Here is a 115,343-nt window from a genome sequence, read left to right on the forward strand (position 1 = left end):
GAACAAGCACGATGGATGTTGCTGGTGTTCTGCTCTCCAGCAATGCCGCTGTGACGGATGCAGGCATTACGGCACAGATTACAAACCGCATCAATCTGGACCTCTCCTATATCGGCCAATATGGCAATCACTCTACCGAAAGCGGTGCTACAGGTAGTGTGAATGTAAGCTTCTAAGGCCTAGAGGTCATAAGGACTTTATGTAAAAGGCGGCCCCAAAAAGGCCGCCTTTTTTTGTCACTTAAAGACTTGGCATCGACAAAAAATAATTTTCTAACCGTTTCGTATCATCCTATAGTGAAGCAGCCTTCCCGCGCCCTTTGGGGGCCGCATGCCCTCTCTTGCTGCCCTATATAGACAATATGCCTCCTTATTACGGCTACTCTACTCCCTCATAATAAGCAGCCTCATTTTATATGAGGTCTATATCCCCGCTTATGCGCGTGCACCGTTGGTGAATCTCGGCAATGCCACTGCAGCGGGGGAGGACTCCCCCAAGACCCTCTTTGATAACCTCTCCCACAACATCTTCGATATACCGCCTTTAGGCAGCCTTTATAGCCTGCTCTCCCCTTTCCCGAATTGGAGCAATCACCTCACCCTCCTCGGCGCAATGGGGGGCTGCGGAGCCAAATGGCCAAAATCGGCCTTGTTCTAGCCGTTCAAGAAACATCAGAACTCTTTGGCAATGTCTCTGGTGGGTTCCGCCGCGGAGCAGCTTATGACGGTATGACAACAGCCGTCCTTCAGCTCAACACACAGCGCGCTTTTGGATGGTCGGGCGGGAGACCTTCCAAATCAGTATGGAGCAAATACACGGCCGTAATCTCAGTGCGGATAATCTTGGTGTGTATCAAACTATCAGCGGGATTGAGGCCGACCGCTCCACCCGCTTATGGAAAATGTAGTTTGACCAAAAATTCCTCGACCAACAAGCTCTTGATATTAAAATCGGCCAACAGAGCTTGGACCAAGAATGGATGGTCAGCAATAACGCCCTCGTCTTTGCCAATACGATGTTCGGCTGGCCGATGCTCCCCTCTGCCGACCTCCCCGGTGGTGGCCCAGCCTCTCCTCTTGCCAGCCTTGGGGGACGTGCCCGGTATCATGTCGTAAAGCCACTCTACATCCAAGCAGGCATCTTTAGTGGTAGCCCCGCTTATGCCCGCACTGGCGATGCCCAAAAGAGCAACCGCTCCGGCACAAGCTTTGTCCTCAATCGCGGTATATTTGCTATTGCAGAACTCCAATATGCGCGTGGCGAGCTAAAACATATCGCCTCACCTGAGGAGGCCACAACCCCGCCCTATGTCTATCGTCTAGGCGGTTGGTATGATTCCGAACCCTTTGCTGACCAATATGGGGATGAACATGGCATCGCCCTAAGCTCCCCCCAAAGTACCGGTAGGGCACGCCTCCATCGTGGGGCCTTTAGCCTCTATGCCGTGGTTGACCAAATGCTCTGGCATAGCCATCACAATTTAAGCCGCACTCTGGCTCTCTTTGCCCGTGTAATGGGCACTCCGCAATCACACCGCGTGCCGATTGATTTCAGCATGAACTTTGGCTTCACCTTAAAAGACCCTCTCCCCTACCGCCAAGATGATACGTTAGGCCTCGGGATGGGCTACACCCATGTTAGCCACGCCCTGGCAAAATATGATCGCGCCGTGCGGAACTATTCTGGCACCTATAACCCTACCCAAACCGGCGAAACCTATATGGAGCTGATGTATCAATGCCAGATGACAGGCTGGCTCCAACTTCAGCCGGACTTCCAATATCTCTTTAACCCCTCTGGGGGCATCCCCAACCCACTCCATCCCACACGGCGCATTAAGGATATTGCCGTCCTTGGGCTGCGCGCCATCATTGCTCTGTAAGGATAGACATCATGCGCATTAAACCGCTCTCCTCTCGCCCTTTTACCCTCCTTGCTCTTGGCTTCTTGCTTGGCTGGCAGCTCTCCTCCACGCAGGCTCAGGCTGCCCCAAAAGGGTTTTTAGAGACCATCCACCGCCATGCCATGCTCGCTTCCACTAGCCCCGGTAATGGCGACCTCAACCCTTATGCGATTTATGTTGTCCCCCAAGATATGGGAAGCCTGAAGAAAAATGAGGTACTTGTTACTAATTTTAACAACGTCAATAATCTGCAAGGTACAGGCACAACCATTGTTGCTTACTCTCCCGTAACGAAAAGCGTACGCCTCTTTGCCAGCGCGCCCGCTCATCTCGCCGCCTGCCCTCCGGTGGTATAGGCTTTACTACGGCTCTCACAGTGCTCAAATCCGGCTGGGTGATTGTCGGCAGCACCCCAAGCAAAGATGGCACAACCGGCACAAAGGGCGATGGTTGCTTGCTCGTCTTTGATGCAAACGGCACCTTTACCACGGCATGGAAAGGCCCGCTCATCACTGGCCCATGGGGCAATATTGCCAGCGTAGATAATGGCGATAAGGCAGTGCTTTTTATCTCCATGGCCGCAGCGGGCTTGCCCAGCCCTTATGTGAGCGACCCTGTCACCCATTATCCCCCCATCTTACATAATGCGACAGTGGTACGCTTTAACCTCGACATCCCCGCAGGCAAGCCCCCTGTTATCGCCCAACAAACCGTCATTGCCAGTGGTTTTGCTGGGCGTGCGGACCGCGATAACTTCCTCTTTGGCCCCACAGGCTTAGCCCTAGATACTGATGGCACATTATACGTCACCGATGGCTATGATGAGGAAGTCACCGCTATTGATAACGCCCTCACCCGCACCGAGCCTGTAACACGCCAAAATGATGCTGTTGGGCGCATTATCACCAAAGGCAAATTGCTCAACTGGCCTTTAGCGATGATTTGGGTCCCCGGCCATCATTTGCTTGTTGCCAATGGCCGTAATGGGCAAGTGGTAGAGATTGACCCGGTGGCGAAAAAACAGCTTTACGCCCAATGGGTAGATAATGACCAAGCCCAGCAACCACCCGGTAATGGCGACCTCTTTGGCCTTGCTATGACACCAGATAATAAGGGTTTTTATTATGTCGAAGACGATATGAATACCCTCAATGTCAGCCTACCATAAGGGTGAAAGCCATGGCTCATCTCCTCACACGCCGTAAAGCTCTAGGCACTGCTCTTAGTATGGCTGGGCTGGGCTGCCTCGCCCCGCACCATGCCTGGGCGACATCCCCCGCAGAGTTCCTCCACCAATCGGGTATTACCCTGCCACAACTGCCTTTTCTCTATTTCCTCACGCTGGATATCACGACCGAGAACCGCCATGATGTTGCCCAGCTTATGCAACGCTGGACGGACGCCGCAGCGGCCCTTATGGCAGGGAAGCCCATCCCCAGCCTTGTTGATTCTGATGAGACATACGGCCTGCCTCATCAGGCCTTAACGCTGACCTTTGGCTTTGGCCCCACCCTATTTACCAAAGAGGGGAAAGATAGGTTCGGCCTCGCTACCCAACGGCCCGCCCCCTTAGCCGACCTCCCTCGCTTTACAGGGGACCAGCTTGTCCCCGCCCATACGGGGGGCGATTTGTGCATCCAAAGCTGTGCCGATAATCCGCAAACGGCTTTTCATGCCATCCGCATCCTCACCCGCCTTGCTGATGGCATCGCCACACCACGTTGGGCACAAACGGGCTTCCTCCCTGATTTTGGGCCGCACCAAACGGACCGCAATCTTATGGGCTTTAAAGATGGAACCATGCAGCCCAATATTGCCGACCCTGCTGTTGCTAAGCGCGTCCTCTGGGCCGCAGATGATGATAAAGCATGGATGGCAGGCGGGACCTATCTCGTTGCCCGGATTATCCGCATTGCCCTAGAGCATTGGGACCGCACCAAAACCAGCTTCCAAGAGGAGACAATGGGGCGGCAAAAACGCAGCGGGGCCCCTATTGGGGGGCATCATGAGTTTGATCCCCTCACCCTCAAGCAAACCGATAAATACGGTAATCCCATCACGGCGGAGGCTTCCCATGCACGCCTTGCCGCCCCAGAAGAGAATGGCGGAGCGGAGTTTTTAAGGCGCGCTTACTCCTACGATAATGGCCTAAGCTACATCGCAGAGCGTTGGCCCCCGTGGCGACAGGGCAATGAGTTTGATACTGGCTTGATGTTCCTTGCCTATCAGCAAGACCCACGCAAAGCCTTCACCCGCATTTTTGAGCGTATGGCAAAGTTCGATATGATGAACCAATACACAACCCATATTGGCAGCGGTCTGTTTGCCTGCCCCGGCTATCGTAAAAGTCATTATCTCGGTGAGGACCTGCTAGCCTCACGCTAAGAGCGTCACTCTCTAACGCAACACAACCCCGTTATAGCTAACGAGGTCTCCTATAGGGCGCACATCCCCGCATAACGTGGGCTGATGATGCGCCCATACCTATTATAAGGGCCGTTTTGCTCTTGCAAAACGCCCGGAAGCCTAGCCATATCAAACATACTATACAATTCCTTAAACAGAGTATGATATGGCCTCACCCATCACCCCCATTTTTACCGGTTTTTGCCTTGGTGCCTCCGCAATTATCGCCATTGGAGCGCAAAATATCTTCATTCTCCGCCAAGGGTTAAAACGCGAGCATGTACTACCCATCATCCTATTTTGCGCAGGGGTAGATGCGGTAATGATTACGCTCTCTATTTTGGGAGTGGGGCAAATTGTGCAAACAGTTCCCTACCTTACCACCCTCCTCACCTATGGCGGTGCAGCCTTTCTCCTCTGGCAGGGGATACAGGCTATACGTCATATGATGAGCAATAACTACATCACCTTAGAGGAACAACCGCCCCAAAGCCTTAAAAAAGTCATGGCGATGACGTGCGGCTTTACATTACTCAACCCCCATTTGTACCTAGATACAGTCTTGCTTATGGGGTCCGTCAGCTTGACTCAGCCAGAAGCCAGCCGCCCTTATTTTGGCCTAGGGGCCATAGCTGCTAGCTTTGTGTGGTTTCCCCTCCTTGGCTATGGCGCACGCATTTTGCGGCCCTTTTTTAGCAATCCCCTCTCATGGCGCGTATTAGATGGGATAACGGCCCTCATCATGCTCACTTTAGCGGGCACACTTCTCTACCACGCCGCTATAACGGGCCTATAACGCACCACACAAAAAGAAAGGGCCACCAAATGGTGGCCCTTTTCCGTCTCACAAAAGGTCTCCCCCAACATAGGGGGAGATATGGTCTTAGAAGGCAACCTTAATAGACCCTGTGGCCCCACTATCAATAGAGTGGTTCCCGTATTGCCCGATATAGGACAGGTCAAGGTCAATCCGATTCGTCAGCTTAGCGGAGACACCAGCCTTCGTCACAGCAGCATCACGGGAGAGCAGCACACCAGTGATGTTCATATTATCCCCACCATCGAGGAAACGCTGCCCACGGCTAGACCCCAAGGAGCCATAAGCCCGCCGGTAAGCGGCCATGACATGGGCATGCATCCGCAAATCACCAATCCGGAAGTCCTGACCCGTACGGAAGCCGAAGGTCGTAAAGCCAACGCTGCGGTTCCCGGAGTGGCTGTAAAGAGCCGCCGCCCCATGTTCGTGGAAGCTACCCGCATATTGGTTTACATAAGCCCCCTCGACAAACGGCTCAAACTGGAGCTTGCCGACATTCATCTTATAGCTCAGCTCCGTAAAGGCGCGTGCCGTACCATCACGATAATGGCTTGTCTGGCGCCCACCAAAGCCAAGCACATCAACATGGCGGCGCGTATTCATCAAGTTCCATGTGTAGAACGCGCCCAACTTCAAGTTGAACCGCCCCCAATGAGACCCAGCATAGGCACCAATGCTGATGTTATTGCTGTTACCAGAGGAATTGCTCGCTCTGTTTGTGTTGAACATGGAATGCCCGTAGGAAATCATGCCACCAACACGCCAGCGATTGGCCACCGGAGCATCCGCCCCCATAACAAAGCCTGCGGTCTGATGATGCAAGGCATCGACACTACCGCCGCCGCCATTATGCCCCATGCTCCCATAAGCCTGACCCCACATGACAGCATGATCACGATAGCAACGGGATTCCTTGCGCCGTGTATAGAAGTCATACCGCCCTTGAGAGGAGACATAATCACCATCATGGCAACCAGCATCTGCCAGCCTATCCAGCACAGCCTGCTCTAGCAGGTAGCTATCCTGGATAAGAGCCGTACGGGCAGACGCATGAATTTCACCAGAGAGGTTATTCATAGCCCGACGTGCTTCTTGAGCCGTCATCACACCAGAAACGGCTCTCACAACATCACTACTACTCGGCAGGCTATCCAACCCATGGCCAACAGCCGCTTCGTTACGGGTGTTGGCCACACTGCTGAAGGAGACATCACTACGATCGTAGATAATATCAACAGCATGATCCTCGAACACAGTGTAAGGCGCGACGAACAGCGAGCCTGTCCCTAGGTTCCCCGTCAAGGCGTTATCATGATTTGCTGTCACTTTACCGGTTGCTGTTAAGATACGATACGCATCACCAGCAAAAATCCGGCCATCGCCCGTCCGCTGAACATTGAGCGTTGCGCTATTAAGAGCCGCATCACCATTAACGTGGATCTCACCACTGGTAAGCTGCCTAAAGCTCCCGCTAACCGTCTTGCCCGTCGGGGTCGTTGTCGCATCACCATCACGCAGAGTGAGATCCCCCGCGCTCGCATTTGGCGTATAAGCTGTCGCATTCTGCAAGACGATGCGATTATTCGTTGCGGTTGTCCCCGCGCCGACAGACAAGATGGACTGATGGCCATCAGTGCCATTCATCGTCAGGGCGGTACCTGTGTGATTCAGCGCACCGATATTCAACGTACCGGTAGAATGACCCCAGTTCGCCTCAAGCGTACCACCACCGGCAACAGTCGTTACAGGAGCCGCACCATAATCATTCACGTCCTGCTTCGTATTACCTGTAAGCTTGCCGCCGTCACCAACGCTCAACCCTGCAGAAGAAGACAGATTCACATCAGAGGCCACGCCATCATCTGTCCCCAGAGCCAATGCGCCCTGATCAATGACTGTCTGACCCGTGTAGTTATTCTGGTGCCCATTAATATAGAGGGTACCTGCACCTGTTTTGACAAGCCCACCTTGGCCACGATCTAACAAATTACCCATGATGTAGGTATTCTGACCGTTAGTGTCGAACGTCCCACGCCGAACATCTGTCGCATAATGCCCATCAGAGAGATAAATGTCAGACGCGATGTGCAGGTCAGAGCCCTGACGATTCTGGATAACACCGTTACCAAACAACGTGAACGCATTGGCCTGAGTGGATGTGCTGACAATACCCGGATTGCCTCCAACATCACCAGCAATCAACGTGCCCTTCTTGACCGTGGCGAAGGAAGCATCACCATCACCAACTTTCAAGAAGCCATCCCGCGTAATGCGGACCTGACCTTCACTGTTGATGGTCCCACCATGGGTCACCCCAACAGCATACAGAGTCGCATCCTGCTTATCTTCACCAATCGTCAAGCCACCCTTGCCGATATTGAGGAGCTGACCACCATCCAATGCATTAGCATCCGTTGCCAAGCCCGGCGGAATAGCCCCAACGCCAACCGTGCTGCCCGGTGTACCACCAACACTAACGCTATAAGCTGAAATCTCGCCACCGCTCTGCAAGCTTACGTTACCATAACCTTGACCACCGACAACCAAGTTACCAGTGCTGCCCGTGCCGGTAAGATCTACACGAGACACCACATCCGTATTGTGGTTCCCGTAAATCCCATTACCAACGGTCAAGACACCGTAAGAGCCTGCCTCTTTACCAAGTGTCAGGTTACCGCCAACGGCAACCGTCCCGCGCTCACCTACCGTTAAGAAGCCAGTCCCAGCATTACCCACAACAAGGTTGCCTGTATTGCCGGTATTCTTCAAGGTCAGACTAGATGTTGCCCCTGTATCACCTTGGCCAGAGGGCAAATCACCCGTCACATTTTTACCAGTGACGATAACATTACCAACACCAGCGGCCTTATCAGCGATGACCATATTACCATCGGTGGTTAAGCTACCACCATTTTGTAGGATAAACCGGTTATTATCGTCACCCCGTGCAGCTTTATCGTTGGTGTAATCTTTCTGACCACCAAGATCGCTCCCGATGACAACATTACCCCCACCGGTAATATTGATAGCACCTGTTTTACCTGCATAGGAGTCAACCGCGAGGTTCCCCTTCCGCAGTAGAAGGGCCGTCTCAGGGCTACCATCAACATGAGTCAAATTAACCTGACCCGTCAGATGAGTAACACTATTTGCCTGGTCTAAGACATTTACGGACTCACCAATAACCCCGTCTGTCGCATCACGCAGAAGCTGACCTTGCCCGGAAATATTATTGGAGATAACGCGATAATTTTCACGCGCTGCACTATTGGGCGAATGGTTAGGATTATTAGGTGTATCAGCCAGCGTATTTGTAGCCCAAGCAAGATTGACCGTACCCGTTTTGCCGATAGTAATCGCGCTAGAAGGATCAATCTTACCGGCCTGATTATATGCATCTTGCAGAGCACTATTATAGGCCTGACTGCCCTTATAGGACGCAGCCGAACCTTGAGTATTATGCTCCAATGTACGCGCAGCCAAACGTTGATCATACGGCGTAGATGGTGTGGAAGACCCAACAATACCACCCAACTGCAATGTACCATCTTGGACAGTTGTTGTGCCGGTGTAAGTATTATTCCCCAGCAGGGTCAATGTCCCAGAGCCTGTTTTATTCAAGCTCCCCGTATAGCTGTTGCCAGACACATCTTTATAGTTGGCAATATCACCAGCAACAGTAATACCCGTTGCATCCTGCTTACCACTAATTGGATCCAACGGCGTGGAGGCATTAACAGCGGCATTTGTGGCATTAAAGGTAGCTGTACCAGCGATGCCAATATTCATATCCGTATGGAGTGGGTCAACACCCTTCCCATCAGAGCCAGCATCCGTCCGGTTTGCCAATGTACCATCTATGATGGAGAATTGTGTGCTCTGAGGATAATCAACATTGGAGACGATAGCATTCTGGCCATAATTCTGCGTAATGCCATCCGTGCGACCGTAATTATAAACGACCTGCTGATGCCCTGTCAGGCCATTATCTGTGCTGCCATCAGGCATAGTGTTGGTTAATGCAACCTCACTATCCCCAGCAATAAGAGTACCACGCCGCCCAACAATCAAGTTGCCACGTACAGTATCGTAAACGTCATTCGTGGTGCCGTTATTACCATTTTGCGCCCCATCAGTCGTGCTAACGAGCTGAGCATCACCGAAGGAGATAACACCCTTACTCTCAATCACACCACTACGATCGACAAGGACAACACCTTTGCCGCTATTGATTGTGAGGCCACCATCACCAGCAACAAGCTGAGACCCATCACCCGTGACGTAAATAACGCCACCATTCCCACCGACATAGTTCGTGACGGAAACAGTACGCGCCGTAACAGCACCACCATTTTGGACAATAAGCTCACTATTGCCCGAGCTAGTAATCGTCCCAGTCGTATCAGGTGTTGGGTCATTATTACCAACGATCAAAGAGCCAATGATGGTATTCGGCGTTGCGCCCGCTACATCACCATTCATATGTAAGGCACTGTTACGGTCCACAATCATGTGAGCCGCATCTTTGGCCAAATAGCCAACCTCTGTCACACCTTGCGAGTTGATTGTCCCCCCATTCTGAAGGACCAAACTCCCATTACCCCGGACAAGAGTATAACCATCATAATTAATAGTCTTATCCAGAGTCACAATATTATTCTTCTGTGTTGATGCTGGGTCAGAACCCGCACCAACCATCATCCCAGAAGACGCCTGAACGAACGGCAACTTTTTGTTATTTGTTGTATCTGTAACGTAAGCCGTGCCTTGCCCAAAGAAGCCACTTTTGACCCCATTAGGACCCGTTGGCAGGCTTGCTTTCTCGCGCTCTAAAATCTGCGAGGCAACAGCATCTGTCGGATGATCGGTGTCACCGGAAAGGTCACCATTAGCGTTATAAACACCCGTCACACCAGAATCATCAAGGCCCGTTACAGCAGCATCATAAGCATCAGCTGCACGGGCAGGCGTATAAATACGCCCGAACGGCGTCATTTCTACGCAGAACAATGCCGCTGTAAACAAGAGTTTGTTGCGCATATTTCCTCCCCGCGCCCAAGAACCACACCCACTGAAATGGGCTCTCAAAGACTCGTATCGTTACAGATAAAAACCTTACGCTAAGGTAACCAAGAATTAACGCTATATCAATATAGATTAATCAAAAATAATTTTTTTATTACAAGGATGAAAAAAGGATATAATTTTTTAATGGTTTTCTATCCAAAAGTAATGGAAAATAAAACATCCTTTTGGATGTGTATTGGATAAGTAAATTATCGATATGAGAAGGATTACGCCTTGTTGTATAGCAAAGTAAAAAAAATATTTTTTTATTGTTTATTTCTAAAAAACTATTTTTTTAAATAGTGAATGAGATAGGAATCTGCCGCGGACGCTCCAACCCTAAGCGTTCTGCTTGTTGTAGCAAATCTGCTAACGTAATATTGCCTAACTTGCCTTTTATGCCATCATTTAACTCTTCCCATAAAGGCTTCATCACAAGTGTCCTTAAAGGATTATCCTGCTCCACCGGGAAGCAAGACGAATCGTACGCCCCTACGGCACTGGCAATCTCATGCAAGTTCACAACACGAGGTGAACGCCCTAGCCGATAGCCCCCTTTGGGGCCACGTATGCTATCTAATAAGCCTGCCCGTGAGAGTGCCTGTAAAACAGGCTCGATTCCCCGTCGCAAAAGCCCGCTACGCTGTGCAATATCAGCCCCGCTCGCCACACCAGACCGCCCCGCATAAAAGGCGACATCCAACATGATGGACAAAGCTGTTAGGATACGGTCTGTCTTTAAGTACATAATATCATCCTCATAAGCAGAGCTGCGTCTCCCATTTTACCGCATTTTACGATAGAAAAAAGGGAATTATAATTTTAACCGCCTTTCTTTGCGTATTGCCCTTACAATCGGTTAAGGTAGAGCTATAAATATTGAAGGCCGGTCTTTTAAGGCCACCTTTCCATCTGACAAGGAGTACCGCACATGTCAGGGTCATCCTCCACTTCTGTTCCTTTTCCACTCTCCAAAACAGCCTTTGCAGCACCGCGTGGGCAGGTTTATCCTTCATTTTTGGAAGTCGTGGGCGGCACACCGCTTGTGGCCATTCCCCATCTTACCAAACAAGAGCATCTTAAAGCTCATGTGTTACTCAAATTAGAGTTCTTTAACCCGCTTGCCTCCGTTAAAGATCGTATCGGCGTGGCAATGCTGCGTGATGCGCAAGAAAAGGGCCTCATCACACCGGGCAAATCCGTCCTTGTTGAGCCAACCTCTGGCAATACAGGGATTGGCTTAGCCTTTGCCGCGGCCTCTATGGGCTATAAGCTCATCGTCACGATGCCCGAAAGTGCCTCGCTAGAGCGGCGTAAAATGATGGCTCTCCTTGGCGTTACCTTGGAGCTAACACCGGCTCAACAAGGAATGAAAGGGGCTATCCGCAAAGCAGAAGAAATTCTCAAACAGACTAAAGATGCGTGGATGCCAAGCCAGTTTACAAACCCTGCCAATCCACACGTGCATGAAAAAACCACCGCTGAGGAGATTTGGACTGATACAGCAGGGCAGGTTGATGCCATCGTAGCCGGGTTAGGCACAGGCGGGACAGCCTCTGGGATTGCCCATGCCCTTAAACCACGCAAAGAAGGGCTTAAAGTCTTCGGGTTGGAACCTTCTGAAAGTGCTGTCCTTAATGGGGATGACCCCGGCCCGCATGGGATTCAGGGCCTTGGACCGGGCTTTAAGCCTGAGACATTGGACATCCGCGCTATTGATAAAGTCATCCCTGTTGCTGAGCATGACGCTCTTACCACAGCGCGCCTCTGCGCCAAGGTAGAAGGGCTACCTATTGGTATTTCCTCCGGGGCGTCCCTCTTTGCGGCGATGGAGCTTGCCAAACAAGATGAATGGGCAGGCAAAACCATTGTTGCCGTCATTCCTGACTTTGCTGAACGCTACCTCTCAACCGCTCTCTTTTCTGGCTTGTAAGACGAGCCTGCCTAAGAGGCAATCTACCTAAAAGGAAAGGCCTGCCCCCAAGGGAGCAGGCCTTTTTAGTAACGCATCGTAAGCGCGCTTTACCTCACTCGGAGGTGTAACCACCATCAATCACCAGCTCGGTAGCGGTGACGAATTTGGATTCATCAGAGGCCAGATACAGCACACCATAAGCCACATCTTCTGGCGTACCCAGATGACCGACAGGGTGAATATCCACAAGATGCTGATAAGCAGCTTTATCTGTGCGGGTCAGTTCATCAACCAGCGGTGTTTGGATGTAGCCGGGGCAGACGTTATTGACGCGGATCTTATAGCCCTTACGCGCACAATGCAGCGCAGCGGACTTGGTCAGCATCTTCACCCCACCCTTGGAGGAGCCATAAGCAGCGAGGTTGGGAATCCCTACCAGAGCCGAGCTGGAGCACATATTGACGATGGACCCGCCATCCCCACCATTCAGCTCACGCATCGCAGCAACGGCATATTTCACACCGAGGAAGACACCATCCAAATTGATGGACTGCACACGCCGCCATTCCTCCAAAGAGGTGCTCTCAATCGTACCATCAAAAGCGATACCAGCGTTATTGACGACAATATCCAGACGGCCATCATGCTCTTTGATGGCGGCCATCGTCTTTTTCCACTCATCTTCTTTCGCCACGTTCAGCGGTAAGAAGCATGCTTTGCCACCAGCTTTGCGAATCTCTTCTACGACCTCTTCACCACCCTTTGGGTTGAGGTCCGCAACGATGACCTTGGCCCCTTCTTTAGCCAAAAGTACGGCGATGCCTTTACCGATGCCGCTACCACCACCGGTGACTAATGCGATCTTTCCAGAAATCCGTCCCATCTGTCATCTCCTCAGATAAAGGGTCTGTGTCACATAACCGTCTTTGCATAAAACCATCTGAACTTACATCAAAATAACACCCGTACTTTGGCTCATCGCACTGGTTTTAGAGGGTGAGCAGAGCCATAAGCCGCCATTTTCAGCCCTTAATGGACACCCTCACCCTAAGCTGCATATCTTCCATGCCTATAGAGCAAACCGATTAGAGCAATTAGCTATGGCTACCCTCAAAAGGCAATTAACACGACTAATAATAGTTATTTAAAAAGTTTTTAAATGACTCCCTCCCTCCGAATCGGATAAAATCCCTCGCGTCTTACCCTTAATTAATCCTTATAAAACAATAAGCTATAAAAAATAATCGCCTTTTTGCTAATTTTCACTTTTCAAAATGATTATTTATATCATTATGTACATATGAATCGTTGTTTTACTTAATAACGATACATAATCGCTTTTTAGGAGTGCTCATCATGGTATCTACTGCCGCTGCCTTCGCCCCATCCTTTCCCTCACCCGCTAATGCGGATATTAAAGCGACTCCCCTCAGCCCTGCCATCGGGGCGATTATCGAGGGGATCGATATTTCCAAACCACTCTCCGCAGAGCAAAAAGACACCCTTCATCAGCTATTATTACGCTATGAGGTTCTCTTTTTCCGTAAGCAGACCATTAGCCCAGCTCAACAGCGAGACTTTGCCCGTAATTTTGGCAAGCTTCATCTCCATCCTATCTTCCCGACTGTACCCGATGTGCCTGAGGCCATTGTGCTGGACACAGCCAAGAACGACCTACGCGATAATGCCCTCTGGCATGCTGATGTTACCTTCCAGCAAAACCCACCTTTAGGTGCTGTCCTCACAAGCCGTCTCTTACCGGAGACAGGCGGTGGTGATACAATTTGGGCCAGTGGCACTGCCGCTTATGATGCGCTTTCTGAAGGGTTAAAACAGCGGATCGACCCCCTCACCGCCCAGCATGACTTCCTCCGCTCTTTCCCCGTCTCCCGTTATGGACGGACAGAAGCGGAACGGAAAAAATGGGCCGAAACGCGCGATGCTTATCCCCCGGTGACCCATCCTGTTGTCCGCATCCACCCAGAGACAGGGAAAAAAGCTCTATTTGTTAATGAGGGCTTTACAACAGAAATCAATGATGTTGACCCCGAGGAGAGTGCATCCCTCTTGGCTTATCTCACCCGTCATGCCACAAAACCGGAGTTCTCCGTCCGTTGGCGGTGGGAAGAAGGCGATGTCGCGTTTTGGGATAATCGCATTACGCAGCATTATGCCGTAAATGACTATCTCCCTGCCCGGCGCATCATGAACCGCGTTACCATCATCGGGGAACGTCCCTTTGGCCCCGGACATCAGGAAGGTTAAAGCCCGATGGCCCACCCCCCCGCACCATCACCAGCTAGTGCTAGCCAAAGCCGTTTTAAAGGCATCCATGTCGCGATGATCTCTATTGGTGGGATCATCGGGGCGGGGCTATTTGTCGGCACCTCTGCCACCATCGCTGCGGCAGGACCCGCAGTGCTGCTCTCCTACCTTGCGGCAGGGTTAGTGGTCTGGCTGGTGATGCGTCTTTTGGGCGGCTTAGCCATTACCGCACGCGGGCAAGGGTCCTTTATTACCCATATTGCCACCCATATCGGCTCACGCACCGCCTTTATTACAGGTTGGAGCTATGCTTTCCTCTGGGCTGTGACCGCTGGAGCGCAAGCTGTGGCCGGGGGTATGATTATCGGGCGGCTGGCTCATATTGCCCCTTTATGGGGTGCGCTCGTCCTTGTAGCCATCGCTTGGTCTATTAACCGTCTTTCACTCCGCCATTATGGACAGGCAGAGACAGGCCTCTCCATTTTTAAGCTACTCTTTCTAGGTGGGTTTATTGCCCTTGGCTTAGGGTGGTTAGCCCTTTCGGGCCATCCCTTTGCGATAGCCTTCCAGAACATTACTGCTCATGGTGGGGTCTTCCCTAAAGGGGGATGGGCTGTCATCGGGGCTGTGCCCATGATTATACAGACCTTCACCGGCTGCGAAATTGCCATCATTGCCGCAACCGATAGTGATCGCCCCCTACGCGCTATTGCACGGACTATGCGGCGGCTACCTTTGCAAGTGCTGTTCTTCTACGCTGGGTCGGTTTTGGTCATTATCGCCCTTCTGCCGTGGAGTGACGTGCATGTCGGGCAATCACCCTTCCTCAGCGTGTTGGAATATCTCAAGGTCCCCTTGGCGCGCTATGCCGCGATTGCGGTAACGCTTGTAGCTGTTCTCTCTTGCTTAAACTCGGCGGTTTATGTTGTCTCTCGTACACTAAAGGAACTCGCAAGCCTGCGCTTAGCCCCGCAAAAGCTAACCCTTGAGACCGCTCGCCATGTACCGCTCTGGTCATTACGGCTTACAACTTTGTTGGAGTTGCTCGTCATTGCCTCGGCCATTGGCTCGCCAGAAACACTCTACCCCGTCCTACTTGGCTCATCAGGTGGGTTGATCCTCTTTATCTATTTCATCATCGCCATTGCTTATTGGCTGTGGGGCCGACAATCACAAACAGCCACAGCCATGCCCGTGGCGCGTGGATTAATCCTGCTCATCCCCATTTTAGGGGCTATTCTTCTCATTCTACCCGCTGCACGGGGGGATGCATTGCTCTCCTTAGCGGTCATTCTCGTGCTGAGCATCATCAGCCTCTTAGCCCTCTCTCAACGATGTCTGCGGTAAGGCCTAATCCATTTTCCGCGCATAGCTAATTAAGACGAGCTATCGGCCTAGCCTCCTCGCTCGCCTCGTCCCAGCCCCTTACTGGATAACCATCATGAAACCACGCCATCTCCTATGGGCGGGCCTAACGGGCTTGTCCGTACCCTTTATTGTGCCTGTTGCGGCACAAACCCCTTCCCACCATGCCACAACAAAAAAACATCTAATAAACACCCCGCAGCCCCTTAAAACACGCGCTCATACACAGCATCTGGCGCGCAAAAGCCTCTCTGGTGGGTATGAGACGCTATCCGTCCATACCCGCCATTTAACGCAAGGGACACAGCTTGTATTGGGCCATAAGCAGCTAGAACAACAAGTGCCCGGTACCAACCCATTACGCACCCTTGCTCAATTACCGGGGGTTCAATTCCAATCCGATGACCCGCAAGGCATTGATACCTACTCTACCCAACTTTACATGCACGGCTTTGTTCAAAGTGAAATCGGCATGACGCTAGATGGCCTGCCCCTTGGTGAGCCAACCTTCCGTAACTATAACGGGCTGAACCCTTTACAGGCAATTTCTTCCGAAAATGTGGAGCGGCTAGAGGTCACCCAAAGTGCCGGGGCAGAAAGCACAGCTAGCACCAATAATCTGGGGGGAAAGCCTGAATTACATCTCCAGCAATCCGAAGGATAAATTAGGCGGGACCATCGCACAGACCTTTGGGAGTAATGCGCTATTCCATTCCTTCTTCCGTTTTGATTCCGGTACGTTAAATGAGAGTGGCACAAAGTTCTACGTCTCATACATGCGCAATCAGGGCGATAAATGGAAGGGCGGTGGGGACCAGTTTATGCAACAGGTCAATGCTAAGCTCGTCCAACCGATTGGGGAGAGAAGCCAGCTCTCCGCCTTCTTTAACTGGGATGCCCTCCAGATGGTGAATTATCAGGATTACGCCCCTAGCTGGCTGGATCAAGCCGGGTCTCGATTAGATAATTTCTACGGGCGGCCCGGCGCATGGGCACAGGCTTATCATGCGGCACAAGGGCGGTATCCTGCTGCCTATAATGGGCTGACAGACCCTAAGGACGTCTCTTATTACGATAGTACCGCTAGCTCCTCCGACTTTTTCGGCGGGGTTAAAGCAGACCTCGCCCTTACAGACCACTTAACATGGAAAAGCAGCCTCTATGGCCATAGCGAAACCGGGCACGGCACATATGCCAGCCCCTATGCGTATCAAAATGGTGTCGATACAGTGCAGCTTAATGGCGGACCTATCTTCGAGCAGGTGCGCCATCCTTCCATCGAACGTTTTGGCGGGTAACCTCCTTTGAGTACCATTTAAAGCAGCATGAGCTTTCTACAGGGTTTTGGTACGAGAATAACCAATATGATTCCTACGCTTATGCCTACCAACAACCCAACAGCCCAGACGGCACGCCTCTAAACCCCTTTGGAAGCTTTAAAAACGTCCCTAGCCGAACCCTTTGGGGCCAGCGTTACAACACTAATAGCTTCACGGCTTATGTGCAGGACACCTACCATCCCATTAAATCCGTTGCGCTGCATTTTGGCTTTAAGTCCATCCTCAATACAACCCGTGTAGGCCATGCCACCAACTGGGGGCCTCGCTTTCCCGCTCTGGCCAATGCTGAAAGCTTAACAACGGCCAAGCCTTCCTCCCCCATATTAGCGGGGATTGGCATTTTCTCCATCATCATGAATTATTCTTTGATATTTCGGAAAATGCCCATGCCTACAGCCAGTCGGGCTATAACTCCAGCAACTCCCCCTTTGCAGTGTCTCAACTAGCGTATAACGCCACAAAAGACAGCCTAAAGCCAGAAACCGCATGGACCTTCACCGGAGGTTACCGCTACACCGACCATCTCATCCAAAGCAGCCTCTATCTATACCGCACTAACTTCCATAACCGCTTGCAGCAGATTCTAGGCAGTGCAGGGGCTGGGTCCATCCTCACCAACAATACGTCAACTGTACAAAATGTAGGGGGTGTAACCATGAATGGCGTGGATGGTGCCATTACCATCACACCACTACCCGGCCTCGCCTTATTTAATAGCGTTAGCTACGATAAAGCGGCTTATGACCAAAATATACGCAGCGGCGGCACACTTTATGCCACAAAAGGACGGCAAGTCGTTGCTTATCCTCGCTTTATGTACAAGGCCCGCCTCTCTTACGAATGGCAGCATCTACAAGCCTATATCGATACCCAATATTATGGCAAACGCAGCTATGATTATGTTGGTGATTATAAATTGCCAAGCTATTGGCTGGCCAATTTCGGGCTTATCTATTCATGGGACTTAACCCATTTTGGAATGCGTAACCCCACCGCCGTACGGAAGCTTATCTTCTCTTTTAACATCTATAATCTAGCAAACCAAAAATACGCCTCCACTATGGGACAAAATGGCTTCACCATGGATAATAAAGAGGGGGCCGCTTACAATAACCAATCCATCCTACTTGGTGCGCCCCGCCAGTTCTTTGGCTCTGTTAAGGCAGAGTTCTAAAACAACACCCCTGATACAAACAAGCCGGAGGGGACATCACATCCCTTCCGGCTTGTTTATTCTGTAAAGCCGTTCCAACGATTCTTTTATGGCCCCTTCAGGCAGAACTAACAGCAGTATTCTGATAATAAAACTGATAACGGCTCAACTGCTCGTCCCAATCCTGCGTATTGGCTTCCTCTGGTAAGGCCACACTATCAAACCCGCAGCGTTTAAGGTGAATCGCTTGGTCTGGCAAAAGATGACCAGAGGCCCGGATCTCCCCTTTATACCCCTCATATTCCCGCAGAGAGCGCGCTTGCGTAAAAGCCCGCCCATCCCGGAAGATGGGGAACTCCAACACAATCAAGGTCAGCTCGTTGAGATGAGAGCGTAAATCCTCCACCTCGACATCCTGAGGCAGAGAGATAGCTGTACCGTGGGGAGCGTCCTTCCAATCTGCAAAAGCCACAGGGGAGGCTTCCTCTAACGTCTTACGCCCGCTGAGATTAAACAGTTTCATAAGCCACCTCCTTAAAGGCCCTCAGCCCGCACCGCTTCAGCATAGCAGCGAAGCTTTCCCCCTTCTGCCGCTGTGCGAGATAGAACTCCACAATCCGCGCTACGGCCTCTACGGCTTCATCCTCTGCAAAGGAAGGGCCTAAAATCCCACCAATGGCGGCATTCTCTCCCCCATCCCCCCCAAGGAGAATCTGGTACGTCTCAGCCCCGCGCTTATCAACACCCAAAAGGCCGATATTACCCACATGATGATGCCCGCACGCATTAATGCAGCCCGACATATGGATGCTCAACGCCCCAATCTCAGCCTGCAACGCTGCATCCCCAAAACGGGCTCCCAATTTCTGCGCCAAGGGGAGGGAGCGCGCATTGGCCAGATTGCAATAATCCAAACCGGGGCAGCTCACAATATCGCTAATCAGCCCAACATTCGGCGCGGCAAGGTCAAGCTTCTGCAAGCCCTGCCACACATCATAAAGCTGGTCCTTACGCACATGACCAAACACCAGATTCTGCAAATGCGTCACCCGCACTTCCCCAAAGGCATAACGAGCGGATAAATCTGCCAGACCGTGCATTTGCTCTGCCGTCACATCACCGGGGATAGCCCCCGGCGTTTTGAGAGAAACAACCGCACAAATATAGCTGTCATGATGATGAGGGTGCGTATTGCTTGCCACCCAGCGGGCAAAGGCTGGGTCTGCCTGCTTATGCTGCTCAAAGAGAGAGGCCGCATCCGCTGGGGCTTGAAGGTCCGGCACAGCAAAACGCGCCCGAATCTGTGCAACATGCTCCGGCGTCAAGCGGTAAGCCGCACGGTCCATGCGGCTAAGCTCCTCCTCCACAGCTTTGCGGAAAGCCTCTAACCCAATGGTCTGCACCAAAATCTTGATACGCGCTTTATAGAGATTATCTCGCCGACCAAACGCATTATAAACACGCAACACGGCCTCTAGCGTGGCGATGAGGTCTTCTTCCCTCACGGAATCGAACAATTCCTGCCCAACAACGGGCGTCCGCCCTAAACCACCCCCCACAAAAAGGCGAAAGAGCGGGCCATGTTCGCTAGGGCGTGCCAGCAAGCCAATATCATGAAAGCGCGCCGCTACACGGTCCTCTGGGCTACCAGAAATCGCGATTTTAAACTTACGGGGCAGGAAGGTGAACTCAGGATGCAAAGTGGACCATTGCCGCACAATCTCGGCATGGATGCGCGGGTCCATCAGCTCATCCTTAGCCGCCCCAGCGAACTCATCAGAGGTGACATTACGGATGCAATTACCACTTGTTTGGATGGCGTGCATATCCACCTCGGCCAATTCCCGCAGGATGGCTGGCATATCCTTCAACGCAATCCAATTAAACTGAATATTCTGCCGAGTGGTGAAATGGCCGTAATTACGGTCATATTTCGCAGCAACATCGGCAAGCTTATGCAGCTGGCGGCTATCTAACACACCATACGGAATCGCCACGCGTAACATATAGGCATGAAGCTGAAGATAAACGCCATTCATCAAACGGAACGGCTTAAACTCCTCCTCGCTTAATTCGCCAGCAAGACGGCGGCGCACTTGGCCTTCAAACTCATTAATCCGCTCTTGAAGAAAGGCCCGGTCCTGCTCCTCATATTGATAATGCCCAACAGAATGTGAGTTAGATTGAGTCATTGCGCACGCTCCTTCTCCTGCGCTGGGGTCCGCGCTAGGGCATCGTCATACGAAAAATCAGGGTGAACACTCGGCCCGTGGGCACGAATCACTTCGCGTGCTGTTACAGGCTCTGGCGGCTGTGTGTCATGGGCGACAACTTCATAAATCGCCACAACCTCTTTTTGCGCCGCTGCGGCCAAAGCACGCTCTAAGGCAGGGCCTGCCTCCTCATAGCTAAAGCGTTTTGCCTCAGCAATGGATTCACGCCAATGCTCTCCCTCGCCAAGCCAAACAATACGGCCATCCAGCAAGCGATTTGCCGTCAGCAATAGGACTTCCCCCTCTCCCGGGCGGGATAGACGTTTCATCACGCACGCTCCTTTGATGTGCTCTCACTGGAAGCAACCGGCGGCTCCACCGCACCACGATGATGCACCACTTCCCCCACAATAATTAAGACTGGGCTTTCCAACCCCTGCTGCTGCACAAGCGCGGTAATTGTGCCCAACGTACCCTTGACGCATCGTTGATCCGGGCAGGAGCCACGATAAATCACCGCAACAGGCCAATGGGCGGGCAGACCATGCCCCTGCATTTGCTGGCATAGCTCCCCTATAGAGCTTAACCCCATATAAATCACCACCGTTTGCCCCTTACGGGCAAGGCTGGGCCAATGCAGATTTAACGTACCATCTGCGCGCGCATGACCCGTCACCATAATGCAGCTTTGGGCACAATCCCGATGTGTGAGCGGAATCCCCGCCGCTACCGCACAACCATTCGCCGCCGTAATGCCAGGGACAACCCGCACCGGCACATGCGCGGCGAGCAAACTCTCCATCTCCTCACCCCCACGGCCAAAAACAAACGGGTCTCCCCCTTTTAACCGTAGGACGCGTTCCCCCCGCTGGGCACGGCGCAAAAGCTCGGATTCTATATCACGTTGCGGCAGCGTATGATGGCTACGCTTTTTGCCAACATACACACGCTCCGCATCCCGCCGCACGCGGTCCAGAACCTCTGGAGCCACGAGGTTATCATATAAAACACTATCAGCATTTTGCATCAAACGGAGGGCGGCAAGGGTCAACCAATCGGGATTCCCCGGCCCAGCCCCCACAAGCCACACCTCCCCTTGCGGGCGCGTGGCGACTCCCTCCGCTGCCTCGACAAGCTGCTCTAGCTGATGACGGGCTGAAGCCTCCTCCCCCGCCAAAGCGGCCTCATAAGCAGGGCCATCCACAAAGGATTCCCACACACGTTGCCGCTGCTTCACATGCGGGAGGCGAGCCTTCAGCCAACCGCGCTGTTGCTGCATAAACCGTGCGGCCTCACCCACTCTAGCCGGGAGCATAGCCTCGACCATCTGCCGCACCCGGCGCGCTAAAACGGGAGAGGCTCCCCCCGTGGTAATCGCCACTTGCACGGGGGAGCGATCCACCAACGCCGGGGTAATAAAGCTGGAAAGCTCTTGATTATCCACCACGCATACAGGCACACGCAACGCATGAGCCTGCCGCGACACCATCTCATTAACAGCCTCATCATCCGTAGCGGCAAAGACTACAGCCATCTCCGGCAATATCTCTCGCAGGGCTTGCTCCTCAACACGCCCTTGACGAAACACCGCCTGCCCCTGCGCAATGAGAGCCTCTAGCTCAGGATGCACGCTCTCCGCCCAAATATGAAGCCGCCGGCACCGCCCTTTAAGCAAGCGCATCTTCTGCACCGCCACCTGCCCCCCCCCAATGAGAAGGGCATCGCGTTGGCCGGTCCGCATCATAATCGGCAGATAAGAGAAGGGCTTCATCGTCATGCAGGGAGCATGTCAAATCTGGTGCAAAAATCAACTCATTATTTTGTTGTTTTTTTTAATAACGATAAATTTTAGTTGTTTTTATGCCTAACCTTCCTCTGAAAGTTACCAATTGCTACCGCCTCTTCCCGCTTCTGCCGTTCTGCGGTTCATCCCCGCGAGGGCGGGGAACATTCATTTATAACTCTCCACACTACCAATCTCGGCGGTTCATCCCCGCGAGGGCGGGGAACATTTTAAGAAAGGCCATCAAACGCACAACGTCCTCGGTTCATCCCCGCGAGGGCGGGGAACATGAGACCTGACCCGCTGTCAAGTACTGTGTTAGCGGTTCATCCCCGCGAGGGCGGGGAACATCGGTTGTATGGCGGGTTAGAAATGACGCTCGCCGGTTCATCCCCGCGAGGGCGGGGAACATCTATCAGCAATAGAAACTATCCTTGCTCTGACCGGTTCATCCCCGCGAGGGCGGGGAACATACAACCCCCCTACATTCTGGAAGACCGTACCCCGGTTCATCCCCGCGAGGGCGGGGAACATTCAACTTCAAACCAACTTTAATAATTTGTCTGCGGTTCATCCCCGCGAGGGCGGGGAACATTATAGATTCTCCATCACCCGCACGTGCTTCTCCGGTTCATCCCCGCGAGGGCGGGGAACATTACGCAACAACAAAATCAGTATCTCTGGTCGCCGGTTCATCCCCGCGAGGGCGGGGAACATGACACCGCGTTATTGAGAAGATTGACGCGTTGCGGTTCATCCCCGCGAGGGCGGGGAACATATGAGGTGAATTATGGAAAATCGGCTCCGCTTCGGTTCATCCCCGCGAGGGCGGGGAACATTCACGTGTAACTCTCCTCACTCCCAATATCAGCGGTTCATCCCCGCGAGGGCGGGGAACATAAAAAATTTCCTTTCATATACATCATATAAGGCGGTTCATCCCCGCGAGGGCGGGGAACATTTGGCCGGGGTCTTCTGGCAGAACAACACGCACGGTTCATCCCCGCGAGGGCGGGGAACATTATTCGGCTGCCTCTCGTTCGGTTGCAAACGTCGGTTCATCCCCGCGAGGGCGGGGAACATGCATTGAAGAATGTCTGGAAGACATCTCTTTTCGGTTCATCCCCGCGAGGGCGGGGAACATTTGTGTTATTTTAGACACCCCGCCTGTCGTCCCGGTTCATCCCCGCGAGGGCGGGGAACATTATAGTGCCTCTGGACGTGCAGGAGTTCTACGCGGTTCATCCCCGCGAGGGCGGGGAACATCAGTTCTCAATTACGACAGGACAACCCGCACTCGGTTCATCCCCGCGAGGGCGGGGAACATTGTGTCAGCCCGTGAAAGCCGCCATGTCAGTTCGGTTCATCCCCGCGAGGGCGGGGAACATCCCATATCATCTGGCTCTAAAGGTTCTCCGCTCGGTTCATCCCCGCGAGGGCGGGGAACATTTTCTCCCCGCCATGAACGTGGCACCAGACTGCGGTTCATCCCCGCGAGGGCGGGGAACATGACGGCAACACCCCAGTGGCTATAGCGAGGCACGGTTCATCCCCGCGAGGGCGGGGAACATAGCCCCGTAGAAGTTATAGCCATTAGCGCGCAAGGTTCATCCCCGCGAGGGCGGGGAACATCGCTACGGTTTGGTGGTGAAGATGGTCCAGATCGGTTCATCCCCGCGAGGGCGGGGAACATACCTGATTAAGTAAATCGTTATTTGTATTTTGCGGTTCATCCCCGCGAGGGCGGGGAACATAATTTGACGCAACGTTGTGCAAAACGCACTAGCGGTTCATCCCCGCGAGGGCGGGGAACATCGCTAATATTCACAGATTTAGCTCCTTTTTAGCGGTTCATCCCCGCGAGGGCGGGGAACATTCCTTTCTCTTTTCCGTCTTCTAGCTCCCTATCGGTTCATCCCCGCGAGGGCGGGGAACATTTGACAAAAGGAAAGGGCAAGCAATGGGATAACGGTTCATCCCCGCGAGGGCGGGGAACATACCTGATTATATACCCGGCGCACATCCTCGAACGGTTCATCCCCGCGAGGGCGGGGAACATATCACTTGCAACGGTTTTTATCCTTGCAATAGCGGTTCATCCCCGCGAGGGCGGGGAACATTCATTCCAATTCCTGATTTGACAGACGAAAGTCGGTTCATCCCCGCGAGGGCGGGGAACATACTAGTTGTTCCATTATTTTTTGGTTTGTTAACGGTTCATCCCCGCGAGGGCGGGGAACATCGCTAAATTGCAGCATGAGCCTTTTGTTACGACGGTTCATCCCCGCGAGGGCGGGGAACATAGGGCAACAGACGAAACGGTCATAATAGGAAGCGGTTCATCCCCGCGAGGGCGGGGAACATAATCTTACATAAAAAAATATCGTGCCGAGCACCGGTTCATCCCCGCGAGGGCGGGGAACATATAGCCGCAGACTGGCCGAGGACAGGGATGCCCGGTTCATCCCCGCGAGGGCGGGGAACATGGATAACCCGATTGGGGTGTGTCAGTCATGAGCGGTTCATCCCCGCGAGGGCGGGGAACATCTCGGCCTCTTCTGGACCGGATGTGGATTTTCCGGTTCATCCCCGCGAGGGCGGGGAACATTTCTCCTAATTTAATATAAGTGAAATTGTTGCCGGTTCATCCCCGCGAGGGCGGGGAACATGATAACCCCGCGCCGCGTGCCTACCCCAATTTCGGTTCATCCCCGCGAGGGCGGGGAACATTGTGCTACTCAAGGGGAAGCCGACGCATATTTGGGTTCATCCCCGCGAGGGCGGGGAACATCTCTCCCAAAGAGAAAACCTTCTTCTTAACACCGGTTCATCCCCGCGAGGGCGGGGAACATAACAAAATCGCAGCCAAGCCCATTTTTAAGACCGGTTCATCCCCGCGAGGGCGGGGAACATGAAACTTGCCCCGCCGTCAAATATTGGGTAAGCGGTTCATCCCCGCGAGGGCGGGGAACATAAGAACAGGAAGACAATTTTTAACAAAAAAGTCGGTTCATCCCCGCGAGGGCGGGGAACATGGAGTAATCGTCTCAATAGGTAACGGACTAACCGGTTCATCCCCGCGAGGGCGGGGAACATTTACGATATGAAGGATATTAATTCTAAAATATCGGTTCATCCCCGCGAGGGCGGGGAACATCCTGTTCATGCTCTCTCCACGAACCTCCAATGCGGTTCATCCCCGCGAGGGCGGGGAACATATGGGGCGAATTATGGAAAATTGGCTCCGCTTCGGTTCATCCCCGCGAGGGCGGGGAACATTACCTGAGCAGGGCAAGAATAGGTATTCGTGTCGGTTCATCCCCGCGAGGGCGGGGAACATTGCTCAGGTAATAGACGGCGTTTTTCACAGTACGGTTCATCCCCGCGAGGGCGGGGAACATGATGCGGATTTACAAATAATGGACAACTAAAACGGTTCATCCCCGCGAGGGCGGGGAACATACGGTTGTTGTCCGAAAGCTCGTGAAATGTGTCGGTTCATCCCCGCGAGGGCGGGGAACATTCATGTATAACTCTCCTCACTACCAATGTCGACGGTTCATCCCCGCGAGGGCGGGGAACATGGAAACTGAAAAGATATGCGATGTTTTCGAAGCGGTTCATCCCCGCGAGGGCGGGGAACATGATAACCCCGCGCTGCGTGCCTACCCCAATTCCGGTTCATCCCCGCGAGGGCGGGGAACATAAAAATATTGCGGGGAGTAAATTTTACCGAATCGGTTCATCCCCGCGAGGGCGGGGAACATATTTTAAGTGTTAAGCAAAACACTGACAACGACGGTTCATCCCCGCGAGGGCGGGGAACATTTCAGTTTTCCTTTATTGTAGAAGGAACTCAACGGTTCATCCCCGCGAGGGCGGGGAACATTATTGATGGATACATGGAATTAACATCAAATACGGTTCATCCCCGCGAGGGCGGGGAACATAGTGGAGAGACGGACCTTGCTCATAATTTTTACGGTTCATCCCCGCGAGGGCGGGGAACATTGTTTTATTAAAATTGTCGATAGTTGTTTCAACGGTTCATCCCCGCGAGGGCGGGGAACATTGTACTAGCGGCTAGGTCAGAAATAGCAGTCGCGGTTCATCCCCGCGAGGGCGGGGAACATTGAGTATTTTTAGCATTTCCTTCATGGTGTGACGGTTCATCCCCGCGAGGGCGGGGAACATACTTCCTAGAACTGCTTGTATTATAAACATAATTCATATGTCAAAGGCCGTACCAACTTAAATATAAATTTAATATCCTTTTCCCTACAAGCTTTTTCTCAATTTTCTACCTCCTACATCCATCCCATAAAAAAGAGGAGAAGGTTTCCCCTCTCCTCTTTCACTAAGCCTTCTATCAACCGTGCGACGCGTTACACAGGTAGGCTCGCCAATACACCTTTTTGGCGAATAACGTCGCGCGCCTGTGCAATCTCCTGCTCAATCTCAGGAGTCAGCAAATCACGCCATCCGTCAAAGGCTGGTAAAGCAATAGACGCCTTAAAATCATTAGATGCCGCAGATTTTAGCTGCTCAGCATTAAGGAAGGGCTCCTCCAGCTTAATGGTTTCGCCCTTCTCCGTCTTGCCACGCAGTAGCTCCAACAATAACGCCATACAGTACACAATACGACTACGATCCCGCCCCTCACTAAGGACAGCGCGGACGGTCTCCGTCCAGAATACTTGTGCTTTAGAGGTCGCATCGGAGGCGATACGCGCCACTTGGTCCGCCATCGCTTTGTTAGAAAAGCGACTTAACAAGGTGGCCTTATATTTGTGCAAATTCACACCGGGAGGAGCCTTTAATGTTGGGATGACGTCTTTCTCCAACATTAAATCCACAAACTTATGCACAGGCTGCTCTGCTAACACTTGGTCCACGAGCTTCAAGCCCAAGAGCATCCCCGCAGCACTAAGGATGAGATGGCTGGAGTTCAGCATACGAATCTTCGCATGCTCATACGCGCTCACTTGGTCGCTAAACTCTACCCCTACCTTCTCAAAAGCGGGACGACCTGCGGCGAACTTATCCTCTATCACCCACTGGATAAAATCCTCCGAGATTAATGGCTGGAGGTCATCCAACCCGCTACGCTCATTCAGCTTCGCTTTCCCCTCGGAGGAGACAGATGGCGTGATACGGTCCACCATCGCGTTGGGGAAGGTGACATTCTGCTCAATCCACTGAGCAAGCTCGCCATCCACAGCACGCGCATAACCGACAAAAGCCTTACGGGATACATCCCCATTATGGCGCAAATTATCACAGGACATCACCGTCAAACCCCCATGACCAGCCTCACGGCGGCGGCGTAGGCCCTCCACCACATAGCCAAAGACTGTCTTAGGATGTTGCGGGTCTGCGAGGTCTTCCTTCACCTCTGGATGTGTAAGCCGAAACTCCCCAGTTGTTTCATCAATATTATAACCACCCTCGGTGATGGTCATGGAGATGATCTTCGTAGCCTTATCAGCCAACAAAGCCAGCACTTTCTCCGGCTCATCGGGGGCTTGCAGATAATCCCGTAACCCGCCCATCACGCGAATTTGTGTCGTACCATCAGCGGCGATTTCCGTCAGGGAGTAAAGTCCCTCCTGCGCACGAAACTCCTCCGCCTTTTTCTCTGAGCGTTCACCCGAGCGTAGCCCTACCCCAGTAATGCCCCACTGCTCCTGCCCCGGCAAAGCCAAGACACGGTCCACATAATACCCTAAATGGGCACGGAAGAAGTTACCCACACCAAAATGAACAATGCCCGATGTAACCTTACGCACATCGTAAGAAGGGCCAGCGACATTCTTCGGTAATGTTTTTAAACCTTCATATGTCAGCATAACATGTCTCCAAAAAACGGTTACGACTATGAAGAAACTCAGCCTTTGTGATGGTCTTTCTGCGCAGCGATGATCTTCTTTAACAAGGGGACAAATTCATCTAGATGCTCAATACGCAATAAACCCGGCCAAGATGGAGCAGGCTTGTTTAAATCCCGTAGCAACACACAGGCCATTCCTGCCCGGTGAGCAGCTTCTACCCCAGCATCAGAATCCTCCAACACAAGGCAATGTGCTGGGTCTATCCCTTCCTGCTTTGCGCCATAGAGGTAGATATCGGGGCGGGGCTTTGGCATGTTTAAATCCCGACCGGAATGTATACGCTCATCCTTGAGGATTTTATTCAGCCCCGTGCTGGAGAACTTAGCCTCCATCTCTGCCTCTGAGGAGTTGGAACCAACACGAATCGGTAAGCGAATCTCATTAACGACATCCCGCAGCATTTTGGATGCACCGGGAACCTCTTTAGCCTTTTGTCGCATCATCTCAACGATGCGATTCTGCATAATCATATCCCAATCATCGGGCAGTTTATCGCCTGTTTCTTTAGCAATCATCTCGCCGATTTTGGCAAGTTCACCCCCGCCAAAAAGCTTATTGCCTTCCTCATCACTGATATCCCAACCGTGGCTGCGTGCGTCTTCGGACATCAACGCGGTAGAGAGATGCTCCCCACCGACCAACACGCCGTCACAATCAAAAATAATCATCTCCAAACGCCCCGTAGGCAGAATGGCAGCAGGTGCCTGATCGGGAATCGGAAAATTCGTGTGCTTGCTCATGAATGCTCCTTATCTGCCTTATATGGTTCTTAGTGTCTCACACATCTGTGCGCTAACCTGCCCTTGAGAGTAACAGGAGAAGAAAAGAGCGCAACATCTTGAAAACTTATTAAAGAGGCTTATAGCATGCTAATGCAAGGGCTTCATCCCCTGCGCCTACGCGGATGTTATAATGCATTAACCCGCCGGGGCATACTACCTATCCACCACGTTAAGGTTCTCTTTCATGCTCCATCAACTTTTTCCCAATCTTGCTCTTAACATATGGATGTTCTTAAAACTCGTCACTGGCTTTGCTATCATCATTGGGTATCTCAACATCTCTGGCCGTAGCCAAGTCTCCCAAATGAACGCCATCGACCTTGTCGGTAACTTCATCCTCGGTGGGCTTGTTGGCGGTGTTCTCTACACAACCAATATTTCCTTCCATGAATATGTCATCGCCCTGCTTATCGGGGTGGGTATTTTGCTAACCATTACGCGTTTCTGCCGGAAAATTAATATGTTCAGAAACGTTGCCATTGGTCGGCAAATCCCCATCATAAAAGATGGGCGTTTCCTGATGGAAAATATCCGCGATAAAAACAATAAAATTGATATGCTCAATATCGCCTCTCAGCTTAACCTACAGGGTATTTATTCTTTTGATGAAGTCTATTTCGCCCAAGTTGAGCCAAGCGGCGCGCTAACAGCCATTACGGATAAAAAGAAACTCCCTGCTCTCATCGTCTATTATGATGGTGTTATCCGGGAAGATGACCTCAAAGACGTTGGTCTTTCTGGCGATGATCTAAAAGAAGATGCAAAGCGTAAAGGCATCGAATCCCTTGATGATGTCTTTATGGCCGAGATTAAAGACAAGCAGTTCCATTATGTCTTGATGAATGGTCTCGTTGTACCTCATCCGCGTAAGGACAGAGAGCAAGAAGAAGCTAAAAAGCTCGCAGAAGAAGAAGCAAAGAAAAAAGCTGAAGAGCGTAAAGACGCTCTTACCCCCGGCGCAAAAGAAGAGACGGCCTGATCTACCGTCTTTTCCAATCATCTTGCCAGTATTTATCACCGTGCTGGCAAGATGACATATAATAGTCCTAAAAAATACTATTCCAAAAACGCTCCCACCAACTACCCTTTAGCTCATCTTTACATGCATTATATTGCTTTTGATATTGCTGGGCACGCCGCCCCACTTTACGCGCAACAGTGACCAACCACGGCTTTGCCTCGTAACTCCGCTTGCGGTAGCCACCCCAACCTTCGTGATACGCAAGATATTGCCGTGTTGCATTAGTGAGGGGAATCCCATCAATTTTATGGCTATTGGTGAGATACCAATTCACAAAATTCAACGCATCAGCGTAATTTGTCCGGCTACCCCCGGCCCCGGTCTGGCGTTGATAATCCCGCCAGATTTCATTCTTCGCCTGTGCATAACCGTAGGCGGTACTAATATGCCCCCACGGAATCACCCATAGGATATAAGTTCGCCGCGTCCGCGCATTAGCCCGAAAGCTTGATTCCTGATTCATAATCGCCATCGGGATGGCAGAAGGGATGTGCCATTTCTCCTCCTGCCGCATCGCAGTGTGATACCAGCTACGCTTCTCCCGATAAATCGAGCATAAATCATCAGGATGCTGGGGCGGGGTTGTGGTACAGCCCGCCAGCATTACCCCCGCCATCACAGCAAGGACCCCAGCCCACCTAGGCTGTATGACCTGTTGATTCGCAGCCATAGTTAGAAGGGGATTTCATCATCCAAGCCTTGGTCGTGGCCAGCAGAGCTATCCCAGCCATTGCCGCCCCCCATACCGCCATTACTGCCCCCACGGTTTGCAGGACCGGCCTGTTGTCCCCCAAAATTACTGCCCCCGTCATTATAGCCGCCATCATTATAGCCGCCATCATTATAACCACCATCATCACCACCGCTGCGCTGGCCATCAAGCAGCACAAGATTGCCACGGAAGCGGTCAATCACCACCTCGGTAGTGTATTTCTCTACCCCTTGTTGGTCCGTCCATTTACGCGTACGCAATTCGCCCTCAATATAGACTTTCCGGCCCTTCCGCAGATATCGCTCAGCAACCTCCCCCACGCGCTCATTAAAAATCACAACACGGTGCCATTCAGTCCGCTCGCGCCGCTCACCACTATTACGGTCATTCCATGTATCACTAGTCGCAATAGCGAGATTGACAATCTTACTGCCGGACTGCGTATTGCGCGTTTCTGGATCACGCCCCAAATTACCTACAAGAATAACCTTATTTACACTACCAGCCATGTATAATCCCCATCTCTCTTAAGAAGCTGTTTGCACTCTTACGGTTCGATTCTGGCACCATGTGCCCTTATTGCTTATATTGCACAGAACAATCGCCCATGCATCCACCCTGCCATAAAGACCATCAAGAGGACATAGCGTGACAGACACACCCACACCTACCGGCACCAGCCATATCATTGTCCGTGGTGCCCGCACGCATAATCTAAAAAATGTCAACGTCACGATCCCACGCGATAAGCTTACGGTCATGACGGGGCTTTCTGGCTCTGGTAAATCCTCCCTCGCCTTTGATACCATCTATGCCGAAGGCCAACGCCGTTATGTGGAGAGCCTCTCTGCCTATGCGCGGCAATTTTTGGAGCTCATGGGCAAGCCAGATGTAGAGTCCATTGAGGGGCTGTCCCCCGCTATTTCCATCGAGCAAAAAACCACCTCGCGCAATCCACGCTCTACCGTTGGGACCATCACCGAGATTCACGATTATATGCGCTTACTCTGGGCGCGGGCGGGGGTGCCTTACTCCCCTACTACGGGCCTACCGATTGAGGCGCAGAGCATCAGCCAAATGGTGGACCGTGTTATGGCCATGCCCGCGGGCACGCGGCTTATGCTGCTCGCCCCCATCGTGCGGGACCGCAAAGGCGATTGTGCGAAAGAACTCGCCGAGCTGACCCGCCGTGGCTTTGCGCGCGTGCGGATTGATGGCACACTTTATGAAATCACCGATGCCCCCAAGCTCAACCGCAAAACACGCCATAATGTCGATGTTGTGGTCGATCGCATCGTCCTAAAAGAGGGGATAGAAACCCGACTAGCCGATAGTTTTGAAACCGCTTTGGAACTCTCAGACGGTTTGGCCTCTGTTGAGGAAGTCCTCCGCAGCGGGGAAGAGCGGGAGCCGCTTAAAGCCTCCTTCTCCTCCCGCTATTCCTGCCCAGAATCTGGCTTTATGCTAGAGAGTGTGGAGCCGCGCCTTTTCTCCTTCAACGCGCCAATGGGGGCCTGCCCAACCTGTGATGGGTTGGGTACAGAAACGCATTTTGACCCCAATCTCATCATCCCTGATGATAGCCTAACCCTGCGAGAAGGCGCCATTGCGCCATGGCGTAATGAGCAAGACCCGCTCTTTGACCAAACCCTCGCCGCCCTCGCCCGCCATTGCGAGGAAACTCTTGATACACCATGGAGCAAGCTGAAAGAGACATCCCGCCAATTCCTTCTCCATGGTGGGGCGGAGGCTGTCAGCATCCCTTATCAGGATGGTAAGGGCAAAACACACACCATCCACCGCCCCTTTGAGGGCATCATCAGCCATCTACAACGCCGCCTTGCCCAGAGCAGCAGCATCCATGTGCGCGAGGCCCTTGGCCGGTATCAATCCGCTATGCCCTGCCCTGCCTGCCACGGGGCACGATTGCGGCCAGAAGCCCTGTGTGTGAAGGTCAATAACAGCAATATCGCCGAAGCCTCAGAGCTTACCATTCAAGAAGCTCTTGCATGGTTTAAAACTGTGGAGGCCAGCCTCACCCCCCAGCGGGCCGAGATTGCACGGCGCATCCTCAAAGAAATTACCGAGCGGCTGCATTTCCTCGACCGTGTGGGGCTAGATTATCTCACCCTCTCCCGCAGCTCTGGCACGCTCTCAGGTGGAGAGAGCCAGCGCATCCGGCTGGCTTCGCAAATTGGCTCCGGCCTAACGGGCGTCCTCTATGTGTTAGATGAACCCTCCATCGGGCTGCATCAGCGCGATAATGCCCGTTTACTCACCATGCTGGAGCGGCTGCGCAATCTCGGCAATACCGTCCTTGTTGTGGAGCATGATGAAGATGCCATCCGCCAAGCTGATTACCTCATTGATATGGGGCCGGGGGCCGGGACCCAAGGCGGGCGCGTCATCGCTTATGGCACGCCAGAAGAAGTCGCCCAAAATCCCGATAGCCTCACCGGCGCATGGCTCGCAGGTCGCCGGGGCATCCCCGTGCCCACCACCCGCCGCAAAAGCAAACGCTGGGTAAGCATCCATGGGGCAAAGGGTAATAACCTCAAAAATATCAGCGTAAAGTTCCCTTTAGGGACCTTTATTGCCATCACCGGGGTCTCTGGCAGTGGGAAATCCACTCTCATTACCGATACCTTCTATAAAGGCTTAGCCCGGCAGATTATGAAATCGGCCGCCGTCCCCCTCCCTTATGGACGGCTAGAAGGCACAGAGCAGCTCGATAAAATCATCGAGATTGACCAATCCCCCATCGGGCGCACACCCCGCTCCAACCCTGCTACTTATACGGACCTCTTTGCCCCTATTCGGGATTGGTTTGCCGAACTGCCAGAATCCAAAGCGCGGGGTTATAAGCCGGGCCGTTTCTCCTTCAATGTCAAAGGGGGTCGTTGCGAGGCTTGCCAGGGTGATGGTGTATTGAAGATTGAGATGCACTTCCTACCGGATGTGTTCGTAACCTGCGATAGCTGCAAAGGTGCGCGCTATAATCGGGAAACGCTGGAGATTAAGTTTAAAGGTAAATCCATTGCCGATATTCTGGCCATGACGGTGGATGAGGCTGTGCCCTTCTTCAATGCGGTACCACGCATTGCCGACCGCCTCGCCATCCTTCAACAAGTGGGGCTAGGCTATGTCGCCCTGGGCCAGCAAGCCACCACCCTCTCCGGTGGTGAGGCCCAGCGTGTAAAGCTCGCGAAAGAACTCGCCCGCCGCGCTACAGGCCGAACCCTCTATGTACTGGATGAACCCACAACTGGGCTGCATACAGAGGATGTGCATAAGCTCCTCAACGTCCTGCATGCACTCGTAGAGCAAGGCAATACGGTGCTGGTTATTGAGCATAATCTGGACCTCATCAAAACAGCGGATTGGGTCATTGATATTGGTCCAGAGGGCGGCGCAGGCGGGGGCGAGGTTGTAGCCACCGGCACACCGGAGGATATTGCCGCCTGTAAAGCCAGCCATACAGGGCGATTCCTCGCCCCGATGCTCGCTGCCAAAGGCCCGCCCTCTCATACAAAGAAGGATGCCAAACCACGCAAAAACTGATAAGCACCTCTTATGACGCCCTTTTTTGCTTGGTTATTCCTCTTAGGGGCCATCTTGTTAGAGGTTATGGCCACCAGCCTGCTGAATATCTCTAACGGGTTTCGCAAGCCCCTACCGACCATAGGCGCGCTCCTCTTTTATGGGGCGGCCTTTTTCTGCTTGGCCCAAGCCCTAAAATGCATCCCCCTCGGCATTGCTTATGCGGTATGGTGCGGGGTGGGGATTGTCTGCATTGTGGTTATCGGGCTGACTGTCTTCCGCCAGCCCTTAAACCTCACCGCTTATCTAGGGGTTGGGCTTATCATGCTTGGCACGTTACTCGCCTGCCTCTCTGGCGGGGTACGGCACTAACGCTATGAGGGCCACTCTCTTACAACGCCACATATTACGCGGCTTGATGATGCTCATCATGCTCGTAGCATTTAGTGGGCAACTCCTCCTCACAGCTACGAGCTTACCAGAGGAAAGCCCCAGAGCGGCTATTTTACGTCTAACGCATCTCGATATTGCACCCGCACCGCCGCCAGAGCCTCACGCTGGCCCTACCATGCATGACGCTATGGGGATGACTACTCCTCATCACACGGCCCAGCATGATAAAATGACCCATCATGGGGGCCATCATCACGGGGTGGACTGCCCCCTTTGCCCGCTTTTAGGGCACATCCTCTTTACCCTTACCAGCCTATTCGTGCTGTTAAGTTGCATCCGGCTTTCCCGGCAGCTTTGGCAGGCGAGTCCCCCCGCACAAGCCCCACCAGAACCCACACGCCAACGCCCGCCAAGCCGTGGGCCGCCTCGCCTCTTTCTAAACCAAACATTCGCCTGACCGAGCCAGCTTAAAAGGCTGTGCATCGGCCTTTTCTGCATGTTGTTTTCAGGATGGATTGATTTTGTTTTTTCCCTCATATCGTCTGGGGCGGGGCCTAACGCGCCGTCTCTTAGTGCTGGGTGGTTTTGCTTTACCGCTTACGCCCCTGCTCGCTCAAACATCCCCTCAAAATACGCTGCCCACATCCGCATCTGATGCCGTAGCCCCCGCCACGCCCATCCCCCACCCGGTGGAGCAAATCAGCGTGATAGGCACGCGGCGGCCTTTCACACAGGCCGCGGACACCGCAGCGTTATTCCGCGATGTACCAGGTTTTAGCAGCTATAAAACGGGTGGGATTGCCAGCCTCCCCGTCTTAAATGGTATGGCCGATGACCGGGTCGCCACCTTTGTGGATGGCATGCCCCTTATGGCCGATTGCCCTAACCATATGAACCCCGCCCTCTCTCAAATCAGCCTCGATGAAGTCGCCCATAGCGTTGCGATTGCGGGGATCACCCCTGTTAGCCTCGGCGGTGATAGCACCGGTGGGACCATCTCTGTGGAGCGCAAAGACCCACAATTTGCCAAAGAGGGCAAAGTCCTCATCACCGGTGATGGACGAGAAGATTGGCGCAGTAATGGCGGCGGCTCTGGCGCAGGGGGCTCCCTCACTATTGCGAACGATATGCTCAGCCTTCGCTATAGTGGCTCCTACACCCATGCGAGCGATTATACCGCCGGGGGACGCGGCGGGCGGGTTTTATCCTCCAATTATCTCAGCTTCAACCATGATGTCACGGCAGGGCTAAAGCTAAAGAACCACCTCTTTAGCCTCACATTTGGGCAACAAAATACCCCTTATGAGGGCTTCCCCAACCAATATATGGATGAAACAAATAACCGCTCCACCTTCGTTAATGGCAAATATCTAGGAACATTCAACTGGGGTACGTTAGAGGCTCGTGGCTATTGGCAACATGTGACCCACGCAATGAATATGCTAGCCGATAAAGGTGGCCATAGTGCTACCACCGGTATGCCGATGAATAGTGATGGACGCACAGCCGGTTATAGCCTTGTAGCCACCCTCCCCTTGGGGCGGAGCCATCAACTTAAACTAGGCAGCGCGTTTAGCCATGATGGCCTTAATGATTGGTGGCCCCCTTTAGGGGGCAGCATGATGATGGGACCAGAGGCCTTCCATAGCCTTAACCACGCCCATCGCGACCATCTTGGCCATTTCATCCAATGGGATGCTCAATGGTCCCCGCGCTGGTCTAGCGAGCTTGGGATGCGTAGCGATGTCATCATGATGAATACTGGCACAGTCTCCCCTTATCAGGGCCTCTCCTCCATGAGTGATATGGGGATGAATATGGGGGGAAGCATGATGGGTATGGGCGGCATGGCCGGTATGGATATGTCCAACATGGGCATGAGTGGTATGAGTATGGGCAGCACCAACCAAGAGGCCGCCCGTGCCTTCAACAAAGCGCGCCGGGGCCGGACGGATGATAATTTCGATGTCACGGCCTTACTACGTTATAAAGCTAACGCCTATCTGAATATCGAAGGCGGCTATGCTCGCAAAACACGTTCCCCCAACCTCTATGAACGCTATGGCTGGAGCCGGGAAAGCATGACCGCACGGATGATTAACTGGTTTGGCGATGGCAATGGCTATGTCGGCAATCTCAACCTCAAGCCAGAAGTCGCTAATACAGCGAGTGTTACCTTCCGCCTCCATGATGCGGCGGATCATCAATGGGAGGCAATGGTCCAACCCTTTTATACCTATACGCATAATTACATTAATGTCGTGCGGATTGGGGCCCTCTCCCGCGGGTTTAACCTCTTACAATTTGAGAATCATAATGCCCAAAGCTACGGCATTAACGCCTCTGGCCGCGCCACCTTATGGGATGGCGATAAATGGGGCACGGGGGAGATTTCCACCCAGCTGAATTGGGTAAAGGGGCAGGACTTCAAAACCCATTCCGGCCTTTATCAACAAATGCCGCTTAATGGGAGCATCCGCCTCCATGAGCATTTTGGCCCCTGGCACGGCATGGCCGAGATTGTTCTTGTCAAAGCTAAGCATACAGTCGATTGGGTGCGTAATGAGCCCCGCACCCCCGGCTACGCGCTGCTGAATCTGGGAGCAGGGTATCATTGGTCCAAATATCTACAGCTTGATGTAAGCCTCGATAACTTGCTGAACCAACGCTACGCCCTCCCCCTTGGTGGGCGTGCTGTCAGCACCGCAGGCAGTCCACCCGGCCCTGTGTTAGGCATGGGTCGCTCTGTTAATCTGACCCTACGGGAGCATTTCTAAAAACAAAAGGCGTCTCCACAGTGCAGGAGGACGCCTTTCTTTGTGAAGGGAAAGGGCCTTACCCCTGCGCGCCATCACCAAGATGGGTCTGGCCGCGTTTTTCTGCCAGAGCGGCTTGGCGTTGCCGCTCACGGTAACGATGCCGTTGGGCCTCTGTGCGTTGGTTATAGCAATGAGGACAACTTACCCCCTCCTCATAATGAGGGGACTGCTTATCCTCTGCACTAATAGGCGCGCGGCACGCATGGCAAAGGTCATATTGGCCCAGCTTTAACCCATGCCCAACGGACACACGTTGGTCAAAGACGAAACATTCACCCTCCCACAGGCTTTCCTCCTCCGGGATTTCCTCCAAATATTTTAAAATACCGCCTTTGAGGTGATACACATCCTCCACCCCTTCCTGCCGCGCAAAGGCGGTGGATTTTTCACAGCGTATGCCCCCCGTGCAGAACATCGCGATTTTAGGTGTGCGGCCTTGGGCCTCTACCTCCTTACGCCACTTACGGAACCATTCTGGAAACGCACGGAAGGTCTTGAGGTCCGGGTCCACCGCCCCGCGGAAGGTCCCAATCGCTACCTCATAATCATTGCGTGTATCCATCACCACCGTATCAGGGTCGGAGATAAGGGCGTTCCAATCCTTTGGCTCAACATACCGCCCAACGCAGACGAGCGGGTCAATATCAGGCTGCCCCATGGTGACGATTTCTTTCTTTAACCGGACTTTCATCCGCAAAAAAGGCATCGTCTTGGCACGGGATTTTTTATAATCAAACCCCGCACAACCGGGCAGGTTATTAATATGGGCCAATACTGCATCAATCCCAGCATCAGAACCGGCAATCGTGCCGTTAATCCCCTCACGGGCCAAAAGGAGGCTGCCCTTTACCCCCTCCCGCTGGCACATATCCAATAGCGGTTGGCGGAGAGCCTCATAATTATCAAAGGCTGTAAAATGATAAAGCGCGGCTACACAAACCGGCAAAGATGTTTCTGTCATTAGTCACCCATCTCGCAAAGAAGGAACCTTTCCCCCTTCTAGCAGCCTACCTTTAGAAAGGCACGTCCCCAGAGTAAGGGACGTCAAGGTTCCTTCATGCTCTTAGAGCGTCCAATAGACCTCATGCCGATGCTCGTAACCTTCCTGTTTGGTCGCGCCCTCGGCACGCTCTTTATCATCAGGCCAAGGCTCCCCTGCTGCAACAGCCGGTGGAACATAGCCGTGGTCCCGGCAGAGACGCTTAATCGTATCAATCACATACGCTGTCCCGATGATGCGCGTACATTCAAAAGCGCGGTCTGTCCCTTTATGACGAGGGCAAAAAAGATAATCATTATGCTGAAAAGGCGTGCGAACATCATGCCAACAGCTATTACAACCATGCGTACTAAAGACCCGATACGGCGTAGTGAACTCATTCATCGGGTCTGTAAAACCGCTAATCATCACGACAGGCGTCTCAACCGCCCATGCCAACCAAGACAAACCAGAGGATAATCCCACAAAGAACTCTGCATGTTTTAACCAACGCGCACGCTCTGCCAAGGGACGCTCGCCTGTTTCATCCTCCACACCATGAGGCAGGGCATTCCAATAACACCCCACCCCAACCACAGGGTCTTTATCGATACAAATAACACGATACCCCATCTTTTTGAGGTATTTTACTGTATCTAACCACCCAATAGGGTGATGCCACATTTTACACGCACAAGAGGCCTGCACCGCGACAACAACATAAGGTTCCTCTATCGGGCGGGTATCAGGCTCCTCAACCGCCACTCTCGGGCGGACCTCTGTTGGGTCCACACCCAAAATCCACCCTGCCGTCCGATGCAGCCCCACCGCGCGGAAATCCCGCGGTTGCCATTCCTGATCCTCATCATGGAAGAAAAGCCCGAGATAATACGTGGCGTAAAACTCATCACGCACAGCACCAAACTCTTTATCCACCATAAAGCGAATCTCTGGATAAACCGGCCCCATAAGATCGCGAATCATCTCACTCACCACAACGGTGAGCGTACAGCCATGCACTTGGCCAAAACGCTCTACATAGGGTATCCATCCGAGCGGATCGCCCAATGTCCCCGCAGGCATAATAACGGCAACCTTCTTCCCCCGTGCATTATAATGATGCGTCCAAACGAGCTTCTCATCATCAAAAAGCTCTATCACACCTTGGAGAAAGTATTTCTTGCGGGAATATACCATCTCCCCGCCCTTCTTCTGGTCATAAAGGCATGTATCAGTCTGCCCATCCCAAAAGCGTATCCGCCATTGCTCACCCTCTGGGAGCTTAACGCGTATCCCTAAATTAAAATCATACCGCAGCCCATGTGGACCCTCTTGCGTCAGGACTGGCGCAGGCGCAGGAAATGCAGCACCGGGTATGCGCTCAATATCATCACCTTGCGCCCCACTTGCGTTAGATGAGACATCTTGCCCCACCCCTGACGAACCACCCATAGCTAATAAGGATGGCACGGGGGAAGACGTTACAGCTGCCTGCCCCGGCTCTACCATTGCCTCATTCCCGCCAAGGGAGGACAACTTCCCCCCCGACACTAAGGCCTCTGACGAGGACGAGGAGGAAGAAGCTCCCTGTGAGGAGGGTGGACGCAGGGAAGCAATATCCTGCAAAATACGCTCTTTCCCGCGTCCATTTTGCGGGGCATCATTCTTATGCTCTGTCATTGGTCAAACTCCCCAAAGCCGGGAATTGTCTCGATAACCGCCTTAACCTGCGTAAAAGAAATACCTATAGAACATTCAAACATGCGGTCTGTTCCCTTATGACGTGGGCAAAAGAAAACATCATCCATACGCAAGTCAATATTCACATCATTTGCGCAACTATTACAGACATTACGATTAATCACCCGATACGGTGTGTAAAACTCATTATAAGGCTCGGTATAGCCACTAATCATCACAACAGGTGTCTCCGCTGCCCACGCCAACCATGAAAGCCCCGATGATACTCCCACAAAGAACTCCGCATGTTTTAACCAACGTGCACGCTCTGTTAAGGGGCGGACCCCTGTTTCGTCTTGCGTTCCGTGGGGGATAGGCCGCAATGCCGCAGTAGGCCCAGCAATGCGCATGGCATCAATACATACAACTTTATACCCTTTTTCTTTCAGAAAACGGACAAGGTCATACCATCCGCGCGGGTTGTTCCAATATTTACTCAACCCTGAAGCTTGAGCAGCGATACACACATAGGGCTCCTCCATAGGACGCCCCCCCTCATCTACTGAGATACGCGGCCTACGCTCCTGCGGTGGCAACCCCAAAATATAAGCCCCCATATGGGCCAACCCACTTTGGCGGTAATCATTAGGCTGACAAATACGGTGGTGATCATCAAAAAAGACAAGCACCACATATTGAGCATAATATTGCCTATCCCCCACATCCGACTCACCAATAAAGCGAATATCAGGATATTCATCCTCAAAAAGCGGAATTAAATATGACGCAATAAAAAGAGTCGCACGGCATTTATGCTTCTCTACAAAAGCTAGGGCATGTCCTATCCATGCAAGATGATCCCCAAGACCACCCAAGTTCATCGTGATAAGCACTTCACGATCGCGCAAATCACATAGATGGGTGAAGATAAGCTCCCCATCCTTCCAGACGCAAATCTCAAAAGGAATATAATAACGCTTAAAGCTCCGCACCATGCCAGAACCTATAAGCTCCTCTAGGAACAAAATAGTATCTGTCTCCACATCCCGGAGACGAACCAACCATTTGGCCCCCTCAGGCACCCAAACGCGGCAGCCTTCGTTAAAATCGTACCTGATTCCCTCAGGGCCCTCTTGGGTTAATACAGTCGTCTTTGTCTCACTCATGACCACGCACCCTCATTACCTTTATCATACCCGTAAACCCCGCTCATAAGGGCCGCTCTCCCCATGCCAAAACCTCGAGATGCTCTAATGATTCCGGGCCAAAGCTTTGCTCTTGCACCACAGGCAACCGCCCCTGCGTATAAGCCTCAGATGTTGCCGCAAGGCGCATCTTACCGCTGGGGGTCCGCCAGATACCCCCTTGGCGTACTAATACGCAACGTATCTGCTTAACCGGGCAAATATGCCGCATAGCACGCGCCATAGCCTCCAACACCGCCCCATAATCTTCCGTCTGGCGAATATGCGTTAAGGAAAGCTCTCCCATAACGCATAACATCCCCTCATGACGGAAGACCGCCACAGCACGGCTTGTAAATAAGGGGCATGCCTGCCGTACAGCTTGGGCTAAATCCGCAGGGTCATAACGCTGCTCACCAATCGGCACGCTATTTTCCAACCGCCCCGTGACGAACAAACAGTCCTGCTGCATAAAGCCCATATCCCGGCTACGGAACCACCGGCGGCCATCATCACCCATAATGAAACGCTCGCGGTTTTCGACCTCACGATTCACATAGCCCGGCGTAACGGATGGCCCGCTAAACCATAACTCCCCTACCTGACCGTCTGGCAGCGGAGCCTCGTTCTCTGGGTCCACCACGAGGATGTCATGACCATCAATCACACGCCCACAATTCGCCACGGCCCGCTTATCATAAGCATCATACGGTGGGGCAACGCGCCCCTCTGCCAAAGCACGGCGAGAGACGACATCAAAAGATACAACCTCTTTGCCATCCCCTTTACCGCTAGAGACCATTAAGGTGGTTTCTGCCATCCCGTAGCCAGGCCTAAGGACAGATTTTTTCAACCCAATAGGCAGATACCGCTTAAAGAGTGTCTCCACCGTATCCTGCTCTATCATTTCCGCCCCGATAAAAGACCATGCCCAGCAAGACAGGTCTAACCCCTCTAAAGCCGCATCTGGCACTTGTCGGGCTAGAAGCTCGTACGCAAAATTAGGCCCGGCAGAAAAACTAAGGCGGTACCGGTCAATCGCCTGCACCCATCGCTCCGGCTTGGCGATAAAATGCTCTGGCCGCATCAACCACAATGCCCCACCAGCCCCGATGCAATAAAGCACACTCACCAAGCCAAGGTCATGCGAGAGAGGCAACCATATAAGCCCGCTCTCCCCCGCCCATAAATTGCCGCGGAGCATCATTTGTTGCAGATTCGCCCCCACATTACGGTGCGTAATCTCCACACCACGCGGATGCCCCGTAGAGCCGGACGTATATTGCACATAGGCAATATCATCCAACGCCGCAGCATGACGGCGATGAAGCGGTTTGGCCTGCTCGGCACCTTCTATAGGGATCCATTTCAGGCCCGCAGCCCGCCCAGCAGCCTGCCGCCTAAAGCCCATAAGCGTCTCGCGCGTACCGAGCACCGCAACCGCCCCGGAATCCTCCACAATCTCAAAAAGCCGGTCTGCACTACCCAACATAGCCGGGTACACACCAGAGACGGGCTCCATATTCGCATAAAGGCAGCCAAAAAAGCCCGCGACAGAGGCTGTTCCATTCTCAAAGCATAAAACAACCCGGGACCGCTCCGGCATGAAACGATCCACCAATCCGGCAATCCGACATGCCCAATCATGCATTTGCTGGAAAGTCGCGCTCTCCTCAATCTCCCCTTCCTCATCGAGCAAGAAGAAGCGGACCTTATCGGGATTTTCCACCGCCCGGAAGCTGAGCATCTCATCAACCCGATTAGCATCTTTATTCAAAGCAGCTAGCGTATTGTCGTAAAAGTCGACTGTATAACCATGCTGCTGAATCGTCCGGTACGATATGTCTCTCATGCTTCTGCCCCTTCCACCGTGATGGCACCGCCTTGCTGCACCATCATTACAGCCTGTTGCAGCAAGCTCCGCGCCATCTCGATGATGGTTTCACTCCGTGCAAGAAGTGTTAGAGTCGCATCCACACCAAACTCCACATTAATAGCCGTTTGCAGCTCCACCCCGGCGAGGGAATCAATCCCCAACTCGGCAAGACGTGCGCTATCAGCAATGCTCTGCGGGTCCACTTGGAGGACCGTCCCTAATTGCTGCTTTAGCCGTGTCAGCACATAATCTAACCGCTCCCCTTCAGGCATGCTCATTAAAAGCTGCACGGAATCAGAAACGCCACCGCTTTGGCTTTCCTGCTGCAAGAGCGCAAAACGTGCCGAGTTTTTCAGCCATGTGAGAGCCCCAAAAGCGTGCCGCCAATCAATCTCCACCACAGAGACTTCACTGCGCTCCACACCATAAAGAACCGGTAAAAGGGCCAAAGCATCCGCCGCTTTCATGGTTTTAATACCCGCAGCTTCAAAAAGACGGCCCGCCCCCTCACTCTCTGTCACCATACCGACATCACCAATCGCTCCCCACCCTACAGCAAGAGCCGGTAAGCCCTGCCGGCGGCGATTTTCTGCCAGAGCGTTAAGGTAACTATTAGCCGCGATATAGCTGCTCTGCCCCACATTCCCCAACTCTGCCGTAAAGGAGGAATAAAGGACAAAATGATCCAACTTCAGGCCGCGCGTTGCTTCATCCAAAGCCTGCGCCCCCACAATTTTAGGGGCCATAACACGGGCGATGCTGCGCGAATCATCCATCGATTCAATAAGCTGGTCTTCCACCACCCCAGCCGCATGGAACACCCCGCGCAATGGCCGCTCATCTTGAGCGAGCTTCCGCACTAATGCCTTCACCGTATGAGGCTGGGTAACATCCAACCGATGCGTTACAACCTGCCCGCCATGCGCCGCAGCAAGCTTGTTAAGCTGAGCGATAGCATGTTGACGCTCCGGGTCTTGCGGTAAGGTCCGCCCAGCCAGATGCACAGCCCCCGCACCTTGTAAGAGCAGATATTCCGCCGTTTTGAGGCCAAAGCCGCCCATCCCCCCGGTAATGAGGTACGAGCCATCCCGCTTAAAGCCCGGTAAGGGGCGCGCAATAGGCCGTGCCTTTAGGCCGCTCATATCCTCATAAGAGAGGAGCACCTTCCCAATATGCCGCGAGGCCATCATATAGCGGAAGGCTTCCGCCGCCTCAGCCGCAGGGAAGGTTTTTATCGGCAAGGGAGCAAGCTTACCCTCCCGGCTGAGCGTCAAAATCTCATCCATAATCCCAAACAACGCCTCATGCGGCATCATCCGGTCCATATCGAAGGAGATATAGGTCAAATTCTCATTAAACGGTCTCAGATCCAACGCCCGATGCTCAACAATATCGCGCTTGCCAATCTCCACAAACCGGCCCATCGGCGCGACAAGTTTAAGGCTATGAACCATCGCCTCACCGGGGAGGGAGTTCAACACCACATCTACCCCGCGGCCCCCGGTAGCCTCACGGATACCATCGACAAACTCTAACGTACGGGAATCCCACACACCGGCACAGCCTTGCTGACGTAGATAGTCCCGCTTCTCCGGGTTGCCCGCTGTGGTGTAAATGACAGCCCCACGCATTTTTGCAATGTGAATTGCTGCCTGCCCTACACCACCTGTCCCAGCATGAATCAGCACACTCTCCCCTTCGGCAAGATGTGCTAACTTCACTAAGGTGTAATAGGCCGTCATAAAGGCCACGGGCACACCTGCAAGCTGCTCTAAAGCCTCATGCGTTATATCAGCCGAAAGCTTAAAGGCGCAGCCTGCCAGCGCACTTACCTTCAACACACGGCGATAAGCAAAGCTATCAGGATAAGCCACAACGAGCCGATCACCCGGTGCCATATCCTCAACACCCTCACCAACGGCTTCAACCTCCACCACGGCCTCAAGACCGAGGCTTTCGCCGTTAAAGGTCCCCTCAATCACGCTCTCCGGGAGGAGACCAAGGGCTTTAAGAACATCCTTAAAGTTAAGGCTGGCTGTTAATGTCCGCAGCTTGACTTCACCCGGCCCCGGCTCTGGCACGGTATAAGCCTGCCAGCGGATGGTCTCCACCGTGTTCGCGCGTCCCCCCTCTAGCCGCACGCTACAGCTCCCCTCATCATGAGAGCTGATAATCTCACCCCATGAGACAGGTTGCGGCTCTGGCTTGAGAGATGGGGAGACTAACCGCTGAACAAGCCGCTGCACACCCTCATCACTCGGGCGCAACCAGACACTATCCTCAGCACACCCCTCCAACACCAGCTCGGCAGCGATATCCTCTACTAGCTGGTCCGCCCCAATAGCGGGGACATCCACACAACGTATGGCTAGGTCTGTTCTCTCTGCCTCCACAGCGCGTAACAAACCATGGAACACACGCTGCATCGCCACAGCCTGCCCATGCTCCGCATAAGCCCCACGCGTGATGAGGATGACCGCAAGGCGATGCTTCCGCCGCCGTTGTGGGATATGCTGGATGACCTCAATACACGCCATCACATCATCAAGGCAGTGTTGATAATCCGCACCATCTCGCGGGAACAACACAAGCGCACGTTGTTTGCTTAAAAAGGACTCATGCGCCAAGCGTTCCGCTAAATCCGCCCCGTTAAGAGAAGCAGCATGGGTTATATCTGCCCCATTTTGATGCAGCATCTCCGCTACAGCCTCTGCAAGAGCGTCATTTTCCGCATGACAAAACGTAATCGCCAAAGGCTCACTTAACAAAAGCTGCTGCTCTGCATGAATCCATTCCGGTGCGTAAATAAGATGCGCACCTGTAGAACGGTCTCCCCCACGGCGAGCCATACGGCGGCAACATAGCCCTAATAACTCGCACACCAACTCTCCCTCTGGGGTAAAGAGCTGCATATCCGCAACAATCTTCCGCTCCGTCCGTTGGGTCGGTGTGACCTTTACATAAAGCCGCGCAACCTTCTGCCCCAGATAACTCACCCGCTCGATTGATGCAGGGACGAATACCTCCTTTTGCTCCTCAAAGGGGAAGGCCCCGATAAGCGCGTGCATAGCCCCATCGAGCAATGCTGGGTGCAGCAAATACTCGCCTATTGTGGCAGCTTGGTCATCAGCAAGGGCAATCTCTGCCACGACATAGCCCGCCCCACGATGTAAGCTTCGCAATGTTTGGAAGGCAGGGCCATATTCCAGCCCGATCGTGGCAAAAGCCTGATAGACCTCTGCCCCTTCAAAACATGTGGTCCCTTGGCAAAGAGCCGTAAAATCGAACCCCTGATTCCGCTCCGCAGTCGCACACCACGGAGCCGCTTGCAACACCGTAGCATGACCATGAGTTTGCCAATCCCCATTCCATGCAAAGCTTTCACTCTCAAAGCTTAAACGCCGCGTTGTTGTGTTAAACCGCCACATCATAACGGGCACTTGCCCCTCTTGCACAACAAGGGGGGTATTGAGGGTCACATCCTCAATCACAGCGGGGGCTTTGGCCTCCAACTGTGCATGAGCCGCCAAAGCGGCCTCAATATAAGCCGCAGCGGGGAACAGCACCATCTGATGCACCTTATGGTCCATCAGCCACTCCATCACGACGACACTAATATCCGCCCGCCACGCACGCCCTTCCAATAGGCTCGGTGTCCCTAAAACAGGATGAACCTGCTCATCCAACCGGTCACGCCGCGCGGCTTCTGTCTCCAAAGAGGGGACTAATTTTTCAACCCACCGATAGAAGGGTAAATCCATCCGCTCGGCCCGAAGGATATAACGCCAATCCGGCTCCGCCCCACTCAAGGTTAGGCGTACTAAGGCACGCAATAGCCCTTCTGCATCATCATGATGACGGCGCAAAGTGGGGATGACGGCGACCTCATATCGCCCTTCCTCCGCACAATGCGTCACAGAGGCCCCCAAAACCGGATGTGACGCGACCTCTAAAAAGACGGCATGACCATCCTGCAACAGATGGTGCATAGCCTCATAAAATAAGACCGGCTCACGCGCGTTTGCATACCAATATGCGCCATCATGACGCTCCTCATCCCGCCATGCTTGACCCGTCACGGTGGAATAAAGCGGAATCACCGGTTTTTTAGGCTGAATCTGCGCCAAGGCTATGAGCATATCATGCTCAATAGCGGCCATCTCTGGGCTATGATAAGGGACTTCAACCTTGAGGAAGCGGGCAAACACACCTTCCTTGCGACATGCTTGCTCTAGCTCTGCAAGAGCGTCTTGCGGCCCTGCAACTGTGCAAGACTCCCCACTATTAACCGCCGCAATGCTAATCTGCCCGCCAAAGCGGCCTTCCAACCGTTTGGCCAACATCTCGCGCCCTAGCCCAACGGCCAGCATCGTTCCACGCCCAGCAAGACGGCCCTGCAACTGGCTGCGATGGTAAATAACCGTAACGGCGTCTTTAAGCTCCAGCGCACCGCTTATATAGGCTGCTGCCACTTCCCCAACACTATGGCCAACCACAGCCCCCGGCGTAATGCCATAATGAGCAAAAAATGCCGCAAGGCATATCTGCACCATAAAGATGGCAGGCTGTGCAACCTCTGTTTCCTGCACGCGGGACTTACGCTCTGGCTGCAACAACGCATCCCGTAAAGACCAACCTGCTAGCTCCTGAAAAAGCACATCACATTGCTGGGCAAGAGCGCGCACTTCAGCCGGGGCCTTACGCAGCAAGTAACGACCCATCCCCCACCATTGTGGCCCCATACCAGAGCATAAAAAGACAGGCTTTACCGGCTGGTCCACCACCGCTTTACCCGTAAAGAGGGCTGGGTGATTACGGTCCACCGCCAAGGCCTCCAACGCCTCACGCGCTTGCACATACGCATCTGCCCCACGCTCTGGGAGGATAAGGGCCCGTTGGCGGAAGCGTGCCCTATATCGTGCTGCGGCAAAACACAGCCCATCCCACAGACGCTTATCCGCCTCATCCCCTAGTTGAGCGGCATAAACATGGCCCATCCGCTTGAGCGACGCCTCAGAAAATGCACTCAGCAGCAAAGGCGTCCGCCCCATAAAACCTGCTGGCCGCACCCCTTTAAGCCGATGCTCACGCATAGCCTTCTTACGGGCAGCATTTTTCTCCGCCTCTGTAGGCCGCCGCAGCAAGGCTACGGCATTGGTCCCGCCATACCCAAAGGAGTTTACCACCGCATAAAGCTTATCGCGTTGGGGCAGAGGGCTTGGCTCACCTTGAGCCACCTTAATGCCATACTCATCAAACGGGATAGCCGGGTTAAGCTCTTTTAAATTCGCTTGGCCGGGAACCATGCCATGCTCCAAGCACAGCATAGCCTTCAACACTGCCGCTGCCCCTGCCGCAGCCTCCAAATGGCCCAGATTCGCCTTTACCGACCCAACAAGGACAGGCTCCCCCTCATCCTGATACTGCCCAATGGCTTGCCCAATCGCCTTAGCCTCAATCGGGTCACCGACCGGTGTGCCCGTCCCATGGGCCTCCACATAAGCAACATCGCGCGGGGCAACCTTAGCCTTACCCAAAACCTCACGAATCAAGCTCTCTTGGGCATCCACATCCGGCATGGTGAGAACAGGCGTATGGCCATCCTGATTCACCCCAGAGCTGCAAATCACACCGCGAATCTCGTTACCATCGCGCACAGCATCTTTAAGGCGTTTGAGCATCAATATGACGCAGCCTTCCCCACGCCCATACCCATCAGCATCAGCCGCAAAGGATTTAGACCGCCCATCTCTGGCTAAGAAACGCCCTTTTGTCATCAGCATGGCGGTTTGCGGGGCGAAGATACAATTTACTCCACCGGCTAAAGCTACGTCACATTCCCCAAGGCGAAGGCTGTTACAGGCTTGATGCACCGCCACAAGAGAGGAAGAACACGCCGTATCCATCGCAATGGTCGGGCCTTTTAAGCCATAAACATGAGCCAACCGAGCCGCATGCATTGTCATAACGGAGGATAAAGCCGCAAATTGGTCGCGGATTTGCGACTGCATAAACGGGCTACCACCATGAATGAGCTGGTCTTGTGTAAAGCTCCCCACAAAAACGCCCGTCCGCGTTCCCTCCAACGCGCTCGCTTTTATATTGGCACTCTCCATAGCATGCCATGCCACGCTTAAAAGCAAACGCTGGGGGACATCCATCAATGTCCCCTCACGCGGGGAAATACCAAAAAAGAGGGGCTCAAACTGATGCTCCTCTAAGGTGAGAAAGTGGCCATATTGCATGGTCGTCTTACCCGGCGTGTGGTCCACCGGGTCATAAAAACGCCGCCGCCCCCAACGGTCCTCCGGCACAGCAACACAACCATCGCGGCGATCGAGTAAAAACCGCCACAACCCCTCCATATCCGCAAGGCCCGCTGGCAATATGCAACCTGTGCCGATAATGGCTATCTCATCCGCGCGATACATAGGCCTCATCACCGCTCTAACTTATGCTGGATATAGTCCTTCAACATAGCCCGTAGCCGCTCTCTCTCCACATGACCTTCCGTTGTGCGTGGGATTTCTGGCACCCAAATCATCGTCACAGGGGGCAAAGCGGCATAACGCTGCCGTAATTTGACGGAAAGGGCTTGTTCATCAAATGTTTCAGTCGAGACAATCGCAGCATAGCACCGCTCTACACCCTGGCGGTCCTCCAGCATGAATACGCCTGCCTCTTTAATGCGTGGCTCTGTAAGAAGAATCTCCTCAACAACACCGAGGTCAAACTTCGCTCCACCCACATTTATCAACGCATCGGCCCGGCCATGGAGATGCACCTCCCCTGTTGTTGAGATGGCACCACGATCCCCCGGGTAAAACCACCCTTCATGAAAACGCGCACCCCCTACAGGATTTTCCTCCTTATAAGGATGCACACTCTCACTACGGATACGAATATAACCTACCTCCCCAGCGGGACATCTCCGCCCCTCAGCATCAACGGCCTCTATATCAACCCACGGGAGAGGCAAACCAACACTCTCCTCACTTTGCCGCTTTTCTGCGGGGATAGCGGCCACAACCCCAGTCTCATCCGTGCCATAAACAATCTGCACATGCGGGGTGAAACGCTCCTGCGTTTGCTCCAATATTTTTTGCGGCAAGCCCGCCCCAACAACACGCAAATGGATATGGCTCATCGCCCGACTAGCTGGTGGAAGAGCTTTTAAAACATGCTCCAAATGAGCCGGAGTGAGAACCAACAGCATTTCCGCTGCTTGCATCATCTCTGTGGCAATATTTTGGGAATCACTACTGCGTACCGTTGTCCCTGCGGCCAAAGCCGCCCCAGCCATAAGGAAGCCACTCAAAGATTGTGGGCCAATAGAGCATAAAAGATTCGGCTTGCTGCTCACATGCCGCGCTGTACGCGCTTTACGCACAAAGAACTCCACCATATCATGATAGATAAAACGATGAAGCTCTGCCTCCAGCTCCGCAAAGCTAAGCTCTATCAGATGGATATTGCGATCCGTCCCATTGGCCAAAGCAGCCCGACATGGCGTGGAAGGCTCAACAGGAACAGGCGGGTAATAGTTAGAGGCATCATCATCCTCTACCCCCTCCAACACACGCTCAAACCATGCTTCATCCAAGACCAGCCGCCCCTCGCCGGGGGGCATACACCCCATCCCATGAATGATAATAATCTCCGGCTGGAGAATGGCTAAATCCTCCTCCGAGACATCCCCCTTCGATAAAGAGGCTGAAGCCAGACCAAGCCGCCCTAGGGCTAGCGTTAACGCCCAATGCCGCCAGCTATCACTACATTGCACAGCCACCCGGCGCGGGGCCAAATCACGCAGCCCTTCTAATGCACGCGCTAACCGGCTTACAATCGCCTCTAACTGTGCATAGGTTTGCTGGCGCGCCAAACTCCCAAAAGCAATATCGCCCCCATTATGGCGTGCATTATAAGCTATAAACCGGTCTAGCATGTGGTTAAATATCTCCTCGGCACGGTGCTAAATGATGCACCTTCACTCACCCGCATTAAGTAATTGGCTATAAACTTGTTTAAGGGTGGCACTAACGCGCTCCGGCGCATAAGCCTGCGCTGCTCTATGGCCAGCCTCCAGCATCTTAGGCAATAATGGATCCCCTGAAGAAAACCCCGTTATGGCACGCGCCAAAGAATCAACCACGCCCTCAACATCTTCTGGCGAATGCCAAAAGCCATTCTGGGCTGTAGCGTAATCAATTCCACCACCACCATGATACCCCACAACACAACACCCAGCAGCCATGGCCTCCAAAGCCGTAATCCCCAAGGATTCCAAACGTCCAAGGGAGAGAACAATGGCAGACCTCCCCATAATGTCCGCTGTTTCTGCCTCGCTATTATTCTGCAAAGCTATCCAAGAAATATGGGTAAATTGTGGATATTTTAAGTGCAACATCTCACGCATTAATCCCGCATAATCCACCACATTTTCCTGCCCAACCCATTTCCTATAAGACACTACAATCTGCAGCGACTTAGGCTGTGGGGTAAAAAGCGTCCCATCCACAACGGGTGGGGTTATCAGCACATTATCCACCCCTAAAACAGACTGAATCATGCGGGTGCAATACGCGCCGGGGGAGAGAATATACTGTACCCCCCATTCCTTCAGATTCTGCTTTGATGGCCCATAGGTGAAAAAGTAATAAGGATTTTGACAGAAAATAACTTTCTTCCCCTGCAAAGGGGCACGAATCATCTTACTGTACCAGCCATTCAATGTTTCAGGGAAAACAATCAAATCATTCGCTGTTAAGTTCGTCACATCTGAGCATATCAAAGCCGCCATCTCACGGTCCAACCACGAAGGTGGGCCATCAGGCTGCATGACCTGCACCTCAAACCCCGCACGGCGCAATAAAAGCGCGTGACGATAAGTCGTCTTAACCCCACCAGTGATACAATCACGCGGGAAACAGTTTAAAAATATAATACGCCCCACAAACGGGCTCCCCCATTTTTATTCGCTCATGCATTAAGCACGCAAACCGTAAAATCTTCATTAACACAACCCAGCTTATTCATTAACATAAAGTGAAGGGGGGAAGCCAGTAGGCAGCCTTATTGTTCTGCTTTAAAAGGCGTCTCACCAATTATCTGCTGCACGAGGGTCGGCGTTAATATCTGTGGCAAAAGCACCTCTTTCCCCTGTGGGGAAAGGTAGAGATAAAAAGGCACGCCCTCACGCCCATGCGCACGAAGGAAGGCCGTTATCGCCTCATCATGCTGCGTCCAATCCCCCCGCAATAACGTCACACCATGCTCATGAAAAGCCTGCTGAACAGAGGGGACATCTAACGCCACACGCTCATTTACCATGCATGTGATGCACCATGAGGCGGTCATATCCACAAAAACAGGCCGCCCTGCTGCGCGTAAGGCTGCCAAGCGTTTTTCAGAGAATGGCTCTATAAAGGAAGGGGCATTTTTTTGCGCAACATCACGGGCGTGCGTCCCCACCTGCATCAGGCCCAGCGCACATAATAACAGGCATAAAATCGCCACCCCACGGCAGAACCACATAAAACGCGGCGTACGGCTGGTCATAGCGGCCTGTTGGGCAAGGCCATAAAACCAGCCGCCTAAGCCGAGCAACACAGCCCCGCCCCCCATAACGACCACTATATCTGACCCGCTTTGCTGCACAGCGACCCATAATAACCACACAAAACTTGCAAAAAGGGGGAACGCCAACCCTTGCTTTACCCGCTCCATCCACGGGCCAGGGCGCGGAATATAACCTGCCACCCCCGGCATAAGAGCCAACATAACATAGGGCAGGGCCAACCCCGCCCCCAGCATGAGGAAGATGACCCCTCCCATCCAAACAGGCCCATTAAAGGCCGCTGCAATCGCCACCCCCATAAAAGGGGCCGTGCAAGGCGTTGCCACAATGACGGCTAATAAACCTGTAAGCAGCTCCCTAACCGGGCCATGCCCTGCCATCCTTTGGCCAGCCATCCCGACCAACCGCCCCCCTGTAATGTGAAATACGCCCCCTAAGGTCAGAGCCATAAGAAATAAGAGCCATCCCATCCCCACCACAAAGGCCGGGGATTGAAACTGAAAGCCCCATCCCAGCGTAGCTCCCCCATAGCGTAGAGCCATCATCCCTATGCCAAAGGCCACAAAACTGCCCATAACACCGAGGCCATACCATGTGGCACTCTGCACACGGCTGCGCCATTCTACCCCACCCATTGCGGCAAAAGAGACAATCTTCATCGCCAAGACAGGAAACACACATGGCATGAGGTTTAAAATCATCCCGCCTAAAAAGGCTGCGAGCAACACCCCAAAGACGCTCTGCCCCGCCTTCTGCCTGACATCGTGAGGGGACGGCATGGCTGTAATATGTATAGCAGAGCGATTGCCTGCCCCATCCACCAACACAACCACGCCTGCCAAAGACTTCTGCCAAAAAGGCGGCTGCGCATACGCATCTGGCTTTAGTTGAATCTGCACATAACCCGGCTCAACCGTCACAGCCTGCGTGGCGGCATGGGCGATAACGCCGCCCTCTAAAGGCAAAAACCACGCTTGCCGCACCGTATCAGACGCTAGTCCCGCCCCGTGCAGAACAAGCCGTCCTTCCGCTGTGATAGACGCCGTAAAGGGAGAAGGCTGCGGCAATTCCGCCTCCGCCTTGCGGAACAAATCTGCCTCAGCACTTGGAGGTGTTGTAGCTGCCTCACGCGCGGGCAAAGTAAGGGTGAAGTGCCCGCTTTCGGGGATGCAAATATCAGCACAAACAAGCCAATCCGCCTGCGCGGTTATCTGCACCACCCCATTACCTTGCCCTTCTAACGGCACTTTAACGGGAAGAAGCACATCCCCCCGATAGCCATAGGCCATCAATTCACCCTCGGAGAGACGCTCTGGCACGGGCCATTCTATTTGCTCCCCCACCCCGCTGCGCGCCCCGCTGATGGTGATGCGAATATGTGTCGGCTCCCCCGCATCACCGGGGTTTTGCCAATAGCTGTGCCATCCCGGTTGTAATTGAAGGCGCAACCCTAATAACAGCTCTGCACCCGTTTTATCAGGCTGTGATGCCGTCCCATTGGGTAGAGCATCCACCGCGCTTACAAGGCTTGCGCGTGTATGGGAGGTCACAACCGGCGTACTCTCAGCAGCATCAGCCTGCGATAATGCCATCACCCCCATGAGGCATAATAGCCCCATATAGGCCATCACACTGCCCCACACTGCCTCCAAACGCAGTAACCTCATCATGCCCTCCCTGCGCGCTATGATGAAAAAAGGGAGCCGAAGCCCCCTTTTCCCTTTTACATGCCTTATACGCTTCCAGCCAATTAACGCATAATGCCCGTATGGCCGATGCTGTAACGGCCCGGCTGTGGCCAGACAGTCAAGCCATGAGGCTCTGCCCCTACAGGGATGCTTTTCATCGCCCCGGTTTGGGTATCAATCGCATAAACGACATCATCAAACCGGCCAGAGAGCCATAATGTCTTACCATCAGCACTCACATTGCCCATATCGGGGCTACCACCGCCGGGGATGGGCCATGTCTTTAACACTTTATCGGTCGCGACATCCACAACCGAGACACTCCCTTTGCTATGGCGCGGCCCATGAACCATATGAGACCCACGGTTCGCCACATAAAGCAATTTAGCATCCCGGCTTGGGTACAGCCCATGCGTCCCTAACCCTGTGGGGATGAAGCCTGTCTCTTTAAAACTATCACCATCAATGATGAACACACCATCGGCGTGCATATCAGCAACATAGAACTTATGCCCATCTGGTGCAGCAAGCACATCTTGCGGCATCCCGCCTTTAGAGAGCTTCAACATCCCTAAAAGCTTACGATTGACCGTATCGACCTTCGCCAAATACCGCCCGAACTCACATGTAAAAATGGCATAACGCCCATCAGCAGAGAAAGCCGCATGGTTAATCCCCTCACAAAGCGGGGCTTCAACCGAGCCTTTAAGAGCCATTGTATGGGGATCACGGAAGTCCAACCGGCGATGTGCCTCTGCCACAACAATGGCATTCTGCCCATCGGGGGTAAAGTACATATTGTAAGGGTCATCCACCGCGACAGCCTTACCGGGCTTGCCTGTATGTGGGTCGATCGGGGTGAGGGAGCCATCCGTATGGCCTTCACTATTATTCGTCACCCATAAGGTCCGCAAATCCCATGAGGGCACAACATGTTGTGGGGACCGCCCAACGGGGAAGGTATCCACGACTTTATAGGTCTTAGGGTCAATCACCGAGACGCTATTACCCCGCAAATTCGGCACATAAATGCGCTCCGGGTCCTGCGCAATGGCGGGTGAAATCTTATCCGGCCCGCTAGCCTCGCTATAGATATTATGCGCATCTGGCACAGGCGGCATGCCGGGGATTGTCTCCACCGCAGAAGCAACAGGCTTTACAGCCTCACCCATCGTAGAAGGTGCAGCGGCTTTGGCGGCTGGCGAATCAGAAAACGGCTTAGGAGACTCAGCAACAATCGGGTCATCTTCTGGGTCTGGATGGGGTGTTGGTTGCTGGGCATAAGCTGCCCCGGCCATCAACAACGCCCCCATTGTAAGAAAAGAAACTTTAAGCCTCATGGGTGCCTCCTGTTAAAAGAAGAAATGGCCTTAACAGCAGCCTGCACCTGCATGGCTATGCCGACCCGGCCAAGTTCAGCCGTTGCCTGCCGCGGGTCCCCACCATAGACCCCATCAGCGGGCGTTGGTTTCCCAACCTGCCTCAGAAGCCCCTCCCGCACAAGGGAAGGGTCCACCGCAAGCATGAGTGACGTATCACTTATATCAGCATGTTTCCCCAAAGCCACACCATAACCATGCTGCCGTAAATAAGGGCCGTACTCTTGGGCAATCACATCATAATAAGCCCCTACATATAATACGCGCGCTAACTGCCCCTCTGCCGCCCAGCGTTTATTCACCTTACGGGCTAAACCCTCTAGCTGGGTTTGATACCCTCCATGATCTCCTAGCAACACAATGGTCCTAAAGCCCTGTGTGCGTAAACTCTCCACAGCCCCTTCGATAAGACCTGCAAATACAGAGGGCGGGATGGATAACGTCCCCGCAAAACGCATATGGCCTGTACGTGGTTGTGTTCCCCCTTCTGGAACATACGCCACAACAGGGGCAACCATCGTATGGCCAAGCGTGCGGGCAATCTCATCAGCAAGGCTCTGCGCCCGCACATTATGTTTACCCACCGCCATATAAGGCCCGCTCTGCTCCGTCCCACCTATGGGCAAAATGGCCGTCATCACCCCTTGCTTGAAGGCAGCATCAAGCTCCGTCCAGCTTTGGCACGCAAGCTCCACCTGCTGGGCAGGCGGTGGGCAAGCCGGTGGGAGCGCTTCTGCCACGCGCCCCTCCGCATAAGCAGAAAACGCCACGCCCCAAAAAGCTAGCAAACCACCCCACCACATCATAGCCCGGTTGCTCATCCAGCATCCCTCATGCATCATCCCCAGAGCAGATAGTGCCGATTCGCACTCCGCAAGACTTTGCCTTGTAACCCTATAGCCTGCAACTGGCCGACCATGCCCCTAACCGATACGCTCCCCTTCCTCAGCCAGCAAATGAACACGCTCGATGATGCCGCCCATGTGATTCAGATGGCTCTAACACCGGTCTTTATGCTCTCCGGTATTGGCACCCTCATCAACATCTTCAACACAAGGCTCGCCCGTGTATCGGACCATCTGGATAATGTGAACCGCCTCCTCGCAGCCCCGCCGGAAAAAGAGCCTCAATATAGCTACGATACACCAAGACGGCTAAAAATCCGCCAAAAACGCCTCACACGCCGCATTGTCGTGCTAGACCTTGCCATTATCCTCAATGGCCTTGGCGGGGCACTCACCTGCGGGGCGGCCATTGCGCTATTTGTCGGCTCTTTGGGCGATGCCACAACATCCCTGTGGCTGTTGGCCCTCTTTGGCTCCGCCCTAAGCTGCACGGTCGCAGCTCTGCTCGCCTTCTTGGTCGATACACTCCTGAGCTGGCATGGGCTGCGGCATGAGGGGCAGGTCTCCCTCCTTACCGCTTTGCTGCGCTCAAAGGCCAACCCGATAAAACCGCATCACTAACCTCTTTGGGCAAGCCAACATAACCAAGCTGGGCGTTAATCTCCCCTCCATGGGCAAACCCCCATTGAAAGAACTGCTTCACCGCCCGGCCCTCTGGCTGGTCCACGGCATCTTCTGGCACAAGCACATAAGTAGCCGAGACAATAGGCCAACTCCCCACACCGGGGCGATCGAGCAAATTAACGGCGAACTGCTCCTTCGCTTCCCAATGTGCAGCAGCGGCGGCAGCAACAAAGCTCTGCAAAGATGGCGCGATAAACGCCCCTTCATGTGTTTTTAACTGCACAATATCGAGGTGATTTTGGGCCGCATAAGCATATTCCACATAGCCAATGCTCCCCTCTGTCTGACGGACAAGGGCCGCAATGCCATCATTCCCCCGCGCCCCGGCTCCACCGGCCCATTCCACCAATGTGCCAGCCCCGATTTTCTCCTTCCATTGTGGAGACACCTCAGAGAGATAAGAAGTAAAAACGTAACTCGTCCCCGCACCATCAGCGCGATGAATGGCCACAACCCCCATATCAGGCAATGTAATATCAGGGTTGAGGGCTTTAATGCGCGGGTCATCCCAATCTGTGATGCGCCCATCATAAAGCGCGGCAATCGTTGGGCCATCCAACCGTAATTGCCCCTCTGGCACACCCGGCAGATTGACCACCAATACCACGCCGCTCATCACGGTGGGGAATTGATAAAGATGCGTCTTAGCTAAACGCTCAGCACTCATCGGCTTATCAGATGCCCCAAAATCCACCGTACGCTCAATCACTTGGTCCTGCCCTGCGCTGGAGCCAACGGTCTGATAATTGACATCTACACCCGTTTGCGCCCCCGCAGGTACACTCCAGCTCTGATAAATAGGCGCGGCAAAGCTAGAGCCAGCCCCTGTTATACCGACCTCCTCCGCCTGTGCTGCCGCTGCATATAATACCGTTGCGGGCATGAGCAACATAATAGCTTGCACATACGCACACACTCCCAAGCGTGGCAGGGATTTGATGGTCAGACGCATATAGCCCCTCAAGGTCACACAATAATCCTTTTATCGTTATAACCACGCCAGCACAGCAAACAATAAAAATATAACCAAAAGAGCAAAAAAGACTTTTAAAATAAGAAAAAATACGCAAGAAATCCCAATAGATGATGTCAGAGAGAGGCTTTTAGCGTGAATAGAAAATCAAAGCATAGTATATATTCTCTTTATTACAGTTTTATGACAGTAACATTTCTGTCATATATTGCTCCTCACGCTATATCCTCTGCTCACGCCGCAGGCACCAATGATGCCATTGCACTAATGGAGCAGCAGATACATGCCATGCAGGCCCAACTTAACACTATGAAGCAAAAGCAAGCAGCGGAGAATCGGCGTATCCGTGCCGAGCTAGCCCGCCAGCGGGAATTAATCGAGGCTGACCCTTACGCCTCTCGCGCGCATCTCCTTGGGCAGAACACAACCGGTCCTTACGGGGTCGCCCCCCATAATGGGACCGGCCATGATGATGTTTTTGGCCTTGCCTCCTCCGCCATCATCACACCATCGCGCACAGCCAGCACTCCCTATGGGGAGCTGACCGCTATCCCTCCTGCTCACCCAGACCTCTATAGCCCACTGCGCCGGGGGCAATTACAAATTGGTGGCGTTCGTCTCACATTAGGCGGGTATTTGGAGGCCGCCGGGGTTTGGCGGTCCCGCAATAGTGCGGCTGATATTGCCAGTGCGTATAATGCCATCCCTTGGCATAATCAGCCTACATCGCATATGAACGAGTTCCACCAAACAGAGCGGCAAAGCCGCCTTGCTGCCTTAGTGGAGGGGATGCTTACCAAAAAACTTGAAGCTGATGCGTATGTGGAGACGGACTTCCAAGGGGCGGGGTCATCCTCCAACTCGCGGCAATCCAACTCTTACGTTCTGCGTGCCCGCGTTGTGTATGGGGAGCTAAAAGATAGTGCTGATGGCTGGTACATCCTCGGCGGTCAAAGCTGGTCGCTCATCACACTCTTTAACAAAGGCATGTTCGCCCGTGATGAACAAACCCCTATGGTGATCGAAGCCCAATATGTCCCTGGCTTTAATTGGACGCGTAACGCCCAATTCCGCGTTGTGAAAACCTTTGGTCCGCATGAACGCTACGCCGCTGGTCTCTCCATCGAGAATCCAAGCTCTGTCCCCGCTGGTGTCTCACCTTGCTCCACAGCGGCTCACCATTGCACCACGACTGACCGCCTCACCGGTACAAATGTCAACAACCCTTCCACCTATTATACCAGCGACCCCGCACCAGACCTCATTGCCAAAGTCGCAGCTGACCCCGGTTGGGGGCATTATGAACTCACAGGGGTGATGCGCTTCTTCCGAGACCGCAATAGCACGGTTGGCTCTGGCTCCAACCACACCACAATCGCCGGGGGCGGTGGTGGGGGGATGGTCCTACCTCTTATTGATAAAAAACTCTATTTCCAAGCTTCTGGCTTAGTCGGAACAGGGCTGGGCCGTTATGGCTCAACCAATATGCCCGATTATACCTATAACCGCACAGGTGGTGTAACCGCCTTACCAGAGGCCAGTATCCTCCTGGGCCTTTATGGCAACCCTATGAAGAACCTCAAGCTCTACTCCTATGCTGGGGCAGAGAGCGTCCTAAGCCGCCGTGCTTTTGATGAAGGCAGCAACCATTACGGCTATGGCAATCGCAACTTTGACATGCGCGGTTGCTCTACCGAACTCGCAACAAATTGCGCCGCCTCAGGCAATATCCACACAGTCGCCCAAGCAACAGGGGGCTTTTGGTACACAGCTGCGAAGGGTGATTACGGCACCCTCCTTGTCGGCGGGCAATATGCGCACACCCATGTACAAGCCTTCTCCGGCCTTGGCGGCAAACCCAAAAGCGATGCCGATATGGTCTTTATGTCCCTTCGCTACCAACCTTTTAACTAAGGAGCGTGCAAAATCCCTCTAGCCAGCATGGCTTACAACTGACAAAACCTAACGGCGTACCCATTCTTACTCACAATCCCACAAGCAGGAGGCCCCCATGCACATTACCATGATTGGCGGCGGGTATGTCGGGCTTGTATCGGGGGCGTGTTTGGCGGCCTTTGGGGCGAATGTAACCATCATAGAGCGTGACACCCAACGGCTAGACTGTCTCCAAGCTGGGCAAGTCCCACTTTATGAGCCGGGGTTAGAGGCCCTCATTACCCAACAGCAACAAGCCGGGCGGCTCACCTTCACACAGGATTTAGCCCCGGCCCTGCGCGACAGTCAGGCGGTGTTTATTGCCGTGGGCACCCCCACACGGCGGGGGAGTGGCCATGCTGATTTAAGCTATGTCTATGCCGCAGCGCGCATGATTGCAGCTCATGCGCCCGATAATCTACTCGTTGTCACCAAATCCACCGTGCCGGTGGGGACAGGGCGGCAGGTCGCGCATATCCTCCGCACCACCCGGCCTGACCTTACGTTTCATATCGCCTCCAACCCAGAGTTCCTCCGCGAGGGCCATGCGATTAACGACTTCATGCAGCCTGACCGCGTCATCATCGGGTTAGAAGATGAGGCACAAACCGCCTCCCATGCCCGTACCCTGCTAGAGGCCCTCTACGCCCCCTTACACACCCCGCAAAATCGCCTCATTTTTATGGGCATTGAAAGTGCAGAACTCACAAAATATGCAGCCAATGCCTTCCTCGCGATGAAGGTGACCTTCGCTAATGAAATGGCCGATCTCTGCGAGGCCACAGGTGGTCATATTGCCGATGTAACACGCGGCATGGGGCTAGACCCCCGCATTGGCCCTGCTTTTTTAACACCGGGGCCCGGCTATGGAGGCTCGTGCTTTCCCAAAGATACGCAAGCTTTGGCCACATCGGCCCGCCAAGCGGGGGCCCCCACTCAGCTTATCGAGACCACCATCGCCGCTAATGAGGCCCGCAAACGCCGCCTTGCGGAGCGCATCATCGCCCTCGCAGGCCATAACATCACCCATTACACAATCGCCGTGCTTGGGCTGAGCTTTAAGGCCCATACTGATGATATACGCCAAGCCCCCGCTTTAACCATCCTCCCTTTATTGCATGAAGCTGGCGCAACACTCCGCGTTTATGACCCCCAGGCGATGAACGCCGCACGCCCGCTCCTCCCCCACGATATCAGCTACGCGCGTAACGCCCTCCACGCCGCAGAGGGAGCCGATATGCTGCTTATCCTAACAGAATGGCCAGAGTTTGCAGCCCTTAGCCCTGCCGATATTGCCCCCACCATGAAAGGGAGGCTCATTGTGGATTATCGGCAGATATGGCACCAAAATGACTGGCAAAAGGCAGGATTCAACTATCACGGGCTTGGCTATAAAATGGCAGAAGAGCCACGATGACCCCCTATCGCGCAGAGGTCTCGCGGGCAAATCTTACCTCTTTTTTAAACGAGGCTATCTTCATACAAAAGGGCTGCTTATAATACAGCAGGATAAAAGGTGACGGATGGGCCTATATTGCCCTATCATCTGCTCAGCTATTTTAAGCGGCCGGTGCCGCTATTTTACCAATCGGGAGTCCCTGTGTGAGTACGCATAACGTCCGGGTTTGTTTATCTCTGTTCCTAAAACGCGCTCTTTGCGTTGGAGCTGTGCTGGGCGGTGGCCTCTTTGCCGCTAGCAGCTTTGCAACAGAAGCGACCCATACCGTTCTCCGTGCTGATGAGCTGGACCTCAGCGTCCCTTGTGCGCAAGTGCATATCAAGGTGGACCCTGCCCTTAAAAACAGCATGGTATTAGAGACAGCTTCTGGCCTCTCCCCTGCCATCCAAACCGTTAAAGATGGGACAGAAAGCCACCTCCATATTGCTCTTAAAGCCTGCCAAAAAGGCGGGGTTATGGCCTTGCGCCTCTCTGGTGATACGGCTCTTACCCTCCATGACAGCCCTCAAGCGCACATTACCATCAGCGGGACTCTCACAACGCTGGAGAGCAATCTAGATGATGCCTCCCTGGATGTTGATCATGTCGAATCCCTAGACCTCTCCATCTCCGGCACAACGCAGGCCCATATTTTCCAGCTTGCTCGTGCCGCGCAAATCAACGCTACAGGGGCTGCGCGGCTAGATATTGATAACGCGCTTCTCTCAGCCCTATCGGCCCAGCTCTCCGATAATAGCCAGCTTTCCATCGCGCAGGGGCAAATTGATAACGTAACGCTGACAGGCTCTCAACAGGCGGAAGCCTCCATCATGGCGACTGTCAATAATGCCAATATTATAACGAATGATGCCGCTCATGTTACTCTCAATAAAGTAACGGGCACTGTGCAAGATGGGGGAACAAAACACATCTCCCACACCACACCGGCAGAGCCTGCAACACAACCATCTCCCAAACCAACACCAACACTACAGCCCGATGGCCAAGCTCAGGGGCTGAATAATCCTGCCCTACCGCATGCAACGCCTGCCCCTACACCTACAGCTACACCAAAAGCATCGCTCTCCCCCCACGAAGCCACACCTCCCAGCACTACATCGGCACAGCCTATCAACGCAGCACAGCCCCCCGCGATACCACCCAAAATGACGTCTCCCACAACACCGGCTGATAACGGCACACAACCACAAACAGCCCCACAAGCGACACCAACACCAACGCCACAAGGGCAAATAGCGAAATGACCCGCCCCCTCCACAGGGTCGGCATAATATAGAGGCAATTTTGTGAGACTATTCACCCTCCCTTTCATCTTCCTTGGGCGTTATATTTTAAAAGCATTGCACCATGCTGGGGCCTTGAGCTTATTTGCTCTGCGTGGCCTCGCTGGGGTGTTTCGTCCACCTTTTTATGGGCGGATTATCCTCTCCTGTTTGTTAGAGATTGGCTTTCTCTCCCTCCCTGTTGTGGCCTTAACGGCGATTTTCTCCGGTGCGGTTATTGCGCTGCAATCTTATAGTGGCTTTAGCCAATATCATGCTCAAAACGCCATTGCGGGGATCGTCGTCCTCTCCATCACGCGGGAGTTGGGTCCAGTCTTAGCGGGGCTTATGGTTGCTGGGCGCATCGGGGCCGCCATTGCCGCCCAAATCGGGGCGATGCGCGTTACCGACCAAATAGATGCCCTCAGCACATTAGCAACAAACCCTATCAAATATCTCGTCACACCCCGCTTGCTCGCAGGCTTGTTGGCTCTGCCCTTCCTTGTATTGATTGCCGATATTTTAGGCGTCTCTGGCGGGTTTATTGTCGCTGTAGGCAAGCTGGATTTCAGCCCGGCCCTCTTTATCAACACAGCCTATAATGCCCTCCATGCGCATGATGTCTTAGTCGGGCTTTTAAAAGCGGCTGTCTTTGGGTTTCTCATCGCTCTGCTGGGCTGCTACGAGGGGTATAATAGCCGCGGCGGGGCAGAAGGTGTGGGCCGGGCTGCAACCGCAACGGTTGTGGCAGCCTCCATCCTCATCCTCGCTTTTGATTACCTCTTAACCGACCTCTTTTTCACCGCATGACGCGCCTTACCTCACCCCCGCCCCGACAGGACATGATGACCCAACAGCCTTGCATCCGCATCCGTGGCTTAAAGAAATCCTTCGGCAACCGCACCATTCTCAATGGGATTGACCTAGACATCCCCGCTGGGGCCTCTACCGTCATTATTGGCGGCTCTGGCAACGGGAAATCCCTCATGCTGCGCTGCATCCTCGGCTTGATTGAGCCTGATGAAGGCATCATCGAGATTGATGGCGAGGACATCCTCCGGGCTTCCACCAAGCGCCGCGATGCGCTGCTAAGACGCATTGGGATGCTTTTCCAAAACGCTGCGCTCTTTGATAGTATGAGTGTGATGGAAAATATCCTCTTTGGCCTCAAAGCCAAACGTCATGGCCGTACTGCCCTCCCCCACCGTACAGAGTTGGAGCAAGAGGCCTTCCACCTCCTAGCTCAAGTCGGTCTTGGCCCCAATGTCGCCCCCCTCAACCCGGCAGAACTCTCCGGCGGGATGCAAAAGCGCGTTGGTCTTGCTCGTGCCTTAGCAGGACAGCCCGATATTCTCTTTTTTGATGAACCCACCACAGGGCTAGACCCCATCATGTCCGCCGTGATTGATGGTTTAATCAGCGATTGTGTGACCCAACGAGGCTCCACAGCCCTAACCATCACCCATGATATGACCTCCGCCCGCCGCATTGGGGACCATGCCGCCATGCTGTATGGGGGAAAGATTATCTGGCAAGGCCCCGCCTCGGACCTCATGAATAGTGGCAACCCGATTGTTGACCAATTCACGCATGGACGGCGGGAAGGCCCCATCACCACCACGATGACGGACCAACCAGCAATAGGGGGCTAATATGGCCAAAAAGCCCACTAGCATCTTTATCTGCCAAAATTGCCATGCCCGTTATCCAAAATGGACAGGCCGATGCGACCAATGCGGGGAATGGAATAGCCTAGAGGAAGAAGCCAGCACCCCAACCCCCAGCAAAGCCCAACCGGGCAAACGCGGTACGGGGCTAAAAACCACGCGGCTTGATGGCACAGCAGCGCCCCCACCGCGCCTTAATACCAGCATGGCAGAATTAAACCGCGTCCTTGGTGGTGGGCTTGTCCCCGGCTCGGTCGTGCTGGTGGGGGGGGACCCCGGCATTGGCAAATCCACCCTCATGCTCCAAATGACCTGCGCTTTAGCCAAAGCGCACCATAATGTTCTTTATGTCTCCGGAGAGGAGGCGATAGACCAAATCCGCCTCCGTGCCCAACGGTTAGAGCTGGATAAAGACCCTAAAGCCCTAGACCAGCTAGACCTTGCAGCCTCTATCAATGTCAATGACATCGCCACAACCTTGGAGGAGAATCGCAGCCTCCATGTCGTAGTCATCGACTCCATCCAAACCATGTGGCTAGAGAGTGTCGCTAGCGCGCCCGGCTCGGTCTCCCAAGTGCGTAATTGTGCTTTTGAGCTTATCCGCCTTGCTAAAACGCTTGGCTTTGCCCTCATCCTCATTGGACATGTGACAAAAGAGGGAGCCTTAGCCGGCCCGCGCGTTTTGGAACATATGGTTGATGCGGTGCTGTATTTTGAGGGGGATCGCGGCCATCAATTCCGTATTCTCCGTGCGGCTAAAAACCGCTTTGGTGCAACGGATGAAATCGGCGTATTCGCCATGACCGATACAGGCTTGCGGGAAGTCCCCAACCCCTCCGCCCTTTTCCTTGCGGAGCGGCATGGCAATATCGCAGGCTCTGCCGTCTTTGCTGGGTTAGAAGGCACACGCCCTATTTTGCTGGAGGTACAAGTCCTTCTCTCCGCCAAAAGCAGCGATGGGGCCCCACGGCGGGCCGTGCTAGGCTGGGATAGCTCCCGCCTGAGTATGATTCTCGCAGTGTTAGAGGCACGCTGCGGGTTAAAGCTTGGGAGTATGGACGTCCATCTCAACATCACAGGCGGGCTGAAGATTAACGAGCCCGCTGCCGACCTCGCCGTTGCAGCAGCCCTCATCTCTGCCGCAACAGGCCAACCAACCGCCCCACATGAGGCTTATTTTGGGGAGATTGGCCTCTCTGGCGAAGTGCGACAGGTCAGCCAAACAGCAGTCCGACTGAAAGAAATCTCCAAACTCGGCTTCAAACAAGCTGTCATACCGCGCCATGTAGGTACAGCCACAGCCCGCCCCAAAGGTCCAGCCACCCTCACCATTGCCGAAACAGGCCATCTCAGCGACCTTGTCCGCCGCTTCTCCCCCGCTGCGGGGTCATGAAATCGGGAAACATTAAAAACCTCTTACAGCCCTTGACCTTTCCCCACTCTTCCCGAAACACTAATGCCCACCACAATATGATCTTGTCTTAACACTGGGTCCATTCTCCCATGACTGACCGCAAGAAAACCTACACAGCCCGGCATGTTCGCTACCCTCATATTCGTCTGCCGCATATTCGCTTTTCCCGCAGAGAGCTGACAGACCGCCCCCTAGAAGGCAAACCCCACCCAGACCAACCCTTCCATTGGAAGCTCTATGCCATGGAGGCCATCGCTACGGCCATCATGCTGCTTCTTGGCATTACCGTCACCACAATTTTAGCCGCCGATGGCTCCCCTGTGGCGGCTTTTCTGGCCCCTTACCCCATTCTTCGCTCTGCCCTTATTGGCCTCTTCTTCGGCCTAGCGGGGACGATTGCCACACTCTCCCCCTTTGGGAAAGTCAGCGGGGCGCATCTCAACCCCTCTGTGACGTTGGCATTCTTCCTAAGCAAGAAAATCCGTTGGTTAGATGCTCTGGGTTACATATTTGCCCAGCTCATTGGGGCTTTTACAGGGACGCTCCTCGCAAGCCTTGGGCTGAGCATCCTCCTGCCCTTCTGGCAGCCTCTTGTGACACAAATCCACTATGCAGGGACCTTCCCCGCTTCCCATTATAACCTTGGCTTTATTGCTTTGATGGAAGGCATCGCCACCGCAGGGTTGATTCTCGTCATTTATTTCACCGCATCACGCCCACGCCTTCAGCATTTTACCACATGGATGTGCGCGCTTTATTTTGCGATTACTAACCCGTTTATCTCCGGCTTTTCTGGCAATAGCACCAATTTTATGCGGACCTTAGCCCCCGATACCTTAGCCCATAACCTCCATGGGATATGGATATATCTTGTCGGGCCTTTTATGGGGGCGGCTATTGCGTTGCAACTCGCCCGCTTCCTCGTCTCTCATCATGGCCTGCGGGAAGCGCGCATCGTCAATTTTGGCCATCATGGCCGCGTACCCCGCTATTCCGCCCCGGAGGCCAAAGGCCCTTCACCTGACGAGTTAAAACGTGAGGATAAAAAAGAAGCGGCTCAACAAGACACCCCTTAGTCCGGCTCATCATCCAATACACGGATAGGCTCTTGCCCGCGTGTGAGGTCCCTCAGCCATGCCTCAACCTCCTCACGCGCTTGCACGGGGACAGCCAGCTCCATCACGGCCCCTGCCGCACCAAAAGTACACTCGCGCACCTCCACGCGCCATCCCGGTAATTTGGCCTCTACCTCCGCATAAATCGGGAAAGGACAGTGGAAGCCTAGCCGAACCCGCTCGACCCACTCACTCTTTGCTGCCTCGCGCAAACAAGCTGCTGCTGCCCCGCCATAGGCCCGCACCAGCCCCCCGGCCCCAAGCTTCACCCCCCCAAACCAGCGGGTGACAACGACCATAACCCCCTCAAAATCCTGCCCTTCTATCGCAGAGAGAATAGGCCGCCCTGCCGTGCCAGAGGGTTCCCCATCATCATAAACACGGTACCGCCCCCCAACACGAAACGCCCAGCAATTATGCGTTGCCTCTGGCACAGCCACTTGGGCCAGAAAGGCCATCGCTCCGGCTTCATCCTCCACAGGGGCGGCCATAGTGCGGAACACACTATGGCGAATAATCGTTTCATGCTCGGCTATGCCGTCTAATGTCCAAGTCATACGCTCATTCTGCCCTAGAAAGGCTGTGCCCGCCAAGCCACACCGCACACTCCTTTTGCAATCATCTTACCTTAGATGAGGCCTTTCTCCTAAAAGGGGAAACCGCACGCTATGGAAAATCCCGCCCTATCGCGCTACTACTGCCTTCATCCACAAGGCTAGAATGGGCCAATATCCAGCCTATTACACAAGGGTAAAAGAGGATCACACTGCCATGCTTTCCACGCTGACAAACCGTCTCAATGCGTTTTGTGGCCGCCATGTCGCCCTTGTATTGACCATTTTTACCTTGTTATGCGCTGGCTCGGTATGGCTTAGCCTTAACCATCTCGGCATCACAACCGAGACCGATAAGCTCTTTGCCGATACCCTCCCTTGGAAGCAAAAAAACCATCAATTAGAAGAACTTTTCCCCGGCGAGAAGAACACCCTCGTCGCCATCATCAGCTCCGCTACACCTGAAGAAGGGCGCGAGGCAGCGCACGATCTTGCCGCCATCCTCGCACAAGACCATGAGCATTTCGATAAAGTCAGCCAACCTGATGCTGACCCTTTCTATACCCGTAATGCCTTCCTCTTTATCGATACAAAAGAGCTAGAACCCCTGCTCGATTCCATCATCGCCGCACAACCATTCCTCGGCACCTTAGCTGCCGACCCTTCTGCACGCGGCCTCTTTGGCACATTCGGCCTTATGGCAACAGCCCTTAAAACTGGCCAACCCATCCCTGCTAGCTTCAATACCGCTCTTGATGGCCTAACCCATACATTAGAGCAAGGCATGACAGGCCAAGCCGCCCCCCTCTCTTGGGAGAAATTACTCTCCGGTGGTTTGAGCGACCTTGGCGGGCATTACCAATTTGTCGTCACCCATCCACGGCCTGATTTCTCCTCCTTTGAGCCCTCAGAGGCCGCCACAAAAGCCATGCGTGCGGCCTTAAACACACTGCCCAGCGTCAAAGCAGGACGGACCCATGCGCTCATCACCGGGGAAGCGAAACTCAGTGATGAGGAGTTCTCCACCGTTGCCCAAGGGATGGTCATCGGCCTTATCATTTCTTTCGCCCTTGTTGCGCTTTGGCTCATCCTTGCCGTGCGGACATTGCGCGTTGCTATCCCCATCCTCCTGACGCTCATCATTGGCTTGTTACTCACAACAGGGTTTGCAGCCTTAATTGTCGGCACCTTGAATATGATTTCGGTCGCCTTTGCCATCTTATTCGTTGGGATTGCGGTCGATTTCGCCATTCAATTTGGTGTGCGCTTCCGCTGCCAAAAGGATGAGCAGAACCAACCCCTCGCCCCCCTTGCAGCCTTAGAGCGCACCGGCAAAGAGAGTGGCCCGCAAATCTTTGTTGCCTCCCTAGCAACAGCGGCGGGCTTCCTCGCTTTCACACCCACGAATTTTGTAGGGGTTGCCCAATTAGGGCTTATTGCTGGGGGCGGGATGATCATCGCCTTCTTCTGCACCCTGACTCTTCTACCCGCTTTGCTGATGGCCTTCCGCGCCAAACCGGGGGCGAGCAGCACGGGCTTTACATCTCTCCTGCCGATAGACCGCGCTTTACAGCGTTATCGCACCCCTGTTCTGAGCATTTTTGGGGTGCTCGGCCTTATCGGGCTTTGCCTTATCCCACGCCTGAGCTTTGATGCCGACCCCCTCCATACCAAAAAGCCTGACACAGAGGGCATGAAGGCCCTTAATCTACTGGAGGAAAACCCCCTCACAACCCCGTATAATGCCCAAGTCCTCACCCCAGACATTGCTACCGCTGCACGCCAAGCGGCGGCCTTTAACAAGCTCGAAAGCGTACATGATGTCCTCTGGCTTGGGGCCCTCGTCCCCGATGACCAAGACGCTAAAATCCAGCTCATCCATGATGCAGGCGACATCATCCTCCCTACCTTAGATGTTAACCACCCAGCCCCGCCCCCTTCCGCCGCGGAACTCCGCCAAGCAGCCCTTAAAGCCGCTCATTCTTTTGATGGGTTAGACGGTAAATTAACCCCCGCCCTCGCTGCTTTACATAATGCGCTTTTACGCCTCTCTACCGCCCCTGATGCCACATTGCTCTCCACCAATGAGGCCCTCACCCACTTCCTCCCCGCAGAGCTTAACCAGCTTAAAACGCTCCTAGTCCCCCCACCGTCCATTACGATGCAGAGCATCCCGGCCCATATCCGTGCCGACTATATTGCCTCTAACGGGGCCTATCGTTTGGTCATTCACCCTAAAGGACAAATGTCCGAGACCAAGACGCTCCATCGCTTCGTCAATGAGCTAGAGACGGTCACCCCTGATATTTCCGGCCCAGCTTTGGAGATTATCGCCAGTGCCCAGACCATCACACACGCCTTTATTACCGCAGCTATCTGCGCCATTATCGCCATTGCGCTAATTTTACTCATCACATTGCGCCGCGTGCTCGATAGTCTCCTCGTGCTGCTGCCCTTACTCCTCTCCTCACTCCTCACGGTGATTCTCGTCATCACGGTGCCGGAGCAACTCAATTACGCGAACATCATCGCCTTACCCCTTTTGCTAGGGGTCGGGGTGTCCTTTAACATCTATTTCGTCATGAACTGGCGTGCAGGGTTGCATAATCCCCTTTCCTCCCCCACAGCACGAGCGGTTTTATTCTCTGCCCTGACAACTGGTTCCGCCTTTGGCTCTTTAGCAGCCTCTATCCATCCGGGCACCGCTAGTATGGGGCGGCTTTTACTTCTCTCCCTCACCTGCACGCTCATCTGCTCACTTGTCTTTATCCCCGCCCTCTTACCGGGGGAAAAAGAGGACTTAAAATAAACCTCTTTTGAGAAAACTGGCTGATTATAAGGGGTTTTTCATAAGCCCCTTTATTAATCGGTAATCCATATCTCTGTAAGAGGTTTATTTGATGAGTCTCTTTGAAGAACTTTTGCGTTAAATCAATGTTCTAACCTCATTTTAATCATCTTCTGGGGCCGTAAAAACCATAACAAGGTCCCATGTAATGCCCAAAAGACCCTTTCCCCATATCGTCCTTTACACCACGCTCCTGACAGCTGGCCTGGGCACCACACTGTCACCTGCTCATGCTGAAGCAAGCAGCACAACTCCCGCTAGTACCGATTCTTCACAGCTAAAACGCAGCATCCTCGACCGCATCATGCACACAGCACCGGGCGGCTGTCCGGCTGAAGCCCCCCAATCTAACCCTTATGGCATTTGGGCTCGTGGGGATGGGAGTGAGACAGGCTTCGGCCCCGTCTCCCAATATGGTACCCCAGCGGGGATGGATAGCATCAGCCAGCCTAAAACCGGCCTTTGTGACCGTGGCGACCCTTTTGATAGCTATAAGCACATGAAGCTTAATGATAGCGGCTCCATCTGGCTTAGCCTTGCTGGGGAAACGCGGCTGAATAACTGGTACGATAGGCGGCCTGTCTTTGGTGCAGCGATTGACCCTACCACCTCCATGAAGGCCCGCCCCTTTAACTCTGGCCGCTTTGCTGTCCGTAATCTTTGGAGTGCGGACCTCCATTTTGGCCAGCATGTACGCTTCTTTGGCCAACTTATTAACGCTGATGCTGGTGGGTGGCGCGGCTATAGCTATGATGGCACCTTCCGTAAAAACTTAGACCTTCAACAAGCGTTTGTAGAGCTTAGCGGCAATGCTGTTGGAGGGCATGGCGGCTTCATCTTTGGGCGGCAGCAATTCCTTGATGCGCCTGACTATATGATCGGTAATCGCGATGTGCTGAACGTCCCACTCAGCTGGGATGGGTTCCGCATTTACGAGCATTGGAACCGCGTCCGGTTTGATGGTTTTTATTTCATCAATACAAAGAACAACCATACAGATAGCTTCCGTGGGGGGAACTCCCTTTTCCACGACACACTTGATTATAAAACCCGCCTTTATGGGGCTAACATCACCTATGCGCCGCCGGATTTCCACTTCCTTGGGGAGGCAGGATATTCCTTCATCAACATCTTCTATTATGGCTATGAGCTTAACGGCGGGCCTGCCCAGCAAACAGTGATGTATAATGCCTCCGCATTAGGCCACACCAAACGCAATAACTTTGGCATGCGGTGGCATGGGGAGGCCGGGCCTATCAGCTTCTCCTTTGGGGGAGCGTATCAGCAGGGGCGGTTCTATCAATCTTATAACGCCGCAAACCATTATGATAAAATGAACCGCCATGTAAATGCGTGGTCCATGAATGGCACGGTGGATTACCATTTCCGCCATGTTATGTGGCATCCTACCATCGGTGTGCAGGGCGATGCTTATTCCGGCGGTGGCGCACGCGGGACGACAGGCAGTGTGAACACCTATATCGAACCCTTCGGTGTAAACACGAATTATCTGGACCCCACCAATTACCTCACCGGGCAAAACTTGATCGACTTTGCTCCAAAGGCGAGCTTCTCCCCCACCAACTATCTAACCTTCCAACTCAAACTACCCATTTATTGGCGTTACAATACGGGGGATGACACATACTCCATCTATGGGCGTAACATCTTCCAACGGCAATTCACCTCCGGGAGATATAATGCTTATAACTACGACTCCTTTGTCGGGATTGCCCCACAAATGGCAGCAAGCTTACGCCTTGGCCCTCATTTAACCTGGGATCATCATGTCGTCCGCTTCCTTACATCCCACGCCATGCACCAAGCTGGCGCACATGATGCAACCTATTACCAATCCTCCCTTACCCTCACTTACTAACTTGATAGGGGCAGAAATGCCCCTTTCCCCCTCACCTTAAAAGACTAACAGCTGTTTTCACTCTTGGATTTACAAAAAAGCCTTGATAAACCCCTTATCCGTCCTTCTTTAGTCCTATTTATTCTGCCCTGAAAGTCTCCCCCATGCAGGCTATCTTTCGCAATGCTATGAGTCGCCTTGGCTCACCTGTTACACTCGTTACCACTGATGGCCCTGCGGGGCGTTATGGCTTAACAGTCTCCGCCATAACGAGTGTTACCGATACCCCGCCCACAATATTGGTCTGCTTTAATCGTGCTAACGCATCGCATGAGGCCTTTTTGACCAACAAAAAACTCGGCATTAACATCCTCGGTAAAGGCCATGATGATCTCGCCTGCGCCTTTGCTAATAACCAACTCACCGCGACAGAACGCTTCACATGCGGGCAATGGCACCCCGGCCCGCTCGGCTCCCCCTTATTAGACGGCGCGCTGGCCACGCTTGATTGTACGATAGAGAATACACACACCATCGGCACGCATGACGTCCTCATCTGCCGGGTGCATGCCATTACAATAGATGATGGGACACGCCACGGGCTAACATGGTTTGACCGGGCCTTCCATCACCTACCAACACGCGCCTAAAACAGGGCATCGCTTAGTAATTTTACATTCAACCCAACAATCACCAGCACCACAAACCACGCTAAAACAGCCCATAAGGGCGTAAGACGAAACGCCCCCATCTTCTGCCGGCTTGAGACAAACCAAACAAGCGGAATCATCGCAAAGGGCAACTGCATGGAAAGGACAATCTGGCTCAATACGAGCAAATCCCCCACCTTCCCCTGCCCATAAAGAGCAACAATAACAATAACGGGCAACACGGCTATGCCACGGGTGATGAGTCGCCGCAGCCAATAAGGCAACCGTAAGTGAAGGAAGCCCTCCATCACAATTTGCCCTGCTAACGTCCCTGTAACGGTGGAGTTTGTGCCCGCAGCAAGCAACGCTACGGCAAATAAGGTCGAGGCCAGCCCAAAGCCCAACACGGGCGAAAGCAGCCGCCACGCATCGCTAATCTCAGCCACATTTTGATATTTCGTGCCATGGAACGCCGCCGCAGCCACAATTAAAATCGCAGCATTGATGAACAAAGCCAGCGTTAAAGCCAATGTGCTATCCCATGTCGCCCAGCGCAGCGCATCCCGCCGCCCTTCCACCGTACGCGGGTAGGAGCGGCTTTTTACCAAAGAGGAATGGAGATAAAGATTATGAGGCATAACTGTAGCCCCAATAATCCCAATCGCCACATACAGCATATCGGGGTTCGTCAAAATATGTGGCGATGGCACAAAGCCTTTTAAAATCCCCCCAATAGACGGGGATGCCGCCACAAGCTGTATGCCAAAGCACACAGCGATAATCCCCAAAAGGGTTATCACAAAAGCTTCCAGCGCGCGCATCCCACGTTGCATGAGCAATAAGACGAGAAAAACATCCAAAACGGAAATTAACGTCCCGACCATAATAGAAAGGCCAAACAATAAGTTCAGCGCAACAGCCGTGCCGATAACTTCGGCCAAATCACACGCAATGATGGCGACTTCACAAGTCAGCCACAGGGGAATGTTTACCCAACGTGGTAACCAGTCGCGGCAGGCTTGGGCAAGGTCACGCCCTGTTACAATCCCCAACCGTGCCGCAAGGGCTTGGAGCAGGACCGCCATAATATTGGCCAGCAGAATGACCGATAGTAAACGATACCCAAACCGTGCCCCACCTTGTAGGTCTGTGGCCCAATTACCGGGGTCCATATACCCCACGGCAACCATATAGCCAGGGCCAATAAAGGCTAAAAACCGCCTCAGCCAGAAGCTTGCCCGCGCCGGTACAGCCACAGCACCACGCGCCGCATCCTCAACGGGCATATAGTCTGCCTCAGGCACGCTTTAATCCTTTATGTTAGAGGGGCTAATCAGGACGCCGCCTCACCTTTAAACCAGACTTCAACAGGGCCATTCAGCTTTAACGTCATCGGCCGGCCCCGCCGGTCTAAAGACCGCCCTACAGAGACACGAATCCACCCCTCACTCACGCAATATTCCTCAACATTGGTCTTTTCTTCCCCTTTAAAGCGCACACCTATGCCGCGGCCCAATATCTCCTCATTATAATAAGGGCTATCAGGGTAGATAGAGAGGCGATCAGGTAATGTATCACTCATCGAATCAGTCATCCTTTCATTAAAATCTGGCAGATGATTCTGGCAGGCTGCCCTTCCATAACAACCAACCTACCAAAAAGAAGCCCTCTTTAAGCGACTTCAAACATCGCTTCAACTTCTACCGGGGCATTCAGCGGTAAGCTCGGCACACCAACGGTCGAGCGGGCATGTTGGCCAACCTCCCCAACAAACACCACAGCAGCAAGGTCAGAAGCCCCATTCATCACAGCAGCATGATCGGTAAAATCAGGCGTGCAGGCCATAAAACCACCAAGACGCACAACCCGCCGCACACGGGAAAGATCACCCCCCAAAGCCGTATTAAGCTGGGCCAGAATATTGATAAAACATGCTCGTGCGCATGCTGTCCCTGCTTGATTGGAGACTTCACCACCCAACTTACCAGTAATCAGCAATTTACCATCCACTAATGGCAACTGCCCGGAGACAACCAATAAATTACCCGTCCGCACAACAGGGAGGTAATTCGCCACAGGGGCAGCGGCAACGGGAAGCTCAATATTTAACGCAGCGAGACGACTTTCTGGTGTGGACATAATCTTCTCCCTTTTTCTCCCAATGGGGTCAAACCCTGCACACCCTGCGCTGTAAAGCCTCTCTTGCCAAGGGGCCCCGAGCAAGAAATCCCCCCCCTTACCCAGCAGCACGCCCCAAAGCCTGCGTTAAGTCTGCCAAAATATCCTCTGGATGCTCCAATCCAATCGACAACCGCACATAGCCGGGGGAGACCCCTGCCGCCTTTTGCTCCGCCTCGCTCAACTGCGCATGGGTTGTAGAGGCAGGATGGATCGCAAGGCTCCGCGCATCGCCAATATTAGCGACATGATAAAACAGCTCCAACGCATCAATAAAACGTTGGCCTGCCTCACGCCCGCCAGAAAGCTCAAAGCCGACAAGCCCGCCAAAGCCCCCCTGCAAAACAGCTTCCGCACGCTGCCGTGCCTCACCCTCCTGCAAGGCGGGGTAGATAACGCGCTGCACGTCAGGACGCCCCTGCAAAAACTGCGCCACTTTTAGCGCATTCTCGCAATGGCGCGGCATCCGCAGTGGTAAGGTCTCCACCCCTTGCAAAAGCTGGAAGGCATTAAAGGGCGAAAGAGCTGCCCCACCATCGCGCAGCAATACCGCTCTTGCCCGCAGCGCATATGCAACTGGCCCTAAAGGACGAGCAGCCTCCGTCCAAATCGCCCCATGATAGCTTGGGTCTGGCTGTGTGAGCAACGGGTGACGCTGCCCCCATTCAAACTGCCCACCATCAATCACTAACCCACCAATAGAGGTCCCATGCCCGCCAATATATTTGGTCGCCGAATACACCACAATCGCCGCACCATGCGCTAAGGGACGTGCCAGTAACGGGGTGGCCGTATTATCAACAATCAGAGGGATCCCCAAGGCGCGTCCCGCTTTGGCAATCGCTGCCATGGGAGCGACAATCAATTTCGGGTTCGGCAAAGTTTCTACATACCATGCCCGCGTCCGCTCATCACTTGCCGCTTCAAAGGCTGCCGGGTCGGATGGGTCCACAAAACGCACCTCTATACCCATCATCTTGAGGGTATGGGCAAAGAGATTCCACGTCCCCCCATATAGGTCCGTCCCGCTGACGATATTATCCCCAACCTCCGCGAGATTTTGCACCGCTACAGCCGATGCCGCCTGACCAGACGCCACCGCTACAGCCGCTGCCGCCCCCTCTAACGCGGCCATGCGTTTTTCAAACACATCAACTGTTGGGTTTGTCAGGCGGGAATAAATCATCCCCACATCCTTCAGCGCAAACCGGTCCGCCGCTTGTTGGCTGCTCTCAAATTGATAAGAGGTCGTCTGATGGATAGGTGGCACGACAGACCCCGTCACCGGGTCAGCCCGCCAACCAGCATGCAGGGCTAATGTTTCGGGATGATATGTAGTGCGTGCCATGGGGGCCTCCTCAGTAATATCTCATCCATAAGACGAACAAGCAAAACGGACTTTATCCCTTTAGGGCATATTATACCCCATCAGCACAACTACCCCCTACCGATGAACCTCTTTGAAACAGATAAGAACACTTAATATGTTACCTTTTTAAAATAATCTCCAAAACCTAAACTCGTTGTAATAGCTCTCATAGGGAATATAGGATTGATTTTATCCGTAATAACTCTATAAGCGGCGGTTCTTCTCATAATTTCAGTCCGTTAGAGGGTTACAGTCATGCAGCTCGCTTCCCTTATTCGCAATGAAACAGGCCTTGATAATGCGCCAACGGTCGTTCTGCTTCATGGTGTTTTTGGGCGGGCGCGTAACTTGGGCATCCTACAACGGGCCCTTAGCCCTTATTTTAACACGGTTGCTTTTGACCTCCGTTGCCATGGCGAGAGCGACCACGCCCCCATCTCCTACCCGGAAATGGCCAAAGATGTACTTGAAAGCATGGATGCACTCGGTATTGAGAAAGCCCATCTCGTAGGCCATTCCATGGGCGGGAAAACAGCCATGGCCACCACGCTGACCGCCCCGGAACGTATTGAAAAGCTGCTCATCGCCGACATCGCCCCCGATACGATGATTCATGGCCAGCATGACCTTGCCCAACAGCTTTATCATACGCCGCTTCCTGCCCTCAGCAGCCATGCCGAAATCCGCAAGTTCCTTCATGACCTCACCGATGACCCCTCCGTAGGCGAGCTCATTGCCCAGCACATCACCCCCGGTGACCCTGCCCAATGGAATATCGGTGTGACGGATATTGTCGCTAGCTTCCCCGTGATTCAGGAATGGCCAGTCGAAGCCTTTAGCGGCAAAACATGGGACGGCCCTGCCCTCTTTATCCGTGGCGGGGATTCACCTTACATCAAGCCCCATCATCATGCTGTCATTCAGGATTACTTCCCCAAAGCGGAGGTCAAGACCATCCCCAATACCGGCCATTGGCTGCATGTGGAAGATGCCCCCAGCTTTAACGCCATGATGTTGGACTTCTTCCGCGGGTAACCCCATCAAAAAAGGCCGCCCTCATCAAAGGAGCGGCCCTTTTTAACATCAGCCCTTCTTTAAACGCTCAGAGAGGCTGAGGGCGTGGGCATCTAACCCTTCCTCCCGTGCCAAAATCACCCCAGCAGGGCCGACCTGTCTCAACCCTTCCATATCTGTCTCGATAGAGGTTGTCCGTTTCAGGAAGTCATAAACCGAAAGGCCAGAGGCAAAACGGGCCGTGCGGCTTGTCGGCAGAACATGATTCGGCCCACCAACATAATCCCCTACGGCCTCTGGGCAGAACCGCCCCATAAAGATAGCCCCTGCATGGCGGACCTTCTGGCTAAAGGCCCGTGGTTCATCCAACAGCACCTCCAAATGCTCTGGGGCGAACTCATTCACCACATCAGCAGCCTCATCTTCGCTATGAACAATCACCACAGCCCCGCAATCTGCCCAACTTTTCCGCGCAATATCTGCACGGGGAAGGGTCTTTAACTCCGCCTCAACCGCAGCGATGACCTTATCAGCAAAGGCTTCATCCTGCGTAATCAGTACTGATTGTGCCTGCTCATCATGTTCAGCTTGGGCGAGGAGGTCAATCGCGACAAGGCGCGGGTCATTCTTCCCATCCGCGACCACCACAACCTCGGATGGCCCGGCGATGCTATCAATCCCCACATGGCCAAAAACTTGCCGCTTCGCCTCTGCTACAAACGCATTACCCGGCCCTACGATACGGTCCACCGGGGCGATGCTCTGCGTGCCATAGGCCAAAGCCCCTACCGCTTGCGCCCCGCCAACACGGTAAATCTCCGTCACACCACAAAGGCGCGCGGCCTCCATCACGAGCGGATTTAGCACGCCATCTGGCGTTGGCACGCACATCGCCAACCGCTTCACCCCCGCAACATGCGCTGGTAGAGCATTCATCAACACAGAGGAGGGATAAGCCGCCTTCCCACCGGGGACATAAAGCCCTGCCGCATCGAGCGGTGTCCAGCGCATCCCCAAACGCAAGCCTGCCTCATCCGTATAATCAAGGTCTTTAGGGAGCTGCGCTTCATGAAAGGCCCGAATCCGCTTTGCTGCAAAGGCCAGAGCCTCCTTTGTCTCCGGCGCAACACGCGCAGCGGTTTCGGCAATCTCTGCCTCACTAATGCGTAGCTGCCCTGCCTCCAATGTGAGGCGGTCAAACCGCGCTGTATAAGCACAAAGGGCCTCATCACCCCGCTTTTGCACATCTGCCAGAATCGCACGCACAGGCTCTGCGACAGAGCCGCTTTGCTCTCCCCGGCGAGCCAAAACCGCCTTTAAATGCGCCTTAAACTCTGGCGATGCGGTATCAAGACGCTTCATCAAGCACACTCCCCTTGCTGCATAGATTGCGCCACAGCCGCCCGGAAACGCTCAATCAAAAGCCCGACTTCCTCCGGTCGCGTCTTTAAGGCGATACGATTTACAATCAACCGGCTTGTAATATGCGCAATCGTCTCAACCTCCTCCAACCCATTAGCCCGCAAGGTCGAGCCGGTATCGACAAGGTCCACAATCACATCGGCCATATCAAGGGCTGGGGCAAGCTCCATCGCCCCATGGAGATGCACAATCTCCGCATTCACCGCGCGCGAGGCAAAATGACGCCGCGCAATGGCCGGATATTTTGTGGCCACACGCAAGCGGGACCGCCCCTCTGGCGGCTCATCCTCCCCACTCCCTTTAGGCCGCGCAACAGCGATACGACACCCGCCTATCCCAAGGTCTAGCGGGGCATAAAGGTCGGGGTAGTCAAACTCCATCAGCACATCAGCCCCGCAGACGCCAATGTCCGCCCCGCCATAAGCCACAAAGGTAGCAACATCAAAAGACCGCACCCGCACGACGTCCAAATCCGGACTAGAGGTCGGAAAACGCAAACGGCGGCTGCTCTCATCAAGGCAATCTTGTGCTGGTTCAAAGCCTGTATGATGCAACACAGGGCGCAAAGCTTTAAGAATCCGCCCCTTTGGGAGGGCCAGAATAAGCGGCGTTTTTACCTGCGTTTCACTCATCATTTACGCTCCTGCTCACATAACCTCCCCAGCTTAGCAAAGCCCGGCCTACCCCGCTACAGGCCAGAGAGCCTCTAGGTCCTTCCTGCGGGCACGGGCTAGCCGATTCGCCACAAGGACAGACCGTGCCTCCGCAACCGCTTTATCCAAATCATCATTGACCAACACATAATCAAACTCTGGCCAATGAGACATCTCGCCCATAGCGGCCTTCATGCGGGCGGCAATTTCCGCATCGCCATCGGTCTTACGCCCCCGTAAACGGGCTTCTAATTCCTCCAAAGAGGGCGGTAGAACAAACAACCCCACTACATCATCTGCCATGGCCTGACGCATCAGACGATGGCCTTGCCAATCAATATCCAAAATCACATCCCGCCCAGCGGCAAGAGCAGCTTCTAACGGGGCACGGGGGGTGCCATAGCCACGGCCAAACACTTCTGCCCATTCCAGCAACTCCCCCGCTTCGGCCATGCGGCGGAAGGTTGGCATATCACGGAAGTAATAATGCACCCCTTCTTCCTCACCGGGGCGAGGTGCGCGCGTTGTGACAGAAATAGAGGTAAAGATAGTCGGATCGGCCTCACGCAGAGCTTGCGCTATGGTGGATTTTCCCGCCCCTGAAGGCGCAGAAATAACCAAACACACACCCCGCCGTGATGGCTTTGCCATAACATCCCCTCGCTTGATATTTTATAATCCGCCTCATGTGCCAGAAAAAAAGCCCCATGACCAGCAACCCCTTTATCAGGCTAAACACGATAGTTTTACGTTACGCTGCGGTTTCTACTGGCCTTTTTGGTTAAGTTTGCTTTATCCTCCCAATGGGGAGCTTCCCTAAAGAAGGGACACGCTCACCCTTGTGCAGCCTTGCACAAGTCACGCTACATAAGGAGTACCATCATGGCATGGAACACACCGAAAGTAACCGAAATCCCCTTGGGCGGCGAAATCAACTCTTATGTCTGCGGCGAGACGAAATAACCTCTCCGCAGCCATGCGTTTAGGGTGGGAGGCTCCTTTTTACAGCCTGCCACCCTATCCATGCGCCTCCCCAAAGCTGCGTAGTCATACACGCTCAAAACGGTATCGGCGCATCAGCCAGACACAACCATAAGAGGCCATCCTCATGCTTGATGTCATTATTTTAGGGGCCGGTGCGGGGGGAGGCTTCCCACAATGGAACTCCGCCGCAAAAGGCTGCCTCCTCGCCAGAGAAGGCAAAAAGGCCAAAGCCCGCACGCAAGCCTCCCTCGCCGTAAGTGGGGATGGGCAGCATTGGTTCCTCCTCAATGCCTCACCAGACCTCCGCCAGCAGATTCTCGCTACCCCGGCTTTACATCAAACAGGGGCTATGCGCGGTACCCCCATCCAAGGGGTCATCCTTGCTGGGGCGGAAATTGATGCCATTACCGGGCTGCTCACCCTCCGCGAGCGTGAACCTTTCACCCTTATGGGCAGCCCTTCCACTCTCGCTCAACTCGACCGCAACCCCATTTTTGAAGCCCTAGATCGCAGCATCATCCCCCGCCTCCCCCTCACCGAGGGTGCGCCTGTGCCGCTCTTGCTGAAAGATGGTTCTCCTTCTGGTTTGATGCTGGAAGTCTTTACCGTGCCGGGCAAAGCCCCGCTTTATGTGGAGCATGAAGGCACAAAACCCGATGATACGCTTGGCCTTGCCCTCTCTGATGGGCAGAAAACGATGCTTTTCATCCCCGGCTGTGCGGAAATCACCCCCGCCCTTAAAGAGCGTGTCAGCCATGCAGACCTTCTCTTTTTTGATGGCACACTCTGGCATGATGATGAGATGATTCGCGCCGGGCTAAGCCCCAAAAGCGGGCATCGCATGGGCCATGTCTCTGTAAATGAAGCCGATGGCCCCCTCGCGCAATTTGCCCATTGCACGAAGCCGCAGAAGGTCTTCATCCATATCAATAACTCCAACCCCATCTTACTAGATGATAGCCCCCAACATCACACTGCTAAACAAGCTGGCTGGATTGTGGGGGAAGATGGGATGCGCTTTCAACTAAAGGCCGAATCATGAGCACTCTCCTCACACCAGATGAACTTGAAGCCCGCCTCCGTGCCATCGGGGCAGAACGCTATCACCGCCAACATCCGCTCCATAAAGCGATGTATGAAGGCAAGCTGACCAAAGGGCAGCTCCAAGCCTGGGCCTTAAACCGCTATTATTACCAAGCGCAGATTCCCAAAAAAGACGCAACCCTCCTCGCTCGCCTCCCCACGACTGAACTCCGCCGGGAATGGCGACGCCGTATTGAAGACCATGACGGCACCGCCTCCAGCCCCGGCGGGATTGCACGCTGGCTAAAGCTGACGAGCGGATTAGGGCTGGATGATGCTTATGTAGAAAGCCTTGAGGGCCTCCTACCAGCAACACTCTTTGCGGTAGATGCTTATGTAGCCTTTGTGCGCGACCGCTCCATACTCGCTGCCATTGCCTCCTCCTTAACGGAGCTTTTCTCCCCCACCATCATTGGAGAGCGTATGGAGGGGATGCTCCGTAATTATTCTTATATCTCGGAGGAGACTTTGGCCTATTTCAAGCCGCGTCTCACCCAAGCCCCGCAGGATTCCACCTTCGCGCTTAATTACGTCAAAACCCATGCCCGCACGCCAGAGCAACAGCAAGAAGTTCTTCACGCATTAGAGTTTAAATGCGCTATCCTCTGGCAACTTCTGGATGCGCTGGACCACGCTTATGTAGAAGGCAACATCCCCCCCGGTGCCTTTGTGCCAGACATCCCCTAACATCCCCAACCGCCTGAAAGACCCCTATGCCCAGCCCCGCATCTCCCCCCATCGTGACTGAAGACTCGTGCCCCGGTTTCAGCCGTGGGTATCGCCTCCAACATGATAAAGTGCGGGAGCAATGGGTCATTCAGGCCCCAGAGCGGGCCTTCCTTGCCGATGCAATCGCTGTGGCCATCCTCCAAGAGCTTGATGGCCATACCTCCATCAGCACCATCATCGACCGCCTCGCCGAACGCTATCAAGCCCCACGCGCGCAGATTGCAGCCGATGTTCTCGCCCTTTTATCCGACCTAACTGAAAAGCGGATTCTCCGCCTGTGAGTACACCTCGCCCCCCTGCCCCGATGAGCTTACTGGCAGAGCTGACCCATCGCTGCCCGCTCTCCTGCCCTTATTGCTCCAACCCCCTCGAGCTTGAACGCAAAGCGCAAGAGCTTGAGACGCAAGACTGGCTCCGCGTTTTGGAAGAAGCCGCCGCTATGGGGGTGTTGCAGGTCCATTTTTCTGGCGGGGAGCCTATGGCCCGCCCAGACCTTTATACGCTCATCGCCCATGCGCATAAGCTTAATCTCTATACCAACCTCATTACCTCTGGCGTCCTCATCACCGCTCAAAGCATGAAGCAGCTTGATGAAAGCGGGCTAGACCATGTCCAACTCTCCTTCCAAGACACCGACCATGCAGAGGCCGACCGGCTCAGTGACTTCCCCCAAGTCCAACCCCGTAAACTGGAAGCCGCCCAACTTATCAGGGCGGCGGGGATTCCCCTTACGCTGAACTTCGTCCTCCAAAAAGCTAATATTTTCCGTATTCCTGCCATGTTTGCCCTTGCCCGCCAGCTTGATGCCCAACGGGTGGAGATGGCTCATACGCAATATTACGGTTGGGCTCTCAAAAACCGCGCTGCCTTGCTCCCCTCCCGCGCACAGCTAGAGGAAGCCGCACATTATGTCGCGCAGGAGGAGGCCAAAGGCGGCTTAGCCATTGACTACGTCACACCCGATTATTATGCCGACCGCCCCAAACCCTGCATGGGCGGTTGGGGGCAACGCTTCCTCAATATTTCACCCTCTGGCCATGTTCTGCCCTGCCATGCAGCAGAGACCATCCCCGCCCTCCACTTTGACTCCGTGCGGGAGCGGTCCCTTAGCGATATTTGGTATCACTCCCGCGCTTTTACCCTCTTTCGTGGCACAGCATGGATGCCAGAGCCCTGCGCCTCTTGCGCACGCAAAGAGATTGACTGGGGCGGCTGCCGCTGCCAAGCCCTCGCCCTGCTCGGCGATGCCACACAAACCGACCCTGTTTGCACCCTCTCCCCCCACCGTCATCTCATTGATGACGCCATTGCCGAAGCCGAAAAAACCGACACTCAACACTTTATGTACCGCCGCATGGGGGCTGCCTCTTTGCAGAAAACACGCCCCTAACCTTGCACTCCCCAGATAGACTCCCTAAGAGGGGGCATCTCCCCCTTTATGGACCCCAGCATGAACGCCCCAGATATCAGCATCATCATCCCCTGCTATAATGAGGTCGAGAATGTCGCTCCTCTGGTAGAGGCTCTTGAGGGCGTTCTAACAGATGTGGCGTGGGAAGTTGTTTTTGTTGATGATAACTCCCCCGATGGCACGATGAAGGCCGTTCGCAAGCTGGCAGAAACAAAACCTTATGTGCGCGGCATCCTGCGCATTGGGCGGCGTGGGCTATCCTCCGCTGTGATTGAAGGGGCTTTAAGTGCCTCCGCCCCCATCATCGCTGTGATGGATGGTGACCTCCAACATGATGAAACCTGCTTGCGTGAGATGATCACGGCCCTCCAAACCGACCGTGCCGACATTGCGGTTGCGAGCCGTCATATCAAAGGGGGAAGTAATGAGGGCCTCTCCAACGGGTGGCGGCGTTTCCTCTCCAATGCGGGCATCTGGGCAGCACAATGGCTCCTAAACGTCCCCCTCACCGACCCGATGAGCGGCTTTTTCGCCGTCAAGCGCACGGTCTTTACACAACGTGCCCCTTTCCTCGATGGCCATGGCTTTAAAATCCTGCTGGACCTCATGATTGCGCGGAAGGAGCCGCTTCGCATCCATGAAGTCCCCATGACATTCCGCAATCGCGCTCATGGGGAGAGCAAGCTAGATTCCAGCGTCATGTTCATTTTTGCGCAAAATCTGGCTAAGAATAGCTTCCGCCGCCGCCCCGCCCTCGCTTATGGGGCCGTAGGCTTAGCTGGGCTTGGCATAGCAGTGGGGCTTAAAGCTCTATGCACCCGCTGCCGCCATTCATCATCCTCATAAACCAACCACGCGCTTAGGCGGGTTTATGCAACAACGCCTTCACCACGCGCGCCACGCTCTCCTGCCAATGCGGCAAACGCACCCCAAAAACACGCTGAAGCTTGCTATTATCCAGCCGGGAATCCGCAGGACGTGCCGCCGGAGTTGGCCAATCTGCTGTTGTGATAGCCTCCATCCCCGGCATAGGCTGACCATATTGTACCGCTTGCTCTAGCGCATAATGAGCCAGCTCATACCATGTGGCCTCACCAGCCCCACTCGCATGGAAGATACCCGCATAAGCATCCTGCCAACCTGTCTCTTCAATTTTGCGCAGAATCTCTAAAATAACGGCCGCTAAATCATCCGATGATGTTGGATTCCCCCTCTGGTCCCCCACAACGCGCAGATGAGGAGCCTTTGCACCCGCATTGAGCATCGTTTTTACAAAGTTCTTCCCATGGTCGGAATACACCCATGCCGTCCGCAAAATAATGCTACGCGGTTGGGCCTGCAACACGGCAGCCTCTCCCTCGGCCTTGGTCCTCCCATAAGCCGTTACAGGATGAATCGGATCACTCTCTTTATACGGGGCCCCTTTTGTGCCATCAAACACATAATCCGTTGAAACATGAATCAACGGGATACCCCGTTTTGCAGCCTCCTCGGCCAAACGCGCAGGCCCTGTATGGTTGCCCTGCTTAGCCGCCTCTTGCTCACTCTCGGCAAGGTCCACCGCCGTCCACGCCGCTGCATTGACGATGAAGGCCGGTTTATGCGCGTCAATCACCTGCGCTAGGCTCTCTGGCTGTTGCAAATCCGCCTCTGGCCGACCCACCGCAACAACACGCTCTCCTCCCAGCTTCTGCAAAGAGGTCGCCAACTGGCCCGTACGACCAATGACAAGAATAGAAGGCTTAGCCATAATCCGTTCCTCCGCTGCCATTATTTGTAGGAAAACCAGCCCTTTGCGGCTTCAAACGCCGGGGCTTGCTCATCCTTTTCGGACAATACAGCCGCCCCACGCTCTACCGGCCATTCAATACCAATCTGCTCACAATCCCACCGAACAGACCGCTCAGAGGCCTTATCGTAAAAGCCGGTGCATTTATATTGCACCTCTGTATTCTCCTCAAGCGTAACAAAACCATGCAAAAACCCAACGGGCAACCAAAGCTGTGCCCAATTCTCAGCGGAAAGCTCCGCCCCGACCCATTGCCCATAAGTCGGCGAGCCTGTGCGTGCATCCACCGCGACATCCCAAATCGCCCCGCGCGTTACACGCACTAATTTACCCTGCCCATAAGGCTCTAATTGACAATGCAACCCCCGCACGACGCCTTTCTGGCGCGAAAGGCTCTGATTATCCTGCACAAAAACCTCAGGAATCCCCGCCTCTGCCATAGCCTTTTGGTTATATGTCTCCGAGAAAAACCCTCGATGATCCCCAAAGCGCGCGGGGGTTACTTTCAAAATACCGGGGAGGGATAATGCCTCAACCTTCATCACATTGCTCCTCATTTACCTTATTCATGCCACCCTTAAAGGGTTGATGGTCCATATTCTGCCGCAACATGCAGCAACGTTTGCCCTAAGGGCGTCTTAGCCATTTTCTGCCCTGTGGCGATCAATCTCTCACGCGGGATGAAACCCATCCGATAAGCCGCCTCTGTTGGCGAGCCCACCAGTAATCCTTGGCGGGATTGAATCGCCTGCACAAACGTCCCCGCTTGCATCAAACTATCAGGCGTTCCCGCATCCAACCACGCACAACCACGGGCTAGCCGGTCCACCTCTAGCGTCCCTTCTGCTAGATAGATGCGGTTCAGGTCCGTAATTTCCAACTCACCACGGGCACTTGGTTTCACCTGACGTGCAAACTCACAAACCCGCTCATCATAGAAATAAAGCCCCGTCACCGCCCAATGAGATGGCGGATTAATCGGCTTTTCTACAATATCCACCGCACGGCCTGTCTCATCAAAGGAGACAACGCCATACCGCTCTGGGTCCCGTACTTGATAAGAAAACACCGTTGCCCCATGCGGACGGCACGCCGCATCCCGCAACATATGCTCCAACCCATCTGCAAAAATCAGATTATCACCAAGAATCAACGCACAAGGTGAGCCTGCAATCCAATCCTCAGCAATCTGAAATGCCTGTGCGATCCCTTCCGGCTTAGGCTGAATACGATAGGTAAAGCTCACCCCAAATTGCTCACCACTGCCCAATAAACGCTGAAACTGCGCTTGGTCCTCCGGCGTTGTGATGATCATAATCTCCCGTATCCCTGCCAAAATCAGGGTCGTAAGCGGGTAGTAAATCATCGGCTTATCATAAACAGGCAAGAGCTGCTTGGAGGCCGCCAAAGTCATTGGGTATAAGCGCGTCCCAGAACCACCAGAAAGCAGAATCCCTTTTGTAACATGCTGCTTTTTAGGGTTAGCCTGTGTATGTCTCATTTCTGTACTCCCAGCCGCTGCCCGTCATAACGCTGCTCGCGCAAACGCTGCCACCAGGCTTTGTGCTCTAAATACCACTGGATTGTCCGGCGCAGCCCGGTCTCAAAATCATGCTCGGCCTTCCACTCCAAACAGGTCTCGGCATGGCTTGGGTCAATCTCATAACGGAAATCGTGCCCCGGCCGGTCACTAACAAAAGAAATCAACCGTTCTCGTGGCCCGGCTGGGTCTGGCGCAAGCTCATCCAAAATAGCGCATATTTGCCGCACAACATCGAGATTCTTACGCGGCTGACGGGCACCAATAGCGTAAGTCTCCCCCGGTTTGCCACGCTCCACAGCCCGCACCAACGCCGCAGCGTGGTCCTCCACAAATAACCAATCCCGAATATTCTCCCCCTTGCCATAAACCGGCAAAGGCCGCCCCTCTAATGCATTAATAATCATCAAGGGGATGAGCTTCTCTGGAAAGTGCCATGGCCCGTAATTATTGGTCGTATTGGTCACAAAAGCTGGGAAGCCATAAGTATGATACCATGCCCGCACTAAATGATCCGATGCCGCCTTGCTGGCCGAATAGGGGCTACGTGGGTCATAGGCTGTCTCCTCCGTAAAAGGAGGGGCCTCAGGCTCCAGATGGCCAAACACTTCATCTGTTGAAATATGAAGGAAACGGAACCCCGCCTTTTTAGCACCCTCTAACCCTAACCAATACTGGCGCGCCGCCTCTAATAAACAATAAGTGCCGACAACATTAGTCTGAATAAAAGCCCCCGGCCCATCAATCGAACGGTCCACATGGCTTTCCGCCGCCAAATGCATAATCGCATCTGGCTGAAACGCCGCTAACGCACGCTCCACCGCATTTTGATTGTTAATCGAGATGGCTTCATGCCTATAACGCGGCTGCGTCGCCACCTCTGCTACTGTCTCTTCAGAGGCAGCATACGTCATACAATCAATATTCAGAACCTGATGAGATGTCTTTCTCAAGAGATGCCGTATCACAGCAGACCCAATGAAACCACATCCTCCCGTTACAACAATCTTCATTCCGTCCCTTTCCTACATCCCTCATTAACTTAGGAGAAGCATATCTCACATTACTGACCAGACCTTAACAGCTTATCGCTGCAATAGCGTATTGTCACACAACAAGCACCCTCTTTCTTTTTCCATCGTAACACCATACCCTTCCCCCACAGCTTAACAATGCAAAGGAAGCCTCCCCGCTATGCGTTATCTTGTTACAGGTGGAGCCGGTTTTGTCGGTAGCCATGTGGCTCTCGCTCTCATAGAGCATGGCCACCACGTCACCATTTTAGATAATCTTAGCACCGGCCACCGCGCCGCCATCCCAACTGGAGCTCAATTCCACGAGGTTGATCTTCTAGACACGAATCGTCTTAACACCATCCTAGCAAACGGCCCTTGGGATGGCGTATTACATTTTGCAGCACTTTCTTTGGTCGGAGCCTCTATGGCGACACCGTACCATTACCTGCGCCAAAATATGCTAACATCCCTTAATTTAATTGAAGGCTGCGTCCGCTATAACGTCCCGCGCTTCCTATTCTCCTCCACAGCGGCCTTATTTAATAATCAAGGTAACACCCCTCTCTCTGAAGACTCACCCATTAATCCCGGCTCCCCCTATGGGGAAAGCAAATTCCTCATCGAGCGCGCCCTTAACTGGGCCGAGAGAATACACGGCCTCCGCTATGGCTGCCTACGTTACTTCAACGCTGCCGGGGCAGATGCCAAAGGCCGCCTCGGTGAGGACCATCAGCCCGAAACCCATCTCATCCCCCTCGCGCTAGATTCTGCTTTAGGCCGCCGTCCGCCTCTCAAGCTTTTTGGCAATGACTACCCAACACCAGATGGCACCTGCATCCGCGATTACGTTCATGTTAGCGATTTAGCCGAAGCACATATCCTCACTCTCAATCGCCTTGATACTGGTTCAGTAACCTACAATCTCGGTACAGGGCAGGGCTTTAGTAATTTGAATATCCTCAAAGCAATCGAAACAGTAACGGGAAGAGAGTTACCCTGGGATTGGGCCCCTCGCCGTGAGGGGGACCCTGCCATTTTGGTCACCGACCCCACGCGCATCCGTACAGAGCTTGGCTGGCAACCCCGTTACACCAAAATTGAAGATATTATAGAAACTGCCTTCCGCTGGCGGCTTGCCCACCCTAATGGCTATAGGGGCTTATAACTAAGCAACAGCATATGGCCTTGCCCTGTGAAGACGGGGCGATAGCCTGCTTTTTGCAACCATCCATCAAAATAAGTGCTTTTTGTACGATAAGCATCAGGTGCCCCATAAAGCTGCACAAACGCAACCTTATGATTCATGATGAACGCCTGTACCGGGTAAGGTCCCCCTCCGACCTTTAAAGCCTCTGCCAGATTAAACATATCAACCGGATAAGTCGCATGCGCCCAATAACATAACGCCATATCCGTGCATAATGTATCGTCTTTATGAGCCTGCATCAGCCGGATATTCTCAGCCCATGATGCCTCTTTTTCATGAATAGATACAATATCATGATAAAAGCTCACCCCCCGTATAGGCACAAGAAACATTAATGACAGCGACATAGTGGCGCACATATAAGACATCACGCCCCCACATCGCGCATCATTTAATAATGTCGCAAGCCCTATCCCACATAAAAGCGTCCCCGCCACAAGCACATCAAACATGCTATTATAATCTACACCCGCCCCCATTGATCCCATTAACCCAAAAAAGAGAGCGAACATCAAAAACAACAATGCAAATACAATATTATCATGTATTCTTATTTTTTTTCTGTAATAAATCGCTACCCCAATACCAGATACAACAATACCCACCATCAATAAGAGCGCTTTCACCCCATGCACAATACGCCCTAGCCGCACCGTCCGCTTATGCGAAAACACATCATGGAAAAAAGACATCCCATATGCTTGATAACAAATAGAAAACCCTATTCCGAGGCATATAACTAACATACTCGCCCATAAAAATGCCTTTTTCTTATCTAAAAAAAACATCCATACACATAGAGCTGACGGCAAAGCCACTAAATTATGTTTAGTAAATCCACCCAATACAATAAACAGAACACTTAATAAGAGACGCCACCATACAAAACTAACGCGCCCAGACGAAAATAAAACATAAACCCCAACCAACATAAGACATTGCGCCAACCATTGAGGGTCATTCATTCCAAAATAATTATAAAATGCTGTATTCATGGTTGCCAGAAATATAAGAGATCCCGCCCAACCAGATAGCGCACTCCTCGTCATAATATTTATTAAACGTTGCATAATAATAGATGATAAAATTATGGACAAACAGGAAATTATACGCCCTACAATGATGGCATCTCCACCTAATTTTATCACCCACCCAAAGATAAAAAAGGATAATGGAGGATAATTATTAAATATAAATCCCGTTTCAGACGAATATAGCTGATGCCCGCCTACCCCTATCCCCCAGCCCGCTAACAGGGCATTCCACCCCTCATTATAATCCAGCGCAACATGATGGAACATCACAGCCCCTGTGCGTAAACAGGTGAGTAAAAACACTACGCACCACATCAAGCTCCATAGTCCTAAAATAACTTTTTTTCTTGCTGTGCTAGACATTAAATCTCTACCTACTATCCTCATATTCCTAATTTTAAGCTTTATCATGCCCTCTCTACATGATATACGCATCACCCGCTACATTTTTCGATGTATAACATACCCTCTTAAAGAATCAGACCTTTATGCGCTCCTTTTTAAATGCGTCCCCCTTAAAAAAAACTTTAGATAATTGGTATTTTCTCTATTTTTGTTTGCTCCTCGTTGCATATTTATCCCGCGCTGCCCTTTTAGGTAATCCTTTTATCTTTTTTGATGAAGAGTTTTACCTTTTTGTTGGGGGGCGCATGCTCCACGGCGATCTCCCTTATGTCGATATCTGGGATAGAAAACCTATTGGCATTTTCCTTATTTATGAGTTTTTTCATCTTTTTGGCCCCTATCGCATCTGGGCTTACCAGATAGGTGCACTCCTTAGCGCGTGGCTGACCTCTATTTTTTGCCTTAAAATTGCCCGCTCCATCGCCCCAATTGGTGGAGCCTTCTGTGCAGGGTGCCTTTACCTTATTTGGAGTGTTGGCTTTGGCGGCATGGGAGGGCAATCCCCTATTTTTTATAATACACTCATCACAGCGGCTATATTGATTATACTCCAAGGACTGCAAAAAAGAACAGTTAAAAACCTCACAATATCCGGATGGGTTAGTATGGTTTTATTTGGTCTATCCATACAAATAAAACCTACCGTTGCTTTTGAGGGGATATATGTTGCACTTTTCCTTCTATATATTTTGTATAAACATAATATAAAGATTCTCACCCTTTTTATAACAGCTTTTGGCTGGAGTATTACAGCTCTTCTACCATCATTCTGTGTCATCGTTACATATGCTTCTTTAGGACATCTCTCTGAGTGGTGGTTTGCTAATGTAATCTCTATATTTCTAAAACAAGACCCACCCCATAATACCCTCATTTCATTGTGGCATTGGGCTCATTGGGGAATAATTCTAGGCGTTCTTTTTGTCAGTACTATAGGGGGGCGTTTTCTACTTCTTAAAGCGCGCCCCAATAATATACTTCATATCTTTATTATGGGCTGGGCCTTTACCGCATTCCTAGGGTTTTTCATATTCGGCAGCTTTGCAACACATTACGCCCTTCCCCTCTTTGCGCCATTCTTTATCAATGCAGCCCCTCTTTGGTCTGCTAAAGTAGGTCGCCTATGGCTTACATTTTTAACCGGTTTTGGCGCAGTATGCGCTTACTACAGCACAGAGAAAGTACTTAGCAATGGCTCCCAAAAGGACCTGACAACCATCACACAATTACTCTCATCAGCTCCCGGTTGCGTTCTAATGGATCACGGCCCCGATATTATCCTTGATGCATTACCTCATTATTGCCCCGTGACGACCTTACCTTTCTCCTGGCATCTCGACTCCGCGCCGGAAAGAAAGGCCCTCCCCCTTGACCCAACAACAGAAATCAAGAGAATCTTTCAGACGCCTCCACGCTATATCATCCTAGATAGCGATGTTAAGGACTATAGTGGTGGGAATATAGATGTTATTAATATCGTACATGAGCATATAATGGCATCCTACCATGAAATATATCGCCATAAACGCCGTAAGGATGATAATATACTAATCTATATGCATAATTGATGTCCATTCCCTATGGTATAATCTCTCTCATATAGGTCTAGCCAACATAGAGGACTATGAAAATGCCCCCTCTCTCTTATAAGTACTCTGAAACATCTATACGCTTTCTCATCTTCCTATCTATCTTGGGGTTGTTCTTATACCCTATCCTCCACGGCAATTTTTATTATCCAGATGACTATTATCGCTCTGCCACTGGGGATATTTCATGCACACAAACAGGCCGCTTTCTTGCCCAACTTATCTTTATTACTATAAATGCAAGCAATATAGCATATGATTTATCTCCACTCCTCCAAGTATTAGCAATTATCTTTCTCTCCTTTTCTCTTGCGTCTCTATCATTAAAATGGAAATTAAATCGTACATCTTCAGCTTTAGCTTTAAGCCTTACTGTCTGTACACCTTTCTTTCTTCAAGACTTATCCTATCGCTTCGATAGCCTCACTATAAGCATGGCATTATCATGCATAATATGGTTTTTTATTTTAGAAAAAACATTTACCTCTTCCTATAAAAAAATATTATTTAAATCAATATTATTGTTAGCTGCACTTAATCTTTATCAACCGACATTGAATACATTTTTAATATTTTCAATAACTGAGTCATTATTTATATTGTATGATAAAAATGCTAGATATTCCATTCGCTCCCTTGTAGCGAATATATTATATCTCCCAATCCCGCTTATTATTTACAAATGTGAAGTAATCTTTAGAAAAGACGAGAGTTACGCATCACTTCACGCTCAATTCACACATAATTCATTCATAATCCTAAACAATATTCGAAAGTTATTGAAATATGCCTTCCTAGAATTTGGTATCCATGGCGGAGGACTAGAAATCCTTTTAGGAATCTTCTTGATAATTGGCGTGACGAACCTTCTTTATACTTTCTACAAAAAGGGTAAACTTCCATATCTCTCCTTATCTCTATTTTATATTATTCTTTCTATTTGTTCCTTAGCAGGATTTCTCTCACTTTTAAGATATCCTGTCTTTGATATGCGCGTTTTCATAGCAAATGGTGCATTCCTTTCTATTTTCATGCTATTCTTTATAGGGAGAGGAGCCTCATTTCAGAAAACCCCCATTAAAATACTCCTAGCCAGCTGGGTACTCCTCATCCAAATGACATTTTCAACACAATGGGGAAATGCCATTGCAGCTCAAACTGAACTTAACGAAGCTATAGCCAGCAATATTGTCAATGATATTTATATCCTTTCCAAACAACGTCCTGTTTTCATCCGTATTGAAGCCCAACATAAAACAGTCAATAACATCACGACAATCGCTACCCAGACGGATGATGGTATTCTTGATGTCCCTGTTCCATTTATTACTAAAAAGATATGGCTGGCACGGCGCGCTATATTTGACCATAATGTAATTTATGATCCACTTGGAGAGTTCATCCTGAAAAAGCATGACCTCCAGAGCAATGCCACGTATTTCCGCTCTATCGACGAAAGCCCCCAATTTCCCTTTGCTCTAGCCCAAAGCATATATGAGCATTGTTCATATGAGGCCATGCGTGCCAATAGGTATTACAATATCTATAAAAAAGGGAGCTATATCCTCGTTGACTTCTCCCATAAATGTAACGAATAGACCCCATATAAAAGGAGCAGCCCCTTACATTATGGGACTGCTCCTCTAGGCTTCATTCTCACTTAAAGATTTTGTGGTAGTAATAATATCCAACCCCATGCGGCATGTATGGATAACATGGTCCCAACTCAGAGAATCCATATAAAAGAGAATTAAAATTAGATACTAAAACACTAACTACAATAAGTGCCATCAATATTTTCTTAAGATATGGAACGTCACTCTTATACCTAACAATATAAATAAGCCCCAACGCTCCCAATAGAATAATGTCCGGATAAAACTCCGCCCGATACCGGTAATTCATACTAATCGCTATCATCATCAAAAAAGCAGGGATACCTAATGATATAATGACTGCTCCAACCAACAATCGATGAAAAGAGAATATATCCTTCCTCCTATTAAATAAAAGAGTCCATAGGAAAATGCCCCCACAGAGCATCATGAACCCATCTGTTAAAAAGAAACTACTCGCAGGTAACTCATTCGCGTCAATTAGTTTGGTAAATTGCTGTTGAAACAGAAACGTCCCATCATGTTTTTGGAAAACCCATATAGGAAAAAAGAAATATATGAAACCCAAATAAAACCTATGAATATTAAATAATCCATATAATTTTGTTCTAAAAAGACGGTCAGGATACTCAATATTATATAAATATAAGTTATAATTCGCAAATGTTAGAGGGTTCCCCCACCTCTCATAATTAACATAAGCCGTAATGACTATCCCAAGCCCGGATAAAACAACTGGCAGCAGAATCAACTTTATTGAGCCTGTTAAATCCTTCTGCTTTGATTTTAAACAAGCCTTATACGTGAAATACACTAAAAAACACAATAAAGCAGCATATAAGCCAATCCCCATAGAGACACGCGTCAACAACGCACCACTAGCAGCAATCGCCATAGAAGGGCCAGCTTGCCGCCAATAGGTCTCATCAAATATTGTTTGTATAGCGGAATATATAAACCATCCCGCAAAAGCTAATGACCAAAAACAAACCTCTTGATACAATTTATGCTCGAAAAAACATACTTGCTCACCTGAGAAAGCAAATACAATGGCCAAGCTTACAGAGGCCCATCGCGCTTCTTGAAAAAACTTGCAAGACAAAAAATCCCATATCCTATAATTAAAGAACAGTATAATAAGAAGAGCAATTATAGATGAAAGGCGCGTTATATCCAAATGAAGCCCATTAGGAAATAATAAAATAGGTATTCTTAAAAAGGCAGGAAAAATACCCCAATAAGCATATACTCTGCCATCACGCAGAAACCCCTCCTCTTGCACGGTCCATGGGGCAACATCAAATTTCCCATGAAGCATATGTTCCATCATACTATTGAACGTTAACCTTACCCCCTCCTCTCTATATTCAACCGGAAAATGAGACCAACTTAGAATACTCACAACACTCCACAACGCAGAGAATATCCATATAAGTGAAATTATATTCTTCTTTGTTATCATATCTATTATCTCCTTCTCCTATTTTTTCTCTAAGAATTTTATTGGATAAGAAAGGTAAGCTAAGTATTTCTTTTCCTTCCGGGCAATAGCTACTGTATCTAATATTAAACCACATACAAAACTTAAAAAAGATAATATAATAAGCGATACAGATAATATTGCCGTAGGAAGCCTAGGAACAATGCCATGATCTAAATAAAATGATATTATAGGCCAGCCTAGAGAAATACCGGAAACAAATAAAATAAATGCAATAATCGAGAAAAGAGAAAAAGGTTTCTCAAGCCTCACGATATTAACGATAGTGCCTAATATTCTTATACCATCTTGATATGTTTTCAATTTAGAGACACTCCCTTGAGGGCGTTCTACATACTTTGTAGGTATTTCCCCTATAGGCAAACCAAGCCCCAAAGCATGAATGGTAAACTCCGTCTCAATTTCAAAGCCTCTTGATAACGATGGGAAAGACTTAACAAAACGCTTTGAAAAAACACGATAACCTGACAGCATATCCGTAAGACGACGCCCAAATATCAACGTCACTAACCCTGTTAGCAACTTATTGCCTAAAACATGGCCACGCCGATAAGCTGCCTTCTGTGTTGTAACACGCGCCCCATTTACCATGTCCAGCCCCTGCTCATACGCCATCTTCAAAAGTTTAGGGGCCGCCTCAACCTCATACGTTGCATCGCCATCAACAAGTACATAGAAATCTGCCTCTATGTCCGAAAACATGCGCCGGACAACATGTCCCTTCCCTTGCAAGGTCTCAGTACGTACAATAGCCCCAGCATATCGGGCGACATCTATAGTTTTATCAGTAGAATTATTATCATAAACATAAATCGGGACATCCCTCATAACCTCCCGAAATGAACGAACAACCTGTCCTATAGCCATTTCTTCATTATAACACGGTATTAAAATAGCTATTTTTATATCATCGTAACTCTTCATATATCACCCTCTACAAACACCTCTCACAAGAAAAATTCTAATTATCATATAAGTATTAAACAACCACTACCTGCATGAAAACAATACACCATAACCTCATCCTCCATGATCCAGCACTTTAACCCGATACATCCTTATCCCATTAACCGGTTTTTGTTTTGCCTTGTAATTAAGAATATGGAATTGATAGTCCAAACTATTTTGACCTGGCTCAATGGGAAGTTCTAAATAATAGATAGATTCATGTGATGGCACCACCCACTGCGCTACTACCTTACCTCTATAAAGAACATCTACAGGTAATTGATCCATTTTATTTGAAGAAAGATGCACCCACATTCTCACTAGAGTGGAAGACCTATCTAAAACCGGCACATGGACAGTTGCATATTCCTCCGTAGTCACCACTCCATGCTTGGCCCACTCCCAACCATCAACCGAAATAAGGTTATTACCATTCAGCTCTATTTCTGGATAAAAATCTTTCCACGACAACACCGAATCATAAGATATACTCAGAGGTTTCTTCCAATTTTCAACATTAATATCATATGGCAGATTCATTTTGTTCCCTGCATATACAAAAAATGTAACCTGATGTTTTTGCTTTATGTAGAGTGGTGAACCAAACTGATTCAGAACAGCTTCTCTACATGATGGATATGGAGGACAGACTCTATCATCACCTAGGTTAGTCAGAACAAAAACCCACTTCTGTGAAGACGGCACGTGATACCAATTTGGAGACGTCCAAATCGTCGGTAAGAATCCATGATAATCCATCGTATAAAGAAGAGGACGCACAACTTTCTCATAATGACTTTTCCATGTGATAGTATGCGCTTCCACCCCCCAATAGTCTCCGTAAGCATACTGAATCTGTTCATTATTTAAAAATGAAATCACTTCATTCTCTACATCAAAGGATGATAAAAGAGCAGGCCCCTTCCAAACGCTTTTATTGCTCAAAATACTAGCTGATAGAAATAAAAAACCCAAAGCATAAAACTTCTTACGGATACTCGGATCCATTGACTTCCACGGCAACAAGCATACACATATAATCAAAGCATAGTATATATTGACAATGTATCTTGCCAGACGGATGTTATTAACACCTTTAAACACAACGGAGGCTGAAAAAATGCCTAAAATTGACAAAATAAACAATATAAAAACAAACAAATTCTCTCTTTCAAAAAAAATATATTTTCTTTTTATCGACCTGATGAGTGCATAGACTATGGAAAAGAAAATAAAAAAGTTTATAACCATTGCTATATAGTACAACAAAATATTTCTTTTTTCTTCACTCAACAAAATACTGTAAAAATTATTAAAGTTAAGAAGCGGAATAAAATTGAAATAATAAGACACAGAAGCTGAGGTAAAAATAATAGACTTCCACGAAAGATTAACACTTGTAAAACCTTTTTTGTATATTGCACTTATAGGGAACAATCCCAAACAATGCGTTTCAGAAAAAATAATTACAAAAAGTCCTATAAAAAACCATACTGTATAGAACAACCTTTTCCGACCAGATTCTAAAAAGAACATTATAAATGACGAAATGATTATTGGAAGAACAAATACTGGCAACATCCACGGATCAGAAAAAGATGAAAGAGAGAAAACAACTCCAGAAAGAATAAGAAAAAAAATATTTTGTTTTCTAATCGAAAGAAAGCACAATAAAACTCCAAACAATCCCCAAAGCATCGAAGCATTGTGTGCTACTGAGTATAACAAGAACCCACCACGCCCTAACGCAATTTGTGGTGCAGCTAATATTAAAGCCCCACACCAAAGTCCTTGATTTAGACTAGAAAGCTTAAAAACCAAAAGTCCGGCAAAAAAAGCCGTAAGACAAAAAACAACAGCACCCAACACAAGGAGAAGCGTTGATTGTTCACCAAAAAAATGAAATACAATTCCATACGGAATAATAATCGAAAAAAACCAATTATCTATTGGAAAATGAAATGTTTTAAGGGCACTCCATCCCTCCGTTAGAAAGTATCTAATCATGACAGGAAAAACAGCTATATCGCTATCAACTTTCCAAAGAGAGAAGACCCCCCTATACGCAACAAATACTCCATAAATTATTAAAATAATAGGTAATATACTACTTTTTTTTACCTTTTCCATAACTCATTACCTTATTCTTAGAGAGAGCGAGGCTTTTGTAATACATTTTAATCTCTGTGTCTATAAGATACATATTTCTCTTGAAAAAAGATGATCCCCTTTCTAAAAGCAACCAAGAGCGTTCCTCTCTGGAGTATGATACCCAAATGATTTCTCGCGTCATTTCAGTAATAATCCCATGCCACAATGAGGAAAAAAATATTATTAAGTCTTTACACGCCCTAAACAACATCCTTGACAATATTCCCCATATCACATGGAAAGTTCTTTTAATTGATGATGGAAGCTCAGACAAAACTCTTGAAATTGCTACCAGTTTACAAGAACAAGATAATCGACTTAAAATCATTGAGTTCTCCAGAAATTTTGGTAAAGAAGCTGCTATGACCGCCGGCCTTGATGAAGCCACAGGAGACGCTGCTATCATTATTGACGCAGACTTACAGGACGACCCCTCTCTTATCCCTCAAATGGTGAAAAAATGGGAGGAGGGCACGGAGGTCGTTTTAGCAAAACGTTCCGACCGGACGACAGACCATGTCCTCAAACGTTTCACCGCAAGCTTATTCTACCGGACTCATAATGCGCTTTCTCCTTTAAAAATACCAGAAAATGTTGGAGACTTTCGCCTTATAGATCGTTGCGTCATTGATGCGCTAAAACTATTGCCAGAACGCCAACGCTTTATGAAAGGACTTTTTGCCTATGTTGGCTTCAAAACAGAAACTCTCACATATAAAAGGCAAGCTCGAGAAACGGGAGAGAGCAAATTTACTCCGCTTTCCTTATGGAACCTTGCATTAGAAGGCTTCACCAGCTTCTCTACCATTCCACTCCGAATATGGACCTATCTCGGCACTATAGGTGCTATTTTATCTATCATTTATGGTTTTTTTGTTGTTTTCCATAAATTACTTTATGGAAATGGAACACAAGGGTATACATCCATCTTTTTTGCTATTCTCTTCTTTGGAAGCATTCAAATGATAACTGTCGGGATACTCGGAGAATATATTGGTAGAATTTACATGGAAACTAAACAACGCCCTGTATATATCATCCGTAAACGCCACTAGCTCCATACGAGGCGAGCATAAGATAAAAAACCACCATCTTGACGGTACACCTTTAAGAAGTTAGAATAATTCACCCTATTTTAATAAGGATAGCACTTATGTTTTCTTCCCTCCAAAATAATAAAATGCTTATTTATAGATTGTTAACATTTTTTATTATTCTAGCCTTTTTCCTGTATCCTATTATACATACAAACGCCTTTTATTATGACGACTACCCAAGAACAGTTAACCATGAAATTTCCTTCTGGCATACTGGTAGAGCTTTATCTGAATTTATATTCCGCTTCCTTAACTGCTCTAAATTTGCTTTTGATATTGCACCTCTACCGCAAATCCTTGCTATAATAGCTTTGGCCTTCAGCCTGAGTATTTTATCCCTTAAATGGCAAACGAATACGCTTTCAGCCGTTCTGTCTCTTGCCTGTATCCCTTGTTATTCGTTTTTCTTACAAAACTTATCTTACCGTTTTGACAGTCTTACTATGAGCCTCGCTCTGGCTTGCGCGATATTAAGCGTCTCCGTGCCAGACGATAAATGGCACATAAAAACTTATGGTTACAAAATAGTTCTTCTTCTATGTTCGCTAAACTTATATCAGGTATCCATCAACACTGTTTTAGCCCTTGTTGTTTTTTCTTCACTACGAAAGCTCGATGAGCGAAAATCCATATTTCAGTATTTCTCAAAAAATATAATTTGCATTATCTTTTCTATACTTATTTATAAAATTGAAATTTTCTTTATAAAAATAGATATTTACAGTAAAAATCACAGCGCAATTACATTTGACCATCAAAAAATAATGAATAACTTCCTTGCAATATCTCGTCGAGCACTTTCCGAATTTGGCTTGCAAGGGGGAAATCTTGAAATTGCCTTAGGAATAATCTTATTAATAGGTTTATTTAATATGATACGCGTTATATACATGAAAGGTAATTTTACTGAATTTCTTATATCAATTCTTCTTCTAGCCATGCTTTTTTTTACTTTATCCGGAACAATGATTATTCTAAACTACCCAATATATGATGGACGATCATTAATGGCAAATGGTGTTCTATTATGTACGGCTAACTTCTTTCTTATAGGAAGTCATCCTTCTTTCATAAAGAATAAGTGTACAATTCTATTAGCTTCCTATGCTCTCTTTATACAATTTATTTTCGCTTACCAGTGGGGAAATTATTTGCACGATACCTTTTCTCTCAATGAACATATAGCTGAAAACCTAGTAGATGATATATATTCCATCTCTGATGGACATAATACTACCCTCCGTATGCTAACTCGCCATACAGTTGAACAAAAAATGACGTCCCTAGAGCACACAAATTCTAAACTACCAAACCAAGAGATGGTTATCGACACTCCAATACTATCTACAGCAGAAGCAGTTTTACGTCACAGGCGGTCTCTTATTGATCCCCCCCCATTGTATACTATATGGACGACCCCCTTCAATCTATTAAGAAAGAAGGGCCTGCAAGAAAACGCTTCCTTTGTTCCTGAGGATGCAGAGGATAGTAACTATCCACAAAGAGAAGCCTTAAATATACGTGCCTCTTGCTCTTATGATGCGATTATTAAAAGGCGTTTTTATAATCTATATAAACGCGATAACCATATTGTGGTGGACTTTCACCGTGAATGTCCACACCAACCATGAGACAGGGGGCGGAGCTATATCCGCCCCTGCATCTCCTTACTTCCTCAGAAAGGCAACAGTTTCTACACAGGCAGCGGCGGCTTCGCGGCCTTTATTATGCTCATCACTGCGGGAGCGTGTAACGGCTTGGTCCTCTGTATAGGTTGTTAGGATACCAAAAGAGACCGGTACATTCGTCTCCAGCTGCGCTTGCATAATGCCGATGGTCACCCCTAGAGAAATGAACTCAAAATGAGCCGTATCTCCCTTAATGACACAACCAAGGCAGATAACGCCCTCATAAATGCCTTTGCGGGCAAGATGTTGGGCCATAATAGGTAGCTCAAACGCACCGGGAGCCTCGTATATATCAACGCTCTCATCAATGCCACGTTCTTTCAACCACTCTAACGCGCCATTGCGCAACCCACCAGTAACATCAGGATTAAAACGACTTACCAAAAGGGCAAGCTTCGGGGCTGGGGTAAGCTGCAAATTGGCAGGGGCTGTAGCAATATGTTTGCTCATCAAACAATCTCCTATAGAGCGTGACCCATACGGGTCCGTTTTGTCTCAAGATAATGGCGATTAAACGGGTTTGCCGGGATGACGAGGCGTTCTACCCCTTCTACAACCAAGCCAGCCTCTTTTAAGCCGCGCTCTTTCTCCGGGTTATTGGTCAAAAGCCGCAAACGCGTCACCCCTAATGCGGCCAACATTTGGGCGGCCATGTCCCACCGCCGTGCATCCGCAGGGAGGCCAAGGGCTTCATTCGCCGCAATAGTGTCCATCCCTTGCTCCTGCAACTCATAAGCGCGGATTTTGTTCACAAGACCAATACCGCGCCCTTCATGCCCGCGCATATACAGTAAAATACCCGCTTCAGCGATAGAAATGCGCTTGAGGGCTTCTTGCAACTGCTGGCCACAATCGCACCGCAGCGAACCTAACGCATCCCCCGTTACACATTCGGAATGTAAACGCACTAGAGGGGTATGTTGCGTTACATCCCCTTTGACGAGAGCGAGATGCTCCACCCCATCAGCACCACGAAATGCATGAGCGCGCATCCCCTCCCCACCGCACCAAGTCGGTAAATCTGCAACAGCGCAATCAACCGCTTCAGGAGGGAGCTGCTCTACTGAGCCAATCTCTCCAACATCGGCACGACCATGGGCCGCAATCCAACGGCGCATCTCGGCAATGGAGACTAACGGCAAGCCATGGCGGTGCGCGTAAAGCCGTAGCTCTGGCAGGCGCATCATCGTGCCATCCTCAGCCATAATCTCGCAAATCACCCCAGCAGGACGCAGCCCCGCCAAGCGCATGAGGTCCACAGCCCCCTCTGTATGGCCTTCCCGCGCCATCACACCGTCTGGGTTCGCCCGTAAAGGGAACATATGGCCCGGTGAGATAATATCCTCTGGCCCTGCATCTGGGGCAGAAGCAACCTGAATCGTATGGGCACGCTCAGCAGCGGAAATGCCAGTGGTCACACCATGTGCCGCCTCAATCGACACCGTAAAAGCCGTGCCGCGTGGGTCACGATTTTCTGCCACCATTGGGGGGAGGCCCAACCGCTCAATCTGCTCTGCCTCTAAGGAGAGGCAAATCAACCCACAAGCCTGCCGCGCCATAAAGGTAATGGCCTCTGCTGTGGCAAATTGTGCCGGAAGAATCAAATCGCCCTCATTCTCCCGGTCTTCATCATCCACCATCACGACCATGCGGCCTTCCCGCACCGCCTGAATCGCCGCCCTTAATGTAGGGGACATCTCTACAAGCTCTGCGCGTGTCACGGCTGGCTCCCTTTATAAAGTAAGGCTTCCTCTGGGCTATGACGAAGGAGTGTCTCGATATATTTCGCCATCATATCGACCTCCAGATTCACGCGTGCGCCGTTTTTGAGTGTCGAGAGGTCGGTATGAGTCCATGTATGAGGGATAATCATCAGGCCGATTTCGAAGCCCTGTTGCCCATCATGCTGAATCGCCTCGTAAATCTCATTCACTGTCAGGCTAATCCCATTGATGGTGATGGAGCCTTTCTCAATAACATAACGGCGTAACGCCGCTGGCATAAAGATGCGTAAATGATGCGAGTCCCCCGCTGCTTCCTTATGGGTTAGAACCCCCACCCCATCAACATGGCCTTGCACAATATGGCCGGAGAGGCGGGTATGTAAGCTCACCGCACGCTCTAGATTCACACGGGCCCCAGCGGTTAACGCACCAAGAGAGGTACGGGCTAATGTCTCCCCACTTAAATGGAAGTCCGCCACACCCTCTGGCGTAAAATGGGTAACGGTTAAGCACACACCATTGGTTGCGATGCTTTCCCCTTCGGTAAGGTCCGTAAAATGCGTAGCGATGCGCATATCCATCGCTTTATCCCGCAAAGAGACGGACTGCACCTCACCTACATGCTCAATAATGCCAGAAAACATCTTTCATCCCCCATAGATACGCAGCAGTTGGATTGGGCTTATCGCCCCATCCTCCCCGTGCCGTAGCGTCATAGTGTAATGATCTGCTTCACCACCGCCCCGATGATGAATGGTCAGCCAATCATCCCATAAACCAGCGGCCTTCACACTCTCCAACAAAGTAGGGCCAGCCTCTATCAAGGCCCAATTCACCCCCATCTCGCCCAATAGAGCGGGCATGGCTGAAAGGTCGCGGCATTGTTCCACATGAAACCCCTCCGCCTCTCGCGCATAAACCCACGCACGAGGAAGGCGGTTGTGCCTATCCAACACAATCAAAGGCCGAGAAGCGCGCGCTTTATGGTCTGCGACATGCCGCACGGTAAAAGAGGGCGTATCGGCTAAGACTGTCCCCACCCCTGTTACAAGTGCATCACAGGCACGACGGAGCTGATGCGCCAACTGCAACGATGCTGGGGAGGTAAAGGTTTTCTGCCCTTTGGGAGGAATCATACTCCCTTGTTCATCCAACGCTTGCTTCACACTCAACCACGGGCGGCCTTGTGTTACGCGCTGGGTAAATGGCGCATTTAATGCCTGACATTCCCGCGCAAAGGTGGCTAAAGCAGGTTCCTCTGCTACAAACCGCACCTCTTTGGATGCAGGCCCAGCCGCTAAATGAGCCGCCCCACCTGCCGCCATTGGGTTAGGATCGCGTGTGCCAATCCAAATGGTTTGCACAGGGCTTTGCTTTAATGCCTCGCTACAAGGCGGGGTACGCCCATGATGATTACAGGGCTCCAGCGTTACAAGGGCAATGCGGGCTTGCTCCAGCACCCCACGCATACGCGCTTGCTCTAGTGCCATAATCTCTGCATGAGCTTGGCCTGCTGCGGGATGCGCCCCAACCGCGAGGAGCCGCCCCTCACCATCCAGCAGCGCACAACCAACGGATGGATTAGGAGCTGTTGCTCCCATCGTCTGCACGGCTTCCTTAATAGCCTGCTGAAACCCAGCCCGTACCGCCGTTAGGGACGGGGAGGTCTCACCTATCTGCTGTGCCTTATCCGACACAATAGTCATCATCAGTCCCCAATCATCTCAGGGACGTTCGCGGCGACGTCACGCCTTCTCCCCCCGCCATGATGGGCATAACACCATAGCAGAAGCAGAAAAACGCATTCTCTCTCATCCGGACTATCACCGTCGGCCCCGGAATCACACCGAGTCTGCTTGTCTCCTACCCCGAAGGGTAGGACGCTCGCGGGCTGAGGTAGCCTAGGGCCACCAACACCGCCGGTAGGGAATTACACCCTGCCCCGAGAACGTCTGTCTCTATTATCGCCCTCTATATGGAGGGGTTATACCAAAAGAACAAGGGGCCGCCCTAAGAGCGACCCCCTGCTATCAGCCTGATAAGACTAACCTTTATACAAGGGTGTCGATTAGAACCCACCCTTTAAGGAATGTACAAAGTCCTTACCAGCCTGCACGTTGCTATCGTGCATATCCTTCAGACTCTGTTTTTGATCATCCCAGCTCTTCTTCTGAGCATCAACCTGGTCCTTAATCTTCTGCTTCTGCTCAGCAGGAGCATTCTTATACTTATCACGCAGGTCTTTGATCTGCTGCTTACGATCATCAATGTTTTTCTGTAACTCAGCTTTTTTATCGGATGCTAAGTTCTTGTACTTATCACGCAAGTTCTGAAGTTTCTCCTGACGCTGCTTAAGGTCAGACTTCATCGCATCAATGCGCCTTTGCAGCTTAGCACGCTCACGAGCAGGAGCCCCAGCGTATTTGTCTTGAAGGGCTTTGATCTTCCCTTCTTCATTCTGGATAGATTTGGAGACGCTATCCAAGCTGCTCTGAACAGAGAGCGGGTCATTCGGATCATAAGCATGAGCCTGCGGAATGAGAGCGAAAGAAGATGCCAGCAGCATCGTGGAAAAAAGAATACGGTTTTTCATGCTAAACTCCTCATGAATACGCAAAGACGTGTCACTGTCCTTACACCACAGAACGGCCTTTAATAAAGTTACAAAAAGGCCATTCACCAAGGCTTGACATGCCTCTTATAACATCCCATTCGCCAAATTATTCAAGCTACCTACAGCAAGCAATGTAACAGAGCTGGCCCCTTTTATGCTAATCAGCCCTTCCTTCTTAAAGGTGCTGAAGGTCCGGCTAACCGTCTCAATAGTCAGACCTAAATAATCGGCAATATCTGTCCGGGACATAGGCAAAGACAAGGTAACAGGGCCATCCTCATTGCACCATACCTTCCCATAGACACAACAAGGGCGGGCCTGCTCCATAAGGAAGGTCGCAAGTCGCTCCCGTGCTGTTTTACGCCCCAACAGCATAAGACGCGACTGCATCTTAACAAGCTCGCTTGAGGCCTCCTTTTGCAACCGCCCACGCAAACGAGGGAAACGCTCTATTAAGCGATCGATAGAAGAATGGGAGAAACGGCATAACACAGCCTCACCAAGAGCCTCAGCGGTGAACTCATATGTCTCGGAGGACGCAAGGCCCAAAAAATTACCTAAATCTGCAAATCCAATAATCTGCCGGCGACCATCCACCATCAAATTAAAAAGCTTTACTCGCCCGCTCGTGAGGACATAAAAATAACGCGCTGGCGTTCCCTCTTCTATAAAACAACGCCCCGGAGGGATAATAACTCTAGAGGATTCAGCAACTAATGCAGGCAGGTCACTATCATTTATAACATTGCATATACTTACAATCCGACCCGGGCAGTTGCTGCAACGCTCCTTTACAGCCTCCATCAAGTCACGCTCCATAGCCAATCCTTTGCCCGCTGATTTTGGCACTCCGTTACGGCATAGGCGATGCAATCTCAAGATGGAAAAGCAACTCTTCCGATAACAGTTATTGGAAAAAGCTATCTCTATTGAAAATTAAAGCTTTAATAGTTTATTCTTTTAAATCTATTACAGTTATAACTTTCCTCTTGCCATAGCAAAAAAAGCGTTTTAGGAGACAGAGAGGAACGATTAACTTTTATCCATCTTCCGTCTTATCGTCTTAAACCATATTGAGGGTCTTATCCAACCATGAGCCGCACCTTCACCCGGATGGCCGCAGCCGCGCTAGTGACATTTGGAGCCACTTCTTTCGGGGTTGCTAAAGCAGATGCTCCATCTGCTAGAGCTCCTGTAACGACCACCACAACCATGCAAGCGGCTCCGGATGCCTCGATTCATCTTCAGCCGCCGGCAAATGAGCATTGTGGCCTCTTTAAGACATGCGCTAGCACAAAAATCGGCTTTGGGAAGGGCGATTTCGTTGTACGTCTCTCCGCTCTTGGAGTGATTACAAATAATACAGGTTCCCGCGTGCGTCTGGCAGAAGGCTCTCCCGCTGCAACGCTCGCAGGTGGTAATGTGTTCCGTCACAATACATCTGTTACCAATCAGGCTATGCCAGAGCTAACGCTCGAATATTTCCTGACGGATCATTTATCATTAGATCTCATCGCATCTTCCACCCGTCATGAGGCTGCAGCCCATGTAGGTAAGCTCGGCAAGCTGGATGCTGGTAGCTTCTGGATTCTCCCCCCAACGCTGACAGCAGCTTACCATTTCCGCCCACATAAACGCTTTAACCCCTATGCTGGGCTTGGCATCACAGTGGCTATCTTCCACAATATGCACGCCGCTAAAAACCTCAATGGTATTGGCAATGGTGCCGTCTTTGATGCGATGCACATGAAGACCAATGTCGGCCCAAGCTTCAATCTCGGCTTTGATTATCAGCTGGTTGGCAATTGGTTCTTCAACTTCGACATCAAACAAATCCTGCTGCTTAATCAGAGCGTCCATCTCAGCAAGCGCGGCAATCCCATTACAGGTGGGCGCGTCCGTGTTCATGATGACGTAAACCCAACTGTTGTTGGTGCTGGTATCGAATACCGCTTCTAAGGCACTCTATAATAGAGTATCTTCTTAATTAAGACGGGCCGTGGTCATTCTGCGGCCCATCTTATTATGTTTTGTCAGCAACCAATAGCTGACATTAATCTCTCATTTATGATTACTAAATCCCTTTTTAAACCGGCTCTGTCGTGACAAACAGCTCCAGCTATGCGAGAATATTTCTCATATTACCTTAGTCATCAGATGAGCGGAGAACCTTCTGATAATGCGTGTCTCGCGTAACTTTGTAATTATCGGCACTTCCCTGCTTGTCTTTATCATCTTTTTAGGGTTGTGGGCTCTCACGCCTCATCGCGTAATTGAGAGCAGCCCTCCACCAGCCGTTACGCATGATGGCGAATTGTTGCGCATCCGTGCCGGTGGCCCGCTTGATGGCCGCTTAACTGTAGAGCCTATTGGTACAGCTCTTACCCCTCATCAAGTTGCTTTGCCTGCACAAATTATTGCAGCACCGGGCCAAACGATAGATATTCACTCCCCTGTTGTTGGGCGCGTGGCGAGTTTGCATGTCCAGACAGGCCAGCATGTCCAAGCGGGCGATAGCCTTGCGACCCTGTATTCTGGCGATTTAGCCCAAGCTTGGTCAGATTCCCGCAAAGCTCAATCCGCCCTGACCCTAGCGCGCAATGCGTATCGCCGCGCGGTAGGTGTTTTGGCCGCCGGGGGGAACGCTGTCAAAGATATGCAATCCGCCCAGAATGACCTTAAACAAGCTGAAGCCGAAGCCCACCGCGCCCAACAAAGGCTACAAGCCCTTGGGACCAATGGAGATGAAGGTTCCCAGCCTCTTATTGCTCCTTTCTCCGGTGTTGTTACGGCAATTTCCACCGGGGTAGGACAAAATGTCACGGATATGACAGCCGCCCTCATGACCATTTCTAACATTGATACAGTGTGGGTTCAGGCAAGTTTGCCAGAGTCTCTCTTACCCATGCTGGGCACAACCATGACGCTAGAGGCCCCCTTCCCCGGCCAAACCTGTAGCGGCCCCGTCACAGCGCAAGACCCGGCCTTCCGCACCGATACACGGCGGATGAACCTCTATTTACGGTGCAACAATCCCCAAGAGCGGCTCCATCCCGGCCAATTTACCACGGCCACACTAAACATCACCCAAAAGGCCCAACCCTTGCTGCCTAAAACAGCCCTTTTGATGGATAATGACCAAATCTCTGTCTTTATTGAGGTCGCACCAAAAACATATCGCAGGCGTTATGTTACCATCAGCTATGAAGAAGGTGATTCTGTCCGTATTCTCTCCGGCCTGACTACGGGTGAACGCGTCATCACCCACGGGGCTGTTCTGCTCAATGATTATTAAGGGCCGCTGAGCAGTATGTTTATCGAAAAATTCATCTCATGGTGCTTTTACCATAGTAAGGCGATAGCCTTCCTCACCTTTGCCATGTTCGCAACAGGGATGATCGCGTGGAAGCAACTCCCCGTGGAAGCTTATCCCGACCTCGGTCCTGCAAGCGTGCTTGTCACCACCCAAGTAAATGGCCTTGCTGCTGAGGAAATGGAACATCAAGTCACCACCCCGGTAGAGCGCGAGCTGGCCGCCGTCCCCGGTGTGGTGGAGAGTCGTTCTAGCACCACCTTCGGCCTCTCGCTCATCACGCTTATTTTTGATGATAACGCCGATATTTACCGCGCACGTCAATTAGTCCAAAGCCAACTAGATGGCCTACAGCTCACCGGTGGGGCGCAACCCTCTCTCGGCCCTATCTCCGGCCCTAGTGGGGAGATTTACCGCTACACGGTGGAATCGGACGATCGCGACCTCATGACCATTTCGGACGTACAACGCTGGGAGATTATCCCTGCCTTACAGCGCGTCCCCGGCGTAGTGAATATTGATAATTTCGGCGGCTTTACGCGGGAATATCAGCTCATTTTAGACCCGCATGCCCTTATTCGTTACGGCATTAGCATCAGCGATGTGATGAACGCCATCCGTAATAGCAATGTCAATGCTGGGGGTGGGCGTGTAACCCGTGGGGAGCAATCTTACATCATCCGTGGTGTGGGGCAGATTCACTCCCTTGATGATATGCGCAATACCGTCATCGGCCATCATGATGGTGTGCCAGTCCTTCTCTCCGAGCTTGGTCATATCGAGTTTGGCCATCAAGTGCGTGAAGGGATGTTGGGCAAAAACGGTAACCCCGATACGATTGAAGGGGTCGTGACCATGCTCCGCGGGGCCAATCCCTCCCAAGTGTTGGATGACCTCCATGCAGAGGTTGATAAGCTCCAAAAACAACTCGCCCCACGGCATATCCGCATTGTTCCTTATCTCGACCGCGATAATCTCGTTAAGTCCACAACCGATAAAGTCAGCGAGACCATTTTAGAGGGGATCGGCCTTGTATTGGTCATCTTGACCTTCTTCCTTGGTTCTCCGCGTAGTGCGGCTATCACAGCGGTAACCATTCCCTTTGCGCTCGCTTTCGCCTTCATCCTTATGCGTGCATGTGGGATGGCCGCTAACCTGTTCTCCCTTGGCGCGGTGGATTTCGGCGTGATTGTTGATGGCGCGATTGTTGTCACAGAGGTCATCCTCCGCCATCGTGAAGATTATCATACAAGGCCGCTCGACCCTTCCGATATTTTGGACATTACCCGCCGAGCGGGACGCGCTATTTTTGCCTCCACGCTCATCATTGTTGTAGCTTATAGCCCTCTCTTTGCCTTTGTTGGGAGTGAGGCCAAAATCTTCCGCCCTATGGCATGGACTGTTAGCTTCGCCCTCCTTGGGGCCTTGCTTTGTGCCCTCTCACTCACCCCGACAATGTCCTTTCTTGCCCTGCGGAAGCCACGGCCCATCTGGCATAATAAGCCACTCGCATGGCTGCATAAAAAATATGATAGATTGCTAGGGTACTTCCTCCATCACCCGACCATTCCTTTCATCAGTGCAGGCGTGGCCTTGGTCGCCGTTATCGCCCTTGGTATCACTACAGGGCGGGAGTTCCTCCCCGACCTGGATGAAGGCGCGCTCTGGCTGCAAATACAAATGCCTACCGGTATCTCACTAGAACAAGGGCAAGAAAAAGCCTCCGAGGTACGCCGTGCTGTGCGTGAGTTCCCAGAGACATCCTATGCCATTACTCAACTTGGCCGCTCTGATGATGGGACAGACCCGTGGACACCGTCTCATATTGAGATGCCTGTTGGTCTAACCCCTTATAATCAGTGGGCAAATGGAGAGACGAAGGCACAATTCATCACCAAATTACGGGCACGGCTAAACAAAATCCCCGGTATTTCCTTCTCTATCAGTCAACCGATTGAAGATAATCTGAGCGACCAGCTCGGCGGGGCGCATAGTCCGCTTGTGATGCGCATCTATGGTGATGACCTCACCGGTTTACGCGTTCTTGGTCAGCAGATTGTCAATATCTTATGGCAAGTACAGGGCACAGTGCAGGCGGATATCTTCCAAGAGCCTAAAATCCCTCAAATAGAAATCACGCCAGACCGCCTCAAAGCCGCCCGTTATGGCATTAGCATTAATGATATCAGCGACCTCATTAATAGTGCCATTGGTGATGAACCCCTCACCAGCGTGATTGAAGGTGACCGTTTTTATAACGCAACGCTGCGTGTTGATAATGCCCAACGCTCTAACCTTCAGCTCCTAGGGCAATTACCCTTGATCACGAGTGATGGCAGTGCCGTCCCCTTAGCGGATGTCGCGCGTATTCGCCTCCAAATGGGGGAGAGCAGCATCGCTCATGAAATGGGCCAACGGCAAATTACCCTCCAAGTGGATAATGGCAGCCGCCCCATGTCCCAATATCTCGCGGATGCCCAAAAACTCATCGACCAGAATGTCCATTACGACCCTCAAAAGTTCCGTATCGAATGGGCAGGGACATTCCAACAGGCCCAACGCGCGCAAGTCCGCCTCGTTGCCGCATTGGGGGTTATGTTCGCTGTAATGTTGGGCTTGCTTTATGCGGAGTTCCAAAAGCTACGCCATGCAGTGCTCATCCTCGGCATTGTTCCATTAGCTGCGCTTGGTGGGCTAATCGCGCTGCATGCCCGTGCGGAAACTCTTAATATTGCAACCGCTGTGGGCTTTATTGCTCTCTTTGGTGTGGCCATTCAAAATGGGATCATTATGGTCTCCAACATCAATCGTCATATTAAAGAAGGAATGGGCCTGCGTGATGCCACCCAGCTTGGAGCTGCGGAGCGTTTCCGTCCCGTTTTGATGACCGCTACAGTGGCTAGTGTCGGCATGCTCCCTGCGGCTATGGCTACCGGGGTAGGAACAGACGTACAACGCGGCCTCGCCACGGTTGTTGTTGGCGGGCTTGGTATTGCAACCTTGCTCACCCTTTTCATTCTACCTGTCTGCTTCTGCCGATTGGAGGAGCAGGTCAAACGTCGTGCCCTACGCAATGGGGAGGATGGTTAAATGACCACGCCTTTGCATCAATCTCAACGCCCTCATAAAGGCCAGCGCAATCCTCTTTTACGGGCTTGTAGTACCCTCGCTTTACTCGCCGTAGGGCTGGGCGGGTGCATTGTAGGGCCATCCCCTAAAGACATCCCCCCTCTGCCAGACAAAACCGATTATACAAAAAAGCCAATTACCCAAACGGCAGGCGGAAATAATGCGGCAAAAGATAGCCTCCTGCGGCGGCAGCATTTTACGGCTGGGGCTGATGTTGCAGGTAAATGGTGGGAAGCGTTCCAAAACCCACAACTCAACCAGCTTATTGAGCAAGCTCTTGCTAACAGCCCAACGCTTAAAGCCCAACAGGCGGGCCTAAAGGCTGCATGGGAGCAACGGCGTGTGGAAGGGGCTTCGCTTTATCCGAGTGTGTCCGCGCAGTTCCTCCCCACGCGTAACAAGACTTCCAAAGCCCTCTCCCCTGTGCCAAACAATAATGAGTGGCTCTATAACTTACATACGGCTCAGCTCAATATCGGCTATGTCCCTGACCTCTGGGGGGGATCGCGACTGGCCATCCGTAATGCTAAGGCACAGGCGGATATTCAGCGTTTTCAACTAGAAGCCACAACGCTGACCTTAATCTCTAATCTCGTCAATACCGCCATTACTGAGGCTGGCTTACGCGCTCAAATCCGCGCCAAAGAGATGTTGATCGCCCAGCAAACGGCCATGCTCACCATTAATGGCAATCAAGTTGGCCTTGGCGACCAATCCCGACAGAGCCATCTTTTGCTGCGGGATTCTCTTGCCCAACTTCAAGCGGATTTACCACCGCTGCAAACTCAACTCGCTCAAACACGGGACCAGCTTGCCACCTTGGCGGGCCTCACCCCCAATGCGGACCTTCCTACATTTGAGCTAAAAGATTTCACCCTGCCGGAGGAGCTACCGCTCTCCTTACCCGCGCAGCTGATTCTTCAACGCCCTGATGTAGCCGCAGCGCAAGCGCAAATCCGCTCTGCCGGGGCGCAGCTGGGCATTGCTATTGCAAACCGCCTGCCCAATGTGCAGCTTAGTGCGCTACCGGGTGAGGCTGTTAATAGCATGAGCCAATTATTCAAACCCGGTATGGGCAACTGGATGTTGGCCGCTACCGTCACTCAGCCTATCTTCCAAGGGGGGTCACTCCTCCATGCACAGCGCGAAGCCAAAGCAAACTACACACAAGCCAAAGAGTATTATCAAGCCGCTATTCTCTCCGCTGTGGGAGATGTTGCTGATAGTTTGCACGCGGTGGACCTCGACAGCAAAACCCTCATGGCTGATCAATCCGGTTTAGAGGCTGCAACGCAAGCCCTACGCATTGCAGAAGCCCAGCACAGATTAGGCGATAACAGCAAAATTGACCTTGCCCAAGCACGGATGGAAGTCGCCCAAGATGAACTCTCCGTAGCGCAAGATAAGGTGACGCGCCTTTCTGACACGGTCGGGCTTTTCCAATCCCTCGGCGGGGGATGGTGGAACCGCAATGACCTTGGCGTCAGCCGCAAAGAGGCCCATCACCTCTCCACAACATTGGTGCCTTGGTAAACACCTCACATCTCTACCCCCCTATCGCCCTTTGGAACGGGCCTAGGGGGACTAGATAAACGGCCCTCGCACTTACGCAGAGAGCATCTCCAGCACCCAGTTCTCCTCACTCGGGGTTGCTTTTAGGGGGACGGCATTAGGCAAACGGACGTTAATTTCCAACCCCATCGCTGCCCGCAACCCACGAAAGAGAGCCCCATGCGCTACAATCAAGGGTGCGCCAGTGCCACGATCATGCGCGCGATTAAGGGCGGCTATACCGCGTGCCTTGAGCGTTACAAACCGTTCCCCTTGCTCAGGGACGAATGTGCCATTGATCCATGTATTGTACCAATCGCCCATCGGCTTGCCTTCCTGCACACCAAAGCTCACCTCTTGCAAATCAGCATCATCACTTAATGGGAGGGTAATCCCTGTTCGCTGAGCAATCGCCTCGCGCACATGCTCGGCTGTGACAAAAGCGCGCTTTAACGGGGAGGAGACAATATGGGTAAAAGGCCGCTCCCCTTTCTCAAAAAGGTCAGCAAGTTGATGGCCCGCACGCCGAGCTTGCTCTAAGCCAGTCTCATTTAAGGGAATATCTGTCCGCCCTTGGGAGAGGTGGCGAGCATTCCACTCCGTCTCCCCATGCCGAAGAAACCAGAACGGCTTTGTACAAAGCTGTGTCATTACTTAACCCCTCTCCCGCAGCAATCTTAATCAAACAAGGTGGAAACAGAACTCTCATCCGCCACGGCCCGCACAGCCCGCCCTAAAAGATTCGCTGTTGAAATCTGACGGATGTTAGGCGTTGCCTTCAATATCTCTGTGGCGGGGATGCTATCGGTTAATGTCAGCATAGAGAGCGGACTCTTTTGCACACGCTCACAGGCATTGCTTGTGAGCACCCCATGGGTCACATAGGCTTCTACCCCCGCGGCCCCATATTTCATCAACGCCTCAGCCGCATTGCAGAGTGAGCCGCCGCTATCAATAATATCATCGACCAACACGCAAAAACGTCCAGACACATCCCCGATGACATTCATCACCTCAGAGACGCCAGCCCGCTCGCGGCGTTTATCAATAATGGCAAGGTCAACATTCAAACGGCGTGCTAACTGCCGTGCCCGCACCACGCCTCCAACATCGGGAGAGACAACGATGAGGTTATCCATATTAGGATGACGACTTAACAAATCCCGCACAAAAAGCGGGGCTGCATATAGATTATCCGTTGGAATATCGAAAAAGCCCTGAATCTGCATCGCATGCAAATCCATCGTTAAAATACGATTAGCCCCGGCTTCTGTCAGCAAATTAGCCACTAACTTAGCACTAATTGGCGTACGCGGGCCAGACTTACGATCCTGCCGGGCATAGCCGAAATACGGCATCACCGCCGTAACACGCCGTGCCGAGCCGCGCCGTAGCGCATCCAACACGACGAGCAGCTCCATCAGATGATCGTTCGTTGGGGTGCATGTGCTTTGGAGGACAAACATATCCTCCCCACGCACATTCTCCTGAATCTCGACAAACACTTCCCCGTCAGCAAAGCGGCGGATAGAGGTCTTGCACAAGGGGATTTCAAGCTCATCAGCCACGGCTTGAG

91 protein-coding genes, 1 CRISPR repeat array and 1 riboswitch (1 of these 93 running past the window's edge) are annotated in these 115,343 nt (G+C 51.9%); of the genes, 45 read left to right on the plus strand and 46 right to left on the minus strand.

Features of this window, described 5'->3' with window-relative positions; genetic code table 11:
• The first annotated feature begins 330 nt into the window (after positions 1 to 330).
• From GM556_RS08705 to GM556_RS07465, 7 genes are all read left to right on the plus strand, one after another.
• Entirely contained in the window at positions 331 to 657 is a 327-nt protein-coding gene (locus GM556_RS08705) for a hypothetical protein (RefSeq protein WP_230873338.1), read from the plus strand.
• Between the two features lie 115 nt (positions 658 to 772).
• Positions 773 to 907 carry a hypothetical protein gene (locus GM556_RS08770; RefSeq protein ID WP_255446365.1) on the plus strand — a complete coding sequence of 45 codons (135 nt, stop codon included), beginning with the start codon at positions 773 to 775 and terminating at the stop codon, positions 905 to 907.
• Positions 908 to 964: 57 nt separating this feature from the next.
• Positions 965 to 1,882 carry a carbohydrate porin gene (locus GM556_RS08710; protein ID WP_304488803.1) on the plus strand — a complete coding sequence of 306 codons (918 nt, stop codon included), beginning with the start codon at positions 965 to 967 and terminating at the stop codon, positions 1,880 to 1,882.
• 11 nt (positions 1,883 to 1,893) lie between these two features.
• The gene (locus tag GM556_RS08715) at positions 1,894 to 2,259 is read left to right on the plus strand and encodes a hypothetical protein (protein ID WP_230873340.1); all 366 of its coding nucleotides are present in this window, start codon (positions 1,894 to 1,896) and stop codon (positions 2,257 to 2,259) included.
• A gap of 20 nt (positions 2,260 to 2,279) precedes the next feature.
• The gene (locus tag GM556_RS07455; RefSeq protein WP_230873341.1) at positions 2,280 to 3,071 is read left to right on the plus strand and encodes a hypothetical protein; all 792 of its coding nucleotides are present in this window, start codon (positions 2,280 to 2,282) and stop codon (positions 3,069 to 3,071) included.
• An 11-nt stretch (positions 3,072 to 3,082) separates the two neighbouring features.
• Positions 3,083 to 4,288 (plus strand): Dyp-type peroxidase, encoded by a 1,206-nt coding sequence (locus GM556_RS07460; protein ID WP_155579718.1) that lies wholly within the window; start codon positions 3,083 to 3,085, stop codon positions 4,286 to 4,288.
• Between the two features lie 187 nt (positions 4,289 to 4,475).
• Positions 4,476 to 5,105: a LysE/ArgO family amino acid transporter gene (locus tag GM556_RS07465; RefSeq protein WP_155579719.1), complete on the plus strand. Its 630-nt coding sequence runs from the start codon at positions 4,476 to 4,478 to the stop codon at positions 5,103 to 5,105.
• Positions 5,106 to 5,192: 87 nt separating this feature from the next.
• Here the strand turns inward: GM556_RS07465 and GM556_RS07470 are convergent, their stop codons facing one another.
• Both GM556_RS07470 and GM556_RS07475 read right to left on the minus strand, forming a co-directional pair.
• Positions 5,193 to 10,166, minus strand: coding sequence for an autotransporter domain-containing protein (locus GM556_RS07470; RefSeq protein ID WP_155579720.1), 4,974 nt, complete (start codon positions 10,164 to 10,166; stop codon positions 5,193 to 5,195).
• Positions 10,167 to 10,488: 322 nt separating this feature from the next.
• Positions 10,489 to 10,941: an Rrf2 family transcriptional regulator gene (locus tag GM556_RS07475; protein WP_155572595.1), complete on the minus strand. Its 453-nt coding sequence runs from the start codon at positions 10,939 to 10,941 to the stop codon at positions 10,489 to 10,491.
• Between the two features lie 183 nt (positions 10,942 to 11,124).
• Between GM556_RS07475 and cysK the strand changes: the two genes are divergently transcribed.
• Positions 11,125 to 12,126, plus strand: coding sequence for a cysteine synthase A (gene cysK / locus GM556_RS07480; RefSeq protein WP_155579721.1), 1,002 nt, complete (start codon positions 11,125 to 11,127; stop codon positions 12,124 to 12,126).
• 94 nt (positions 12,127 to 12,220) lie between these two features.
• Here cysK and GM556_RS07485 read toward each other — a convergent pair whose 3' ends face one another.
• Positions 12,221 to 12,991 carry a glucose 1-dehydrogenase gene (locus tag GM556_RS07485; protein WP_155572593.1) on the minus strand — a complete coding sequence of 257 codons (771 nt, stop codon included), beginning with the start codon at positions 12,989 to 12,991 and terminating at the stop codon, positions 12,221 to 12,223.
• 473 nt (positions 12,992 to 13,464) lie between these two features.
• On the opposite strand from GM556_RS07485, the gene tauD reads away from it, so the two are divergent.
• From tauD to GM556_RS08735, 5 genes are all read left to right on the plus strand, one after another.
• A complete protein-coding gene (gene tauD / locus GM556_RS07490; RefSeq protein ID WP_155572592.1) occupies positions 13,465 to 14,373 on the plus strand; it encodes a taurine dioxygenase in 909 nt (302 codons plus the stop codon).
• Positions 14,374 to 14,379: 6 nt separating this feature from the next.
• Positions 14,380 to 15,720: an amino acid permease gene (locus tag GM556_RS07495; protein WP_155579722.1), complete on the plus strand. Its 1,341-nt coding sequence runs from the start codon at positions 14,380 to 14,382 to the stop codon at positions 15,718 to 15,720.
• Between the two features lie 94 nt (positions 15,721 to 15,814).
• Positions 15,815 to 16,402, plus strand: a complete 588-nt coding sequence (locus GM556_RS08720) for a TonB-dependent receptor plug domain-containing protein (protein WP_230873342.1) — start codon at positions 15,815 to 15,817, stop codon at positions 16,400 to 16,402.
• The gene (locus tag GM556_RS08725) at positions 16,323 to 17,036 is read left to right on the plus strand and encodes a hypothetical protein (protein WP_230873343.1); all 714 of its coding nucleotides are present in this window, start codon (positions 16,323 to 16,325) and stop codon (positions 17,034 to 17,036) included. Before GM556_RS08720 ends, GM556_RS08725 begins: the two co-directional genes overlap by 80 nt.
• A gap of 364 nt (positions 17,037 to 17,400) precedes the next feature.
• Entirely contained in the window at positions 17,401 to 18,252 is an 852-nt protein-coding gene (locus GM556_RS08735) for a TonB-dependent receptor domain-containing protein (RefSeq protein WP_370513622.1), read from the plus strand.
• A gap of 97 nt (positions 18,253 to 18,349) precedes the next feature.
• On the opposite strand, the gene GM556_RS07505 is transcribed toward GM556_RS08735, so the two are convergent.
• The 6 genes from GM556_RS07505 to GM556_RS07530 form a co-directional block, all read right to left on the minus strand.
• Entirely contained in the window at positions 18,350 to 18,754 is a 405-nt protein-coding gene (locus tag GM556_RS07505) for a DUF934 domain-containing protein (RefSeq protein WP_155572590.1), read from the minus strand.
• The gene (locus GM556_RS07510; protein WP_155579723.1) at positions 18,741 to 20,423 is read right to left on the minus strand and encodes a nitrite/sulfite reductase; all 1,683 of its coding nucleotides are present in this window, start codon (positions 20,421 to 20,423) and stop codon (positions 18,741 to 18,743) included. Before GM556_RS07510 ends, GM556_RS07505 begins: the two co-directional genes overlap by 14 nt.
• Entirely contained in the window at positions 20,420 to 20,773 is a 354-nt protein-coding gene (locus GM556_RS07515; protein ID WP_155579724.1) for a DUF2849 domain-containing protein, read from the minus strand. Before GM556_RS07515 ends, GM556_RS07510 begins: the two co-directional genes overlap by 4 nt.
• Positions 20,773 to 22,221 (minus strand): siroheme synthase CysG, encoded by a 1,449-nt coding sequence (gene cysG / locus GM556_RS07520; RefSeq protein ID WP_155579725.1) that lies wholly within the window; start codon positions 22,219 to 22,221, stop codon positions 20,773 to 20,775. The genes GM556_RS07515 and cysG overlap by 1 nt, the downstream gene beginning before the upstream one ends.
• 145 nt (positions 22,222 to 22,366) lie before the next feature.
• Positions 22,367 to 26,421: direct repeats of the CRISPR family, unit length 29 nt; unit sequence CGGTTCATCCCCGCGAGGGCGGGGAACAT.
• A 191-nt stretch (positions 26,422 to 26,612) separates the two neighbouring features.
• Positions 26,613 to 28,076 (minus strand): mannitol dehydrogenase family protein, encoded by a 1,464-nt coding sequence (locus GM556_RS07525; RefSeq protein WP_155579726.1) that lies wholly within the window; start codon positions 28,074 to 28,076, stop codon positions 26,613 to 26,615.
• A 38-nt stretch (positions 28,077 to 28,114) separates the two neighbouring features.
• Positions 28,115 to 28,786: an HAD family phosphatase gene (locus tag GM556_RS07530; RefSeq protein WP_155573429.1), complete on the minus strand. Its 672-nt coding sequence runs from the start codon at positions 28,784 to 28,786 to the stop codon at positions 28,115 to 28,117.
• A 298-nt stretch (positions 28,787 to 29,084) separates the two neighbouring features.
• Between GM556_RS07530 and GM556_RS07535 the strand changes: the two genes are divergently transcribed.
• Positions 29,085 to 29,879: a DUF421 domain-containing protein gene (locus GM556_RS07535; protein WP_155572585.1), complete on the plus strand. Its 795-nt coding sequence runs from the start codon at positions 29,085 to 29,087 to the stop codon at positions 29,877 to 29,879.
• A 67-nt stretch (positions 29,880 to 29,946) separates the two neighbouring features.
• On the opposite strand, the gene GM556_RS07540 is transcribed toward GM556_RS07535, so the two are convergent.
• Positions 29,947 to 30,591, minus strand: coding sequence for a hypothetical protein (locus tag GM556_RS07540; RefSeq protein ID WP_155572584.1), 645 nt, complete (start codon positions 30,589 to 30,591; stop codon positions 29,947 to 29,949).
• Between the two features lie 2 nt (positions 30,592 to 30,593).
• Positions 30,594 to 31,142, minus strand: a complete 549-nt coding sequence (gene ssb / locus GM556_RS07545) for a single-stranded DNA-binding protein (protein ID WP_155579727.1) — start codon at positions 31,140 to 31,142, stop codon at positions 30,594 to 30,596.
• A gap of 139 nt (positions 31,143 to 31,281) precedes the next feature.
• Here ssb and uvrA point away from each other — a divergent pair, with 139 nt between their 5' ends.
• From uvrA to GM556_RS07565, 4 genes are all read left to right on the plus strand, one after another.
• Positions 31,282 to 34,194, plus strand: a complete 2,913-nt coding sequence (uvrA, locus tag GM556_RS07550; protein WP_266137305.1) for an excinuclease ABC subunit UvrA — start codon at positions 31,282 to 31,284, stop codon at positions 34,192 to 34,194.
• Positions 34,195 to 34,206: 12 nt separating this feature from the next.
• On the plus strand, positions 34,207 to 34,545 hold the full coding sequence (locus GM556_RS07555) for a multidrug efflux SMR transporter (RefSeq protein WP_099026527.1): 339 nt from the start codon (positions 34,207 to 34,209) through the stop codon (positions 34,543 to 34,545).
• 4 nt (positions 34,546 to 34,549) lie between these two features.
• A complete protein-coding gene (locus tag GM556_RS07560; RefSeq protein WP_155579728.1) occupies positions 34,550 to 35,023 on the plus strand; it encodes a hypothetical protein in 474 nt (157 codons plus the stop codon).
• A gap of 232 nt (positions 35,024 to 35,255) precedes the next feature.
• Positions 35,256 to 37,343: a TonB-dependent receptor gene (locus GM556_RS07565; RefSeq protein WP_408863220.1), complete on the plus strand. Its 2,088-nt coding sequence runs from the start codon at positions 35,256 to 35,258 to the stop codon at positions 37,341 to 37,343.
• A 58-nt stretch (positions 37,344 to 37,401) separates the two neighbouring features.
• On the opposite strand, the gene GM556_RS07570 is transcribed toward GM556_RS07565, so the two are convergent.
• The 10 genes from GM556_RS07570 to GM556_RS07615 form a co-directional block, all read right to left on the minus strand.
• Complete coding sequence (locus tag GM556_RS07570; RefSeq protein ID WP_099026530.1) at positions 37,402 to 38,346, minus strand: rhodanese-related sulfurtransferase; 945 nt, start codon at positions 38,344 to 38,346, stop codon at positions 37,402 to 37,404.
• A gap of 102 nt (positions 38,347 to 38,448) precedes the next feature.
• Positions 38,449 to 40,044 (minus strand): autotransporter strand-loop-strand O-heptosyltransferase, encoded by a 1,596-nt coding sequence (locus tag GM556_RS07575; protein ID WP_155572581.1) that lies wholly within the window; start codon positions 40,042 to 40,044, stop codon positions 38,449 to 38,451.
• Positions 40,041 to 41,210, minus strand: coding sequence for an autotransporter strand-loop-strand O-heptosyltransferase (locus tag GM556_RS07580; protein ID WP_155572580.1), 1,170 nt, complete (start codon positions 41,208 to 41,210; stop codon positions 40,041 to 40,043). The genes GM556_RS07575 and GM556_RS07580 overlap by 4 nt, the downstream gene beginning before the upstream one ends.
• Positions 41,211 to 41,253: 43 nt before the next feature.
• Positions 41,254 to 43,080: an AMP-binding protein gene (locus GM556_RS07585; protein WP_155579729.1), complete on the minus strand. Its 1,827-nt coding sequence runs from the start codon at positions 43,078 to 43,080 to the stop codon at positions 41,254 to 41,256.
• On the minus strand, positions 43,077 to 49,544 hold the full coding sequence (locus GM556_RS07590; RefSeq protein ID WP_155579730.1) for a type I polyketide synthase: 6,468 nt from the start codon (positions 49,542 to 49,544) through the stop codon (positions 43,077 to 43,079). Before GM556_RS07590 ends, GM556_RS07585 begins: the two co-directional genes overlap by 4 nt.
• Positions 49,544 to 51,049 (minus strand): AMP-binding protein, encoded by a 1,506-nt coding sequence (locus GM556_RS07595; RefSeq protein WP_155579731.1) that lies wholly within the window; start codon positions 51,047 to 51,049, stop codon positions 49,544 to 49,546. Before GM556_RS07595 ends, GM556_RS07590 begins: the two co-directional genes overlap by 1 nt.
• Before the next feature lie 42 nt (positions 51,050 to 51,091).
• Positions 51,092 to 52,057, minus strand: a complete 966-nt coding sequence (locus tag GM556_RS08810; protein WP_155572576.1) for a glycosyltransferase — start codon at positions 52,055 to 52,057, stop codon at positions 51,092 to 51,094.
• Positions 52,058 to 52,176: 119 nt separating this feature from the next.
• Positions 52,177 to 54,351, minus strand: a complete 2,175-nt coding sequence (locus tag GM556_RS07605) for a protein-disulfide reductase DsbD (protein ID WP_230873346.1) — start codon at positions 54,349 to 54,351, stop codon at positions 52,177 to 52,179.
• A gap of 80 nt (positions 54,352 to 54,431) precedes the next feature.
• Positions 54,432 to 55,709 (minus strand): hypothetical protein, encoded by a 1,278-nt coding sequence (locus tag GM556_RS07610; RefSeq protein ID WP_370513613.1) that lies wholly within the window; start codon positions 55,707 to 55,709, stop codon positions 54,432 to 54,434.
• Positions 55,706 to 56,569 carry a creatininase family protein gene (locus tag GM556_RS07615; RefSeq protein ID WP_230873347.1) on the minus strand — a complete coding sequence of 288 codons (864 nt, stop codon included), beginning with the start codon at positions 56,567 to 56,569 and terminating at the stop codon, positions 55,706 to 55,708. The genes GM556_RS07610 and GM556_RS07615 overlap by 4 nt, the downstream gene beginning before the upstream one ends.
• A 96-nt stretch (positions 56,570 to 56,665) precedes the next feature.
• Between GM556_RS07615 and GM556_RS07620 the strand changes: the two genes are divergently transcribed.
• Positions 56,666 to 57,214: a DUF2721 domain-containing protein gene (locus GM556_RS07620; RefSeq protein WP_230873348.1), complete on the plus strand. Its 549-nt coding sequence runs from the start codon at positions 56,666 to 56,668 to the stop codon at positions 57,212 to 57,214.
• Here GM556_RS07620 and pstS read toward each other — a convergent pair.
• Positions 57,165 to 58,169, minus strand: coding sequence for a phosphate ABC transporter substrate-binding protein PstS (pstS, locus tag GM556_RS07625; RefSeq protein ID WP_230873364.1), 1,005 nt, complete (start codon positions 58,167 to 58,169; stop codon positions 57,165 to 57,167). The genes GM556_RS07620 and pstS overlap by 50 nt on opposite strands.
• 264 nt (positions 58,170 to 58,433) lie before the next feature.
• Here pstS and GM556_RS07630 point away from each other — a divergent pair, with 264 nt between their 5' ends.
• From GM556_RS07630 to GM556_RS07660, 7 genes are all read left to right on the plus strand, one after another.
• Positions 58,434 to 60,164, plus strand: coding sequence for a hypothetical protein (locus tag GM556_RS07630; RefSeq protein WP_196424791.1), 1,731 nt, complete (start codon positions 58,434 to 58,436; stop codon positions 60,162 to 60,164).
• A gap of 97 nt (positions 60,165 to 60,261) precedes the next feature.
• On the plus strand, positions 60,262 to 61,602 hold the full coding sequence (locus GM556_RS07635; RefSeq protein WP_196424792.1) for a UDP-glucose/GDP-mannose dehydrogenase family protein: 1,341 nt from the start codon (positions 60,262 to 60,264) through the stop codon (positions 61,600 to 61,602).
• A gap of 185 nt (positions 61,603 to 61,787) precedes the next feature.
• Positions 61,788 to 62,888 carry a hypothetical protein gene (locus tag GM556_RS07640; protein ID WP_155579733.1) on the plus strand — a complete coding sequence of 367 codons (1,101 nt, stop codon included), beginning with the start codon at positions 61,788 to 61,790 and terminating at the stop codon, positions 62,886 to 62,888.
• Between the two features lie 42 nt (positions 62,889 to 62,930).
• A complete protein-coding gene (locus GM556_RS07645; RefSeq protein WP_370513399.1) occupies positions 62,931 to 63,716 on the plus strand; it encodes an MlaE family ABC transporter permease in 786 nt (261 codons plus the stop codon).
• 32 nt (positions 63,717 to 63,748) lie between these two features.
• The gene (locus GM556_RS07650; RefSeq protein ID WP_230873349.1) at positions 63,749 to 64,558 is read left to right on the plus strand and encodes an ABC transporter ATP-binding protein; all 810 of its coding nucleotides are present in this window, start codon (positions 63,749 to 63,751) and stop codon (positions 64,556 to 64,558) included.
• Position 64,559: 1 nt separating this feature from the next.
• On the plus strand, positions 64,560 to 65,966 hold the full coding sequence (gene radA, locus GM556_RS07655; protein ID WP_155579734.1) for a DNA repair protein RadA: 1,407 nt from the start codon (positions 64,560 to 64,562) through the stop codon (positions 65,964 to 65,966).
• Between the two features lie 110 nt (positions 65,967 to 66,076).
• A complete protein-coding gene (locus GM556_RS07660) occupies positions 66,077 to 67,063 on the plus strand; it encodes an MIP/aquaporin family protein (protein WP_155579735.1) in 987 nt (328 codons plus the stop codon).
• Here GM556_RS07660 and GM556_RS07665 read toward each other — a convergent pair.
• Complete coding sequence (locus GM556_RS07665; RefSeq protein ID WP_155573420.1) at positions 67,060 to 67,659, minus strand: YigZ family protein; 600 nt, start codon at positions 67,657 to 67,659, stop codon at positions 67,060 to 67,062. The two genes, GM556_RS07660 and GM556_RS07665, sit on opposite strands and share 4 nt — an antisense overlap.
• 214 nt (positions 67,660 to 67,873) lie before the next feature.
• Between GM556_RS07665 and GM556_RS07670 the strand changes: the two genes are divergently transcribed.
• The 3 genes from GM556_RS07670 (at position 67,874) to GM556_RS07680 (ending at position 73,012) form a co-directional block, all read left to right on the plus strand.
• Complete coding sequence (locus tag GM556_RS07670) at positions 67,874 to 70,465, plus strand: MMPL family transporter (RefSeq protein WP_155572570.1); 2,592 nt, start codon at positions 67,874 to 67,876, stop codon at positions 70,463 to 70,465.
• A gap of 187 nt (positions 70,466 to 70,652) precedes the next feature.
• Positions 70,653 to 72,383 (plus strand): alginate export family protein, encoded by a 1,731-nt coding sequence (locus GM556_RS07675; RefSeq protein ID WP_155579736.1) that lies wholly within the window; start codon positions 70,653 to 70,655, stop codon positions 72,381 to 72,383.
• Between the two features lie 143 nt (positions 72,384 to 72,526).
• Positions 72,527 to 73,012, plus strand: coding sequence for a flavin reductase (locus tag GM556_RS07680; RefSeq protein WP_155572568.1), 486 nt, complete (start codon positions 72,527 to 72,529; stop codon positions 73,010 to 73,012).
• On the opposite strand, the gene GM556_RS07685 is transcribed toward GM556_RS07680, so the two are convergent.
• From GM556_RS07685 to GM556_RS07700, 4 genes are all read right to left on the minus strand, one after another.
• A complete protein-coding gene (locus GM556_RS07685) occupies positions 73,009 to 74,298 on the minus strand; it encodes an Nramp family divalent metal transporter (protein WP_155579813.1) in 1,290 nt (429 codons plus the stop codon). The genes GM556_RS07680 and GM556_RS07685 overlap by 4 nt on opposite strands.
• Positions 74,299 to 74,345: 47 nt before the next feature.
• Positions 74,346 to 74,594 carry a DUF3297 family protein gene (locus tag GM556_RS07690; RefSeq protein ID WP_099026547.1) on the minus strand — a complete coding sequence of 83 codons (249 nt, stop codon included), beginning with the start codon at positions 74,592 to 74,594 and terminating at the stop codon, positions 74,346 to 74,348.
• 89 nt (positions 74,595 to 74,683) lie between these two features.
• Positions 74,684 to 75,154: a RidA family protein gene (locus tag GM556_RS07695; RefSeq protein WP_370513624.1), complete on the minus strand. Its 471-nt coding sequence runs from the start codon at positions 75,152 to 75,154 to the stop codon at positions 74,684 to 74,686.
• A 94-nt stretch (positions 75,155 to 75,248) separates the two neighbouring features.
• Positions 75,249 to 76,538 (minus strand): O-acetylhomoserine aminocarboxypropyltransferase/cysteine synthase family protein, encoded by a 1,290-nt coding sequence (locus tag GM556_RS07700; protein WP_155579738.1) that lies wholly within the window; start codon positions 76,536 to 76,538, stop codon positions 75,249 to 75,251.
• Positions 76,539 to 76,814: 276 nt separating this feature from the next.
• Between GM556_RS07700 and GM556_RS07705 the strand changes: the two genes are divergently transcribed.
• Positions 76,815 to 77,594, plus strand: coding sequence for an alpha/beta fold hydrolase (locus tag GM556_RS07705; protein ID WP_099026550.1), 780 nt, complete (start codon positions 76,815 to 76,817; stop codon positions 77,592 to 77,594).
• A gap of 48 nt (positions 77,595 to 77,642) precedes the next feature.
• Here the strand turns inward: GM556_RS07705 and hisD are convergent, their stop codons facing one another.
• From hisD to gmk, 3 genes are read right to left on the minus strand one after another with little or no spacing between them, the layout of a single operon-like run.
• A complete protein-coding gene (gene hisD / locus GM556_RS07710) occupies positions 77,643 to 78,935 on the minus strand; it encodes a histidinol dehydrogenase (protein ID WP_099026551.1) in 1,293 nt (430 codons plus the stop codon).
• Positions 78,935 to 79,630 carry an ATP phosphoribosyltransferase gene (hisG, locus tag GM556_RS07715; protein ID WP_370513398.1) on the minus strand — a complete coding sequence of 232 codons (696 nt, stop codon included), beginning with the start codon at positions 79,628 to 79,630 and terminating at the stop codon, positions 78,935 to 78,937. The genes hisD and hisG overlap by 1 nt, the downstream gene beginning before the upstream one ends.
• 45 nt (positions 79,631 to 79,675) lie before the next feature.
• Positions 79,676 to 80,299, minus strand: coding sequence for a guanylate kinase (gene gmk / locus GM556_RS07720; protein ID WP_155579739.1), 624 nt, complete (start codon positions 80,297 to 80,299; stop codon positions 79,676 to 79,678).
• 231 nt (positions 80,300 to 80,530) lie between these two features.
• On the opposite strand from gmk, the gene pqqA reads away from it, so the two are divergent.
• From pqqA to GM556_RS07750, 6 genes are all read left to right on the plus strand, one after another.
• Positions 80,531 to 80,611: a pyrroloquinoline quinone precursor peptide PqqA gene (gene pqqA, locus GM556_RS07725; protein WP_099026553.1), complete on the plus strand. Its 81-nt coding sequence runs from the start codon at positions 80,531 to 80,533 to the stop codon at positions 80,609 to 80,611.
• Between the two features lie 145 nt (positions 80,612 to 80,756).
• Entirely contained in the window at positions 80,757 to 81,674 is a 918-nt protein-coding gene (gene pqqB, locus GM556_RS07730; protein ID WP_155579740.1) for a pyrroloquinoline quinone biosynthesis protein PqqB, read from the plus strand.
• The gene (gene pqqC, locus GM556_RS07735) at positions 81,671 to 82,402 is read left to right on the plus strand and encodes a pyrroloquinoline-quinone synthase PqqC (protein ID WP_155572562.1); all 732 of its coding nucleotides are present in this window, start codon (positions 81,671 to 81,673) and stop codon (positions 82,400 to 82,402) included. The genes pqqB and pqqC overlap by 4 nt, the downstream gene beginning before the upstream one ends.
• Before the next feature lie 26 nt (positions 82,403 to 82,428).
• Positions 82,429 to 82,725, plus strand: coding sequence for a pyrroloquinoline quinone biosynthesis peptide chaperone PqqD (gene pqqD, locus GM556_RS07740; RefSeq protein WP_155572561.1), 297 nt, complete (start codon positions 82,429 to 82,431; stop codon positions 82,723 to 82,725).
• A gap of 23 nt (positions 82,726 to 82,748) precedes the next feature.
• Positions 82,749 to 83,834 (plus strand): pyrroloquinoline quinone biosynthesis protein PqqE, encoded by a 1,086-nt coding sequence (gene pqqE / locus GM556_RS07745; RefSeq protein ID WP_155579814.1) that lies wholly within the window; start codon positions 82,749 to 82,751, stop codon positions 83,832 to 83,834.
• A gap of 60 nt (positions 83,835 to 83,894) precedes the next feature.
• Complete coding sequence (locus GM556_RS07750) at positions 83,895 to 84,701, plus strand: polyprenol monophosphomannose synthase (RefSeq protein ID WP_155579741.1); 807 nt, start codon at positions 83,895 to 83,897, stop codon at positions 84,699 to 84,701.
• A 13-nt stretch (positions 84,702 to 84,714) separates the two neighbouring features.
• Here the strand turns inward: GM556_RS07750 and rfbD are convergent, their stop codons facing one another.
• The 4 genes from rfbD to rfbB are packed head-to-tail and all read right to left on the minus strand — an operon-like array spanning position 84,715 to position 88,197.
• Positions 84,715 to 85,605, minus strand: coding sequence for a dTDP-4-dehydrorhamnose reductase (gene rfbD / locus GM556_RS07755; RefSeq protein ID WP_230873350.1), 891 nt, complete (start codon positions 85,603 to 85,605; stop codon positions 84,715 to 84,717).
• Positions 85,606 to 85,625: 20 nt separating this feature from the next.
• A complete protein-coding gene (rfbC, locus tag GM556_RS07760) occupies positions 85,626 to 86,186 on the minus strand; it encodes a dTDP-4-dehydrorhamnose 3,5-epimerase (RefSeq protein WP_099026559.1) in 561 nt (186 codons plus the stop codon).
• A 35-nt stretch (positions 86,187 to 86,221) separates the two neighbouring features.
• A complete protein-coding gene (gene rfbA / locus GM556_RS07765; RefSeq protein WP_155579742.1) occupies positions 86,222 to 87,145 on the minus strand; it encodes a glucose-1-phosphate thymidylyltransferase RfbA in 924 nt (307 codons plus the stop codon).
• The gene (gene rfbB, locus GM556_RS07770) at positions 87,142 to 88,197 is read right to left on the minus strand and encodes a dTDP-glucose 4,6-dehydratase (RefSeq protein WP_155579743.1); all 1,056 of its coding nucleotides are present in this window, start codon (positions 88,195 to 88,197) and stop codon (positions 87,142 to 87,144) included. Before rfbB ends, rfbA begins: the two co-directional genes overlap by 4 nt.
• A 181-nt stretch (positions 88,198 to 88,378) precedes the next feature.
• On the opposite strand from rfbB, the gene galE reads away from it, so the two are divergent.
• On the plus strand, positions 88,379 to 89,365 hold the full coding sequence (galE, locus tag GM556_RS07775; protein WP_155579744.1) for a UDP-glucose 4-epimerase GalE: 987 nt from the start codon (positions 88,379 to 88,381) through the stop codon (positions 89,363 to 89,365).
• On the opposite strand, the gene GM556_RS07780 is transcribed toward galE, so the two are convergent.
• The gene (locus tag GM556_RS07780; RefSeq protein ID WP_155579745.1) at positions 89,350 to 90,852 is read right to left on the minus strand and encodes a hypothetical protein; all 1,503 of its coding nucleotides are present in this window, start codon (positions 90,850 to 90,852) and stop codon (positions 89,350 to 89,352) included. The genes galE and GM556_RS07780 overlap by 16 nt on opposite strands.
• 77 nt (positions 90,853 to 90,929) lie before the next feature.
• On the opposite strand from GM556_RS07780, the gene GM556_RS07785 reads away from it, so the two are divergent.
• Both GM556_RS07785 and GM556_RS07790 read left to right on the plus strand, forming a co-directional pair.
• Positions 90,930 to 92,414, plus strand: coding sequence for a glycosyltransferase family 39 protein (locus GM556_RS07785; protein ID WP_155579746.1), 1,485 nt, complete (start codon positions 90,930 to 90,932; stop codon positions 92,412 to 92,414).
• A 62-nt stretch (positions 92,415 to 92,476) separates the two neighbouring features.
• Positions 92,477 to 94,033, plus strand: coding sequence for a glucosyltransferase domain-containing protein (locus GM556_RS07790; RefSeq protein WP_196424793.1), 1,557 nt, complete (start codon positions 92,477 to 92,479; stop codon positions 94,031 to 94,033).
• 58 nt (positions 94,034 to 94,091) lie between these two features.
• Here GM556_RS07790 and GM556_RS07795 read toward each other — a convergent pair whose 3' ends face one another.
• From GM556_RS07795 to GM556_RS07805, 3 genes are all read right to left on the minus strand, one after another.
• Positions 94,092 to 95,513 (minus strand): hypothetical protein, encoded by a 1,422-nt coding sequence (locus GM556_RS07795; protein WP_155579748.1) that lies wholly within the window; start codon positions 95,511 to 95,513, stop codon positions 94,092 to 94,094.
• Between the two features lie 18 nt (positions 95,514 to 95,531).
• Positions 95,532 to 96,476 carry a glycosyltransferase family 2 protein gene (locus tag GM556_RS07800; RefSeq protein WP_155579749.1) on the minus strand — a complete coding sequence of 315 codons (945 nt, stop codon included), beginning with the start codon at positions 96,474 to 96,476 and terminating at the stop codon, positions 95,532 to 95,534.
• Positions 96,477 to 96,572: 96 nt separating this feature from the next.
• The gene (locus GM556_RS07805) at positions 96,573 to 98,630 is read right to left on the minus strand and encodes a hypothetical protein (RefSeq protein ID WP_155579750.1); all 2,058 of its coding nucleotides are present in this window, start codon (positions 98,628 to 98,630) and stop codon (positions 96,573 to 96,575) included.
• An 80-nt stretch (positions 98,631 to 98,710) separates the two neighbouring features.
• Here GM556_RS07805 and GM556_RS07810 point away from each other — a divergent pair, with 80 nt between their 5' ends.
• On the plus strand, positions 98,711 to 99,706 hold the full coding sequence (locus tag GM556_RS07810) for a glycosyltransferase family 2 protein (protein WP_230873351.1): 996 nt from the start codon (positions 98,711 to 98,713) through the stop codon (positions 99,704 to 99,706).
• Between the two features lie 98 nt (positions 99,707 to 99,804).
• Complete coding sequence (locus GM556_RS07815; protein ID WP_155579751.1) at positions 99,805 to 101,379, plus strand: glucosyltransferase domain-containing protein; 1,575 nt, start codon at positions 99,805 to 99,807, stop codon at positions 101,377 to 101,379.
• Between the two features lie 36 nt (positions 101,380 to 101,415).
• On the opposite strand, the gene ribH is transcribed toward GM556_RS07815, so the two are convergent.
• The 6 genes from ribH to GM556_RS07845 form a co-directional block, all read right to left on the minus strand.
• The gene (gene ribH, locus GM556_RS07820) at positions 101,416 to 101,886 is read right to left on the minus strand and encodes a 6,7-dimethyl-8-ribityllumazine synthase (RefSeq protein ID WP_155579752.1); all 471 of its coding nucleotides are present in this window, start codon (positions 101,884 to 101,886) and stop codon (positions 101,416 to 101,418) included.
• Between the two features lie 11 nt (positions 101,887 to 101,897).
• Positions 101,898 to 103,133: a 3,4-dihydroxy-2-butanone-4-phosphate synthase gene (ribB, locus tag GM556_RS07825; RefSeq protein WP_155573415.1), complete on the minus strand. Its 1,236-nt coding sequence runs from the start codon at positions 103,131 to 103,133 to the stop codon at positions 101,898 to 101,900.
• Between the two features lie 20 nt (positions 103,134 to 103,153).
• Entirely contained in the window at positions 103,154 to 103,804 is a 651-nt protein-coding gene (locus tag GM556_RS07830) for a riboflavin synthase (protein WP_099026574.1), read from the minus strand.
• A 3-nt stretch (positions 103,805 to 103,807) separates the two neighbouring features.
• Positions 103,808 to 104,866, minus strand: coding sequence for a bifunctional diaminohydroxyphosphoribosylaminopyrimidine deaminase/5-amino-6-(5-phosphoribosylamino)uracil reductase RibD (ribD, locus tag GM556_RS07835; RefSeq protein ID WP_155579816.1), 1,059 nt, complete (start codon positions 104,864 to 104,866; stop codon positions 103,808 to 103,810).
• A 93-nt stretch (positions 104,867 to 104,959) separates the two neighbouring features.
• Positions 104,960 to 105,114: riboswitch (FMN riboswitch) on the minus strand.
• Between the two features lie 114 nt (positions 105,115 to 105,228).
• Positions 105,229 to 105,753, minus strand: a complete 525-nt coding sequence (locus GM556_RS07840; RefSeq protein ID WP_155572545.1) for a hypothetical protein — start codon at positions 105,751 to 105,753, stop codon at positions 105,229 to 105,231.
• Between the two features lie 105 nt (positions 105,754 to 105,858).
• Positions 105,859 to 106,593 (minus strand): Crp/Fnr family transcriptional regulator, encoded by a 735-nt coding sequence (locus tag GM556_RS07845; RefSeq protein WP_230873353.1) that lies wholly within the window; start codon positions 106,591 to 106,593, stop codon positions 105,859 to 105,861.
• Positions 106,594 to 106,866: 273 nt separating this feature from the next.
• Between GM556_RS07845 and GM556_RS07850 the strand changes: the two genes are divergently transcribed.
• The 4 genes from GM556_RS07850 to GM556_RS07865 all read left to right on the plus strand — a co-directional run bounded on the left by GM556_RS07850 (position 106,867) and on the right by GM556_RS07865 (position 113,749).
• Positions 106,867 to 107,733: an OmpW family protein gene (locus GM556_RS07850; RefSeq protein WP_155579753.1), complete on the plus strand. Its 867-nt coding sequence runs from the start codon at positions 106,867 to 106,869 to the stop codon at positions 107,731 to 107,733.
• A 220-nt stretch (positions 107,734 to 107,953) separates the two neighbouring features.
• The gene (locus GM556_RS07855; protein WP_155579754.1) at positions 107,954 to 109,069 is read left to right on the plus strand and encodes an efflux RND transporter periplasmic adaptor subunit; all 1,116 of its coding nucleotides are present in this window, start codon (positions 107,954 to 107,956) and stop codon (positions 109,067 to 109,069) included.
• Between the two features lie 15 nt (positions 109,070 to 109,084).
• Positions 109,085 to 112,177 carry an efflux RND transporter permease subunit gene (locus GM556_RS07860; RefSeq protein WP_155572542.1) on the plus strand — a complete coding sequence of 1,031 codons (3,093 nt, stop codon included), beginning with the start codon at positions 109,085 to 109,087 and terminating at the stop codon, positions 112,175 to 112,177.
• A complete protein-coding gene (locus GM556_RS07865) occupies positions 112,178 to 113,749 on the plus strand; it encodes an efflux transporter outer membrane subunit (protein WP_155579755.1) in 1,572 nt (523 codons plus the stop codon). It begins immediately after the preceding gene.
• A gap of 72 nt (positions 113,750 to 113,821) precedes the next feature.
• On the opposite strand, the gene GM556_RS07870 is transcribed toward GM556_RS07865, so the two are convergent.
• Both GM556_RS07870 and GM556_RS07875 read right to left on the minus strand, forming a co-directional pair.
• Positions 113,822 to 114,418, minus strand: a complete 597-nt coding sequence (locus tag GM556_RS07870) for a histidine phosphatase family protein (RefSeq protein ID WP_155572540.1) — start codon at positions 114,416 to 114,418, stop codon at positions 113,822 to 113,824.
• Positions 114,419 to 114,444: 26 nt separating this feature from the next.
• Positions 114,445 to 115,343: the 3' portion of a ribose-phosphate pyrophosphokinase gene (locus GM556_RS07875; RefSeq protein ID WP_155572539.1), read on the minus strand. The gene runs 37 nt beyond the window's last position; the window shows 899 of its 936 coding nt (coding positions 38-936); its start codon lies off the right edge, out of view; the stop codon is at positions 114,445 to 114,447.

The sequence above is a fragment of the Bombella sp. ESL0378 genome (genome assembly GCF_009725845.1).
In the GTDB taxonomy this organism is placed as follows: domain Bacteria; phylum Pseudomonadota; class Alphaproteobacteria; order Acetobacterales; family Acetobacteraceae; genus Bombella; species Bombella pollinis.

Bases quoted from the DNA above. Each gene is read 5' to 3' on its own strand.
- pqqE (WP_155579814.1), top strand. From the start codon at position 82,749: ATGAGCTTACTGGCAGAGCTGACCCATCGCTGCCCGCTCTCCTGCCCT.
- galE (WP_155579744.1), top strand. From the start codon at position 88,379: ATGCGTTATCTTGTTACAGGTGGAGCCGGTTTTGTCGGTAGCCATGTG.
- GM556_RS07845 (WP_230873353.1), bottom strand. From the start codon at position 106,593: ATGGAGCGTGACTTGATGGAGGCTGTAAAGGAGCGTTGCAGCAACTGC.
- hisD (WP_099026551.1), bottom strand. From the start codon at position 78,935: ATGAAGCGTCTTGATACCGCATCGCCAGAGTTTAAGGCGCATTTAAAG.
- GM556_RS07620 (WP_230873348.1), top strand. From the start codon at position 56,666: ATGCCCCTAACCGATACGCTCCCCTTCCTCAGCCAGCAAATGAACACG.
- GM556_RS07785 (WP_155579746.1), top strand. From the start codon at position 90,930: ATGCGCTCCTTTTTAAATGCGTCCCCCTTAAAAAAAACTTTAGATAAT.
- GM556_RS07570 (WP_099026530.1), bottom strand. From the start codon at position 38,346: ATGACAGAAACATCTTTGCCGGTTTGTGTAGCCGCGCTTTATCATTTT.
- hisG (WP_370513398.1), bottom strand. From the start codon at position 79,630: ATGATGAGTGAAACGCAGGTAAAAACGCCGCTTATTCTGGCCCTCCCA.
- ribD (WP_155579816.1), bottom strand. From the start codon at position 104,866: ATGACTATTGTGTCGGATAAGGCACAGCAGATAGGTGAGACCTCCCCG.
- GM556_RS07555 (WP_099026527.1), top strand. From the start codon at position 34,207: ATGACGCCCTTTTTTGCTTGGTTATTCCTCTTAGGGGCCATCTTGTTA.
- GM556_RS07815 (WP_155579751.1), top strand. From the start codon at position 99,805: ATGTTTTCTTCCCTCCAAAATAATAAAATGCTTATTTATAGATTGTTA.
- pstS (WP_230873364.1), bottom strand. From the start codon at position 58,169: ATGTTGCTCATGCCCGCAACGGTATTATATGCAGCGGCAGCACAGGCG.
- rfbC (WP_099026559.1), bottom strand. From the start codon at position 86,186: ATGAAGGTTGAGGCATTATCCCTCCCCGGTATTTTGAAAGTAACCCCC.
- radA (WP_155579734.1), top strand. From the start codon at position 64,560: ATGGCCAAAAAGCCCACTAGCATCTTTATCTGCCAAAATTGCCATGCC.
- pqqC (WP_155572562.1), top strand. From the start codon at position 81,671: ATGAGCACTCTCCTCACACCAGATGAACTTGAAGCCCGCCTCCGTGCC.
- cysG (WP_155579725.1), bottom strand. From the start codon at position 22,221: ATGACGATGAAGCCCTTCTCTTATCTGCCGATTATGATGCGGACCGGC.
- GM556_RS07805 (WP_155579750.1), bottom strand. From the start codon at position 98,630: ATGGAAAAGGTAAAAAAAAGTAGTATATTACCTATTATTTTAATAATT.
- GM556_RS07590 (WP_155579730.1), bottom strand. From the start codon at position 49,544: ATGAGGCCTATGTATCGCGCGGATGAGATAGCCATTATCGGCACAGGT.
- GM556_RS07650 (WP_230873349.1), top strand. From the start codon at position 63,749: ATGATGACCCAACAGCCTTGCATCCGCATCCGTGGCTTAAAGAAATCC.
- GM556_RS07690 (WP_099026547.1), bottom strand. From the start codon at position 74,594: ATGAGTGATACATTACCTGATCGCCTCTCTATCTACCCTGATAGCCCT.
- GM556_RS07865 (WP_155579755.1), top strand. From the start codon at position 112,178: ATGACCACGCCTTTGCATCAATCTCAACGCCCTCATAAAGGCCAGCGC.
- GM556_RS07575 (WP_155572581.1), bottom strand. From the start codon at position 40,044: ATGACAGAGCATAAGAATGATGCCCCGCAAAATGGACGCGGGAAAGAG.
- GM556_RS07660 (WP_155579735.1), top strand. From the start codon at position 66,077: ATGACTGACCGCAAGAAAACCTACACAGCCCGGCATGTTCGCTACCCT.
- ribH (WP_155579752.1), bottom strand. From the start codon at position 101,886: ATGAGCAAACATATTGCTACAGCCCCTGCCAATTTGCAGCTTACCCCA.
- GM556_RS07800 (WP_155579749.1), bottom strand. From the start codon at position 96,476: ATGAAGAGTTACGATGATATAAAAATAGCTATTTTAATACCGTGTTAT.
- ribB (WP_155573415.1), bottom strand. From the start codon at position 103,133: ATGTCCCCTACATTAAGGGCGGCGATTCAGGCGGTGCGGGAAGGCCGC.
- GM556_RS08770 (WP_255446365.1), top strand. From the start codon at position 773: ATGGTCGGGCGGGAGACCTTCCAAATCAGTATGGAGCAAATACACGGC.
- GM556_RS07495 (WP_155579722.1), top strand. From the start codon at position 14,380: ATGGCCCACCCCCCCGCACCATCACCAGCTAGTGCTAGCCAAAGCCGT.
- GM556_RS07635 (WP_196424792.1), top strand. From the start codon at position 60,262: ATGCACATTACCATGATTGGCGGCGGGTATGTCGGGCTTGTATCGGGG.
- GM556_RS07870 (WP_155572540.1), bottom strand. From the start codon at position 114,418: ATGACACAGCTTTGTACAAAGCCGTTCTGGTTTCTTCGGCATGGGGAG.
- pqqB (WP_155579740.1), top strand. From the start codon at position 80,757: ATGCTTGATGTCATTATTTTAGGGGCCGGTGCGGGGGGAGGCTTCCCA.
- GM556_RS07670 (WP_155572570.1), top strand. From the start codon at position 67,874: ATGCTTTCCACGCTGACAAACCGTCTCAATGCGTTTTGTGGCCGCCAT.
- GM556_RS07840 (WP_155572545.1), bottom strand. From the start codon at position 105,753: ATGAAAAACCGTATTCTTTTTTCCACGATGCTGCTGGCATCTTCTTTC.
- rfbD (WP_230873350.1), bottom strand. From the start codon at position 85,605: ATGGCTAAGCCTTCTATTCTTGTCATTGGTCGTACGGGCCAGTTGGCG.
- GM556_RS08720 (WP_230873342.1), top strand. From the start codon at position 15,815: ATGAAACCACGCCATCTCCTATGGGCGGGCCTAACGGGCTTGTCCGTA.
- rfbB (WP_155579743.1), bottom strand. From the start codon at position 88,197: ATGAAGATTGTTGTAACGGGAGGATGTGGTTTCATTGGGTCTGCTGTG.
- GM556_RS07630 (WP_196424791.1), top strand. From the start codon at position 58,434: ATGACAGTAACATTTCTGTCATATATTGCTCCTCACGCTATATCCTCT.
- GM556_RS07855 (WP_155579754.1), top strand. From the start codon at position 107,954: ATGCGTGTCTCGCGTAACTTTGTAATTATCGGCACTTCCCTGCTTGTC.
- GM556_RS07700 (WP_155579738.1), bottom strand. From the start codon at position 76,538: ATGGCACGCACTACATATCATCCCGAAACATTAGCCCTGCATGCTGGT.
- gmk (WP_155579739.1), bottom strand. From the start codon at position 80,299: ATGGCAAAGCCATCACGGCGGGGTGTGTGTTTGGTTATTTCTGCGCCT.
- GM556_RS07860 (WP_155572542.1), top strand. From the start codon at position 109,085: ATGTTTATCGAAAAATTCATCTCATGGTGCTTTTACCATAGTAAGGCG.
- GM556_RS07675 (WP_155579736.1), top strand. From the start codon at position 70,653: ATGCCCAAAAGACCCTTTCCCCATATCGTCCTTTACACCACGCTCCTG.
- cysK (WP_155579721.1), top strand. From the start codon at position 11,125: ATGTCAGGGTCATCCTCCACTTCTGTTCCTTTTCCACTCTCCAAAACA.
- GM556_RS07505 (WP_155572590.1), bottom strand. From the start codon at position 18,754: ATGAAACTGTTTAATCTCAGCGGGCGTAAGACGTTAGAGGAAGCCTCC.
- rfbA (WP_155579742.1), bottom strand. From the start codon at position 87,145: ATGAGACATACACAGGCTAACCCTAAAAAGCAGCATGTTACAAAAGGG.
- GM556_RS07560 (WP_155579728.1), top strand. From the start codon at position 34,550: ATGAGGGCCACTCTCTTACAACGCCACATATTACGCGGCTTGATGATG.
- GM556_RS07580 (WP_155572580.1), bottom strand. From the start codon at position 41,210: ATGAGTGAGACAAAGACGACTGTATTAACCCAAGAGGGCCCTGAGGGA.
- GM556_RS07850 (WP_155579753.1), top strand. From the start codon at position 106,867: ATGAGCCGCACCTTCACCCGGATGGCCGCAGCCGCGCTAGTGACATTT.
- GM556_RS07540 (WP_155572584.1), bottom strand. From the start codon at position 30,591: ATGGCTGCGAATCAACAGGTCATACAGCCTAGGTGGGCTGGGGTCCTT.
- GM556_RS07460 (WP_155579718.1), top strand. From the start codon at position 3,083: ATGGCTCATCTCCTCACACGCCGTAAAGCTCTAGGCACTGCTCTTAGT.
- GM556_RS07525 (WP_155579726.1), bottom strand. From the start codon at position 28,076: ATGCTGACATATGAAGGTTTAAAAACATTACCGAAGAATGTCGCTGGC.
- GM556_RS07510 (WP_155579723.1), bottom strand. From the start codon at position 20,423: ATGACTCAATCTAACTCACATTCTGTTGGGCATTATCAATATGAGGAG.
- GM556_RS07830 (WP_099026574.1), bottom strand. From the start codon at position 103,804: ATGTTTTCTGGCATTATTGAGCATGTAGGTGAGGTGCAGTCCGTCTCT.
- GM556_RS07475 (WP_155572595.1), bottom strand. From the start codon at position 10,941: ATGTACTTAAAGACAGACCGTATCCTAACAGCTTTGTCCATCATGTTG.
- pqqA (WP_099026553.1), top strand. From the start codon at position 80,531: ATGGCATGGAACACACCGAAAGTAACCGAAATCCCCTTGGGCGGCGAA.
- GM556_RS07795 (WP_155579748.1), bottom strand. From the start codon at position 95,513: ATGATAACAAAGAAGAATATAATTTCACTTATATGGATATTCTCTGCG.
- GM556_RS07595 (WP_155579731.1), bottom strand. From the start codon at position 51,049: ATGCTAGACCGGTTTATAGCTTATAATGCACGCCATAATGGGGGCGAT.
- GM556_RS07680 (WP_155572568.1), top strand. From the start codon at position 72,527: ATGCAGGCTATCTTTCGCAATGCTATGAGTCGCCTTGGCTCACCTGTT.
- GM556_RS07665 (WP_155573420.1), bottom strand. From the start codon at position 67,659: ATGACTTGGACATTAGACGGCATAGCCGAGCATGAAACGATTATTCGC.
- GM556_RS08705 (WP_230873338.1), top strand. From the start codon at position 331: ATGCCCTCTCTTGCTGCCCTATATAGACAATATGCCTCCTTATTACGG.
- GM556_RS07605 (WP_230873346.1), bottom strand. From the start codon at position 54,351: ATGATGAGGTTACTGCGTTTGGAGGCAGTGTGGGGCAGTGTGATGGCC.
- GM556_RS08715 (WP_230873340.1), top strand. From the start codon at position 1,894: ATGCGCATTAAACCGCTCTCCTCTCGCCCTTTTACCCTCCTTGCTCTT.
- pqqD (WP_155572561.1), top strand. From the start codon at position 82,429: ATGCCCAGCCCCGCATCTCCCCCCATCGTGACTGAAGACTCGTGCCCC.
- GM556_RS07530 (WP_155573429.1), bottom strand. From the start codon at position 28,786: ATGATTATTTTTGATTGTGACGGCGTGTTGGTCGGTGGGGAGCATCTC.
- GM556_RS07780 (WP_155579745.1), bottom strand. From the start codon at position 90,852: ATGATAAAGCTTAAAATTAGGAATATGAGGATAGTAGGTAGAGATTTA.
- GM556_RS07685 (WP_155579813.1), bottom strand. From the start codon at position 74,298: ATGCCCGTTGAGGATGCGGCGCGTGGTGCTGTGGCTGTACCGGCGCGG.
- GM556_RS07705 (WP_099026550.1), top strand. From the start codon at position 76,815: ATGCAGCTCGCTTCCCTTATTCGCAATGAAACAGGCCTTGATAATGCG.
- GM556_RS07515 (WP_155579724.1), bottom strand. From the start codon at position 20,773: ATGAAACGTCTATCCCGCCCGGGAGAGGGGGAAGTCCTATTGCTGACG.
- GM556_RS07750 (WP_155579741.1), top strand. From the start codon at position 83,895: ATGAACGCCCCAGATATCAGCATCATCATCCCCTGCTATAATGAGGTC.
- ssb (WP_155579727.1), bottom strand. From the start codon at position 31,142: ATGGCTGGTAGTGTAAATAAGGTTATTCTTGTAGGTAATTTGGGGCGT.
- GM556_RS07615 (WP_230873347.1), bottom strand. From the start codon at position 56,569: ATGAGCAACCGGGCTATGATGTGGTGGGGTGGTTTGCTAGCTTTTTGG.
- GM556_RS07585 (WP_155579729.1), bottom strand. From the start codon at position 43,080: ATGAGAGACATATCGTACCGGACGATTCAGCAGCATGGTTATACAGTC.
- GM556_RS07485 (WP_155572593.1), bottom strand. From the start codon at position 12,991: ATGGGACGGATTTCTGGAAAGATCGCATTAGTCACCGGTGGTGGTAGC.
- GM556_RS07465 (WP_155579719.1), top strand. From the start codon at position 4,476: ATGGCCTCACCCATCACCCCCATTTTTACCGGTTTTTGCCTTGGTGCC.
- GM556_RS07610 (WP_370513613.1), bottom strand. From the start codon at position 55,709: ATGAGGCTTAAAGTTTCTTTTCTTACAATGGGGGCGTTGTTGATGGCC.
- GM556_RS07470 (WP_155579720.1), bottom strand. From the start codon at position 10,166: ATGCGCAACAAACTCTTGTTTACAGCGGCATTGTTCTGCGTAGAAATG.
- GM556_RS07535 (WP_155572585.1), top strand. From the start codon at position 29,085: ATGCTCCATCAACTTTTTCCCAATCTTGCTCTTAACATATGGATGTTC.
- tauD (WP_155572592.1), top strand. From the start codon at position 13,465: ATGGTATCTACTGCCGCTGCCTTCGCCCCATCCTTTCCCTCACCCGCT.
- GM556_RS07790 (WP_196424793.1), top strand. From the start codon at position 92,477: ATGCCCCCTCTCTCTTATAAGTACTCTGAAACATCTATACGCTTTCTC.